The 110,259-nt window shown below is 65.6% G+C and carries 118 protein-coding genes, 1 tRNA gene and 1 pseudogene (1 of these 120 running past the window's edge); 49 read left to right on the top strand and 71 right to left on the bottom strand.

Annotated features, from left to right (window positions below; all coding sequences use genetic code 11):
• Positions 1-813, top strand: partial view of an aldo/keto reductase gene (locus DX905_RS07150; RefSeq protein ID WP_116090736.1) — the 3' portion only. The gene continues 219 nt to the left of window position 1, outside the view; only the last 813 of its 1,032 coding nucleotides appear in the window; its start codon lies off the left edge, out of view; its stop codon occupies positions 811-813.
• 12 nt (positions 814-825) lie between these two features.
• On the opposite strand, the gene DX905_RS07145 is transcribed toward DX905_RS07150, so the two are convergent.
• Together DX905_RS07145 and DX905_RS07140 are read right to left on the bottom strand one after the other, a co-directional pair.
• Entirely contained in the window at positions 826-1,218 is a 393-nt protein-coding gene (locus DX905_RS07145) for a VOC family protein (RefSeq protein ID WP_116090735.1), read from the bottom strand.
• Between the two features lie 33 nt (positions 1,219-1,251).
• A complete protein-coding gene (locus DX905_RS07140) occupies positions 1,252-2,637 on the bottom strand; it encodes an MATE family efflux transporter (protein WP_116090734.1) in 1,386 nt (461 codons plus the stop codon).
• 116 nt (positions 2,638-2,753) lie between these two features.
• On the opposite strand from DX905_RS07140, the gene DX905_RS07135 reads away from it, so the two are divergent.
• Positions 2,754-2,829 (top strand) — tRNA-Val (locus DX905_RS07135).
• Between the two features lie 77 nt (positions 2,830-2,906).
• Here DX905_RS07135 and DX905_RS07130 read toward each other — a convergent pair.
• Together DX905_RS07130 and DX905_RS07125 are read right to left on the bottom strand one after the other, a co-directional pair.
• Positions 2,907-3,305 carry a hypothetical protein gene (locus tag DX905_RS07130; RefSeq protein WP_240320769.1) on the bottom strand — a complete coding sequence of 133 codons (399 nt, stop codon included), beginning with the start codon at positions 3,303-3,305 and terminating at the stop codon, positions 2,907-2,909.
• 275 nt (positions 3,306-3,580) lie between these two features.
• The gene (locus DX905_RS07125; RefSeq protein ID WP_240320768.1) at positions 3,581-3,919 is read right to left on the bottom strand and encodes a hypothetical protein; all 339 of its coding nucleotides are present in this window, start codon (positions 3,917-3,919) and stop codon (positions 3,581-3,583) included.
• A 101-nt stretch (positions 3,920-4,020) separates the two neighbouring features.
• On the opposite strand from DX905_RS07125, the gene DX905_RS07120 reads away from it, so the two are divergent.
• Positions 4,021-4,644, top strand: coding sequence for a phosphatase PAP2 family protein (locus DX905_RS07120; protein ID WP_240320767.1), 624 nt, complete (start codon positions 4,021-4,023; stop codon positions 4,642-4,644).
• On the opposite strand, the gene DX905_RS07115 is transcribed toward DX905_RS07120, so the two are convergent.
• The 6 genes from DX905_RS07115 to DX905_RS07090 all read right to left on the bottom strand — a co-directional run bounded on the left by DX905_RS07115 (position 4,598) and on the right by DX905_RS07090 (position 11,518).
• Positions 4,598-5,965, bottom strand: a complete 1,368-nt coding sequence (locus DX905_RS07115) for a sensor histidine kinase (RefSeq protein WP_116090732.1) — start codon at positions 5,963-5,965, stop codon at positions 4,598-4,600. The genes DX905_RS07120 and DX905_RS07115 overlap by 47 nt on opposite strands.
• Positions 5,962-6,681, bottom strand: a complete 720-nt coding sequence (locus tag DX905_RS07110; protein ID WP_116090731.1) for a response regulator — start codon at positions 6,679-6,681, stop codon at positions 5,962-5,964. Before DX905_RS07110 ends, DX905_RS07115 begins: the two co-directional genes overlap by 4 nt.
• 173 nt (positions 6,682-6,854) lie before the next feature.
• Positions 6,855-7,247 (bottom strand): RcnB family protein, encoded by a 393-nt coding sequence (locus tag DX905_RS07105; RefSeq protein WP_240320766.1) that lies wholly within the window; start codon positions 7,245-7,247, stop codon positions 6,855-6,857.
• 171 nt (positions 7,248-7,418) lie between these two features.
• Positions 7,419-9,827 (bottom strand): TonB-dependent receptor plug domain-containing protein, encoded by a 2,409-nt coding sequence (locus tag DX905_RS07100; protein WP_116090729.1) that lies wholly within the window; start codon positions 9,825-9,827, stop codon positions 7,419-7,421.
• Between the two features lie 51 nt (positions 9,828-9,878).
• Complete coding sequence (locus DX905_RS07095; protein ID WP_116090728.1) at positions 9,879-10,871, bottom strand: sulfate ABC transporter substrate-binding protein; 993 nt, start codon at positions 10,869-10,871, stop codon at positions 9,879-9,881.
• A 131-nt stretch (positions 10,872-11,002) separates the two neighbouring features.
• Positions 11,003-11,518, bottom strand: coding sequence for a hemerythrin domain-containing protein (locus DX905_RS07090; RefSeq protein WP_116092393.1), 516 nt, complete (start codon positions 11,516-11,518; stop codon positions 11,003-11,005).
• A 176-nt stretch (positions 11,519-11,694) separates the two neighbouring features.
• Between DX905_RS07090 and DX905_RS07085 the strand changes: the two genes are divergently transcribed.
• Entirely contained in the window at positions 11,695-11,895 is a 201-nt protein-coding gene (locus tag DX905_RS07085) for a DUF5818 domain-containing protein (protein ID WP_205412203.1), read from the top strand.
• A 41-nt stretch (positions 11,896-11,936) separates the two neighbouring features.
• Positions 11,937-12,209: a hypothetical protein gene (locus DX905_RS07080; protein WP_116090726.1), complete on the top strand. Its 273-nt coding sequence runs from the start codon at positions 11,937-11,939 to the stop codon at positions 12,207-12,209.
• 50 nt (positions 12,210-12,259) lie between these two features.
• Here DX905_RS07080 and DX905_RS07075 read toward each other — a convergent pair whose 3' ends face one another.
• The gene (locus DX905_RS07075; protein ID WP_116090725.1) at positions 12,260-12,823 is read right to left on the bottom strand and encodes a helix-turn-helix domain-containing protein; all 564 of its coding nucleotides are present in this window, start codon (positions 12,821-12,823) and stop codon (positions 12,260-12,262) included.
• Positions 12,824-13,044: 221 nt separating this feature from the next.
• Here DX905_RS07075 and DX905_RS07070 point away from each other — a divergent pair, with 221 nt between their 5' ends.
• The 4 genes from DX905_RS07070 (at position 13,045) to lepA (ending at position 16,573) form a co-directional block, all read left to right on the top strand.
• Positions 13,045-13,794, top strand: a complete 750-nt coding sequence (locus DX905_RS07070; RefSeq protein ID WP_116090724.1) for a TlyA family RNA methyltransferase — start codon at positions 13,045-13,047, stop codon at positions 13,792-13,794.
• Positions 13,791-14,267, top strand: coding sequence for a TspO/MBR family protein (locus tag DX905_RS07065; protein WP_116090723.1), 477 nt, complete (start codon positions 13,791-13,793; stop codon positions 14,265-14,267). Before DX905_RS07070 ends, DX905_RS07065 begins: the two co-directional genes overlap by 4 nt.
• A gap of 44 nt (positions 14,268-14,311) precedes the next feature.
• Positions 14,312-14,617, top strand: a complete 306-nt coding sequence (locus DX905_RS07060) for an accessory factor UbiK family protein (RefSeq protein WP_116090722.1) — start codon at positions 14,312-14,314, stop codon at positions 14,615-14,617.
• 165 nt (positions 14,618-14,782) lie between these two features.
• Positions 14,783-16,573, top strand: coding sequence for a translation elongation factor 4 (gene lepA, locus DX905_RS07055; RefSeq protein ID WP_116090721.1), 1,791 nt, complete (start codon positions 14,783-14,785; stop codon positions 16,571-16,573).
• A gap of 70 nt (positions 16,574-16,643) precedes the next feature.
• Here lepA and DX905_RS15990 read toward each other — a convergent pair whose 3' ends face one another.
• Complete coding sequence (locus DX905_RS15990) at positions 16,644-16,811, bottom strand: hypothetical protein (protein WP_162875505.1); 168 nt, start codon at positions 16,809-16,811, stop codon at positions 16,644-16,646.
• Between the two features lie 172 nt (positions 16,812-16,983).
• Here DX905_RS15990 and DX905_RS07050 point away from each other — a divergent pair, with 172 nt between their 5' ends.
• Positions 16,984-17,586, top strand: coding sequence for a YceI family protein (locus tag DX905_RS07050; protein WP_116090720.1), 603 nt, complete (start codon positions 16,984-16,986; stop codon positions 17,584-17,586).
• Between the two features lie 154 nt (positions 17,587-17,740).
• Here DX905_RS07050 and ribH read toward each other — a convergent pair whose 3' ends face one another.
• Genes ribH through DX905_RS07015 form a run of 7 tightly spaced genes read right to left on the bottom strand, consistent with a single transcriptional unit; the run spans position 17,741 to position 23,193 of the window.
• Positions 17,741-18,160 (bottom strand): 6,7-dimethyl-8-ribityllumazine synthase, encoded by a 420-nt coding sequence (gene ribH / locus DX905_RS07045; protein WP_116090719.1) that lies wholly within the window; start codon positions 18,158-18,160, stop codon positions 17,741-17,743.
• Positions 18,160-19,311 carry a 3,4-dihydroxy-2-butanone-4-phosphate synthase gene (gene ribB / locus DX905_RS07040; RefSeq protein ID WP_116090718.1) on the bottom strand — a complete coding sequence of 384 codons (1,152 nt, stop codon included), beginning with the start codon at positions 19,309-19,311 and terminating at the stop codon, positions 18,160-18,162. Before ribB ends, ribH begins: the two co-directional genes overlap by 1 nt.
• The gene (locus DX905_RS07035; protein ID WP_116090717.1) at positions 19,301-19,909 is read right to left on the bottom strand and encodes a riboflavin synthase; all 609 of its coding nucleotides are present in this window, start codon (positions 19,907-19,909) and stop codon (positions 19,301-19,303) included. The genes ribB and DX905_RS07035 overlap by 11 nt, the downstream gene beginning before the upstream one ends.
• Complete coding sequence (ribD, locus tag DX905_RS07030; RefSeq protein WP_116090716.1) at positions 19,909-20,916, bottom strand: bifunctional diaminohydroxyphosphoribosylaminopyrimidine deaminase/5-amino-6-(5-phosphoribosylamino)uracil reductase RibD; 1,008 nt, start codon at positions 20,914-20,916, stop codon at positions 19,909-19,911. The genes DX905_RS07035 and ribD overlap by 1 nt, the downstream gene beginning before the upstream one ends.
• A 17-nt stretch (positions 20,917-20,933) precedes the next feature.
• Positions 20,934-21,269 (bottom strand): hypothetical protein, encoded by a 336-nt coding sequence (locus tag DX905_RS07025; protein WP_162875504.1) that lies wholly within the window; start codon positions 21,267-21,269, stop codon positions 20,934-20,936.
• A 38-nt stretch (positions 21,270-21,307) separates the two neighbouring features.
• Positions 21,308-22,651 carry a glutamate--tRNA ligase gene (locus tag DX905_RS07020; protein ID WP_116090714.1) on the bottom strand — a complete coding sequence of 448 codons (1,344 nt, stop codon included), beginning with the start codon at positions 22,649-22,651 and terminating at the stop codon, positions 21,308-21,310.
• Positions 22,652-22,698: 47 nt separating this feature from the next.
• On the bottom strand, positions 22,699-23,193 hold the full coding sequence (locus DX905_RS07015) for a DUF2306 domain-containing protein (protein WP_116090713.1): 495 nt from the start codon (positions 23,191-23,193) through the stop codon (positions 22,699-22,701).
• Between the two features lie 165 nt (positions 23,194-23,358).
• On the opposite strand from DX905_RS07015, the gene DX905_RS07010 reads away from it, so the two are divergent.
• From DX905_RS07010 to DX905_RS07000, 3 genes are read left to right on the top strand one after another with little or no spacing between them, the layout of a single operon-like run.
• A complete protein-coding gene (locus DX905_RS07010) occupies positions 23,359-24,294 on the top strand; it encodes a ribose-phosphate pyrophosphokinase (protein WP_116090712.1) in 936 nt (311 codons plus the stop codon).
• A 3-nt stretch (positions 24,295-24,297) separates the two neighbouring features.
• Entirely contained in the window at positions 24,298-25,572 is a 1,275-nt protein-coding gene (locus tag DX905_RS07005; protein ID WP_116090711.1) for an SDR family oxidoreductase, read from the top strand.
• Positions 25,569-26,036, top strand: a complete 468-nt coding sequence (locus DX905_RS07000; RefSeq protein WP_116090710.1) for a DUF2269 family protein — start codon at positions 25,569-25,571, stop codon at positions 26,034-26,036. The genes DX905_RS07005 and DX905_RS07000 overlap by 4 nt, the downstream gene beginning before the upstream one ends.
• Before the next feature lie 4 nt (positions 26,037-26,040).
• Here the strand turns inward: DX905_RS07000 and DX905_RS06995 are convergent, their stop codons facing one another.
• From DX905_RS06995 to DX905_RS06980, 4 genes are all read right to left on the bottom strand, one after another.
• Positions 26,041-27,159 carry a GGDEF domain-containing protein gene (locus tag DX905_RS06995; protein WP_116090709.1) on the bottom strand — a complete coding sequence of 373 codons (1,119 nt, stop codon included), beginning with the start codon at positions 27,157-27,159 and terminating at the stop codon, positions 26,041-26,043.
• A 62-nt stretch (positions 27,160-27,221) separates the two neighbouring features.
• A complete protein-coding gene (xth, locus tag DX905_RS06990) occupies positions 27,222-27,995 on the bottom strand; it encodes an exodeoxyribonuclease III (RefSeq protein WP_116090708.1) in 774 nt (257 codons plus the stop codon).
• Positions 27,996-28,017: 22 nt separating this feature from the next.
• The gene (locus DX905_RS06985) at positions 28,018-28,311 is read right to left on the bottom strand and encodes a plasmid stabilization protein (RefSeq protein WP_116090707.1); all 294 of its coding nucleotides are present in this window, start codon (positions 28,309-28,311) and stop codon (positions 28,018-28,020) included.
• A gap of 120 nt (positions 28,312-28,431) precedes the next feature.
• Positions 28,432-31,617, bottom strand: coding sequence for a TonB-dependent receptor (locus DX905_RS06980; RefSeq protein ID WP_116090706.1), 3,186 nt, complete (start codon positions 31,615-31,617; stop codon positions 28,432-28,434).
• A gap of 377 nt (positions 31,618-31,994) precedes the next feature.
• Between DX905_RS06980 and gluP the strand changes: the two genes are divergently transcribed.
• From gluP to DX905_RS06960, 4 genes are all read left to right on the top strand, one after another.
• Complete coding sequence (gene gluP / locus DX905_RS06975) at positions 31,995-33,212, top strand: glucose/galactose MFS transporter (protein WP_116092392.1); 1,218 nt, start codon at positions 31,995-31,997, stop codon at positions 33,210-33,212.
• The gene (locus DX905_RS06970) at positions 33,209-34,228 is read left to right on the top strand and encodes a LacI family DNA-binding transcriptional regulator (protein ID WP_116092391.1); all 1,020 of its coding nucleotides are present in this window, start codon (positions 33,209-33,211) and stop codon (positions 34,226-34,228) included. Before gluP ends, DX905_RS06970 begins: the two co-directional genes overlap by 4 nt.
• A 59-nt stretch (positions 34,229-34,287) precedes the next feature.
• Positions 34,288-34,551: a hypothetical protein gene (locus DX905_RS06965; protein ID WP_116090705.1), complete on the top strand. Its 264-nt coding sequence runs from the start codon at positions 34,288-34,290 to the stop codon at positions 34,549-34,551.
• 104 nt (positions 34,552-34,655) lie between these two features.
• The gene (locus tag DX905_RS06960) at positions 34,656-35,762 is read left to right on the top strand and encodes a winged helix-turn-helix domain-containing protein (RefSeq protein ID WP_240320765.1); all 1,107 of its coding nucleotides are present in this window, start codon (positions 34,656-34,658) and stop codon (positions 35,760-35,762) included.
• On the opposite strand, the gene DX905_RS06955 is transcribed toward DX905_RS06960, so the two are convergent.
• Positions 35,759-36,877, bottom strand: a complete 1,119-nt coding sequence (locus DX905_RS06955; RefSeq protein WP_116090703.1) for a 2OG-Fe(II) oxygenase — start codon at positions 36,875-36,877, stop codon at positions 35,759-35,761. The two genes, DX905_RS06960 and DX905_RS06955, sit on opposite strands and share 4 nt — an antisense overlap.
• Before the next feature lie 60 nt (positions 36,878-36,937).
• Positions 36,938-39,127 carry a penicillin acylase family protein gene (locus DX905_RS06950; protein WP_240320764.1) on the bottom strand — a complete coding sequence of 730 codons (2,190 nt, stop codon included), beginning with the start codon at positions 39,125-39,127 and terminating at the stop codon, positions 36,938-36,940.
• Between the two features lie 46 nt (positions 39,128-39,173).
• Here DX905_RS06950 and DX905_RS06945 point away from each other — a divergent pair, with 46 nt between their 5' ends.
• From DX905_RS06945 to DX905_RS15985, 7 genes are all read left to right on the top strand, one after another.
• Positions 39,174-40,418 carry a metal-dependent hydrolase family protein gene (locus DX905_RS06945; protein WP_240320763.1) on the top strand — a complete coding sequence of 415 codons (1,245 nt, stop codon included), beginning with the start codon at positions 39,174-39,176 and terminating at the stop codon, positions 40,416-40,418.
• Between the two features lie 114 nt (positions 40,419-40,532).
• Positions 40,533-41,297 (top strand): aspartyl/asparaginyl beta-hydroxylase domain-containing protein, encoded by a 765-nt coding sequence (locus DX905_RS06940; RefSeq protein WP_116090700.1) that lies wholly within the window; start codon positions 40,533-40,535, stop codon positions 41,295-41,297.
• A 69-nt stretch (positions 41,298-41,366) separates the two neighbouring features.
• On the top strand, positions 41,367-41,654 hold the full coding sequence (locus DX905_RS06935; protein ID WP_116090699.1) for a CsbD family protein: 288 nt from the start codon (positions 41,367-41,369) through the stop codon (positions 41,652-41,654).
• Positions 41,655-41,751: 97 nt separating this feature from the next.
• A complete protein-coding gene (locus tag DX905_RS06930; protein ID WP_162875503.1) occupies positions 41,752-42,045 on the top strand; it encodes a hypothetical protein in 294 nt (97 codons plus the stop codon).
• Positions 42,046-42,111: 66 nt separating this feature from the next.
• The gene (locus tag DX905_RS06925) at positions 42,112-42,345 is read left to right on the top strand and encodes a DUF6894 family protein (RefSeq protein WP_116090697.1); all 234 of its coding nucleotides are present in this window, start codon (positions 42,112-42,114) and stop codon (positions 42,343-42,345) included.
• Positions 42,346-42,478: 133 nt separating this feature from the next.
• Positions 42,479-42,718 (top strand): hypothetical protein, encoded by a 240-nt coding sequence (locus DX905_RS06920; RefSeq protein ID WP_162875502.1) that lies wholly within the window; start codon positions 42,479-42,481, stop codon positions 42,716-42,718.
• The gene (locus DX905_RS15985) at positions 42,715-42,864 is read left to right on the top strand and encodes a hypothetical protein (protein WP_162875501.1); all 150 of its coding nucleotides are present in this window, start codon (positions 42,715-42,717) and stop codon (positions 42,862-42,864) included. Before DX905_RS06920 ends, DX905_RS15985 begins: the two co-directional genes overlap by 4 nt.
• 257 nt (positions 42,865-43,121) lie before the next feature.
• Here DX905_RS15985 and DX905_RS06910 read toward each other — a convergent pair whose 3' ends face one another.
• The 3 genes from DX905_RS06910 to DX905_RS06900 all read right to left on the bottom strand — a co-directional run bounded on the left by DX905_RS06910 (position 43,122) and on the right by DX905_RS06900 (position 45,505).
• The gene (locus DX905_RS06910) at positions 43,122-43,424 is read right to left on the bottom strand and encodes a hypothetical protein (protein WP_116090694.1); all 303 of its coding nucleotides are present in this window, start codon (positions 43,422-43,424) and stop codon (positions 43,122-43,124) included.
• Positions 43,425-43,499: 75 nt separating this feature from the next.
• Entirely contained in the window at positions 43,500-44,843 is a 1,344-nt protein-coding gene (locus DX905_RS06905; protein ID WP_116090693.1) for a sensor histidine kinase, read from the bottom strand.
• The gene (locus tag DX905_RS06900) at positions 44,834-45,505 is read right to left on the bottom strand and encodes a response regulator (RefSeq protein ID WP_116090692.1); all 672 of its coding nucleotides are present in this window, start codon (positions 45,503-45,505) and stop codon (positions 44,834-44,836) included. Before DX905_RS06900 ends, DX905_RS06905 begins: the two co-directional genes overlap by 10 nt.
• A 126-nt stretch (positions 45,506-45,631) precedes the next feature.
• On the opposite strand from DX905_RS06900, the gene DX905_RS06895 reads away from it, so the two are divergent.
• On the top strand, positions 45,632-46,189 hold the full coding sequence (locus DX905_RS06895) for a hypothetical protein (protein WP_116090691.1): 558 nt from the start codon (positions 45,632-45,634) through the stop codon (positions 46,187-46,189).
• A 39-nt stretch (positions 46,190-46,228) separates the two neighbouring features.
• Here the strand turns inward: DX905_RS06895 and DX905_RS06890 are convergent, their stop codons facing one another.
• A complete protein-coding gene (locus DX905_RS06890) occupies positions 46,229-47,158 on the bottom strand; it encodes a 2-hydroxyacid dehydrogenase (protein ID WP_116090690.1) in 930 nt (309 codons plus the stop codon).
• A 79-nt stretch (positions 47,159-47,237) separates the two neighbouring features.
• Between DX905_RS06890 and DX905_RS06885 the strand changes: the two genes are divergently transcribed.
• Positions 47,238-47,993 (top strand): sulfite exporter TauE/SafE family protein, encoded by a 756-nt coding sequence (locus DX905_RS06885; RefSeq protein ID WP_116090689.1) that lies wholly within the window; start codon positions 47,238-47,240, stop codon positions 47,991-47,993.
• Positions 47,990-48,781, top strand: coding sequence for a TOBE domain-containing protein (locus DX905_RS06880; protein WP_116090688.1), 792 nt, complete (start codon positions 47,990-47,992; stop codon positions 48,779-48,781). The genes DX905_RS06885 and DX905_RS06880 overlap by 4 nt, the downstream gene beginning before the upstream one ends.
• Positions 48,782-48,825: 44 nt before the next feature.
• On the opposite strand, the gene DX905_RS06875 is transcribed toward DX905_RS06880, so the two are convergent.
• Positions 48,826-49,218 carry a GFA family protein gene (locus DX905_RS06875; protein WP_116090687.1) on the bottom strand — a complete coding sequence of 131 codons (393 nt, stop codon included), beginning with the start codon at positions 49,216-49,218 and terminating at the stop codon, positions 48,826-48,828.
• A gap of 149 nt (positions 49,219-49,367) precedes the next feature.
• Here DX905_RS06875 and DX905_RS06870 point away from each other — a divergent pair, with 149 nt between their 5' ends.
• Positions 49,368-51,479, top strand: a complete 2,112-nt coding sequence (locus DX905_RS06870) for a S9 family peptidase (RefSeq protein WP_240320762.1) — start codon at positions 49,368-49,370, stop codon at positions 51,477-51,479.
• Positions 51,480-51,522: 43 nt separating this feature from the next.
• Here DX905_RS06870 and DX905_RS06865 read toward each other — a convergent pair whose 3' ends face one another.
• From DX905_RS06865 to DX905_RS06835, 7 genes are all read right to left on the bottom strand, one after another.
• Positions 51,523-52,185, bottom strand: a complete 663-nt coding sequence (locus DX905_RS06865; RefSeq protein WP_116090685.1) for an ATP-binding cassette domain-containing protein — start codon at positions 52,183-52,185, stop codon at positions 51,523-51,525.
• Positions 52,182-52,859 carry a molybdate ABC transporter permease subunit gene (gene modB, locus DX905_RS06860; RefSeq protein WP_240320761.1) on the bottom strand — a complete coding sequence of 226 codons (678 nt, stop codon included), beginning with the start codon at positions 52,857-52,859 and terminating at the stop codon, positions 52,182-52,184. Before modB ends, DX905_RS06865 begins: the two co-directional genes overlap by 4 nt.
• A gap of 17 nt (positions 52,860-52,876) precedes the next feature.
• Positions 52,877-53,626 (bottom strand): molybdate ABC transporter substrate-binding protein, encoded by a 750-nt coding sequence (modA, locus tag DX905_RS06855; RefSeq protein ID WP_116090684.1) that lies wholly within the window; start codon positions 53,624-53,626, stop codon positions 52,877-52,879.
• 118 nt (positions 53,627-53,744) lie between these two features.
• On the bottom strand, positions 53,745-55,157 hold the full coding sequence (locus tag DX905_RS06850; protein WP_116090683.1) for an amino acid permease: 1,413 nt from the start codon (positions 55,155-55,157) through the stop codon (positions 53,745-53,747).
• Positions 55,158-55,188: 31 nt separating this feature from the next.
• The gene (fghA, locus tag DX905_RS06845) at positions 55,189-56,025 is read right to left on the bottom strand and encodes an S-formylglutathione hydrolase (RefSeq protein WP_116090682.1); all 837 of its coding nucleotides are present in this window, start codon (positions 56,023-56,025) and stop codon (positions 55,189-55,191) included.
• 130 nt (positions 56,026-56,155) lie between these two features.
• On the bottom strand, positions 56,156-56,518 hold the full coding sequence (locus tag DX905_RS06840; RefSeq protein ID WP_240320760.1) for a cupin domain-containing protein: 363 nt from the start codon (positions 56,516-56,518) through the stop codon (positions 56,156-56,158).
• Between the two features lie 27 nt (positions 56,519-56,545).
• Positions 56,546-57,658 carry an S-(hydroxymethyl)glutathione dehydrogenase/class III alcohol dehydrogenase gene (locus tag DX905_RS06835; protein WP_116090681.1) on the bottom strand — a complete coding sequence of 371 codons (1,113 nt, stop codon included), beginning with the start codon at positions 57,656-57,658 and terminating at the stop codon, positions 56,546-56,548.
• Between the two features lie 107 nt (positions 57,659-57,765).
• Here DX905_RS06835 and DX905_RS06830 point away from each other — a divergent pair, with 107 nt between their 5' ends.
• The 11 genes from DX905_RS06830 to DX905_RS15980 all read left to right on the top strand — a co-directional run bounded on the left by DX905_RS06830 (position 57,766) and on the right by DX905_RS15980 (position 68,793).
• Positions 57,766-61,125 carry a transglutaminase family protein gene (locus DX905_RS06830; RefSeq protein ID WP_116090680.1) on the top strand — a complete coding sequence of 1,120 codons (3,360 nt, stop codon included), beginning with the start codon at positions 57,766-57,768 and terminating at the stop codon, positions 61,123-61,125.
• Positions 61,126-61,253: 128 nt separating this feature from the next.
• Positions 61,254-63,785 carry a circularly permuted type 2 ATP-grasp protein gene (locus DX905_RS06825; protein ID WP_240320759.1) on the top strand — a complete coding sequence of 844 codons (2,532 nt, stop codon included), beginning with the start codon at positions 61,254-61,256 and terminating at the stop codon, positions 63,783-63,785.
• A 27-nt stretch (positions 63,786-63,812) separates the two neighbouring features.
• Positions 63,813-64,691 carry a transglutaminase family protein gene (locus DX905_RS06820; protein ID WP_116090678.1) on the top strand — a complete coding sequence of 293 codons (879 nt, stop codon included), beginning with the start codon at positions 63,813-63,815 and terminating at the stop codon, positions 64,689-64,691.
• A 102-nt stretch (positions 64,692-64,793) separates the two neighbouring features.
• Positions 64,794-64,949: a DUF3309 family protein gene (locus DX905_RS06815; RefSeq protein ID WP_116090677.1), complete on the top strand. Its 156-nt coding sequence runs from the start codon at positions 64,794-64,796 to the stop codon at positions 64,947-64,949.
• Between the two features lie 64 nt (positions 64,950-65,013).
• On the top strand, positions 65,014-65,376 hold the full coding sequence (locus DX905_RS06810) for a hypothetical protein (RefSeq protein WP_116090676.1): 363 nt from the start codon (positions 65,014-65,016) through the stop codon (positions 65,374-65,376).
• A gap of 13 nt (positions 65,377-65,389) precedes the next feature.
• Complete coding sequence (locus DX905_RS06805) at positions 65,390-66,136, top strand: DUF72 domain-containing protein (RefSeq protein WP_116092388.1); 747 nt, start codon at positions 65,390-65,392, stop codon at positions 66,134-66,136.
• Positions 66,137-66,200: 64 nt separating this feature from the next.
• On the top strand, positions 66,201-66,578 hold the full coding sequence (locus tag DX905_RS06800; RefSeq protein WP_116090675.1) for a hypothetical protein: 378 nt from the start codon (positions 66,201-66,203) through the stop codon (positions 66,576-66,578).
• Positions 66,579-66,596: 18 nt separating this feature from the next.
• Complete coding sequence (gene trhO, locus DX905_RS06795; protein ID WP_240320758.1) at positions 66,597-67,562, top strand: oxygen-dependent tRNA uridine(34) hydroxylase TrhO; 966 nt, start codon at positions 66,597-66,599, stop codon at positions 67,560-67,562.
• On the top strand, positions 67,552-68,190 hold the full coding sequence (locus tag DX905_RS06790) for a glutathione S-transferase (RefSeq protein WP_240320757.1): 639 nt from the start codon (positions 67,552-67,554) through the stop codon (positions 68,188-68,190). Before trhO ends, DX905_RS06790 begins: the two co-directional genes overlap by 11 nt.
• Positions 68,187-68,633 (top strand): SEL1-like repeat protein, encoded by a 447-nt coding sequence (locus DX905_RS06785; protein WP_116090672.1) that lies wholly within the window; start codon positions 68,187-68,189, stop codon positions 68,631-68,633. Before DX905_RS06790 ends, DX905_RS06785 begins: the two co-directional genes overlap by 4 nt.
• Before the next feature lie 13 nt (positions 68,634-68,646).
• Positions 68,647-68,793, top strand: a complete 147-nt coding sequence (locus DX905_RS15980; protein ID WP_162875500.1) for a hypothetical protein — start codon at positions 68,647-68,649, stop codon at positions 68,791-68,793.
• A gap of 122 nt (positions 68,794-68,915) precedes the next feature.
• Here DX905_RS15980 and DX905_RS06780 read toward each other — a convergent pair whose 3' ends face one another.
• The 6 genes from DX905_RS06780 to DX905_RS06755 all read right to left on the bottom strand — a co-directional run bounded on the left by DX905_RS06780 (position 68,916) and on the right by DX905_RS06755 (position 74,380).
• Positions 68,916-69,590, bottom strand: coding sequence for a spermine/spermidine synthase domain-containing protein (locus tag DX905_RS06780; protein ID WP_116090671.1), 675 nt, complete (start codon positions 69,588-69,590; stop codon positions 68,916-68,918).
• 27 nt (positions 69,591-69,617) lie between these two features.
• On the bottom strand, positions 69,618-69,974 hold the full coding sequence (locus tag DX905_RS06775) for a DUF6481 family protein (RefSeq protein WP_116090670.1): 357 nt from the start codon (positions 69,972-69,974) through the stop codon (positions 69,618-69,620).
• A 118-nt stretch (positions 69,975-70,092) separates the two neighbouring features.
• Positions 70,093-71,715 (bottom strand): ShlB/FhaC/HecB family hemolysin secretion/activation protein, encoded by a 1,623-nt coding sequence (locus tag DX905_RS06770; protein ID WP_116090669.1) that lies wholly within the window; start codon positions 71,713-71,715, stop codon positions 70,093-70,095.
• A gap of 7 nt (positions 71,716-71,722) precedes the next feature.
• Positions 71,723-72,301, bottom strand: a complete 579-nt coding sequence (locus DX905_RS06765) for a hypothetical protein (protein WP_116090668.1) — start codon at positions 72,299-72,301, stop codon at positions 71,723-71,725.
• A gap of 170 nt (positions 72,302-72,471) precedes the next feature.
• Positions 72,472-72,879: a hypothetical protein gene (locus DX905_RS06760; protein WP_162875499.1), complete on the bottom strand. Its 408-nt coding sequence runs from the start codon at positions 72,877-72,879 to the stop codon at positions 72,472-72,474.
• A 364-nt stretch (positions 72,880-73,243) separates the two neighbouring features.
• Positions 73,244-74,380 (bottom strand): zinc-binding metallopeptidase family protein, encoded by a 1,137-nt coding sequence (locus tag DX905_RS06755; RefSeq protein ID WP_116090666.1) that lies wholly within the window; start codon positions 74,378-74,380, stop codon positions 73,244-73,246.
• A 104-nt stretch (positions 74,381-74,484) separates the two neighbouring features.
• On the opposite strand from DX905_RS06755, the gene DX905_RS06750 reads away from it, so the two are divergent.
• The 5 genes and pseudogenes from DX905_RS06750 (at position 74,485) to aroC (ending at position 78,755) form a co-directional block, all read left to right on the top strand.
• Complete coding sequence (locus DX905_RS06750; RefSeq protein ID WP_116090665.1) at positions 74,485-75,426, top strand: DnaJ C-terminal domain-containing protein; 942 nt, start codon at positions 74,485-74,487, stop codon at positions 75,424-75,426.
• A gap of 126 nt (positions 75,427-75,552) precedes the next feature.
• Entirely contained in the window at positions 75,553-76,380 is an 828-nt protein-coding gene (locus DX905_RS06745) for a YihY/virulence factor BrkB family protein (protein ID WP_240320756.1), read from the top strand.
• Complete coding sequence (gene fabI / locus DX905_RS06740; RefSeq protein ID WP_116090663.1) at positions 76,380-77,183, top strand: enoyl-ACP reductase FabI; 804 nt, start codon at positions 76,380-76,382, stop codon at positions 77,181-77,183. The genes DX905_RS06745 and fabI overlap by 1 nt, the downstream gene beginning before the upstream one ends.
• A 68-nt stretch (positions 77,184-77,251) precedes the next feature.
• A pseudogene (locus DX905_RS06735) lies at positions 77,252-77,688 on the top strand (endonuclease domain-containing protein).
• Positions 77,685-78,755: a chorismate synthase gene (gene aroC, locus DX905_RS06730; RefSeq protein WP_116090662.1), complete on the top strand. Its 1,071-nt coding sequence runs from the start codon at positions 77,685-77,687 to the stop codon at positions 78,753-78,755. The pseudogene DX905_RS06735 and the gene aroC overlap by 4 nt, the downstream one beginning before the upstream one ends.
• Positions 78,756-78,791: 36 nt before the next feature.
• On the opposite strand, the gene spt is transcribed toward aroC, so the two are convergent.
• The 18 genes from spt to DX905_RS06640 form a co-directional block, all read right to left on the bottom strand.
• Positions 78,792-80,057, bottom strand: a complete 1,266-nt coding sequence (gene spt, locus DX905_RS06725; protein ID WP_116090661.1) for a serine palmitoyltransferase — start codon at positions 80,055-80,057, stop codon at positions 78,792-78,794.
• A complete protein-coding gene (locus tag DX905_RS06720; RefSeq protein WP_116090660.1) occupies positions 80,057-80,305 on the bottom strand; it encodes an acyl carrier protein in 249 nt (82 codons plus the stop codon). Before DX905_RS06720 ends, spt begins: the two co-directional genes overlap by 1 nt.
• A gap of 74 nt (positions 80,306-80,379) precedes the next feature.
• Positions 80,380-81,285 carry an NAD-dependent epimerase/dehydratase family protein gene (locus DX905_RS06715; RefSeq protein WP_116090659.1) on the bottom strand — a complete coding sequence of 302 codons (906 nt, stop codon included), beginning with the start codon at positions 81,283-81,285 and terminating at the stop codon, positions 80,380-80,382.
• Positions 81,285-82,421 (bottom strand): glutamate 5-kinase, encoded by a 1,137-nt coding sequence (proB, locus tag DX905_RS06710; protein WP_116090658.1) that lies wholly within the window; start codon positions 82,419-82,421, stop codon positions 81,285-81,287. Before proB ends, DX905_RS06715 begins: the two co-directional genes overlap by 1 nt.
• Positions 82,406-83,434: a GTPase ObgE gene (gene obgE, locus DX905_RS06705; RefSeq protein WP_116090657.1), complete on the bottom strand. Its 1,029-nt coding sequence runs from the start codon at positions 83,432-83,434 to the stop codon at positions 82,406-82,408. The genes proB and obgE overlap by 16 nt, the downstream gene beginning before the upstream one ends.
• A gap of 93 nt (positions 83,435-83,527) precedes the next feature.
• Positions 83,528-84,052 carry a GNAT family N-acetyltransferase gene (locus DX905_RS06700; protein WP_116090656.1) on the bottom strand — a complete coding sequence of 175 codons (525 nt, stop codon included), beginning with the start codon at positions 84,050-84,052 and terminating at the stop codon, positions 83,528-83,530.
• Between the two features lie 165 nt (positions 84,053-84,217).
• Positions 84,218-84,484 carry a 50S ribosomal protein L27 gene (rpmA, locus tag DX905_RS06695; RefSeq protein WP_116090655.1) on the bottom strand — a complete coding sequence of 89 codons (267 nt, stop codon included), beginning with the start codon at positions 84,482-84,484 and terminating at the stop codon, positions 84,218-84,220.
• A gap of 17 nt (positions 84,485-84,501) precedes the next feature.
• Positions 84,502-84,894 (bottom strand): 50S ribosomal protein L21, encoded by a 393-nt coding sequence (gene rplU, locus DX905_RS06690; protein WP_116090654.1) that lies wholly within the window; start codon positions 84,892-84,894, stop codon positions 84,502-84,504.
• A 113-nt stretch (positions 84,895-85,007) separates the two neighbouring features.
• Positions 85,008-85,379 (bottom strand): hypothetical protein, encoded by a 372-nt coding sequence (locus DX905_RS06685; RefSeq protein WP_116090653.1) that lies wholly within the window; start codon positions 85,377-85,379, stop codon positions 85,008-85,010.
• 43 nt (positions 85,380-85,422) lie between these two features.
• Complete coding sequence (locus tag DX905_RS06680; protein WP_240320753.1) at positions 85,423-85,803, bottom strand: hypothetical protein; 381 nt, start codon at positions 85,801-85,803, stop codon at positions 85,423-85,425.
• A 44-nt stretch (positions 85,804-85,847) separates the two neighbouring features.
• Complete coding sequence (locus tag DX905_RS06675) at positions 85,848-86,366, bottom strand: demethoxyubiquinone hydroxylase family protein (RefSeq protein ID WP_116090651.1); 519 nt, start codon at positions 86,364-86,366, stop codon at positions 85,848-85,850.
• Entirely contained in the window at positions 86,363-86,836 is a 474-nt protein-coding gene (locus DX905_RS06670) for a disulfide bond formation protein B (RefSeq protein ID WP_116090650.1), read from the bottom strand. Before DX905_RS06670 ends, DX905_RS06675 begins: the two co-directional genes overlap by 4 nt.
• Entirely contained in the window at positions 86,836-88,200 is a 1,365-nt protein-coding gene (locus DX905_RS06665; RefSeq protein ID WP_116090649.1) for a S41 family peptidase, read from the bottom strand. Before DX905_RS06665 ends, DX905_RS06670 begins: the two co-directional genes overlap by 1 nt.
• Positions 88,201-88,310: 110 nt before the next feature.
• Positions 88,311-89,117: a murein hydrolase activator EnvC family protein gene (locus tag DX905_RS06660; protein ID WP_162875498.1), complete on the bottom strand. Its 807-nt coding sequence runs from the start codon at positions 89,115-89,117 to the stop codon at positions 88,311-88,313.
• A complete protein-coding gene (locus DX905_RS06655; RefSeq protein ID WP_116090647.1) occupies positions 89,117-89,539 on the bottom strand; it encodes a 23S rRNA (pseudouridine(1915)-N(3))-methyltransferase RlmH in 423 nt (140 codons plus the stop codon). The genes DX905_RS06660 and DX905_RS06655 overlap by 1 nt, the downstream gene beginning before the upstream one ends.
• 44 nt (positions 89,540-89,583) lie before the next feature.
• Entirely contained in the window at positions 89,584-89,937 is a 354-nt protein-coding gene (rsfS, locus tag DX905_RS06650) for a ribosome silencing factor (RefSeq protein ID WP_240320938.1), read from the bottom strand.
• A gap of 77 nt (positions 89,938-90,014) precedes the next feature.
• A complete protein-coding gene (locus DX905_RS06645) occupies positions 90,015-90,680 on the bottom strand; it encodes a nicotinate-nucleotide adenylyltransferase (protein ID WP_205412202.1) in 666 nt (221 codons plus the stop codon).
• A complete protein-coding gene (locus DX905_RS06640) occupies positions 90,644-91,912 on the bottom strand; it encodes a glutamate-5-semialdehyde dehydrogenase (RefSeq protein WP_116090645.1) in 1,269 nt (422 codons plus the stop codon). The genes DX905_RS06645 and DX905_RS06640 overlap by 37 nt, the downstream gene beginning before the upstream one ends.
• Positions 91,913-91,992: 80 nt before the next feature.
• Between DX905_RS06640 and DX905_RS06635 the strand changes: the two genes are divergently transcribed.
• Together DX905_RS06635 and DX905_RS06630 are read left to right on the top strand one after the other, a co-directional pair.
• Entirely contained in the window at positions 91,993-93,084 is a 1,092-nt protein-coding gene (locus DX905_RS06635; RefSeq protein ID WP_240320752.1) for a DUF3667 domain-containing protein, read from the top strand.
• Between the two features lie 62 nt (positions 93,085-93,146).
• Positions 93,147-95,099 (top strand): hybrid sensor histidine kinase/response regulator, encoded by a 1,953-nt coding sequence (locus tag DX905_RS06630; RefSeq protein ID WP_116090644.1) that lies wholly within the window; start codon positions 93,147-93,149, stop codon positions 95,097-95,099.
• A 35-nt stretch (positions 95,100-95,134) separates the two neighbouring features.
• Here the strand turns inward: DX905_RS06630 and DX905_RS06625 are convergent, their stop codons facing one another.
• Together DX905_RS06625 and DX905_RS06620 are read right to left on the bottom strand one after the other, a co-directional pair.
• Positions 95,135-95,788 carry an energy transducer TonB gene (locus DX905_RS06625; protein WP_116090643.1) on the bottom strand — a complete coding sequence of 218 codons (654 nt, stop codon included), beginning with the start codon at positions 95,786-95,788 and terminating at the stop codon, positions 95,135-95,137.
• Positions 95,789-95,923: 135 nt separating this feature from the next.
• Entirely contained in the window at positions 95,924-97,318 is a 1,395-nt protein-coding gene (locus tag DX905_RS06620; RefSeq protein ID WP_116090642.1) for an MFS transporter, read from the bottom strand.
• A 39-nt stretch (positions 97,319-97,357) separates the two neighbouring features.
• Here DX905_RS06620 and DX905_RS06615 point away from each other — a divergent pair, with 39 nt between their 5' ends.
• The gene (locus DX905_RS06615) at positions 97,358-98,395 is read left to right on the top strand and encodes a YeiH family protein (protein ID WP_116090641.1); all 1,038 of its coding nucleotides are present in this window, start codon (positions 97,358-97,360) and stop codon (positions 98,393-98,395) included.
• Position 98,396: 1 nt separating this feature from the next.
• On the opposite strand, the gene DX905_RS06610 is transcribed toward DX905_RS06615, so the two are convergent.
• The 6 genes from DX905_RS06610 to ptsP all read right to left on the bottom strand — a co-directional run bounded on the left by DX905_RS06610 (position 98,397) and on the right by ptsP (position 106,119).
• Positions 98,397-98,744: a hypothetical protein gene (locus DX905_RS06610; protein ID WP_116090640.1), complete on the bottom strand. Its 348-nt coding sequence runs from the start codon at positions 98,742-98,744 to the stop codon at positions 98,397-98,399.
• Positions 98,741-100,687, bottom strand: coding sequence for an ATP-dependent zinc metalloprotease FtsH (gene ftsH / locus DX905_RS06605; RefSeq protein WP_116090639.1), 1,947 nt, complete (start codon positions 100,685-100,687; stop codon positions 98,741-98,743). Before ftsH ends, DX905_RS06610 begins: the two co-directional genes overlap by 4 nt.
• Before the next feature lie 69 nt (positions 100,688-100,756).
• Positions 100,757-101,821, bottom strand: a complete 1,065-nt coding sequence (tilS, locus tag DX905_RS06600) for a tRNA lysidine(34) synthetase TilS (protein ID WP_116092384.1) — start codon at positions 101,819-101,821, stop codon at positions 100,757-100,759.
• Between the two features lie 4 nt (positions 101,822-101,825).
• Positions 101,826-102,821, bottom strand: a complete 996-nt coding sequence (locus DX905_RS06595; protein ID WP_116092385.1) for a tetratricopeptide repeat protein — start codon at positions 102,819-102,821, stop codon at positions 101,826-101,828.
• 70 nt (positions 102,822-102,891) lie between these two features.
• Entirely contained in the window at positions 102,892-103,755 is an 864-nt protein-coding gene (locus DX905_RS06590; protein WP_116090638.1) for a helix-turn-helix domain-containing protein, read from the bottom strand.
• Positions 103,756-103,836: 81 nt separating this feature from the next.
• Entirely contained in the window at positions 103,837-106,119 is a 2,283-nt protein-coding gene (ptsP, locus tag DX905_RS06585; protein ID WP_116090637.1) for a phosphoenolpyruvate--protein phosphotransferase, read from the bottom strand.
• A 177-nt stretch (positions 106,120-106,296) separates the two neighbouring features.
• On the opposite strand from ptsP, the gene DX905_RS06580 reads away from it, so the two are divergent.
• The gene (locus DX905_RS06580) at positions 106,297-106,638 is read left to right on the top strand and encodes a PadR family transcriptional regulator (protein WP_205412201.1); all 342 of its coding nucleotides are present in this window, start codon (positions 106,297-106,299) and stop codon (positions 106,636-106,638) included.
• Positions 106,638-107,585 carry a hypothetical protein gene (locus DX905_RS06575; protein WP_116090636.1) on the top strand — a complete coding sequence of 316 codons (948 nt, stop codon included), beginning with the start codon at positions 106,638-106,640 and terminating at the stop codon, positions 107,583-107,585. Before DX905_RS06580 ends, DX905_RS06575 begins: the two co-directional genes overlap by 1 nt.
• A 91-nt stretch (positions 107,586-107,676) precedes the next feature.
• Here DX905_RS06575 and DX905_RS06570 read toward each other — a convergent pair whose 3' ends face one another.
• Both DX905_RS06570 and DX905_RS06565 read right to left on the bottom strand, forming a co-directional pair.
• Positions 107,677-108,657 (bottom strand): NAD(P)H-dependent flavin oxidoreductase, encoded by a 981-nt coding sequence (locus DX905_RS06570; RefSeq protein ID WP_116092382.1) that lies wholly within the window; start codon positions 108,655-108,657, stop codon positions 107,677-107,679.
• Positions 108,658-108,851: 194 nt separating this feature from the next.
• A complete protein-coding gene (locus DX905_RS06565; RefSeq protein WP_116090635.1) occupies positions 108,852-110,111 on the bottom strand; it encodes an aspartate kinase in 1,260 nt (419 codons plus the stop codon).
• Between the last annotated feature and the right edge of the window lie 148 nt (positions 110,112-110,259).

Genomic DNA, 110,259 nt, shown 5'->3' with positions numbered 1-110,259 from the left:
GCGCTCAAGGGCAAGCGCGATCGCGCCCTCATTTCGACCAAGGCGACTTTCCGGTCGGGCGACGGTCCTAACGATATCGGCTCGTCGCGCTTCCACCTCGTGCGTTCGGTCGAGGCCAGCCTCAGGCGGCTCGGCACCGATCATATCGACCTCTATTTCATGCATGGTTTCGACGCGCTGACGCCGGTCGATGAAACGCTGCGCGCGCTCGACGATCTGATCACGGCCGGCAAGATCGGCTATATCGGCGCCTCCAATTTCTCTGGCTGGCAGATGATGAAGAGCCTTGCCACGTCCGAGGCGAACGGGCTGGCGCGCTACGTCGCCTATCAGGGCTATTATTCGCTGGTCGGCCGCGATTACGAGCATGAGCTGATGCCGCTCGGGCTGGATCAGGGCGTCGGCCTGATGGTGTGGAGCCCGCTCGGCTGGGGGCGTCTGACCGGCAAGATCCGTCGCGGGCAGCCGTTAGGCGAGGGCCGGATCGCACAGGGCGGCGCGGTCGGTGGACCGAAGATCGACGACGATTATCTGTTCGACGTGGTCGATGCGCTCGACAAGGTCGCCGCCGATACCGGTAAGAGCGTCAGTCAGATCGCGCTCGCGTGGCTGCTGACGCGGCCTACGGTCGACAATATCGTGATCGGCGCGCGCACCGAGGATCAGCTGCGCCAGAATCTCGGCGCCGTCGGCTGGACACTGGACGCCGCGCATCTCGCCCTGCTCGACGACGCCAGCCGGCGCCACCCGGCCTATCCCTATTGGCACCAGATGGATTTCGACGAGCGCAATCCCAAGCCGACCCGCTGGTAGGCATCCGCGCGGTCAGGCAGGGGGCGGATCGAGCGGGCGGCCAATTTCCCAATCCAGCCCGAACGGATCGGTCAGCCTGCCGAGGCGCCAGCCATGGCCTTCCCCGACCGGGAATACCGCGCGTGCGCCCGCGTCGATGGCGCGCGCATAAGCGGCGTCCGGATCCGGAACGGTCAGGATCATGCGCACCGATCCACCACCGAGCACCGACGGGTCGCCCCCGGCTGCGCCATCGCTGATCCAAAATTCGGCCCCGGCAACCGAAAGCCGCGCGACCACGCCGGCTCCCGCCCCCTCCAGTCGATAGACGACCGATGCACCGAATGCTTCGCCGTAGAAGCGCAATGCCGCCTCGCCGTCGGTGACCGTCAGCCAGGGTGCCAGGCTCGTTCGATCCGCTGTCATATCAGCTCCTTTCCGAATCCTCCCGCAGGCGGATCACGCAACGCCGCTCTCCAGGCCCAATCGCACGCGCCTTATCCACCGCACGATCATCAAGACTGCCACCACCGCCAGCCCGCAGGCCAGCCCGATCCAGATACCGATCCCGCCCCAGCGAAGGTGGAAACCCAGCGCGATCGCCACGCCCAGCCCGATCACCCAATAGCCAAAGCCCGCATAGAACATCGGCACTTTGGTATCCTGCAGCCCGCGCAGCATACCCGCACCCACCGCCTGCGCGCCATCGACAATCTGGAATATCGCCGCGACACCCAGAAAGGCGACGGCAAGATCGATTACTGGGGCGTTGGCGGGATCGTGCGTGTCGAGGAACAGGCCGACGATCGGGCGCGGCACGGTCCACAACAAGCATGCGGTCAGCGCCATGAAGCCTACCCCCAGCACGAATGCGGTCCAGCCGGCGCGCGCGATCCCGCCCGCATCGCGCCGTCCCGAGGCCAGGCCGACCCGTACCGTCGCCGCCTGCGCCAGTCCAAGCGGCACCATGAAGGTGAAGGTGCAGATCTGGATTGCGACCGCATGCGCCGCCAAGGCCGCTGTGCCGATCAGCCCCATCAGGAATACGGCGGCGTTGAACACCGTCACCTCCAGCCCCAGCGTCATCGCGATCGGGCCGCCCAGCCGCCACACCTGGCGATAGCGTATCCAGTCGGCGCGCCAGAAATTCCCGAATAGCCGGTACCGCCGGAACCGGGGATGCAGCAGGACGACCAATGCCATCCCGGCGAACATCGCCGTCTGCGTGATCGTGCTGCCGATACCAGCGCCGATCAGGCCGAGCCGCGGCAGGCCGAACGCCCCGAAGATCAGGCCATAATTGATGAATGCGTTGAAGAGCACGCCCGCGGCGCCGATCACCAGCGACCAGACCGGCCGCTCCAGCGCCGCCACGAACGAGCGCAGCACCAGATAGAAGAGCGCGGGCACCAGCCCCCATTCCAGCGCGCGCACGAACGATGCGGCTTGCCGCGACAAATCCGGATCTTGGCCAAGCGCGATCAGCAGCCCATCGGCATGCCACAGGATGACCAGCACCGGCGCCGCCAGCGTCAGCGCGGCCCACATTGTCTGGCGCACGGTGCGGCGCACGTCGCGCACGCTGTGGGGCATGCCGCCAAGTTTGCGGCTGAGCAGCGGCGACGATGCCGTGACCAATCCCATTCCGAACACCAGGAAGGCGATGAACAGGTTCGCACCCAGCGCGCCCGCCGCGAGGCTGGCAGGGCCGAGCCAGCCGAGCAGGACCACGTCCGTCGCCTGGATCGCCGCCTGCGTCAGGTTGGTGAGGACCAAAGGCGCCGCCAGCCGCATCGTCGCGCCCGCTTCACGGCGCCAGGCGGGGGAGGATGAAGCTGTGGCCATGGCCCGGTCTATGCGGCGCCGGGCCGGGGACCAAGCTTCACGTTCAGGTCCGCGTGAGAGGTTGCCGCACGGTTGTATCCCGATTACAGGCACGTCCCGCGCGCTTCGGCGCTGCCGGGCGGTTAGCTCAGTTGGTAGAGCATCTCGTTTACACCGAGAGGGTCGGCGGTTCGAGCCCGTCACCGCCCACCATTAAAGACAGCGGTTGATCTCACGCGCTAACGCGGCCGGTTCCGCTCGCTAAGGAGCCTCATGCCCTGGCGGCATGATCAGTATTTCTGAGCCTGCAGCACCTCTGGATCAGTACCCAGGTGGAACAGGTAATCGTGGCGCTCCGGAGAGCCGAGATGAAGATGCTGAAGCCTGGTCCTCTGCTCGGGCGTAAGCCGAAAGCGCACGTAGCCGCGTGCAAGTAGGCACTGGTCCACCTTACTCCGCATGATATCGCCCACCTCCTTGATCTGCTCATCCGGGCGAGCTTGCTCGACGATGCGCGCGGACTGGACAGTGATGGCGTAAAGATTGCTCGTCGCCGCCGCGGCCTGCTCAGGGGAGGGCTGCATCCCCGAGGCCATGCTGGCTGCAGCCTGCAGGTTGGTCTCGTTATTCTCAAGTTGGCGGCTCGCCTTCTTGAGGACTTTCGCCCCCTGTGTGTCGCTGACGTTCATGTAATGGCCGGTCCTGCCACACTCGACTGCATCCCGCCGATATTGCTCTATCGTGATCCCCGCCCGACCCCAACTCGTCGGCTCAGACCGCGCAGCAATGGCCGGGAGCGGCATAAGTGACGCCGTAAGTGTCACAGCCAAGACTGCTGAGCGCATCTCTCTCTCCGTCAATACCTGCGCACTCCCGCCCTCATTGAGTCTCGATGGAGTGGTTCGGCCACATCCTATCCGAACAGCGAGCCTGTCGAAGGGTTTTCGAGCAATGCAGGCAATCCTTATTCTCCGCCAAGGACAATCCCCGCCACCACCCGATGATGTTCGACCCGTTCCGGCTTATCGAGCAGGAAGCGGTCGTCGTCGGGATAGTAACGCGCGGTTTCGGCATCCTCCCCGGCGAAGGCGCGAATGGCGTCCATGTCCGGCCACCAGCTTAAGGTCGTGACTTCGCTCGTCCCGTCGCCGAGCGGGCGGAGCAGCATCTGCGCGCCGAGATTGCCCGGGGTCGCGCGATAATCGGCGATGCCGGTCTGTGCGATATAGTCGATATAGGCGGCTTCGTCCGCGGTCCGGATGCGGGATAGCCAGCGGCGAAGGATGATGGCGGGCGCGCTCAACGATAACCTCCCAACGATCGAGCCGCCCACGCGGCAGCCATCAGCCCGGTAAAGCCCGAGTCCGGCTGGTCGGCAAGCGCATGATGTGAGACAGGATCGCGGTGACCCACAACCGCACATCCTCGGCCTTCATGATCGCCGGCCTGATATTGCTGATCGCAGGCGTGGTCAGCTGGCAGGCGGGGTGGGATTTGCCGCTCCACCGCCTGTTCCGTCTGACCGGGACCTTATGGACGCCGCGCGTCGTGCGCCTTTCCGCGCTGGGTGGCCTGTTGGTGATGGGGCCGATCGGCTTGTTCGCGATGCTCGTGCTGGTGCTGCGCCACCGCGGCGGCGATGCGCTCTGGCTGTTCGCGACCGTGGCGAGCGGCCGGCTCGGCGTAGAGGGGCTCAAGCTGCTGGTCATGCGCCCGCGTCCGCCGGTGATCGACCGGCTCGAGCTGGTGCAGTCGTGGAGCTTCCCCAGCTCGCACAGCGCCGGCACGATGATGACCTGCCTCGCCCTCGCCATCCTCGTCGGCGGCAGGCCGGCGCTGTTCTTCGCTTTCCTCGCGGCGCTGATCATCGGCTGGAGCCGCGTCGCGCTGGCGGTGCATTGGCCTGGCGACGTGCTCGCGGGCTGGGGGATCGGCCTGCTGTGGCTGGGGTTGGCGCTGCGCATCCACAGGCCCGGCCCCGTCAGGCTTCCGTCGGCGGCTCCGTCGCGAGGAGGATCGACGCCTTAAGTCCGCGCGGCACATTGTCCGCCAGGATCAGCCGTCCGCCATGGCTCTCGGCGACGCTGCTGGCGATGGCGAGGCCGAGGCCCGCGCCGCCCGTGCCGCGATTGCGCGAACCTTCCAGCCGCTGGAATGGCTGCAGCACGCGCTGGCGCTCGGCGGCGTCGATGCCCGGCCCCTCGTCCGCCACCGTGACCGCGACGCCGTCAGCCGTGCGCGCAACCGAAACCCGGGCGCTGCCGCCATATTTGACCGCATTGTCGATCAGATTGCGCAACGCCCGCCGGATCAGATCGGGCTGGACCGCCGCCACCTGCCGCGCCGACTCGACAAAAGACACCGGCTGACCGAGCTCGCGATATTCCTCCACCAAGGCTTCGGCGAGCGCGGCGAGATCGACCTCGCGCGCGGTTTCGCGCGCGCGGCCGGTGCGGGCGAGGACCAATATGTCCTCCAGCATCGCCGTCATCTCCTCGATCTTGGCGATCGCGGCTTCGCGCTCTTCCCGCGGCTCCATCGACTCGACCCGGATGCGCAGCGAGGCAAGCGGCGTGCGCAGATCGTGGCCGATCGCGCCCAGCATATGATCCTTCTCGTCGAGCAAAGCGGTCACGCGGTGGCGCATGGCGTTGAACGCCTCGATTGCCCGGACGACATCGCCCGGCCCGCGTGAGGGCACCGCGATCGGCTCGTCCCGTCCCTGAAAGCGGCCTGCGGCGCGGGTCAGGTCGCGCAAGGGCCGCGCGATCCGGACCGCGATCCAGATCGTCGCGCCCAGCACCAGCAGATAGAGCAGCAAAGTCGCCGCGCCCAGCCGCAGCGCCAGCAGGGGATCGCGCCGGGGTGTCGCCATCCGTGCGGTGAGCCATTTTCCGTCCTGTTGCTGGGCGGCGATGCGCAGCAGCTGAATGTCGGGCGGCACCTCGCGGCGCCGCCCGGTGCGCGGATTGACGTCGGTGCCGGGGCCGCGCGCTGCCCGCACCGATCGGGCGGTTGCGCCCGCCTTGGCCAAAGCGGCGTCAATCTGGGTCTCCAGCGCGGTGTCACGCTCGCTCTCGCCAATGCCGCTCTGCGCTGCCTCCGCGAAACGCGCGCCGCGCCGGCTCTGGTCCTCGATCACCGCCTGGCGGAAGATCGGCGCGGCATCGCCATAATCGTCGGCGACGGTGGCGAAGGTGATGATCGCCGGTCCCTCGCTCTGGGCGAGGCCGAGCTTCTGGCGCTCGTTGAGGATCAGGGCAAAATTGGCGAGCTGTGCAACCAGCAGCGCCAGCCCGAGCAGCAGCGCCATCTGACCGGCAAGGCTGGTCGGCAGGAAGCGTTTCATATCCGCCGCACATCGGCCGCCAGCATGTAGCCGCCGCCCCAGATCGTCTTGATCAATTTGGGATCGGCCGGGTCGGCCTCGACCTTGCGCCGCAGCCGGCTGATATGATTGTCGATGCTGCGCTCGAACGCGGCGAGCTCGCGCCCGACGCTGAGATCGAGCAACTGGTCTCGCGTCAGGACGCGCTTGGGATGCGTCACAAAGGCGTGAAGCAGATTATATTCGCCCGTCGAGAGCGGCACGGCGACGCCGTCGACGCCGACGAGCTCGCGCTCGCCGGTGCGTAAGATCCATTCGGCAAAGGCGAAGCCCTGCGCGTCCGGCGCATGAACTTCGCTCCCGCCGCCGCTCGTTCGCCGCAGCACCGCCTTGATGCGGGCGAGCAGTTCGCGCGGCGAAAAGGGCTTGGTGACATAATCGTCGGCGCCGATCTCCAGCCCGAGGATGCGGTCCATCTCCTCGCTCTTCGCGGTCAGCAGGATCACCGGGATCTGGGTGGTGGCGCGGAGGTATCGCGCGAGCGACAGGCCGTCCTCGCCCGGCATCATGATGTCGAGCAGGACCAGGTCGATCGCATGGACCGCCAATATCTCGCGCGCGGCGGCGGCGCTGTCCGCCTTGGTGACGCGCAGCGCGTTCTTGGCGAGATAGGCGGCAAGCGGATCGCGGATGTCGCGCTCGTCGTCGACCAGAAGGATATGCGGTTGGTCAGTCACGCGATTGGTCCTAGAGTTTGTTCCACTTCCGTGGAAGCGGCACCGGCCCGCACCCCCACCCGACCTCCCATAGAATACACTGACTGGGAGGTCGGGTGGGGGTGCGGGCCGGCGCCGCCTCGCCGACAAAAGCGAAGGCCCCGGGGCTTGGCGCCCCGGGGCCTTGCTGTGGCTTAGTTGATCGCATTGGCCAGAACCGAGGCGATCACGCCGGTGGTGATGCCGATCAGCAGCGCATCATTGCCCGACTGGACCCAGCGATAACCGCGCGGCGCATCGTGCAGACGATAGTAACGCGGGCTCGAGATCACCCGGTAGTTGCGGGCGTAGCGGCTGTCGAAACGGTCACCACGGTTCCAGCTGCGATACTGGTTGTGGTTACGATTGTCGTAGCGGTTATACTGGCCGCGATTGTCATTGCGGCGGTCGTTGCCACGATTGTCATGACCGCGATCGTTGTAGCTCTGCTCGTAGCGGCTGCGGTCGTTATGGCCGCCATAGGACTGCGCCATCAGCGGGCCGGCGATCACCGAAGCAGCGACGGCTGCAAGAATGAACTTCTTCATCTGTCTTCTCCTCATCGACGCCACCAATCGGCGTTGAGGACTAAATGGACTGGGCTTGTCGCAAGCCCTTGTCGCCGAGGCGGGTAAATTGTCGCAAATTGTCGCAACCAGCCGGGCACGAAAAAGGCCCGGTCGCGACGACCGGGCCTCCTGTGTCCGCTGCTACTGGCCCTACCAGCTCAGGCCGGCCCGCGCGTAGAGATAGCGGCCGTTGAACCCGAACGGCGAGTAATAGGGGAAGCCCACCACCCCGGTCGAATTGAGCGCCGCCGGATATTGGCGCGGATAGGTGTCAAACAGATTGCTGCCGCCGATTGCCAGCTGGACGCCCTTCTTCGGCTGGTAGCGCAATTCCAGGTCGGCGATCGCGCGCCTGCCGGTAAAGGCGTCGGCCGACGGAGTGGTGCCCGGCTGGACGACATTGCCGTAATAAGTGACGCGGGCAGTGGCGCCGAAATTGGCGAGCGCCCAATCGATCGTACCCGTCACCTTCGTGCCCGGCGTGCCGTCCTCCAGCGTCAGGATGCGGCTGCGCGCGAACAGGGTCGGCGCCGGATTGAGCGTCGAGATCGAGGTCGGCACCCTGGTCACGTCGGTATCGTTGAGGTTGCCCGCGACCGTGAAGTCGAACGTGCCCGCGGTAGCCGGCCGCCAGCGGTAATGCGCGACCACGTCGAGGCCCTTGGTGGTCGACGCCAGCCCGTTGATGAAGAAGCGTGCCGCCGAGACGTTATAGGGTGCGAGCAGGCTCGCCACCTGCGGGCTGAACGATGCCTGGATATTCTCCGACAGGCCGAGCTGGTCGCGGATGTGGATGCGATAGGCGTCGACCGTCAGGTCGAAGCCGCCCGCGCGGATCACCGTTCCGAGCGAGAGGTTGGTCGACTTTTCAGGGTCCAGTGCCTTGCCGCCCAGGGCACCCGCGACCGGCGCTGTCGAGGGATATGTGCCGGTCAGGATCGGCGATCCGTTGACGATGACAGAGGCAACAGACGTGAAATATTGCTGCTGCAATGCCGGCGCGCGAAAACCGGTCGAAGCAGTGCCGCGCAGCGCGAACCAGGGCGCAAAGTCGTAGCGCAACGACAGCTTGCCGTTGGCGGTCCAGCCGAAGTCCGAATAATCCTCGGCACGGCCAGCGAGGCCGACCAGGAACTTGTCATTCACCTGCGCCTCAAGGTCGACATAGGCGCTGCCATTCTCGCGATGCTTCTCGATCGCGTTGAGCGGGGAGAAGCCGCCAAAGCCCTGCGCGCCCGGCGCCTGGCCGGCGATCGCGCCCGTGGTCGGATAGCCATAGGAGGCCTGCTCGCCCGGCGTGATCTTGAAGCCCTCGCGTCGTCCTTCGACGCCGAAGGCAACGTTGAGCGACTGGAACACATCATATTTGCGCGAGACGTCGACCCCGCCGACGAGCTGGTCGTAGATCAGCGCACCGTCCTTGAAATCGGTCGGCGAATTGTTGCCATAGGCATAATTGGCCGAGTTGCGCGTCTGATAGGCAATGCGGTTGCGGCCGTAGCTGATGTTGGCGTCGACGTTCCAGCCGCTGACGTCGCCCTTGATGCCGATCGCGCTGTTGAGATCGCGCGAATTGGTGTGGATGAAGGGCAGGAAGCCGTTGGGGTAGATGCCGCTGACGGCACCGGCGGCGCTCGGGAGGCGCGGGAAAGCCGCGCTCTCGCTGTTTCGCTCCTGATAGCCCAGCCAGCCATAAAGCTGGAAATTGTCGGTGATCGAAGTGCCGGCATTGATCCAGCCGGTATATTGGTGCGATTCCGGATCGCCGAAGCGGCCGGTGATGCGCGTCGGCGTGACGCGCGGATCGTAATCGGCGCGGTTGGTCGGGCGGCGATCGAGATATTCGCCGGAGATCGTGACATAGCCATCGCTGCCGAAGCCGAAGCCCTGCCAGGCGGACGCGCTCAGCGTATGCTCGCCGGAGACGTGGCGGTCGCCGCGGGCGGTGTTCACGTCGGTGTCGTAAAAGCCGTAATTGACGCTGGCGCCGCCGCCCGAACGCGCCTGGCGCAGGCGCAGGTTGATCACGCCGGCGATCGCGTCGGAACCATATTGGGCGGACGCGCCGTCGCGCAGCACCTCGATCGTGTCGAGCGCCACCGTCGGGACCGTGTTGAGATCGACCGCGGCCGCGCCGCGCCCGACCGAGCCATTGATGTTGAGCAGGGCGGAGGTGTGCGCCCGCACGCCGTTGATCAGGACCAGCGTCTGATCGGGCGAGAGGCCGCGCAACGTCGCCGGGCGGATCGCGTCGGTGCCGTCCACCGCGGACGGCCGCGGGAAATCGATCGAAGGCGCAACCGTGGCAAGCGCCGAGCCGAGCTCGGTGGTGCCCTGGCGGGTCAGCGCGGCGTTGCTCAGCACGTCGACCGGCGAGGCGGTGTCGAGCCGGGTGCGGCCGATCGTGCGCGTGCCGGTCACGACGATTTCCTGGGTGGCATCGGTCGCGTCCTGCGGCGTTACGGCAGGCGCCGGCGCGTCTTGCGCGAATGCTGAGCCGGCATAAGCCATAGCGAGGGCGGAGGTGGCGGCGGTCAGCGCCAGGCGACGAAGCTTCATGACATTCCCTTTACTTTACAAACTATTCCATGGCCGCAGAACGCATGGGCGCTAGCGGTTGTTCTCGGCAACGATCTGGTCGTAGACGCCACCGTCGACGAAATGGGCGGCCTGCACGCGACGCCAACCGCCAAAATTCTTGTCGATGGTGAACAATTTTATGTCGTGGAACTGGCGCCCATATTTGCGCAGCACCGCGGCGTTGCGCGGCCGGTAGAAATTGCGGGCAATCACCTCCTGCGCAGCTGGCGTGCAGAGGAAACGCAGATAGGCCTGGGCAGGAGCGGCGGTGCCGTGGGCGGCCACATTCCTGTCGACCCAGGCGACCGACGGCTCGGCCAGGATCGAGACCGAGGGATAGACGATCTCATAGGCACCGGGTGGTGCCTGCTTGACCGCCAGCAACGCTTCATTCTCCCATGTCAGCAGCACATCGCCCTGGCCGCGCTGGATGAAAGTGGTGGCCGATCCGCGCGCGCCGCTGTCGAGCACCAGCACATTCTTGTAAAGGCGCCGGACGAAGTCGCGCGCTTTGGCCTGGCCATAGGTCTTGGACGCGTAGCCCCAGGCGGCGAGATAGGTCCAGCGCGGCGCGCCGCCGGTCTTGGGATTGGGCGTGATCACGCCGACGCCGGGCTTCACCACGTCACTCCAGTCGTGGATCCCTTTGGGATTGCCGTGGCGCACCAGGAACACGATCGTCGAATAATAAGGCGTCGAATTGAGCGGAAGCCGCTTCTGCCAATTGGCCGCCACCAATCCCCGGTCGGCGAGCTGATCGATGTCGTTCGCCAGTGCCAGCGTGACCACGTCGGCCTGATTGCCGTCGAGCACCGAGCGTGCCTGGGCACCCGACCCGCCATGGCTCTGCTTGATGTCGAGTTCCTGCCCGGTCCTCGCCTTCCACGCCGCCTCGAACAGCGGGTTGATCTGCTGGTAAAGTTCGCGTGTCGGATCGTAGCTGACATTGAGCAGGTTGGTCGCCGCGCCGGCCGATGCCCAGCACGCCGCCAGAGTCATGGCCGCGATCACATATTTCCGCATGGTCAATTCCCCGCTGGTCGATCGCAGCCTCCTTGCCGGTCACGCATCGGGGGGAAAGAAAGATTTCCTATGCAATGGATATGGAATTGATGCAGTCGCCTCGCGGGCAGGCGACAGAACAGCCTCGCTTATTACAGGCTATTCTCCGCCACATATTCGCGCGGATTCTTGTTGACCGGTGCCACGCCGGTCAGATGCTCGGCCTCGAACGCGGCGAAGCGCACGGCCAGATCGTGGCTCAGCCGCAGATCGGCATGGCGGCGGAAGTCGGCTAGCCCCTGGCGTTCTTCCTCGGCCATATGGTCGCCATTGGCCTTGTTGCAGGCGTCGAGCGCATCGAACCACGCGTCGCTGCCAATCTCCTCCTCGTCCACTGCCGCGCCGGTGTCGCGAATCTCGTTATGGTCCTTGATGGCATCCTTGGTTTCATCCGCGGCGCTGTCGGCATCCGCCGCGCCGTCGCCGATCTTGAGCAGGTCGGGGTAGAAGAAGCGCTCTTCCGCCTCGGCATGCGTGTCGAGCAAGGCGCGCAGGCGCCGCCAGATCGCGCCGAGCGCGGCAATGTCCGTCCGGTCGATCGTGTCGAGCATCGCGAACAGCCGGCGCTGTTCGGCATGGTCGTCGAGAATGAGCCGCGTGATTTCCAAGGTGGATCCTCCGGTCGAGGGAGGCATGTCCCCCGCGCTGAAAGCGAGGCGGAGGCGGCAAGGTTCCGTCACCGATTGCTCTAGATTGTCGCGCGGGAGCAACAGTGCGCGCCGCGATCGGCGCGCTGCACGCTTCGCAATAGCCGACAGCGCCGCTGTCGCGTTAAGGGAATATCATGCAAATCGGACAGAAAATTGAGGAAACCGGGCTGTTGCTGCGGGATGGCGGCAGCTTTTACCTACGCCGCGACGTCGGCGGCCGCTTCACGCTGGACCTGCGGCGCACGCCGATCGACGAGGTCGAAAAGCGCGTGAAGCTGGTGGGCACCTATGTCGGGCCCGATCTGATCGACGTCGATGGCGTTTCGCTGATCTGACATTCAGGCGGGAGCAAGCGCGGCCTCTCCAATGTTCGCGCATGCGGACTTTGCTTGCCCTGGCCATCGCCATCCTGCCCTCCGTCGTGTTCGCCCAGGCGGAGGAGGATGCCGAGCACCGCGCCGATCGCGCACGCACCGAACAGCTCAACCGTAATGCCGCCGCCGCGGTCGACCGCCGCAACGGCGCCAATGCCGATGCCGTCGATCGCTATCGCGATGCCCAGGCCGCTTATCGGCGCGCGCGGGAAGAATGGCGCCGCCGGCTCGCCGCGTGCGAGGAAGGAGACGATCGCGCCTGCGGGCCGGATTAAGGGTAATCATCACCAATTCGTTCGCACGAACTGAATGTTTGCCTCGCCGCCTAAAGCTCCCGCACCACCCGCCGTGCCGCCGCCAGCCAGGGCGCATCGGCAATCACCGTCTGCCGGCCGCCGCTGGCGAGCGGCAGCAGCAGCAATTTCGAGCCCTCCAGTCCGATCAGCCGTCCGAACGCCAGGCGGCCGCCCGGGCGCGGTACCAGCACGTCGCGATTGAGCGCGCGCCCGAACCCGTCGCGTTCGATCCGCTCGCACCAGATCGTATCGCCCGCGCGGTAATCGCCGACGCTTTGCTCGACGCGTATCGCGACCCATCCCGGCCCTGGCTGGGGCGCGGTCGCGGACGATTCCTTGCCCGGCGCGTGAGCGCCGTCGCTGCCGAGCAATGCCGCGACCGGCAGCTCCGCTTTGTCCGGCAACCGCACCAGATCCGCCGTTTCCACACCGAGAGCGCCGGCAATTCGGTTGAGCCAGCCGACGCTGACGGTGCGCGTTCCCGTCTCCAGCCGCCCGATCGTCTGGGCGGTCGTCGGCGGATCGCACCGTTTAGCGACATCCAGCAGGGTGAGCCCTTTGGCATTACGGACTTGGCGGATACAGGTTATCATTCGCGGATCGCCTTAACCATTTCGGTTAGCTTGAATCACGCTGGGGTTAGCTTGGCAAGCATTTTGCCGGCCGGCCTGGCTTGCTTCGCTGCGCTCGCAATGACGCCGTCCACTCTACGGCAATGCGAGCCGCGCAGCGGCGAAGCAATCCAGGTCCGACCTTATGGTCCCACGCGACGTGGCAGATGCACCCCCCGCGCCATTAGGCTACCACCCGCTCCATGAAGCCTCCGCGCATCCGTGCCGATCAATTGCTCGTCGATCGTGGCCTGGTCGAGAGCCGTACGCGCGCGCAATCGCTCATCCTCGCCGGATTGGTGTTCGCGGGCGAACGCAAGCTCGCCAAGGCGGGCGAGCAACTGCCACCGGACGCAGCGCTCGACGTGCGCGGGCGCGACCATCCGTGGGTCTCGCGCGGCGGTATCAAGCTGGATCACGCGCTGACGCATTTTGGCTGGGATGTGAGCGGCGCCGTCGCGATCGATGTCGGCTCCTCGACCGGCGGCTTCACCGACGTGCTGCTGACGCGCGGTGCCGCGCGGGTCTATGCCGTCGACAGCGGCACCAACCAGCTGGCATGGAAGCTGCGCCAGGACGACCGCGTGGTGGTGCTGGAAAAAACCAATGCCCGCAATCTCACCGCCGCCGAAATCCCGGAACCGATCGACCTGATCGTGTGCGATGCGAGCTTCATCGGCCTTGCCAAGGTGCTCGATCGGCCGCTGGAATTCGCCAGGCCCGACGCGCGGCTCGTTGCTTTGATCAAGCCGCAGTTCGAGGCCGGGCGCGAGGAGGTCGGCAAAAGCGGGGTGGTGCGCGATCCTGTCGTGCACGAGCGGGTCTGCGCGGAAGTTCGTGACTGGATCGAAGCACGCGGCTGGGCCGTTAGCGGGATCGAACGCAGCCCCATTACCGGGCCCGAGGGCAATGTCGAATTCCTGCTCGCGGCGAAAAGAGGAAGTGCTGCATGAAATTGTCTGCGTGGATGCTCACCGTCCCCGTCATCCTGCTGCTCGGCATGGCGTCCGGCTGGCTCAGCAATTCGGGCTATGGCAATGCCTGGTTCGACCGGCTTGCCAAGCCGAGCTTCATGCCGCCCGGTTGGGCATTCCCCGTCGCCTGGACCACGCTCTACATCCTGATGGGCGTGGCGCTCGGCCTCGTCATCGAGACGCAGAGCCCGTTGCGCAATCTTGCCATCACCCTGTTCGCGGTCCAGCTCGTGCTCAACCTCGCCTGGTCGCCGGTCTTTTTCGGAATGCATCAGGCGCGCGTCGGGCTGGCGATCATCCTGATCCTGTTCGTCGCGGCGGCCGCGACCACGGTAGCCTTCTGGCGGGTTCAGCCGACGGCGGCCTTGCTGATGCTGCCCTATCTCGGCTGGCTGTTATTAGCCTCGGCGCTGAACGGCGCGATCGTACGGCTGAACTTGCCAAACGTCTGACCGCCACCCATCTAGCCGACTAACACACTTCAGGAGTCGCCGGCATGCAGACCGAGAACAAATTCTTCGAAGACCTGGTGAAGATGGCTAACGGTTTCGCCGGCACCGTCGCTGGCATGGGCCGCGAAGCCGAAGAAGGTGCGCGCGAAAAGTTCAAATCGTGGGTCGGCGGGTTCGACTTCGTCAGCCGCGACGAATTCGAAGCGGTCAAGGCGATGGCTGCCGCCGCGCGCGACGAGGTCGCCGCGCTGAAGGCGGAATTGGCCGCAGCCAAGGACCCCGGCGCCGCGCCGACCAGCTACGATGCCGAGCCCGGCGCGGGGCCGTCACCTAAGCCGCGCAAGAAGTAAGCGTCGCCGTCCCTCTCGTCATTCCAGCGAAAGCTGGGATCTCAGAAGGTGGCCACCACACGAGACCCCGCTTTCGCTGGAATGACGGCATGGCGTGACGGGCCGCCCTACGCCGATGTCACCACCACCTTTGCGGCCTGCGCGCGCGCCTGCTAGGCGCGCGCCATGACTCCCCTCGACAAGATCCGCAATTTCTCGATCATCGCCCATATCGATCATGGCAAGTCGACGCTCGCCGATCGGCTTATCCAGACTACCGGCGGCCTGCAGGCGCGCGAAATGTCGGCCCAGGTGCTCGACAATATGGATATCGAGAAAGAGCGCGGCATCACCATCAAGGCGCAGACCGTGCGCCTCAACTGGAAGGGCTATGAGCTCAACCTGATGGACACGCCGGGCCATGTCGATTTCGCCTATGAGGTCAGCCGCAGTCTCGCCGCCTGCGAAGGCGCGTTGCTGGTGGTGGACGCCGCCCAGGGCGTCGAGGCGCAGACGCTGGCCAACGTCTATCAATCGATCGAGCATGATCATGAGATCATCCCGGTCATCAACAAGATCGATCTTCCCGCCGCCGAGCCCGAGCGCGTCCGCACGGAGATTGAGGAAGTGATCGGCCTCGACGCATCCGAGGCGGTGCTGGCATCGGCCAAGTCCGGCATCGGCATCGAAGAGATTCTCGACGCGATCATCGCCAAGATCCCGCCGCCCAAGGGCGACATCGACGCGCCGCTGAAGGCGATGCTCGTCGACAGCTGGTACGACCCCTATCTCGGCGTCGTCATTCTCGTGCGCGTCATCGATGGCTCGCTGCGCAAGGGCCAGCAGATCGCCTTCATGGCGGGCGGCACCCAGCATCTGGTCGATCGCGTCGGCTGCTTCCGCCCCAAGATCGAGCAACTGACCGAGCTCGGGCCCGGCGAGATCGGCTTTATCACCGCGCAGATCAAGGAAGTGGCGCAGACCGCAGTCGGCGACACGATCACCGACGCCAAGCGCCCCGCCGCCGAGGCGCTGCCGGGCTTCAAGCTCGTCCAGCCGGTCGTGTTCTGCGGGCTGTTCCCGGTAGACGCCGCCGATTTCGACAAATTGCGCGAGAGCATCTCGCGGCTGCGCCTCAACGACGCGAGCTTCACCTTCGAGATGGAGAGTTCGGCGGCGCTCGGCTTCGGCTTCCGCTGTGGCTTCCTCGGCTTGCTCCACCTGGAGATCATCCAGGAAAGGCTGACGCGCGAATATGATCTCGACCTGATCACGACCGCACCGAGCGTGGTCTACAAGATCCAGCTCGCCCACGATCGCGGCGAGATCGAACTCCACAACCCGGCCGACATGCCCGATCCCAGCCGGATCGGCTCGATCGAGGAGCCTTGGATCGAGGCGGTAATCTATTGCCCGGACGAATATCTCGGCTCGATCCTCAAGCTTTGCCAGGATCGGCGCGGCGTCCAGAAGAACCTGACCTACGTCGCCGGCCGCGCGCAGGTGACCTATGAATTGCCGCTCAACGAAGTCGTGTTCGATTTCTACGACCGGATCAAATCGATCAGTCGCGGCTATGCCAGCTTCGATTACCACCAGATCGGCTATCGCGAGGGTGACCTCGTCAAGATGAGCATCATGGTCAATGCCGAGCCGGTCGATGCGCTGAGCATGATCGTACACCGTGGCACCGCCGAAGCGCGCGGTCGCGGCATGTGCGAACGGCTCAAGGATCTGATCCCGCGCCACATGTTCAAGATCCCGATCCAGGCGGCGATCGGCGGCAAGGTCATCGCGCGCGAGACGATTTCGGCCATGCGCAAGGACGTGACCGCCAAATGCTATGGCGGCGACGCTACCCGCAAGCGCAAGCTGCTGGACAAGCAGAAGGAAGGCAAGAAGCGCATGCGCGAATATGGGTCCGTCAGCATCCCCCAGGAGGCGTTCATCGCCGCGCTCAGGATGGGCGAGGAATAAGCCCTTCCACGTCGCCTGCTACGCCCGTTCCGGCGACAGCGTCCGGGGTAAAGCTTGGGCCACTCGCCGATCAATCCTCGCTCGCTGTTCGATCGCGCCGACGAAGCCAGAATATGAGCGGCAGGACGAGGATGATCGAAGCCGGAAGCGCGAGGTAAGGCCATTGGCCGGTCCGGGCATAGATGCCGAGGAACCAGAGAACCGGCACGCCGACGAGCAATAGGTCCAGCTTTCGCACGCACTGCCTCCCGCTATGGTGGCGATCTGCCGCCAAATCACGGCGGCCATGATGCTTCGCGACCAGGCCGGCTGCAAGCCAGCGCAGACCCTTGCCGCATCCTGTTCCTCTATCGCTTTGACACCGCCACATGCGTGGGCCATCCAGTTCTCCTCTCAACAGGAGCCGCCTCATGCGTATCGCCGTGCTCGCTTTCGCTCTCGCTGCAATGCCCGCTTTGGCGCAGATGCCGACCGAGCCGCCGGGCAAGCCGGACGCCAGCCGCATCGTCGCCGGTCGCTACGAGGTGGAGCCTGGGCACACTCAGGTGCGCTTCACCGTCATGCATCTCGGCTTCACGCCCTATAGCGGATCGTTCAGCGATGCGTCCGGCTCGCTTACCATTGACCCCGCCCGACCCGGGTCGGCCAGCGTTTCGATCAGCGTGCCGATGGCCAGCGCTTGGACGCCGGTGGCGAAGCTGACGGACGAATTGCGCTCATCGATGTTCTTCGATCCCGCCAAATATCCGACGATGACGTTCGTTTCCGACCGCGTCACCGTCCACGGTCATAAGGCGACGATCGACGGGCGCCTGACCATGCACGGTGTCACGCGTCCGCTGCGGCTCGACGCGAGCTTCGTCGGTGCGGGCACGATGCGGGGCAAGCGCACCGTTGGCTTCACCGCCACCGGGACGCTTAAGCGCAGCGAATATGGGGTCAATTACGGTATTCCGTTGGTGTCGGACGAAGTGAAGATCGATATCGCAGCGGCGTTCGAGCAGCCAGCCTGACGCGGACCTTTCTTACCTCTGAAGCGCCCCGCTGCCATCACTTGCGGATTAGGGGGCTGCCATGACAACCGTCACCCCGGCGCAGGCCGGGGTCCATCGAGAGTTGCGTTGAGCCGCGGAATGGATCCCAGCCTGTGCCGGTACGACGGTTGCGTCAGGAAAAACGCTGCTTCAGCTCCAGCATGGCGATCGCCGCCTTGGCGGCTTCCCCGCCTTTGTCCTTCTCGGTCGGACGCGCGCGGGCGAGCGCCTGGGCCTCATTCTCGACGGTAAGGATACCGTTGCCGATCGGAATGCCGTCCAGCGTCAGCGCCATCAGCCCGCGCGCGCTTTCGTTCGACACGACTTCGAAATGATAGGTCTCGCCGCGGATGATCACGCCGAGCGCGACGAAGCCGTCATAGCGGCCGGTTTCGGCCGCCATGGCGATCGCCGCCGGAATCTCGAGCGCGCCGGGGACGGTGACCGTCTCGTGATGATGGCCGGCCTCATCGATCGCGCCGCGCGCGCCCTCGAGCAACAGGTCGTTGAGCTGCGCATAGAAGCGCGCCTCGGCAATCAGGAAGCGTGCCATCAGGCCTCTTTCTCGGAACAGGGGATGGGCCGCTCGCCGACGATCGACAAGCCATAGCCGTCGAGCGCCACCAATGTGTGGTGCGAATTGGTCAGCAGGATCATGTCCTGTACACCCAACTCGGTCAGGATCTGCGCACCGACCCCGTAATCGCGCAATTCCTCGGGGTCGGGCGCGCCGTTTGCGCTCCCCTTCGCCGCGACCACCTGGCTCAGCAGTCCGCCGACCATCGGCCGGTTGAGCACGACGATGACGCCGGTCCCTTCCTTGCCGATAATCTCCATCGCGCCGGCGAGCAGCGCGCCGCGCGGGCCTTCCTCGCCGAACATGTCGGCGAACAAAGCCTGCGCGTGCATCCGCACCAAGGTCGGCTTGGCCGGATCGACCTTGCCCTTGACCAGGGCCACCTGTTCGTCGCCGGTCGCCTTGTTGTAGAAGCTGATCGCATTCCACTCCCCGCCCCAGCGGCTGGTGAACCGGGTGGTCGCGCGCTTCTCGACCAGATGGTCGTGGCGGCGGCGATAAGCGATGAGATCGCGGATCGTGCCGATCTTGAGGCCGTGGCGCTGCGCGAAGGCGACCAGGTCGTCGAGCCGCGACATGCTGCCATCGTCGTTCATGATCTCGCAGATCACGCCCGAAGGGTTGAGCCCCGCCAGCCGCGCGACGTCCACCGCCGCCTCGGTATGCCCTGCGCGCACCAGCACGCCGCCTTCGCGCGCAACCAGCGGAAAGACGTGGCCGGGCGTGACGATCTCTTCAGGCCCATTGCCTGCGTCGATCGCGACCGAAATGGTCCGCGCGCGGTCGGCGGCGGAAATGCCGGTGGTGACCCCTGTCCGCGCCTCGATCGAAACGGTGAAGGCGGTCTCGTGACGGGTGCCGTTGTGACGGCTCATCAGCGGGAGGCCGAGCTGCTCGACCCGCGCCTTGGCGAGCGCGAGGCAGATCAGCCCACGGCCGTGCGTCGCCATGAAGTTGATCGCGTCCGGCGTCGCCATCTGCGCGGGAATGATGAGGTCGCCCTCATTTTCGCGATCCTCGTCGTCGACCAGGATGAACATGCGGCCGTTACGCGCTTCCTCGATCACCTCCTCTGGCGTCGAGAGGAAGGCGTGGCGCAAGCGCGCGACATTCGGGTTAGACGACATGGCGCAACTGCTCCATCCGGCCGAGATAGCGCGCGAGCACGTCGATCTCGATATTGAGCTGGCGCCCCGGGGCGAGATCGCCCCAGGTCGTCATCTGCTGGGTATGAGGAATGATGTTGAGCCCGAAGCGCACGCCCCCGCCCGGAAGGTCCGACACCTCGTTCACGGTCAGCGAGATACCGTCGAGCGCGATCGAGCCCTTGGCGGCAATATAGGGCGCGAGCGCGGCCGGCGCCTCGACCACGACGCGCGTACTATCGCCTTCCGGCGTGACCTCGACGATCGTACCGACGCCGTCGACATGGCCCGTGACGATATGTCCGCCCAGCTCGTCCCCGACACGCAAGGCACGCTCCAGGTTGAGTGACGTCCCCTCCGACCATTCGCCCGCAGTGCGTGACAGGGTTTCCGCCGAGACTTCGACGGCAAACCAATCCGCCCCCTTGTCGACCACGGTCAGGCACACGCCCGAGCACGCGATGGACGCGCCGAGATCGATGCTGGCCGTCTCGTACGCAGTGCCGATGCGCAGCCGCAGATCGCCACGATGCTCGATGCCGGTGATGCGGCCGATATCGGTGATGATGCCCGTAAACATTAGGCGCGCTCGTAGACTTCGAGCCGGTCCATGCCAAGCATGCGGCTGTCGGTCCGTTTCCACCGGTCATGCGCCTGCGCAAGCGAGGCGAGGCCGATATCCCCGAGCGCAGGCTTGCCTGCCCCGATCAGGATCGGCGCGCGATACAGTAGCAGGCGGTCGACGAGGTCGGCAGCGAGGAAGGCGGAGGCGGTGAGTGCGCCGCCCTCGACCATCAGATGATCGACACCCTCCAGGTTCGAGATTTCCGACGGCGACGCAATCGTCATCCAATCCTGCCGTTCCCCCCCTTCGCCGCCGCCGGCGGCGTCGCTCGCCTCAGCAGGCATAGACCCCAGCCTGCGTTGGGGTGACCTGGAAAGGAGGATGCGGCGCGGACTTCTTTCTTCAAGTCCGGGCAGTCGCACGCCGAGCTGGGGCACATCCGTATCGAACGTGCCCCGCCCGACGAGGATCGCTTCGTGACGACCGCGCTCGAGATGGCCATGTGCGCGCGCGGCATCGCCGGTGATCCACCGGCTCTCGCCGTCGGCGCGCGCGATCATGCCGTCGAGCGACATGGCCAGCTTCAGCGTGACGTGCGGCCGTCCCAGTGCCTTGCGCGTGAGGAAGCCCGCCATACTGCGCCGGGCTTCCGCCGCCAGGACGCCTTCGGTTACCTCTATCCCTGCCGCGCGCAGGCGCGCAAAGCCTTCACCTGAAGTGCGCGGATCGGGATCGGTCAGTGCGGCGATCACCCGCGCCGGCTTCGCCGCGACAAGCAACTCGGAACAGGCCGGCCCGCGCACGCTGCGATGCGCGCATGGCTCCAGCGTGACGTAGACGGTCGCCCCCTCGGCCGACGCGCCGGCCTGCGCCAGCGCCATCGCCTCGGCGTGGGGACGCCCGCCGGCCTGGGTCCAGCCACGCCCGATCACGCGATCGTCGCGTACGATCACACAGCCGACATTGGGGTTGGGTGCGGTCCGCCCGCGCCCGCGGTCGCCGATCGCGAGCGCGGCGGCCATGAAACGCTGGTCGGCGCTCAGAAGCCGAGCCTGTCCAGGTTGCGATCGACCTTCTGCCATTGGCGGCGCCGCTCGTCGGCAAGCTTGCGCTTCTCCGTCGCGTCGATCCGCTGCTGTGCCTTAATTTCGGCGTCGGTGCGCGTGACGGGCCAGTCCGATACATAGACGACCTGGGGGCCCTCGGGCAGCACGCCCCAGCGCGATTCCAGTATGAAGATCGTGATAAGCAGCGACGTGACGCCGATCGCGGCGGCGCCGAACACGAGTTTGTAGCGGCGCGTGCTGGTTGACCATAGCCGCCGGACATCGGCGATGACGGCGCGCGGATGTGCTGGACGAGGAAAGACTGCCATGGGCGGAAGATAAGCCTTCGAATGGAAGGTTGCCAGTCCTAGCCTGCCGCCGCGCACGCCAGCCGTTCGACTGCCCGGGCACGACCGATCAAAGGCAATAACGCCTTCATGTCCGGCCCATGCTCCTGGCCGGTCAGGGCCACCCGCAGCGGCAGGAACAAGGCGCGGCCCTTGCGCCCGGTCTGTGCCTTCAGCGCGCCCGTCAACGCATGCCAGGGATCGTCCCCCCATTCGATCGTGCGCGCCGCCTCGGCCGCCGCGACCAGATAGTCGCGATCGGCGGGATCGCTGGCGGGCGGGTCGATCCCGTGTTCGACCACCTGCAGCCATGCCGCCGCCTCGCTGACGGTGGCGAGATTGGGCCGAACCGCCAGCCACAAGGCCTCGCTCATATCGTCCGGCAGGCGCTCGCGGGCCTGTTCGTAGGGCATCATGTGGATCGTGCGCGCATTGAGATTGCGCAATTCGTCCAGGTCGAACCGCGCCGGCGCGCGGCCGAAACGGGCAAAGTCGATGCCCTCGATCAGCGGCGCGATATCCGCGACCGCTTCGACCGGGTCACTCGTCCCGATGCGGGCGAGCAGCGCATTGAGCGCGAGCGGCTCGATGCCGTCCTCGCGAAATGCGTCGGCGCCGAGCGAGCCGAGCCGTTTGGACAATTTGCCCTCGCTCCCCACCAGCAGCGCCTCATGAGCGAAGGCGGGGGCGGGGGCGGCCAGCGCCGCGAACATCTGCAGCTGCAGCCCGGCGTTAGTGACATGGTCCTCGCCGCGCACGATGTGCGTCACGCCCATGTCGATATCGTCGATCACGCTTGGCAACATGTAGAGCCAGCTACCGTCGGCCCGCCGGATGACCGGATCCGACTGCAGCTTGGGATCGAGGTGCTGGGGGCCCCGAATGAGGTCGTCCCAAACGATCATCGCCGCATGATCGAGCCGGAAGCGCCAGTGCGGGCGGACGCCGTCCGCCTCCAGCTTTGCCCGCTCGGCATCGCTCAGCGCGAGCGCGGCGCGATCATAGATTGGCGGCAGGCCGCGCCCCGCCTGGATCTTGCGCTTGAGGTCAAGCTCCTCGGCGGTCTCGTAGGCCGGATAGACGCGGCCCGCCGCGCGCAGTTTCTCGAACCGCGCCTCATACAAGGCAAAGCGCGCCGATTGCTTGAAGGAAGCATCGGGCGCGAGGCCGAGCCAAGCGAGATCGGCGTGGATCGCGTCTGCAAATTCCGCGGTCGAACGCGCGAGATCGGTATCGTCAAGCCGCAGCAGGAAGCGTCCGCCATGCTTGCGCGCCCACAACATATTATGAAGCGCGGTGCGGATATTGCCGACATGCAGCCGCCCGGTGGGGGAGGGTGCGAAGCGCGTAACGACTGAAGCCATGGCCCGCCTTAGCCGTTTCCCGCCGCGCTATTCCAGCGGCGCGTCGTCTAGCCGAACAGGAAACCGCCGAGCAGGCGTGTCGGGATCAGCGTGAAATAGCCCGCAATCACCAAGGCGGCATAGACGATCGTGATCGTTCGCCGGTGCCGCGCGATGCGGCCACGGCGCGCGTCGACGATCGCGCGGGGAATGGCCAACAGGGTTATCACCGACAGAATATGGATCGGGCTGAGATGCCCCATCAGCTGGTGCACGCCGAAGCTGGACACGGCCGCGACCATCATCAGTGCCGCCCAGATCCGCCCGATCAGGCGATGTATGCGGTCGCCCTTGCGCCGAAGCAGCATCGCCGCACCGATCGGCACCGCCGGAATGATCGTCAGCAGGTGGACGATCATCCACGGGCCAAGCACCACCGCAGGCTGGCTGAGATGACGCCCGAATGCGGCAATGAGCAGCAACAGCAGCAGTCCCGCGCCCGCCAGCAGGGGATCGCGCACCTTGCGAGGATAGGTCCAGCCGTTCGCCGTTATTGTCGCCATGACACGCCCCCGTCACCACACAGGAGTGACAGAGAAGAGCCTTTTCGCCAAGTACGGACGGCAGCAAGCGGGAGTTCGCGCCCCGCAACTGGCCGCATCCGCGCGTCGGCTCTTCCCCGCGCGCACCCGTCCCGCTAGGAGCCGGCTGCGAGAGGGAGCCCGCCCATGAAGTTGATGACCGGCAACGCCAATCGCGTGCTGGCGACCGCCATCGCCGATTATCTCGAGATCGGGCTGACGGACGCCTCGGTGCGGCGCTTTGCCGACGAGGAAGTGTTCGTCGAGATTCACGAGAATGTCCGCGGCGAAGATGTGTTCGTGCTTCAGTCGACCGGCTACCCGACCAACGACAATCTCATGGAATTGCTGATCTGCATCGATGCGCTGCGCCGTGCCTCGGCCAAGCGCATCACCGCCGTCATTCCGTATTTCGGCTATGCGCGGCAGGATCGTAAGCCCGGCCCGCGCACCCCCATTTCGGCCAAGCTGGTCGCCAATATCATTACCGTCGCGGGCGCGGATCGCGTGTTGTCGGTCGATCTCCATGCGGGGCAGATCCAGGGCTTTTTCGATATCCCGACCGACAATCTCTATGCCGCACCCGTGATATCGGCCGACATCCAGGCGCGGTTCGGCACGCGCAATCTGATGGTGGTCTCGCCTGACGTCGGCGGCGTGGTGCGCGCCAGGGCCTTGTCGAAGCGCCTCGCCAATGCTCCGCTGGCGATCGTCGACAAGCGCCGCGAAAAGCCCGGCGAGAGCGAGGTGATGAACATCATTGGCGAGGTCGAGGGCCGCTTCTGCATCCTGGTCGATGACATCGTCGATAGCGCCGGCACCTTGTGCAACGCCGCCGCGGCATTGCGCGAGGCCGGGGCCGAGGATGTGGTGGCTTACGTCACGCACGGCGTGCTGTCGGGCGGAGCGGTCGCGCGGGTCGAAGGCTCGCAGCTTTCGGAGCTGGTGATCACCGATTCGATCCAGCCGCTCGATGCGGTCCGCGATTCGAACAAGATCCGCATCCTGCCCATCGCCCCGCTGCTCGCCGAGGCGATCAGGCGCATCTCCGACGAAAGCTCCGTCTCCAGCCTGTTCGACTAGGCGATGCGGGTCCTCGTCGTCGGCGGCTATGGCTTCATTGGGCGAGAGGTCTGCAGCGCGTTGCTGCGGCGCGGCCACCAGGTGGTAGGCTGGGGAAGGTCGGCCGCGATCGGCCGCTCGGTCGCGCCGGATGCCGAATGGATCGAGGGCGACCTCCGCCACATGCTGCATTCCGACGCCTGGTCCTCCGCATTGAGCGGCATCGACGCCGTGGTGAATGCCAGCGGCGCGTTACAGGATGGCGCCGGCGGCAGGCTCGCGCAGGTTCAGGGCGACGCGATCATAGCTTTGGTCGACGCATGTGTGAAACAAGGGGTCGGCCGCTTCGTCCAGATATCGGCACCCGGTGCCGAAGCGGGTGCCAGCACGGCCTTCATGACCACCAAGGCGTTGGCGGATGCGCACCTTCGGCGCAGCAGGCTCGAGTGGACCATCCTGCGTCCCGCGCTGGTCGTCGGGCGCAATGCCTATGGCGGGACTGCGCTGGTCCGGGCGCTCGCCGCATTGCCGATCGGGCTATCCGTATATGGGGGAAGCCCCGTTCAATGCGTGGCACTCGATGATGTCGCTACGGTGAGTGCGGACGCCGTCGAGGGGCTGGTGCCGGCCGTCCGAATATTGCCGCTGGCCGCGCCCGAGCGGTTGCGGCTGCACGAGGTGATTGCAGCCCACCGGCGCTGGCTTGGCTTCCCAAAGGTACGCTTGATGGTGGATTTACCGCCACTGGCCGCGCTGCCGCTGGCGGCGTGCGCAGATGTGGCAGGGTGGCTGGGATGGCGATCCCCGCTGCGTTCGACCGCTCTTCGCGTCATGCGTGACGGCGTGCTCGTCGAAGCTTCCTACGCTCCGCCAACGCCACTGCAATCGCTCCGCGAAATTCTGGCAGCTCACCCGGCAGGAGTGCAGGATCGCATTGCCGCGCGCATTTTCTGGCTGTTGCCGCTCGTCGTGCTCGCGCTGGCGACATTATGGATCGGGTCGGGCCTGATCGGCCTGGGGGCAACCGCACGGGCGGCATCGATCATCGGCGGTGGAGCTGATGCCGAACTGCTGGTGCGTGCCTGTTCGTTCGCCGACCTGGCACTGGGTTGTGCGATCCTGATTCGGCCATGGGCGCGGCCTGCCGCGGTCTGCATGGCGACGGCCTCCGCCGGATACCTCATCGCCGGCAGTCTCGTTGCTCCTTGGCTCTGGTCGGATCCGCTCGCTCCTTTGCTGAAGATCGTGCCCGCGCTTTTGCTTGCGCTGGTCGCGGCCGCAATCCTGGAGAAGAGATGACCTATCTGGTCCTGGTCTGGCTGCACGTGATCGGCGCGACCGTCTTGCTCGGTACGGGTACCGGCATCGCTTTCTTCATGCTGATGGCGCATCGTACCCACAAGCCCGCCTTGATCGCCCATGTTGCGGACACGGTGGTCGTGGCCGATTTCCTGTTCACGGCAACGGCCATGGTCGCACAGCCGGTCACCGGCGGGTTGTTGATGAACCAGCAGGGCTGGCCGCTCTCGACCGGATGGATCCTTGCCGCGCTTGGCCTGTACGTTGTTATCGGGGCCTTGTGGGTGCCGGTTCTGTCCATGCAGAAGCATATGCGCGATCTTGCGCGGGCCGCTGCGGCTGCGGGTTCGGAACTGCCGCCCGCCTATTACCGGCTGTGGCGGCTATGGTTTGCGTTCGGCATTCCCGCATTTGTCGCAATGCTCGGGATTGTGTGGCTGATGGTCGCCAAGCCAAGTCTCTAGGGCTCTATGCCGCCACCTGGTCGCGGCCGCCGGCCTTGGCACGGTAAAGCGATCGATCGGCGCGTGCCATCGCCAGCGATAGGCTGGTTTCGCCCTCATGGACCCGGGCCATGCCGATGCAGAGCGAATAAGGCGGCAGGCCCGATAGCTCGGGATCGGGCACCGCCCGCACCTGTTCGGCCAGCGTCAGCGCGTCGGCATCGTCGGTCGTGGGCGCGACCAGAACGAATTCATCCCCGCCAAGCCGCACGAACATGCCGTTGCGCGTCCGCGCCAGCGCCTCCACCCGCGCCGCGAAGGTAAGTAGAACGGAATCGCCCGCTGCATGGCCGAACGTGTCGTTGATCGCCTTGAAATGATCGATGTCGATGAGGAACAAGCTGTTTGCCGGAAGCGCCAGCACTTGCTCGCGATGCTTAAGGGCCGTGCGATTCCACACGCCGGTCAGCGGATCGCGGCGCGCTGATTCCTTCAGCTCGCGCAACGCGCGCTCCCACGGTGTCGCGAGCAGGCCGAGGTTGAGCACGCCGAGCAAGACCTGGTCCTGCAGCATGGGGAGCAAATCGAGCGTGCCGCCTGCCGCCGGCCCCCGTATCTCGATCCAGATGGAGATCAGGTAGGTCGGACCATAGGCAAGCATCGCCACCGCCACGATCCTACGCGGCAGGCCGACATCGCGAGGGCCGCCCGCGAGGATGGCGCAAGCACAGACCACCATGCAGCTGCCCAAAGCGACCGCGCCCGCAATATGGCTCGTCATTGTGGCGGCCGAGCGATCGGGAATGGCAAGGAACGGGATCAACACGGCCGCCATCGCTGCGGCAATGGGGATTAGCATCCACGGCCTGAAGGCCTGCTTGCCGTCGAACCGGCGCATACCCATCAACAACAGGAAATCGGACAGCGCGACCGTGCCGTAATTCAGCGCGCCCGACAGGGCCGATTGACTGAATTCGAAGCCGAACAGGGCGACGGCATAAAGGGCCGAGCTCAGGCCCCAATGCAGCAGATAAGTCTCGTTCCGCCGCCGGCCCCACAGGACGATGAAGATCGTCGCGTAGGACAATGTTGCAAGCAGACTGCACAGCCGCAGTGTTGGGATGTCGGGGGTGTGAAACAACATACGGGTGAGGCGGCTATAAACCAGTTTATAATATGTGGGGACAAAGTTGCGGCCAATTCGGCCTAATCGCGCAGCTTTATCCAGACCGGCGCATGATCGCTGGTCTTTTCCCAACCGCGAACATGGGCATCTACCTGCGCATCCTCCAGCCGGGCCTTCAATGCCGGGCTCAGCAGCAAATGATCGATCCGCAGGCCGGCATTGCGGCCATAAGCATTCCGGAAATAGTCCCAGAAGGTGTAGATCGTCTCACCCGGATGCAGCGTGCGCAGCGCGTCGGTCCAGCCCTGATCGAGCAGCCGGAAATAAGCAGCCCGCGCCTCCGGCGCGAACAGCGCGTCGTCCAGCCAGCGTTCCGGCTTATAGACGTCGAGCTCGGTCGGCATGACGTTGAAGTCGCCGGCCAGCATCACCGGCAGACCGCTTTCGAGCAACCCTGCCGCATGATCGATCAACCGATCGAACCAGCGCAGCTTATAGTCGAATTTCGGCCCAGGCTTGGGATTGCCGTTGGGCAGATAGAGGCCGCCGATCAGGATGCCGTTAATCGCGGCCTCGATATAGCGGCTATGGATGTCGTCCGGATCCCCCGGCAGGCCGCGCCTGGTCTCGTGGATCGCACCAACCCGGCTGAGGATGGCAACGCCGTTCCAGCTCTTCTGGCCATGCCAGATGGCGTCATAGCCTGCGTCGCGGATCGCTGCCTCGGGGAATTTCTCCTGCGGCGCCTTCAGTTCCTGCAGGCAGACGATGTCCGGCCGATCCTCCGCCAGCCAGCGAAGCAGCACTGGCAGCCGCCCGTTGACACCGTTGACGTTGTAGGTGGCGATCTTCATCGGCGCGCCCCGCCGGCGGCGCTCACGCGCCCTTGTTCTTGCGCCGCGTCACCCAGCCCTTGCGGGCTGCGGCCGACCGCTGTTCGGCGGAGCCGGATTTGTTGGCGCGCCCCCCGCGCGAGGACGAGACATGGGTGTCGGCCTTGCCACGGCCCGATCCGGACTTGTTGCCGCCGCCGGATTCCTTGTTAACCGTCGCCCACGCCCGCGCTTCGGCGGTCTTCTTCGGAACGCCACGATCCTCGTAGCTTTCCTCGATATGCTCGGCCTTTCGCTTTTGCTTGTCGGTATAGGCATCCTTGTCACCGCGAGGCATCGTCGATCTCCTTTCAACCGACGTGCAACGCGCGTCGGCCGCTGCCGTTTCCGCGGTAGCGGGCAAAGAAAAAGGCCGCTGCGAACAGCGGCCTTTCCCTAGTCGTCGGTGATGTGACGATCAGAACTTGAAGCGCGCACCCAGCAGATAGCGGGCCGAACCTTCCTGCAGGAAGAAGGTCTCGACCTTGTCACGGCCGTAGGTACGGACACCCTCTTCGGTCAGGTTGATGCCTTCGAACGACACCGCGATGTGCGGCGTGATGTCATAACTCACGTTGACGTCGAGCGTGCCGTAGGGGGCCGTGAACACCGGATTGTGGCTGCCGCCGCGATTCAGTTCCGACAGGAACTTCTTGCGGTAGTTATAGGCAACGCGGGCAGAGATGCCGTTCTTATCGTAGATGCCGGTGATGTTGTAGGTATCGCTCAAGCCCACCAGCGCGAACTGGTTCGCGGTAGGATCGGCATTCACGTTGGCGCTCACGTCGCCGCGAACGAGCGTGTAGCTCGCCGCAACGCCGAAGCCGGTATTGCCAAGGAAGTAGGTGCCCGCGAGCTCGAAGCCCCAGATCTTGGCGTCCTTGTTGTTGATCGGCGTGCTGACGAGGAAGTTCGCGAGCGGATCGTTGGCATCGCCTGCGATGTCGACCGCCGCCAAGGTGGAGTCGACGAACGCCTGGTTCAGCTTGCGTGCGGCCGCGTCGTAATTCTGGTTGAATATGCTCGTGGCCGTCGCGGTGTTGTTGTTATTCTGCTGCAGCAGCGCGGTGTAGGTGAACAGGTTCACGTCGCTGAGATCGTAACCCAGGCCCTGCAACGCCGTCCTGGCTGTCCCGGAGCGGCTGCCGGGCGTCGCCGCGGTTGGGTCACGCAGACCGAACAGGTTCTGACTGACCAGGCTGTTGCCGATGAAGTTGTGGACCCTTTTCTCAAAGAAGCCGCCTGACAAATAGCTGCCCGGCTTGAAATACCATTCCAGCGACAGATCGAAATTGTCCGAGATCAGCGGTTGCAGATCCGCATTGTGCGCGTTGCCGCCTGCGGTTCCGCCCAAGGTTGTCGGACGGCCCGGAGGTGCGGCGGTGGTCGCTGCGAACAGGTCGCCGTAATTCGGGCGCGAGATCGTCTTGCTGAACGAGAAGCGACCGACCAGATTCGGGGTGAAGTTGAGCTGGAAATCCAGTGACGGGAGCAGGTTGTTATACTTGCCCTTGGCGGTAATCGGCTGCTGATCCGCGGACTGCAGGATCGTGAAGTCGTTGTCCGCCTGCCACACGAGTGCCGTCGGGATGGTCTGGAGCGACGTTGAGTGGACAGTGGTCCGCTCATACCGCACGCCCGCCACCATGCTGGCATCCATGTCGCCGAACTGGCCCTTCCAGGTGAACTGGCCATAGGCCGCCGCGATATTCTCCTTCACCCTGTTGTTCACATTGGCGTCGATGCGAAGGTTGTGGCCGAGCTTCTGATAGGCGTCGAACAGAGAGTTGTAGAGCTTGGTCGCATCCTGGGTCCGCCATCCGACCAGGCCGGCCCCTGTTGCCGCCGGATCATTGTGGTGGAACTGGCAGGCGGTGCAGAATTGCTTCACCTGGCCGGGCGCATATTGGATCACGTCGCGCGGATTGGCGTTGCCCCAGTCGCCCAGCGTCTGGATCGTATTATACTGGCGCTGCGTGACGTCGGACTTGCGATAGTCCCCGCCGAAATCGAACCGGCTGCCGCCGCCGAAGTCCCAGCCGGCATCGATCCGGCCTTCCTTCAGATTCTGGTGCTGCCATGACGCGAACTGACGATTCTGCTGGGTGGCAAGATCGCCTTCGTCCCAGACGCCGTTATTGTTGCCCTTGGCGGCATCGTTGATCGAAATCTGCTGCTGCGGGAAACCGTTGGTCTGGTCCAACCCATATTGGGACAGGATTGGCGAGCTGATCGCAACTGCGGTCGAGCTGACGCCGTTGGGATTATCCGGCGAGCTGGAGGCCGTGCTGACATGCGCGTCGGCCGAGATCGTGAAATTATCCGTGACATCCCATTTTGCGTTCAGGCCGAAATCCTTGAGCGTGCCCTTCTGCGCGCGATAGGCCTGTTCGGCACCGCTATCCTTGGTCGAGCCCGACTCGACTTCGTGCAGGAAGATGGCGGTCGCAACACCCGGATTGCTGTTGAACGTGACCTGGTCGAACGGGCGGTTGAACCAGTTCGACGTATCCGAACGACGCTCGGACTGTTTGTCCTGCGCATACAGGCCGTCGGCGGTGATCAGAAGATTGTCTGTCGGCTTCCACTGAATCGATGCCTGGCCGTTGATCCGCTCACGCCGGTCTTCGGAGAAGTGATAGCGGAAATCGTCAGGGATACCGACATAACCGCTCGTGGGCGCATTCTTCACCACCGTCGTGGAGGTGATGTAGGTGCCCGGCGTCATGAAGTCCGCGATCGGGACGATGTTCCAGCCGTTATTCGCGACGCTGGGGACCGAGAAGTTGCGCTTCTGGTAGCTGCCGAACACCGACACGCCGAACGTCTGCTCGCTGTTCGTCCAGCCGAGCACGCCCGAAACTTCCGGGGTGACCTTCGAACCGCACTTCACGCAATCGTCGGCACTGGTGTCGTAATTGGCCTTGGCGCCGATCGACCCGGTCAAACCGCCCTCGCGGGCGTCCAGCGGCTTGCGGCTGACCACGTTGATCGTGGCACCGATGCCGCCGGTCGGGATCGCGGCGCGGCCGGTCTTGTAGACCTCCAGCGTCTTCACGCCTTCCGCGGCGAGGTTGGAGAAGTTGAACGAACGGTCGAAGCCGCCTGCGCCGTCGCCATTCTGGTCGCCACCGACGACGGTGATGTTGGCGGCTGCGAGCTGGCGCCCGTTCAGTGTCACGAGATTATATTGCGGGCCGAAGCCGCGGACCGTGACTGTCGCACCTTCGCCGTTGACGCGATTGATCGACACACCGGTGATGCGCTGCAGCGATTCGGCCAGATTGGTGTCGGGGAACTTGCCGATATCTTCCGACGAGATCGCATCCACGACGCCCGTTGAATCGCGCTTGATGGCGATCGAACGTTCCAGCGAGGCGCGGATGCCGGTCACCACGACTTCGTCCGCGATATCGGCGCCAGCCGCCTGGGCGGGGGTAGGCTGCGCCGTCGCAGGCGCGACAGTGGTCGGTTGGGCATCGGTGGGTGAGCCTGCGGGGCTCGCGGTCTGCGCGAACGCCGCGCCCGGAAGCGCGAGACAGGTGGCGATGGCGATTGCAGAAGCCGAGCGCGCAAGCGCCGGCGAGAGCCCGAAGCCGTTCATAGTACCTCCCTTTATACGGAGCCGTTCCCTGGCCGCCGTTTCGTCGACAAGCAGTGTTTTCCTGCTTAAGCCGGCCGTAGCATGATCGACATCGATGTCAACGAAACCGAAGTTAGCGCTAACAGGATTTGATGCGGTGGCCTTGCTCTGCCTAGCACTATCAAATCGCCACTTTGTGAAAGATTGCACCACCGCGGACTAAAAGAACGGCCACCGCGGAACCGCGGTGGCCGTCAGCCCAGCTGAATAATCAGCGGGGGGGTTGGGATATCCCGGAGAGGAAGTACTGGCAGGCTTCATGGCCTTATCCGACATCGATGTCAAATAAATCAGGCAAAACGTTGCAAGCCGGCTGGCGGCAGCTAAAGATTGCCGCGATGGATGCCGTCGCTTCAACCGATCTGATCGCCGGCCGGCTATTCCGGCTGTCGATCGGTGTGTTTTTCATCGGCGGATTCCTGTCATCGGTGATCAGCCTGTTCGTGCCGCGACTCACCTTGCTTTACGGCTTGGATTATTCGCGCGCGCTGCTGGTGCAGTTCGCCTTCCACACCTCCTATCTGCTGTTCGCTATTCCGATAGCGATGACGATCATGCGCATCGGCTACATGCGTTCGGCCGCAACCGGTCTTTCTGTGATGGCGCTATCATGCGGCCTGTTCGTGGCATCCCATGGGATGCACACGTACGGCCTGCTGCTATTCTCGCTGCTGGCGTTATCGGCGGGGATAACCTTTCTCCAGATCGCTGCGAACACGGTGGTGGCGGTGGTCGGCAATGCCGAAGGCGCCGCGTTCCGGCTCAACCTGCTGCAAGCGTTCAACTCGGTGGGGACGGTCGCTGGACCGCTCGTCGGCGCGGCATTTATATTGGGCAGTCCAATGCTGACCGGCAGAGCGGCAATGGCGGAGATCGCGCCCCCCTTCCTGTTCGCAATCCTTTTGCTGGGCGGGCTCGCGATCGCTTTCCTGGCCCGTCGCAATCTGCTGCAGCCACTGGTTCGAACGGACGCGATCGGCGGCCGGCTCGACTGGCCGGCCTTACTCGCCGATCGACGCCTGCTTGCCGGCACGGGGGCGATCTTCGTCTATACCGGGGCGGAGGTCGCGATCGGGACCTTACTGGTCAATTACCTTGTCCAGCCGCAGGTCTTCGGCATCGCGCCGGTCAATGCCGCACGGCTTGTCAGCCTTTACTGGGGCGGGGCGATGATTGGCCGCCTGGCCGGCGCCTACGCCATGCGTCGCGTTCGCCCGGCGACGTTGCTGATGCTCGCAGCGATTGGTGCTGCCCTGCTGGCGATCGTCGCCGCGACCGTGAAGGGCAGCCTCGGCGGCATCGCCCTGTTGGCGGTCGGCCTGTGCAACTCGATCATGTACCCGACGATCTATGTGCTGGCTTTACCCGATGATCCGAAACTCGCCACGCCGGGCGGCACCTTGCTGTGCATGGCGGTGGTCGGCGGCGCGGTCGTGCCGATGCTGACCGGCCTGCTTGCCGACCGGGTTGGCCTGACCGCATCGCTGATGCTGCCGGCCGCATGCTATTTAGGAATAGCCGCCTTCGCGCGGCAATGCCGGGGGGCAAGAATTTGACGGTGGTAACAATCAAGGATGTCGCGGCTCGCGCGGGCGTCTCGGCCAAGACCGTATCGCGCGTCATCAACGGCGAGGCGCACGTCCGTGCCGACAAGCGTGAAGAAGTGCTGCGCGTGGTGCGCGAGTTGGACTACCGCCCGAATGCGTTTGCGCGCAGCCTGTCGAGCTCGCGCTCCTACCTGCTCGGCTTTCTCACCGACGATCCAGCGTCGGGCTATGCCGCCGACGTGCAACTGGGCGCGCTCAAGCGTTGCCGCGAGCGCAGCTACCATCTGCTGGTCGAGCCGATCGACCGGGCCGACCCGCATTGGGCGCGGGACCTGACCGAAAGCGTCAAGACGCTACGGCTCGACGGGGTGATGCTGACGCCGCCGCTGTGCGATGATGGCAAGGTGCTCGACATTCTGGAGGCGGCGGAAATTCCCTATGTCCGCATTTCGCCGAGCGGCGCTGAAGACCGGTCGGGCTTCGTCCGCATGGACGAGCAGGCGGCGGCGGCGGAGATGACCCGCCACCTGATCGCGCGCGGCCATAAACGGATCGGCTTCATCAAGGGCGATCCCGCGCACAGCGCGTCGCGCAAGCGCTATGCCGGCTTCGTCGAGGCGATGGTTGCGGCCAATCTCCACGTCGAAACGGCGCTTGTGCTGGAAGGCGATTTCTCGGTCCGTTCGGGTGTCGAACTGGGCGAGAAATTGCTGTCCTCGCCCGAGCCGCCCACGGCCGTATTCGCCAGCAACGACGACATGGCCCTGGGCGTGCTGATGATCGCCATGAAGCATCACCTCAACGTGCCCGAGCAATTGGCGATCGGAGGCTTCGACGATGCGCCGACGTCGCGGCTGGCCTGGCCCCAGCTCACCACCATCCATCAGCCCAAGGCGGCGATGGCTGCGGCCGCGGTCGATATGCTGACCGATCCTTATTATCGGCAGGCCGAGACCAGCGTCGGTTTCCGCCGCTCGCTCGATTATGCGCTCAAGGTGCGCGGCAGTACCGATCCCGATCGCTGAGCGGCCCATGCCGGCAGCGTTCTGCTTGCGCCCTGATACTGTCGGTCTAGGATCGCACGATGGATTTTGACGATCAGTTGCGCCGCTATTTCGGCACCGACGACCTTTCCACCGTGCCCGAATCCGCGCTTCTCGCGGGGATCGATAAGATGCGCGTCGATCTGGGGCTCGAGAAGGATAGTGGACGTCGCTTCGGGATGTGGGCTCTGCTCTACATGCTGGGCGCTGCGCCGGATCTTGATGTCGCTTTCAAGGATGAAGCGGATCGCGATGCCGCGCGCAGCTTCATGGAGATGACCGAGCAGGAGGACGAGGAAAGCTGAAGGACACGCTTTCTTCGTCCGAAGCGCGGCGGATTGCGCTTGCTGCCCAAGGATTCGGCCAGGCGCGCGCCAGTGGGCAGCTCACCCAAGCTCACCTCCGGCGCGTGCTGGATCGCGTCCAGCTCCACCAGATCGACAGCGTCAACGTGCTCGTCCGCGCGCATTATCTGCCGCTCTTTTCGCGTGTTGGCCCTTATCCGCGCGGTCTGCTCGACCAGGCAGCATGGGGCGCGAAGAGCAAGCGTCGTCTGTTCGAATATTGGGCGCATGAAGCGTCCCTGCTGCCGCTTGAACTTCACCCGTTGCTGCGCTGGCGAATGGCGCGCGCCGAGCGCGGCATCGGCGTCTGGCAGAACATCAAGCCCTTCGCCGGCGAACGCGCGGCCGAGGCTGCGGCCATGCTCGCGCGCATCGCCGCCGACGGCCCGCTCGCCGCATCCGACATCGCCGACACACGCGGGCAGGGCGGCTGGTGGGGCTGGAGCGAGACCAAGCAGGCGCTCGAATATCTGTTCTGGTCGGGCAAGATCACCACTGCGACGCGCCGCAACAGCTTCGAACGCGTCTATGACCTGACCGAGAATGTACTGCCGCGGGCGGTATTGGACATGCCGACGCCAGCCCAGGCCGACGCGCAGCGCGGCCTGATCGAACGGTCCGCCCGTGCGCTGGGCATCGCGACGGCCGGCGACCTGCGCGACTATTTCCGGCTCAAGCCAGAGGACGCCTATCCGCGTATCGCCGAGCTCGTGGAGTCCGGGATATTACGGCCCATGCACGTCGCGGGATGGAGCAAGCCAGCGTATCTTCACGCCGATCAGCGAATCCCCCGCCGCATCACGGGTCAGGCCCTGCTGGCGCCGTTCGATCCGCTGATCTGGGAACGGGCGCGGACCGAGCGGATTTTTGGCACGCGTTACCGGATCGAGATCTACGTCCCGGCAGAAAAACGCGTCCATGGCTATTACGTCCTGCCCTTCCTGCTCGACGGAAAGATCGCGGCACGCGTCGATCTCAAGGCCGATCGGCAGGACAATTCCCTGCTCGTGCAGAATGTGCACCGCGAGGAGGGCGCGCCGCCCGATCTGCCGGAGCGGCTGAGCGAAGAGCTTGCGCTGATGGCGGGATGGCTTGACCTCCAACGCACGATCATCGTGGGCGACGGTGCGCTTGCAGACGCCCTGCGGCAATATGCGGCGGAGGCGGCCTAGCCCGCTGTGGTCTTCGCCTCTTCGGGCGGCGGGCTCATGCGGTATGTGTTCAGGCCGGGTTCCAGCTGCGCCTGGTTCCGCTCGCGCAACCGTGCTGCCGCATCGTCGTAGAAGAAGGGCAGGAAGGCATAACGCTTGCCGCGCGTGACCGCCGTTGCCTCGTGCAGCAGCGAGCAGGAGAAGATCACCGCGCCGCCGGTCGGCGCGCGATAGGTGCGCTGCCCGAATTCAGGAAAACGCAGCTCGCCGCCGTCGAAATCCTCCGCGTTCAGGTTGATGGTGCAGGCGAACTTGCGATGCGCGGTGCCGGCCGTGGTATTGTCGCGGTGCGGGCGGAAGAAGCCGCCGCTCTCGCTATCGTAACAGGCGACGATCCAGCGTTCGATGCGCGTCGCGTGAAACTGGAATGCCTTGTAGATTTCCGGCGTCAACCGCCGGCGCAGGCGGTGCAGCAACGTCGATCTCAACGCTTCATCCTCGATGTCGTAATCGGACCTCCGCTTGAAACTGTCATCCGTCCTGCGCACCGTCAGGCCATTCTCCTCGCGCATGAAGCCCGATTCCCGGCCGCCATTCTTCTCGTAGAGGCCGATCAGCGTGCGGCAGATTTCGGGTTCGAACACGCGCGGCACCACCAGCACCGGCGCATGGCTCTGATCCTGCCCCCGCGCGATCAATGCCCGTAGCCCGTCAAAAATGAGCGCGCCGTCGCCGATCGCGGCGCGCTGCACCACGCGCAGCCGCTCGTCGAGCAGCAGCCAGTGCGGCAGATAGTGGGTTTTTTCGCCGTCCGCCGCGGCGGCGCCATAGGTGCGCGAGACCTTGGCCTCATAATCCAGAAACCAGCGTATGCCGGGCAAGCGCTTGAAGATGCGCCCGGTCGCCGCATCGGCCGGATCGACCGTGACCCCGAAGAAAGCCGCCTGTTCGTCGTCGAACAGATGATCGTTGCGCGCGAGCAAGGCCAGCGCCTCCGCGCTCGGCCCCCATCCGCCGCTGCCGAGAAACAGCAGCACGATCGGCCTGCCAGCGACGCTGTCGAAGCCGTAATTGGCATTGCCGTTGAGGGTCGGGGCGCGGAACGACGGGGCCGCCTCGCCAACATCAAGCAGCATCGATGGGGTTCCGGGCGGGGTAGCTGGGGTCGAGAAGCATCGGCAGATCGTCCGCGTTGATCATTCGCCCGGCCGATAGCGACGTTCGACGTGACCGGCGAGGGCATCCGGATAGAAATAGACCGGGCGGAGATTGCCGTCGATATAACGCTGCGCCTGATCGTTGAAGTGCGGCGACTTGGTATCCCCGCTCTCGCCGCCCGCGGTGACCGCCCAGGCGCGTAGCTTGGGTCCGAACTCCACCACGGCGACGAAGCTGTTCCCGCTCGACCCATAATAGCGCTTGGTGTTCGGATAGGTCTTGGCTCCGAACGAGGCGAGCGACCCCCATTGGGCCGAGGTAAAGGGCACCGCCAGGCTCGGTTTGGCGTCGTCGAAATGCGGATCGATGCTGTCGTCGAGGCGCTGGAAGCGATTGACCTCGCCCCAGGCCACGCGCCAGCGGCCGAAGTCGCGAACCAGCCGGTCCTTCGCCTTGGCGAGCGCGGTAAGCTTGGCCGCCGGCGACACGCGTTGCGCGATATAATCGGGGACGTTCATCCGTTCCGCCTTGGCGAAGGCGCCGACCTGCGGCCACAAGGTGTCGCCCCAGAAGATGGCGAGCGTCGTCGCCTCCGACTTGGCGCTCCAGCGATGGTCCCAGCCGCGCAACAAGGCAATCGGCTCGGCGAGTGCCGCGCGCTGCGGATCATTCGCCGCAAGCGCGTCATAAGCGTCGAGGAGCTGCGGGATGAGCGTGTCGAAGGCGGGCAGCCAGCTGTCGAACGCCGCCTTCCTAAGCTTTTCAGGCGTGAAATCGTGCACGCCGGTGAGCACGCGGTCGGCATGCGGGCCCCGCCAATTGGCGCCGGTCTGGTCCATATAGCGCGGATAATCCTTCGCTTTGGGGCTGTCCGGCCCCGCCGCGGTCCATGGCCAATCATTGGTGTTCTTGGCCCAGCCGACGCGGGGATTGATCGCATTGGGCAGCGAGGCGATCGTGTGCAGCCCCTTCCAATCGGTCGCCGGATCCGATCCGTCGACCGGCCTGGTATAGTCGAAACGCGCGTCGCGAATGGGTACGAACTGGGGGTGGAGATAGGCGATTTCGCCCTTCCGATCGGCAAAAAGCGTGTCGTTTGACGAGTTGGCCTGCAGCCCCGCAACCTTCATATAGGAGGCAAGATCGCTGGTTTTGGTGCGCAACCAGCTCTGCTCAAGCGCGGGAACCGGCTTCCACATCAACGCCTCGGCGATCATTTTGCCGTCACGCAACGCCACGATAGGCCCGTGATGGGTGCGAAATGTGACGACCTGAAGCGCATCGAGCCTGCCATCCGACCGGCGATAACGTACGGTGATCGGCACTATCGTCATGGCGCGAAGTGCCTTGCCGTAGCGGTAGAACATCTTCCCGTTCCGGCGCACGATCGTCTCGGCAAACTCATCGACATTGTCGACGCCGGACGAGGTGTGCATCCAGCCCGCTTGCTCATTGAAGCCCTGGTAGATGAAGAATTGTCCCCAGGTGGACGCGCCATAGGCGTTCAGTCCCTCCCCGCTGGTTATCTGCAGTTCGGAGCGGAAATAGAAGCTGGTGTGCGGGTTGATCAGCAGCAGGGCATGGCCGTCGACCGTATTCTTCGGAGCGATCGCGATGCCGTTGGAGCCGCGCGGCTCCTGCGGCTCGGCGCCGGTTTCCAGCGCGGTCTTCGTCTGAAGCTTCCCGCCGTAGAAGCTTTTGAGTTCGGTGAGCGAAATACGCTCGATGTCGCCACCGATGCTGCCCTCGGTGAAGCTCAGCACCATCCACGGTTCGAACCGGGTCAGCACCTTGGGGCGGGTCTGCGGGTGGGTGGCGAGATAATAGTTCAGTCCGTCCGCCCACGCATCCATCAGCGCCTTCAGCCGGGTCGGGCTGGCACGATAGCGGGCCTGCAGGTCGAGAGGATCCACATACAGGCGCTGGCGCACATCCTGCCAGATCGCACTCTCGCCTTCCGCTTCCGCGGTGCGGCCGAGCGCGGTCAGGTAATTGGCTTCGATCCGGGCGAAATCATCTTCCGCCTGGGCATAGATCGCGCCGAACACCGCGTCGGCATCGGTCTTGCCGCTGACATGGGCGATGCCCCAATCGTCGCGGGTGATCGTCACCCGGGCGGCTTCCGCCCGCCATCTTGCCATCTCGGGCAGGGCCGCATGCGCCTGCGTGGCCAACGCCAGTACAATCAGCGGGATGATCTTGCGGAGCCGTCCTGTCGCTTTATCCATGGCCCGGTATCGCGCGCGAAAATCCGGGCGACAAGGGAGGCGAGTGATGAAGGCTTTGTGTGCGCTGATGCTCGGTATCGCCACGCCGTTGCTCGCGGCCGGCCCCGCGACCCTGTTACGGCCCGATCGCGTCTTCGACGGCACCGCCGTCCATCCCGGGTGGGAAGTGCTGGTCGAGGGTGAGCGCATCGCCGCCGTCGGGCCGCATCTGGCGACGCCGGCCGGCGCGCGGGTGATCGATCTGCCGGGCGATACCGTCATGCCTGGCATGATCGAAGGCCACAGCCACCTGTTCCTGCACCCCTATAACGAGGCCAGCTGGGACGATCAGGTGCTGCACGAGCCGCTGGCGCTGCGCACCGCCCGCGCGGTCGTCCAGGCGCGCGCCACGTTGATGGCCGGCTTCACCAGCGAGCGCGATCTCGGCACCGAAGGCGCGGGCTATGCCGATGTCGGCCTCAAGCAGGCGATCGACCAAGGGATCGTGCCGGGTCCGCGCCTGCTGGTTGCCGCACGCGCGATCGTGGCCGAGGGCGCCTATGGACCCAAGGGGTTCGAGCCGGGCGTGAAGGTGCCCCAGGGTGCCCAGGAGGTGAGCGGTGTAGAGGAGATGGTCCGTGCCGCGCGCGATCAGATCGCCGCCGGCGCGGACGTGGTGAAGATGTATGCCGATTATCATTATATGCCGAAGGAACCGAGCCGGGCGACGCTAACGCAGGCGGAACTGACCGCGGGCACCGCCACGGCCCACGATGCGGGTCGGCTGGCGGCGGTGCATGCCGCCACTGCCGAGGGCATGCGCCGCGCGATCGCCGCGGGCGTCGATACGATCGAGCATGGTTATGGCGGCACGGCCGAAATCTTCCGCGCGATGCATGACAAGGGGATCGCGCTCTGCCCGACACTGGCGGCGTCGGATGCGGTGTCGCGTTATCGTGGCTGGAACGGACAGGATCCGGCACCGCCGGCCGTCGAGGAGAATGTCAAAAGTTTCCGGCTCGCACTGGCCGCAGGTGTCGCGATGTGCGTCGGCGGCGACGTCGGCGTCTTCACGCACGGCCAGAATAGCCGCGAGATGGTGCTGATGCAGCGCGCGGGAATGACGCCGATCCAGGTGCTCACTGCCGCCACCTCCGGTAACGCCCGCATCTTTCATCTTACCGACGTAGGGGCGCTCAGGCCGGGTCTGCTGGCGGATATCGTCGCGGTGGCGGGGGATCCTACGCGCGACGTGACCGCGGTCGGTGATGTGCGGTTGGTTATCAAAGGTGGGACGATCGTGCGCGAATAGTCGCGGGCTGGCGCATGGCTAGCCAAGGGCTTTGGCCGAACCTAAAGATGCTCGCCGCGCGCTGTGGAATGGGATGACGGTCGAGTGTCGGAGTTGCTTCCGCGAGGCGAGGATATGGTCGACGATGTGGCGCAGCGGACGGCCACGCCGAATGCCGCCCTGGTACCGCGCCAGCCGCTGTGGATGCGGCTCGGACGGCAGCTCCAGCCGATGGTCAACCGGATCGTCGCCAACGGCTCACAAGTCGCCGATCGCCCAGTGCACGATGTTCGCGACTTTCCCTGGGTTGCCGCGCTCGAAGACCATTGGATCGAGATCCAGCGCGAGGCCGCGGCCGCCCTCCACGACCTGGAGACCGTACCTCCGCTCGCGGAAATCTCGCCGGATCATCGCGACATCGCGCCGCCCAAGAAGTGGCGTTCCTTCTTTCTCTACGGTTACGGTTATCGCGAGGAAGCGAACATCCGGCGTTGCCCCCGCACCGATGCCTTGCTCCGTGCCGTACCCGGCCTGAACTCGGCCTTTTTCTCGGTACTGGCGCCGGGGACGCACATTCCGCCCCATGTCGGCGTTACCAAGGCGATCATGACCTGCCACCTTGGCCTCAGCGTACCGCGCGACGAGGCGCGCTGCTGGATGCGGGTCGTCGATCATAGATTGCATTGGCAGGCAGGACGGGCGCTCATATTCGACGATACGTTCGAACATGAAGTGGCGAACGATACAAATGAAACGCGGGTCGTTTTGCTGATCCAGTTTCGCCGGCCGGTGCGGGCGTCGGGCCGGGTAATCGGCGGTCTATTCCTGTGGGCGGTACGCCGGTCGCGTTTCGTGCAGGATGCACGGCGCAGCGTGCGCGACTGGACGGCACGCGGATAGAAAGACGGCCCCGCCCGTTGATGCGTCGCGACCTGCGCTATCACGGCGTGGGCAATGGGAAGAAAACCGATGAACGACGATCAGCTGAGCGGCGAGGGCCGCGATCTTACCGGTAAGGTCAAGGAAACTGCCGGCGACTTCACCGGCAATAGCTCGCTGCAGAGCGAGGGTCTGACTGATCAGCTCACGGGCAAGGCGCAGAAGGCTTATGGTGCCGCGAGCGAAGCGCTGTCCGGCGGCGTCGGACCGCTGGTCGATCAGGCCAAGGGCTTTGCCCGCAAACGCCCCTTCGCGGCAGCGGCATTGCTTGGCGTGGTCGGCGTGGCGATCCTCAACACGCTGCGCGGTCGACGTTAGAATATGATGGCGGGCCGCATCGGCCCGCCACACACCTTCCGCCGGCGCACCCACGGCGCGGCAATGGGTTGATCCAAGGCAATGCGCTCTCCCGGGGATGCGCTATGAGAGCTGTTCGTCGGTAGCGCTTGGCGCTGCCGACATCGCGTGCCCAGACGGGGTTACGCTTCTCGCCGGGGGCTCAGTGCAGGATTATCGGCTCTATTTCCTGAACCGGGAAGGGCGTATCACGCGGTCCGAGATCGTGACGGTCGCGACCGACGCCGAGGCGTGCGCGGAAGCCGAGCGGCTCGATCATGCTGATGCCGTCGAAATCTGGGCGGGCGCGCGCAAGGTCGCGCTGATCCATCCGCGTGGCGCGGCTTCGCCGGGACAATCGCCGTCCATCTGATCGCGCGGTCGCGCCGGTACCGCCAATTCGGATGGAACGACCCGGGGCATCGGGGTTTGTGACGCCATGCCGCGTTTTTATATCCACCTCGAAAATGGTGAAGGCTTTTTGGCGGACGAGGTTGGGCGCGAATGCGTCGACCAGGAGGCCGCGCGCAAGGAGGCGGTTTGTGCCGGCGCCGACATCATCGCCGATGAGCTCAAACATGGCTGCTCAACTGTTCATGTGACCTTGTTCATCGAAGACCAAGATCATGTTCGCGTGATGCAATTACCGATGTCGGCGACGATCAAGCCCTGACCGGGCGGCGCCTAGCGAAGGAATGTGTCGCAATGACGCTTGGCCGGGCCCATATGTGGGTCATCGCTTCATCTTGATCGAGCAAGAAGCGACTGAGAGAGTGTTCGCGCTCCCGCTCCTACGAGGAGCTATTATGCCCACTTTCCCTGAGCCAGGCGCGCCTGAGCTGCTCCGGCTTGAGTTGGATGCCGCCTATCGGATTGGGGACCTGCAAATCGCGCCAATAATGTTCGGCCTTCTGGGTGAGGGACCGCGCGAGTCCAATATGGTACCCGGTGGCGTGGCACCGGACATCTTTGCCGGTTACGCTGCTCCAGGTGGCAGCGCCCCGGTCATTATCGCGGCAAGCCCCAGCGACAAGGCGATCGGATGAATCTCCATTCGCTCCTGAAGCGGCATGTGCCCGATTTGCTCGGGAGCCGATGGGAAGGCGCGGCGTTCGTCACGACCTGCCGTATTTGCGGGGAAGCGATGGTCAAGCCGCCCGGCCAGGATTGGCAGATGAGCGAGAAAAGATAGAGATGGGGCGGCTATTCCCGGCACATGTGTCGACGTGCCACTACGGTCTCGAGCCAAGGTCCGGCCCGCCGCACAAGCCTGCGGACAATGATGACGATTATCCGCCGAGCGTGCCGATGCCGCAGCGGGTCCCCATGCCGGTGCCGACGGAGCCGCTCGTCCCGCAGCATGGCCGCCTCGCCCGGCAGACGGGGACATGCCTAAGCAATTTCCGAACTCGCACCGAATAGTGTCGGTCCGTCGATAGCCTTGGTCGATTAGGCCTCGACCGCGAACAGGGTCGCGCCGGCATATTTGGGATCGGCGCTGTTAAACACCGGCTCCGGCTGAAAAGTACGGCTGACGATCTCACGGATGGTAAGGCCCGCCAGCTTGAACGTGCCGAGCTTCGTCTCCTTCGGCGGCCGCCCCTCGCGCTCGACGGTCACCGCATCGACGAACAACTCGCCATGTTTGGTATAGAGGATGTGCGGCGCCAGTTTCACCGCCGCGCGGTTATAAGTCGCCTCAATACATTTGCGGAGCGCGATCGCCTCCAGCACCAGCTTGCTCGATTCCATAAACCAAGTTTGCCTTACCTATACGTCAACCGCAAGAATTTTGTTGCGCTGCAGCATATGGTACGTGCGAGTAAGTCATAAGATCCCGGAAGGGAGGCAGAGGGTCGCGACCAGACCGGAAGTTACGCGGTTGGCAAGCATTAGCGTTCCGCCGTGGAGCTCCGCCAATTCGCGTGTGATGGAGAGGCCGAAACCATGGCCTTCGCCCGCCTCATCGAGGCGGCGCCCGGGTTCGATTGCGGCGCTCAGCAAGGCTTGGGATATGCCGGGACCGTCGTCGCTAATCCTGAGGTTCACCATGCGGCCCTGGTCGGTCGCCACGATCTCGACTTCGCGACGTGCCCAGCGCCAGGCATTGTCGAGCAGATTGCCGACCATCTCGTCCAGATCCTGCGGGTCGCAGCGTACCATGAGCGCATCGTCGATGAGGATATTCGCCCGGATTGCGCGCTCGGCGTGGATGCGCCCAAGTGCATCGGCCAGGTCGATCACGTGCGGCGCCAGCTTGGTGACGCCGGCACCGGCGCCGGCCGGGCTGGCGGCGCGTGCGCGTCCGAGATGATGCCGGATCTGTGCATCGATCCGGTCGATATGACGGACGAGAAGCGGTTGCGACATAGCGTCCACATCCAGCCGCAGTGCCGCCAGTGGCGTCTTGAGGCCATGGGCGAGGTTCGCGACATGGCCGCGCGCCTGCACCAGCGCGCTGCGATTGGCATCGATCAACGCGTTCAATTCCTCAACCAGCGGAAGCAGCTCGCTCGGTTCGGTGGCGTCAACGTGCGTGCGACGCCCCGCGCGCACATCCGCCAGCGTGGCTCGCAGACGAACCAGCGGACGCAGCCCGACGCGCAACTGAACCAGGATCGCCAGCGCCAGCGCGGCGCCAAGCACCAGGAGGGAGAGCAACAGCGGCGCCATCGCGGCGCGTAGCGGACGCTCGATCATCGCGCGCGGACCGACCGCAAGGATTTCGGCGTTGCCTCGGGTCGTCGGCACGCTCGCCACCCGGCCATGGATCCTGAGCCCGGACGCGTCGCGGCCATCGAATGGCCGTGGGCTTGGCACGTCGTGCCAGTGCGGTGGTGTCGGCAACGGCCCCGGTGGCGCGATCTCGCCCCCACCGACCGAGGCGGAGCGCAGATGTCCACCGGGCGCGCGGATTTCCCAAGACCAGCCGCTGCCTGGACGATCGAACGGCGGAAGATCAATCGCCCGCACGGGATCGACGCTGCCGTCCGGCCGCACCGCGCGCGCGACGATCGCAATCTGGGCATCGAGCCGGTCATCGAGGCCGCGCATCACGAAATGCTCCAGCACATTGCCAATCGCGAAGGCGGCGAAAGCGAGCGCCGCGATGACGGCGACGATCGCCGTGCCGAGCAGCCGACCGAACAGCGAACGCGGCATCAAGCGCATGGCTGATCCCCGGTAAGACGATAACCGCGGCCGCGTATTGTTTCGATCCGCTCGGCGCCGATCTTGCGGCGCAGGCGGCCGACGATCACCTCCAGCGAATTGGAATCGACATCCGCATCCTGTTCATAGACCCGTTCGAGCAGGTCCATCCGATCGACCACGATCTCCTTGCGCAGCATCAGGCAGGACAGCACGCGCCATTCGAACGCAGTGAGCTTCAACGGCAGCCCGTGCAATTCGAACTGGCCGGTCTGCGCGTCGAACGTCACCGGCCCACATTGGAGGATGCTGGCGCCGTGACCGGCGGCGCGCCGGACCAGCGCGCGCAGCCGCATGACCAGTTCCTCGACGCGAAACGGCTTGACCAGATAGTCGTCCGCACCGGCCTTGAAGCCCTGGACCTTGTCCGACCAGGCGTCGCGCGCGGTCAGAATAAGGACAGGCAGCATCCGCCCGGTCGCGCGCCATTCGGCAAGGATCGAAATGCCGTCGCGCCTGGGCAGGCCCAGGTCGAGCACCGCCGCGTCATAGGCTTCGGTCGCGCCGAGATGCCCGCCATCTTCGCCGTTGGCCGCCACGTCGACCGCGAAATGCTCGGCGCGTAGCGCGCGGGCGATGCTGTTCGCGAGATCAACATCGTCCTCCACCAGCAGCACGCGCATAGGTCGAAACTCCGCCGGTGAACGCCCCGATTAGGCCGACCCGCTAAACCCAATCTGAACGGCGCGGTTCAGTGGGCGATAGCGGAAGGCGGGTAGAAAGGCCGCCTAAGCAGAGGAGTTGATAGCATGAACGATCCCACCCCAGAAAATGCAACGCGCCGGCGGGCTTTGCCGCCACGGACTGTGCTCGCCATCGGCGCCGCCGCTATCCTCGCCATCGGCGGCGTCGCTGGTGCCGTCGTCGGCCATGACATGAAACCCGCAATCGAGATGGCGCCGCTCAAGCCGGTCGCAATCCGCAGCCTGTCCTCCGACAGCGGCATCGTGACCGTGCGCGGACGCGTCGCCGAAATATTCGGCAACAAACTGGTCGTGGATGACGGCAGTGCCCGGGCGCTGGTCGACACCGGCCGGGAAGGTGATAGCCGCGCATTGGCGGTGGTCGGCGCGCCGCTCACGGCGCAGGGCCGCTTCGACCGGGGGGTGCTCCACGCCTCGTTCCTGGTCGATGCCGCCGGCAAGGTCACCGCCCTCGGGCCGCTCGGCGGACCGCCGGATCGTCACGGCCCGCCCCACGGCCACGGCGATGGCCCGCCGCCGCCCCCGCCTGGCAATGGGCCGCCGCCGCCTCCGCCGCCAGGCGCGGCGTCGGCTCCTGCCCCCGCTGCTACACCGGCAAAATGAGGCACGCCGGCGGGGCAACCCCGCCGGCACGCTTCGCCATCAGGGGACGGGTGTCGGCAGCGGCGCGCCCCTGAAGAAGGCGTCGAGGTTCGCGATCAGCATCGCCGTCATGCGGGCGACGGCGGCGTCGGTCGCGCCGGCGGTGTGCGGCGTGAGGACGACATTGGGCACCTCTGCCCAGTGCGCAGACGGTGTCGGTTCCTGCGCGAAGACGTCCAGCGCCGCCCCGCCGAGGCGCCCGTCGCGCAAGCGAGCGATCAGCGCGTCCTCGTCGATCAACTGGCCGCGCGCGATGTTGACGAGCAATCCGTCCGGCCCAAGCGCGTCCATGATTTCTCCGGAGATCATCTTGCGATTGCCGCTATCGGCGCGCGCCGCGACGACCAGGATGTCACTGTTCTCGGCTAACGCGATGAGACTGTCGAGGCGCGGCCATGCAAGATCCGGCTTAGCACGTGGACCCCACCACGAAACGCGCATTCGCATCGCCTCCGCGCGCCGCGCCAACGCCTGACCGATGCTGCCCATGCCGACGATGCCGATCCTGGCGTGGCCGAGCGAGCGGGTGAGCATTTTGGCGCCGCTGGTCCAGCCGCCATTGCGCACGGCTCGGTCGCCGGCCACGATCTGTCGGCGATGGGCGATGATCAGGCCGATGGCGTGATCGGCGACATCCTCGTCATTGGCATCATGGGCGTGGGCAACGGCGATGCCGCGCGCCCGCATCGCCGGCACGTCGACGCCATCATAGCCGACCGTGAAGCAGGCGATCAGGCCGAGCTGCGGCATCGCCCCGATCAGCGCCGGATCGAGGGGGAACTCGCCCGCCACCACCAGCGCGCGTCCCTCGCCCAGGCGCGGCCGGCTGGCTTCCTCCCATAAGGGTAGTGGCTCGTAGCGCCCCTCGAGCGCGCCGATCAGCCGGGCGAGATGGGGCTGGGCGACGACGACGATCGGGCGCGTGGGCATGACGGCATTTTAGGCCAGGCTAGCTCCCTGTGCCAGCGGCAGGCTTGCTCCGCCGCGCTGGAGCGGCGACAGGCGCGGTATGGCGTTGCTGCACGATCCCTGGTTCCTCGCCGCCGGCGGGCTGGCGGTGCTTTTGCTCGGGCTCAGCAAGGGCGGCTTTGCGGGCGTCGGCGCGATCGGCACGCCGTTGCTGGCGTTGGTGGTGGCGCCGGTGGAGGCGGCCGCGATCATGCTGCCGATCCTGATCGCGCAGGATGTGGTCGGGGTATGGGCGTTCCGCCGGACGTGGGACGGGCGCATCATCGCGCTGATGCTTCCGGGGGCGGCGCTCGGCGTCGGATTGGCCTATCTGTTCGCGGCCAACGTGCCGGAAGGCGCGATGCAGGTCTTGCTCGGCGCGATATCGATCCTCTTCGCTATCCGGAGCTTGTGGCTGCAGCGCGGCGGCAGGATTCCGGCGCCGGCCGATCCGCCAGGCTGGTTCGGCTTTGCCATGGGGGTTGCGTCCGGCATCACCAGCCAGATCGCCCATGCCGGCCAGCCGCCCTTCCAGATCTACGTCCTGCCCCGTCGGCTGCCGCGCGACGTGCTGGTCGGCACGACCGCGATCTTTTTCGCCGCGCTCAACTGGATCAAAGTGCCCGCTTATGTCGCCCTTGGCCAGTTCACGCGCGACCATCTGCTGGCGAGCCTCATCCTGCTGCCGATCGCAATCCCCGCCACCTTTGCGGGGGTGTGGCTGGTGCGGCGGGTGGATGCCGATCGCTTCTACATCCTGATATATTGGCTGATGCTGCTGATCGGCGCGAAGCTGGTCTATGACGGTCTGCGATGACCGACAGCGCCCGCGCCATCCTGCAACTCACGCGTGCCTCCGGCAATGCCGGCCCGCAGCGGCTGGCCCTGCTCGCGGCGATCGGACAGCACGGGTCGATCAGCGCCGCCGCCAGGGAAGCGGGTATCAGCTATAAAGGCGCGTGGGACGCGGTGCAGGCGCTCAACAATCTGTTCGAGCGGCCGCTGGTCGAGGCGCAGCCGGGCGGGCGCGCCGGCGGCACGGCGCGCATCACCGCGGCGGGGGAGACCGTGCTGGCCGCCTATCGCGCGATCGAGAGCGAGCTGGCGCAAGCGATCGAGCGGCTGGACGGCGTGCTGGCACAGGGCGAAGACCCGGCCGGGTTGATCTGGCGGCTCGGGTTGAGGACAAGCGCACGCAACACCTTCCGCGGGATCGTCCGATCGGTGACGCCGGGGGCGGTCAATTCCGAGGTCGAATTGGACATTGGCGGCGGGATCCTGCTCGTCGCGATCATCACCGGCGACAGCGTCGCCGATCTCGGCCTCGCTCCGGGACGGGAAGCACTGGCGCTCATCAAGTCGAGCTTCGTCATCCTCGCGCCCGGCGCCGAACGGCTGCGCACCTCGGCGCGCAACTGCCTGTCCGGCACCGTCATCCGTCATGACCAGGGCGCGGTGAATGACGAGATCGTGCTCGATCTGGGCCAGGGCAAGACGCTTACCGCCACGGTCACCCGCGAAAGCGGCGACGCGCTGCACTTGGGTATCGGCACATCCGCGCAGGCTCTGATCAAGGCTTCACACATCATCCTGGCCACCGAGTAGACCGACCATGTCCGAGCGTCGGGGTCAGGTGGTTCGGTCAACGGCTAATCCTCGAACCGGCTGCCGGGGTCGCGATCGCCATCATAGTGGTTTGCTAGCGGGAAGGGCGGGAGCCAGGCTTCGCGGCGGCGCGTCCACAATTCGTAGCTTGGCATGAGTTGGTTCGGGGTATCGAGGGCGCCGATGCTGATTTCAATCTCGTCACCGTCGCGCTGAAAGACGGATGAGCCACAGCGAAGACAAAAGGAGCGGCCGAGATAGTCGCGCGTCTCGCCCTGGATCGTGACCGCATCCTCCGGGAATATCGCGGATGCGTGGAACAGCGATCCGGTATGTTTGCGGCAGTCGAGGCAATGGCAGAGACCGACGCGATAGGGTCGTCCGTCGGCCCGCACCCGTACGTCGCCGCACAGGCAACCGCCGCTGAACTGGTCCATGATACATCTCCGGATCGGGCCGTGGCTGGCTGGGTTCCCTCCCTTCCGCAACGTGGCGTGGGTATCGCGGTTCCTGAAGGACGCGAAGCTGTTGCGCGGCTTCGTTGTCAGGCTATGTCCGGCACATATCGGCGTTGGCGGGGATGATCATGGCGCGGTGGATGATATGGGCGGGTGCGGTTTTGCTCCTGTCGAGCGGGGCGGTTGCGCAGGATGTGCCGGTGCCGCGCGTCGCCAAGAAGCCGTTCCAGGTGACGTCGCCCAACGGGCCGCGCGAGGACGATTATTATTGGCTGCGCGACGACACCCGCAAGAACCCCGAGATGCTGGCCTATCTGGCCGCCGAGAATGCCTATGCCGACGCTCAGCTGGCCAAGCTCAAGCCGCTGCAGGCGACTTTGTATCAAGAGACGGTCGCCCACATCAAACAGGACGACAGCTCGGTCCCCTATCTCGACAATGGTTATTATTATGCGTCGCGTTACGAGACCGGTGCCGATTATCCGATTTTCGAGCGGCGCAAGGGCGACAAGGCCGCGCCGGCCGAGCTGTTGTTCGACGAACCGGCGATGGCCAGGGGCCATAGTTTCTTCGCGCTGAGCGACTGGCAGGTCAGCCCCGACAACCGCCTCGTCGCGTGGGCGGAGGACGTGATCGGGCGTCGGCAATATGTGCTGAAGGTCAAGGATCTCGCTACCGGGCAGGTGCTGACCGACACCGTATCCAACGTCGAACCGAACCTCGTGTGGGCCGCGGACAATCGGACGATCCTCTACATCGCCAAGGATCCGGTGACGCTGCGCGGCTATCAGGTGAAGGCGCATGTGCTGGGCACGCCGGCTGCCAGCGACCGGCTGCTCTATGAGGAGAAGGACGACACGTTCCAGATGGGGATAGGCCGCACCACCGACGACAAGTTCGTGTGCATCGCGGTCGAAAGCACGGTCAGCGACGAGGAACGCTGCGCCCCCGTTGCCTCCCCGGCCAACTTCACCGTGGTCGCGCCGCGCGTGCGCGAATTCCGCTACAGTGCGGACCATATCGGCGACCACTGGATCATCCGCACCAACAAGGATGCCAAGAATTACAAGCTGGTCACGGTCGCCGACGGCGCGCTGGCGCAGGGCATTGCCGCGTGGCGCGACCTGACGCCGGCCAGCGACACCGTCTTCATCGAAGGCTTCAAGCCGTTCGAGGGCTTCGTCGCCATCGACCAGCGCGAAGGCGGCAACCGCATGATCCGGCTGCTGAGCGATGCCGGCAGGTCGCTGCCGGTCAAAGCGGACGAGCCGGCTTATCGCATGGCGCTCGACGTGAACGAGGAGCCGGCGACGCCGTGGGTGCGCTACACCTATGGTTCGCTCGTCACCCCGACGACGACCTATGAGGTCAATGCCAGGACCGGCGAGCGGCGCGTGCTCAAGGTGGCGCCGGTGCCGGGTTACGACCCGGCCAAATATGTGACCGAACGTCTGTGGGCACCCGCGCGCGACGGCACGAAAATCCCGGTTTCGGTGGTCTATGCCAAGGGCGTTAAGCGCGACGGGACCGCGCCGTTATTCCAATATGCCTATGGCAGCTACGGCAATTCGACCGATCCGGCGGTGGATGCGGGGCGGATCGGCCTGCTCGACCGCGGCGTGGTCTATGCGATCGCCCATATCCGCGGCGGCCAGGAAATGGGGCGCGGCTGGTATGACGACGGCCACCTGCTCAATAAGAAGAACAGCTTCACCGACTTCATCGACGTCACCCGCTATCTGGTGGCGCAGAAATATGCCTCCAGCGATCGCGTCGCGGCAATGGGCGGCAGCGCCGGCGGACTGCTGATGGGCGGCGTCGCCAACATGGCGCCCGGCGATTACAGGGTAATCATCGCGCAAGTCCCGTTCGTCGACGTGGTGACGACGATGCTGGACGCGTCGATCCCGCTCACCACCTTCGAATATGACGAGTGGGGCAACCCGGCGCAGAAGCCCTATTACGATTATATGCTGAGCTATTCGCCCTACGACAATGTCACGGCGAAAGACTATCCGGCGCTGTTCGTGGGTACCGGGCTGTGGGACAGCCAGGTGCAATATTATGAGCCAACCAAGTGGGTCGCCAAGCTGCGCGAGCGCAAGACCGACAACAATCCCTTGGTCTTCCGGGTCAATATGGAAGCGGGCCACGGCGGCAAATCGGGGCGGTTCGAGCGCTTTCGCCAGAATGCGGAATGGCAGTCCTTCATGCTGCAGCAGCTGGGCGTGGCGTCCTGATCGGCGAGGCGCCTGCCACGCCTGACGATAAGGGTCTTCTCGTTTAGCGGACGGACAACAAGGGGTCGGACGTTCCGCCGACGACCCGGCCATTGTCGATCAGGATGCGGCGATGGGCAAGGCGGGCGACTTCATCGGGATTGTGGCTGACGAAGAACGATGGCGTGGCGAGCTGCGGCAGCAGGGCCGCGAGATAGTCGGACAGCTCGGCCTTGGCTTCGCTGTCCAGCGCGGACAGCGGTTCGTCGAGGAGCAGCAGTTTCGGCCGGATGAGCAAGGCGCGGGCGATGGCGACGCGCTGGGCCTCGCCGCCCGAGAGGCGGGCCGGCATGCGATTGAGCAAAGCGGCGATCCCGGTGCGGTCGACGATCTCGGCGAGCGGGAGCGGGTCGTGCGCACGGCGGGCCGCGTAAGCGAGGTTGGCGCGGACGCTGAGGTGCGGCAGCAGATTGGCGCCCTGGAAGACGAAGCCGACGCGGCGGCGCTCGGGCGGCAGGAAATGGCGTTCGTCCTGCCAGGTCTCACCATTCACCCGCAGCAGGCCGGTCATGTGCTCTTGCCCGGCGAGACAGCGCAGGATGGTGGTTTTGCCCGATCCGGAGCGGCCGAACAAAGCGGTCACGCCCGTCGACGGAACGGCGAAGCGGGCGTCCAGTACAAGCGCGCCCAGCGTGCCGTTGAAATGTGCTTCCACCTGGCCAGTCATAAGGCGATCCGTGCGGCGCGGCGCTCGATCAGCAGTAAAGCGAACAGGCTGACGAAGGCAAAGGCGACGAGGCCCGCGGCGATGCGGTGCGCGGCGCCATATTGCAGGCTTTCCACCAAGGTGTAGATGCGCGTCGACAGGACTTCGGTCTGGCCCGGGATGGATCCGCCGATCATCAGCACCACGCCGAATTCGCCGACCGTATGCGCGAACACCAGGATCGCGGCCGAGATGAAGCCGCGCCGTGAGAGCGGCACCGCCACGGTAAGGAAGCGGTCGAGCGGGCCCGCGCCGAGGGTCGCCGCCACCTCCAGCGGGCGCTCGCCGACCGCCTCGAACGCCGTGCGCAGCGGCTGCACCGCGAACGGCAGCGAATAGAAGAGCGAGCCGATCACCAGCCCGGTGAAGGTGAAGGCGAGCGTGCGGATGCCGAACCAGTGGAGCGGCACCATCAGCGGACTTGCCGGGCCGAGCGCGATCAGGACGTAGAAGCCGATCACGGTCGGCGGCAGCACCAGCGGCAAGGCGCTGAGCGCGCCCGCGACCTCCTTCCACCAGCTACGCGAGCGCGCCAGCCACCAGGCGAGCGGCGTCGCGATCAGCAACAGCAACAGAGTAGTGACAAGTGCCAGTTCGGCCGTGGTGGCGAGCACGACGCCGATCGGGGAGTCCATCACATTATCCCCAGACGTCAGCGCGTTTCGTAGCCGTAGCGTTTGATAATGCGGATTGCGGCGGGGCTGCGCAGATATTTGAGGAATGCCTTTGCCGCCGGATTGCCGGCGCCGACCTTCAACAGGATGGCCTGCTGTTCGATAGGAGCGTGCAAGGATTGGGGCACGAGCCAGCGCGAGCCGCCGGGGATGGTGACGACCTGGCTGAGCGCAATGAAGCCGAGCGGAGCGGCACCGGTCGCGACGAAATCATAGGCCTGCGTGATCGACGTGCCTTTGACGATTTTCGGCGCGATGGCGGAGTACACGCCCATCTTCTGCATCGTCTGGACAGCGGCCAGTCCATAGGGCGCGGCGATCGGATCGGCGATCGAAAGCCTGGCGAAATTGCCGCCTTTCAACACCGCACCCCGCCGGTCGACCAATGCCGGATCGATCGAATAGAGGACAAGCCGTCCGATCGCATAGGTGAAGCGGGTGCCGGGCATTGCGATGCCGTCCTGTTCGGCCTTCTTCGGCCGATCGGCATCGGCCGACAGGAAGATCTCGAACGGCGCGCCGTGCGTCATCTGCGCATAGAATGCGCCGGACGAGCCGAACGACAATATCGCCCGGTGGCTGGTCGCCTTGGCGAAGTCCGCCGCGATCTGCTTGGCGGGCTCGGTGAAGTTTGCGGCGACCGCGACCTGGGTGTCGGCGGCGAGGAGCGGCGAGCTCAACGCCAGGACGGGGAACGAGGCGAGAATGAAGCGGATCAGCCGGAGCATGACCGTTATGTAGGTGGGCTACATAACGGTGTCACGTGATTTAGCTAAGTCCAGCTCGGCCTCCGGAGCTGGATCGCGGCGGCGCGTGCCATGCCTCGCGACGACGGTCAGGGTTGATCTAATGCAATGGGCGCGGGCTCTTCCCCAGAAGCGCGCGATGTCGCCCGTAGACCGCATAGATCGCGATGCCCAACGCGTTCCACAGCAGGCACCACAGGATCGTTTTGGTAGGCAGGCTGGCGAAGAGGTAGAGGCAGCCGAGGATCGCTCCCGGGCCGACCAGCCACACCAGGGGCGTGCGGAACGGGCGGCGGATATCGGGATCGCGGCGGCGCATCACCAGCATGCAGGTCGCGACCGCGATGAAGGCGATGAGCGTGCCGGCATTGGCAAGCGCGGCGATCTGGTCGATCGGCAGCACGCCCGCGATGATCGCAACGATGATCGCGGTCAGGATGGTGATGCGCACCGGCGTGCCGCGCGCCGAGATGGCGGCGAGCTTGGGCGGCAGGAAGCCGTCGCGCGCCATCACGAGGAAGATGCGGCTTTGGCCGTAGAGGAAGCCCAGCAAAACGGTCGGCAAGGCAATCACGGCGGCGATAGCGATGATGTGCGCGATCCGTCCCTGGCCCATTTCGCGCAGGATCAGGGCGAGCGGCTCGGGGCTGTCGGCGAATTTGGTATAGGGCACGGCGCCGACGGCCGCCGCGGCGACCAGCACGTAGATCAATGTGCAGACCAGCATCGATCCGACGATGCCGATGGCGAGATCGCGCTCGGGTTTCTTGGCTTCCTCGGCCGCGGTCGAGATGGCGTCGAAGCCGTAGAATGCGAAGAAGATGATCGCGGCTGCCGCCATCACGCCGCGTGCGGTGCCGTCGGGCTCGACGATCTTGGCGAAGCCGTGCGGCATGAACGGGTGAAGGTTGATGCTGTTGAACGCGGGCAGCGCCACCGCAACAAACAAAGCGAGCGTGGCGATCTTGATCAGGACGAGGATGGTGTTGAGCCGCGCGCTTTCGCGCGTGCCGATGCAGAGCAGGCCGGCGACGACGGCGATGATGAAGATCGCCGGCAGGTTGGCGACGCCGCCGAGCGAGGGGCCCTTGGTCAGCGCCTCGGGGAAGCCGATCGCGGTCAGCAAGGGTGCGGCATAGCCCGACCAGCCGACCGCGACCGTCGAGACCACCAGCGAATATTCGAGGATCAGGCTCCAGCCGACAATCCAGGCGATCGTCTCGCCGAGCACCGCATAGCTGTAGGTATAGGCGCTGCCGGCGGCGGGCATCATCGTCGCCATTTCGGCATAAGCGAGCGCCGCGCAGGCGCAGATCGCGCCGGCGATGGCGAAGGACAGCAATACCGCCGGGCCGGCGCGGTCGGCCCCGACGCCGATGAGCGTGAGGATGCCGGTGCCGACGATCGAGCCGACGCCGAGCGCCATCAGATGCGGCCAGGAGAGCGAAGGCGTCAGGCGCGGCCCGGTGCGGGTTTCCGCCGTCTCGATCGGCTTGCGCCTATGCCACCCCATGAGCTTCCCCCCTGATTATCGCGCCGATCTTCTACGCCAACCGCGCGGCATGCCAAGCGAGCTGATCGGCCATGAAGGTCGAGATGAAATAATAAGAATGATCGTAACCGGGGCGGATATTGAGCGTGAGATCGATGCCCGCTTCGGTGCAGGCCTGGCGCAGCAGCTCCGGCCGCAACTCGCTGGATAGGAATTGATCGTCGCCGCCCTGATCGACCAGCAATTCGGGAATGCGGGCGCCGTCCTCGATCAGCGCCACCGCATCGTGCCGGCGCCATGCGCCATGGTCCGGCCCGAGATAACCGGCGAGCGCCTTTTGCCCCCACGGTACGCGCGACGGCGCGACGATCGGCGCGAAGGCGGAGACGGCCTTGTAGCGATCGGGGTAGATCAGGCCGATGGTGAGCGCGCCATGGCCACCCATTGAATGGCCCATGATCGACTGGCGGGCCATGTCGGCGGGGAATTCGGCGCGGACGAGCTCGGGCAATTCCTCGGCGACGTAGGTTTCCATGCGGTAATTGGCCGCCCAGGGTTCCTGCGTCGCATCGACATAGAAGCCCGCGCCGAGGCCGAAATCATAGGCGCCGGCGGGATCGTCGGGGACACCCTCGCCGCGCGGCGAAGTATCGGGCGCGACGAAGATCAGGCGATGCTCGGCACAGGCGCGCCGATATTCGCCTTTGTCGGTGACGTTGGCATGGGTGCAGGTGAGGCCCGAGAGATACCAGACGACGGGCAGTTTCTCGCCTTCGTCATGCTCCGGCACGAACACGGAGAAGGACATGTCGGTCCCGGTCGCGGCGGACGCGTGGCGGTAGACGCCTTGAATGCCGCCATGGGCCCGGTTGGTCGAGAGGGTTTCCAACTGACTTCTCCATTCGCCCTGAGCTTGTCGAAGGGCTGACCGGATCTTCCGAGGGTTAGCAAGAACAGGGCTTCGACAAGCTCAGCCCGAACGGGAGGAGGTGGTCAAGGCCATCAGCGTCCTGCGATCATCAGATCCTGAGCTTCTCGACGGCGGTCGCCGGATCGCCCGTATTGGGCGTCCCGCTCGGCTCGATCAGCAGAATCTTCACCTCACCGTAGCGGGCGACTGGGCGGTGCTCGACGCCTGCGGGGACGACGAACAATTCGCCTGCGGTGAGCGTCACGATGCGATCGCGCAATTCGATGTCGAGCTTGCCTTCGATCACCAGGAAGAGATCGTCGGTCTCGTCATGCTTGTGCCAATCGAAGGGTCCCTCGATGCGCACGACCATGATGTCGTTGCCATTGTAGCCCCCGACGATGCGCGGCTTCCAATGATCGGAGAAGCTGGCAAGCTTCTCGGCGAGATTGACCTTGTCCTGCATTGTCATCAGCCCGCTGCGATTTTCAATACGCCATCAATACACCACCACGCTGCGGATGCTCTCGCCCGCATGCATCAGGTCGAAGCCCTTGTTGATCTCGTCCAGGGCGAGGACATGGGTGATCATCGGATCGATCTCGATCTTGCCGTTCATGTACCAGTCGACGATCTTGGGGACGTCGGTGCGGCCCTTGGCGCCGCCGAACGCGGTGCCGCGCCAGTTGCGGCCGGTGACCAGCTGGAAGGGGCGGGTGGCGATCTCCTTGCCGGCTTCGGCCACGCCGATGATGATGCTGGTGCCCCAGCCGCGGTGACAGGCCTCAAGCGCGGTACGCATCACTTCGGTATTGCCGGTGCAATCGAAAGTATAATCCGCCCCGCCGTCGGTCAGCGCGAGGATTTCGGCGATCGTCTGCTCGCGCGACTTGCCGCGGCCGTCGATGAAATCGGTCATTCCGAAGCGGCGCCCCCATTCCTCGCGATCCGGGTTGATGTCGACGCCGACGATCTTGTTGGCGCCAGCCATCTTGGCGCCCTGCAGTACGTTGAGGCCGATGCCGCCGAGGCCAAACACGACGATATTGTCGCCGAACTGGACCTTGGCGGTGTTGACGACCGCGCCGACGCCGGTGGTGACGCCGCAGCCGATATAGCAGCTCGTCTTGAACGGCGCGTCCTCGCGGATCTTCGCGACCGCGATTTCGGGAAGCACGGTGAAATTGGAGAAGGTCGAGCAGCCCATATAATGGAAGATGCTCTGACCCTTGTAGCTGAAGCGGCTGGTGCCATCGGGCATCACACCCTTGCCTTGCGTGGCGCGGATCGCGGTGCAGAGGTTGGTCTTGCCGCTGAGGCACGACTTACACTGCCGGCATTCGGGGGTGTAGAGCGGGATGACGTGATCGCCGGGCTTCACGCTGGTGACGCCGGCACCGACCTCGCGCACGATGCCCGCGCCTTCATGACCGAGGATGGCGGGGAACAGCCCTTCGCTGTCGAGCCCGTCCAATGTGTAGGCATCGGTATGGCAGATGCCGGTCGCCATGATCTCGACCAGAACCTCACCGGCCTGCGGCCCTTCCAGATCAAGTTCGACGACTTCCAACGGTTGCTTTGCCTGGAACGCAATGGCGGCGCGGGTCTTCATGGCAGGTCCTGTACGAGAGGGAAGGCGATGGCGATGGCGGTGGGTACCGAAAAAGGCAAGGCGATGCGCGCTTGCCGGGGGGGCAGCCCTGTGCTGCATGTGCGCAGATGATTCAGGCGGCGCTCCATCACGTTACGTCCTACCGTTACGACCGGCCGATCATGCTCGGCCCGCAGGTCATCCGGCTGCGCCCGGCGCCGCATAGCCGCACGGCAGTGCCCAATTATTCGCTGACGATCCTGCCCGAGCAGCATTTCGTCAACTGGCAGCAGGATCCGCACGGCAATTGGCTGGCGCGCGTGGTGCTACCCGAGCCGACGACCGAATTCCGCGTCACGGTCGACCTCATTGCCGATCTGACGGTGATCAATCCGTTCGACTTCTTCGTCGAGGAATATGCGACCGAGCGCCCGTTCCAATATAGCCCCGACCTCAAGAGCGACCTGTCGCCATATTTCGAGCTGGAACCCCAAGGACCGCGCTTCGAGGCGCTATACGAGCGTTTCCGCGATGTGCGGATGGGCACGATCGACTTTCTGGTCGAGCTCAATCGCGCGGTCAACGAGACGGTCGGCTATGTCATCCGGCTGGAGCCGGGGGTGCAATTTCCCGAACAGACGCTGGAAATCGGCACCGGATCGTGCCGCGATTCGGGCTGGCTGCTGGTGCAATTACTGCGCCGGCTGGGTTTCGCCGCGCGCTTTGTCTCCGGCTATTCGATCCAGCTGACCCCCGACATCATTCCGGTCGAAGGGCCCAAGGGCGTGGCGCGCGACGTGTGCGATCTGCATGCCTGGGCGGAAGTCTATATTCCGGGCGCGGGCTGGATCGGGATGGATCCGACCTCCGGCCTGTTCGCGGGCGAAGGCCATATCCCGCTGTGCGCGACCCCGCATTATCGTTCCGCCACGCCGATCGAGGGCACATTGCTGGAGCCGGCGCAGACGGATTTCGGCTTCGAGATGGACGTGCAGCGCATCGCCGAGGCGGTGCGGATCACCAAGCCGTTCACAGATGCGCGTTGGTCCGCGCTGGATGCGCTCGGGCGGCGGGTCGATGCCGATCTGGTGGCGCAGGATGTGCGCCTCACCACCGGCGGCGAGCCGACTTTCCTCGCCGCCGCCGATCCCGAGGCGCCGGAATGGAATGCCGACGCGGTCGGGCCCACTAAAGCGGGTTATGCCGATCGCCTGATCCGGCGGATGCGCGACAGGTTCGCACCGGGGGGCCTGATCCATCACGGCCAGGGCAAATGGTATCCGGGCGAGAGCCTGCCGCGCTGGGGCTATTCGGTCTATTGGCGGCTCGACGGGACGCCGGTGTGGCGCGACAGCAGCCTGATCGCGGTCGATGGCGGGCATGATGTAACGCAGCTTGACGTCGACGAGGCCGAGCGTTTCCTCAAGGCGATCGCCGACACGCTCGATGTCTCGCGTGATTATGTCCAGCCGGCATTCGAGGATCCGGTGCAATGGTCGCTCAAGGAAGGCGACCTGCCGGCCAATACCGACCCGACCGATCCCGCGATCGACGATCCCGAAGTGCGCGCGCGCATGGTCAAGGCGTTCGAGCATGGATTGTCGCGCCCGGTCGGCTATGTCCTTCCGATCCAGGCGTGGCAGGCGGCGGCGCAGCCCGAGCCGCGCCGCTGGAAGAGTGAGCAGTGGCGGGTGCGGCGCGGACGGCTGTTCCTGGCGCCGGGCGACAGCGCGATCGGCTACCGCCTGCCGCTGGGGTCGCTGCCGCACGTGCCGAAATCGGATTACCCATTCCTGCACATCCGCGATACGACCGAGCCGCGCGGCCCCTTGCCCGATTTCCGCGAGCAGGGGCCGGCCCCTGCCGGAGCCGACCGGCATCCGCAGCGCAGCGAGGCGGTCGCGATGGCACCCGACGCGCAGTCCGCGCAGGAGCGGACCGAGCAGGTCATCATCGAAGGCGCGGTCCGCACCGCGATGACGGTCGAGCCGCGCGGCGAATATGTCGCGGTCTTCCTGCCGCCGACCGAGACGCTGGAAGATTATCTTGAGCTGGTCGCGGCGGTCGAGCGGACCGCCGAGGCGACGCGCATCGCGGTGCGGATCGAAGGCTATGCCCCGCCACCCGACCCGCGCCTGCAGGTGCTGAAGGTCACGCCCGATCCCGGCGTGATCGAGGTCAATATCCATCCCACGTCGACCTGGGAGGAGACGGTCGAGCTCACCACAAGCCTGTACGACATGGCGCGCGCGGAGAAATTGACCGCCGACAAATTCCTGATCGACGGGCGTTCGATCGGCACCGGCGGCGGCAATCATATCGTGCTCGGCGGCCGATCGGTCACCGAAAGCCCGTTCATCCGCCGGCCCGACCTGCTCAAGAGTTTCGTACTCTACTGGCAGCGCCATCCGTCGCTGAGCTATCTGTTCTCCGGCCTGTTCATCGGCCCGACCAGCCAGAGCCCGCGCATCGACGAGGCGCGCCATGACGGCCTCTATGAGCTGGAGATCGCGCTGGCGCAGGTGCCGAACCCGTTCCGCGGGCAGAATGATGCGCCGCAGCCATGGGTTGTCGATCGCCTGTTCCGCAATTTGCTGGTGGACGTCACCGGCAACACCCATCGTACCGAAATCTGTATCGACAAATTATTCTCGCCGGACGGCCCGACCGGACGGCTGGGGCTGGTCGAGTTTCGCGGGTTCGAAATGCCGCCCGAGGCCAAGATGAGCCTCGCGCAGCAATTGCTGATCCGCGCGCTCACCGCCTGGCTGTGGCGCGAGCCCCAGGGCGGCAACCTGGTGCGCTGGGGCACGACCCTGCACGACCGCTTCATGCTCGGACATTTCGTCTGGGCCGATTTCCTGGAGGTGCTGAGCGACCTGCGCGGCGCGGGTTATGATTTCGATCCGGCCTGGTTCGAGGCGCAGCGCCAGTTCCGCTTCCCCGTCCACGGCAGCGTTAGCGCCGGCGGCGTCGGGCTGGAGATCAGCCACGCGCTCGAGCCGTGGCCGGTATTGGGCGAAACCGGGGCAATCGGCGGCACGGTGCGCTATGTCGACAGCTCGACTGAGCGGCTGCAAGTGCGGGCGACGGGGCTGGTCCCCGGGCGCCATATCGTTGCCTGCAACGGCCGGCGGGTGCCGATGACGGCGACCGGCAATCAGGGCGAGGCGGTCGGCGGCGTGCGCTACAAAGCGTGGGAGCCGGCGAATTGTCTTCACCCGCGCTTGCCGGCCAATGCGCCATTGACGTTCGACCTGCTCGACAGCTGGAACGGGCGTTCGCTCGGCGGCTGCGTCTATCATGTCGGCCATCCGGGCGGGCGCAATTACGATCATGTGCCGATCAACGATTACGAGGCCGAAGCCCGGCGCAAGGCGCGCTTCGTCGAGCATGGCCACACGCCTGGCAATATCGCGATGCCGCCGGAGGAATATGCGGGCGATTTCCCGATGACGCTCGATCTGAGACGGCCGGTGGGGTTGTGAGGGGCGGGCGCATCTTTTCCCCTCCCGCTTGCGGGAAGGGTCAGGCGACGGGATATCCCGCTTCGCAATCGCCTGCCTCCCGTTTTCCCTCCCCCGGCCCCTCCCGCACGCGGGAGGGGGGGTAGGCGATGGCGCCGGGGGGCACCAACATGGCGCAATTGCCGGGCATGCCCTCATGGGGGCAGGGCTGGCTTGAATCCTACGTATCGCAGGCAGGCGCGGGCGATGTCGTGCGCGACGATATGGGGCGCGGCGCGCGCTGGTGGCATCACCTGTTCGATGGCGTCGCCGGGCTGACCGAGGGCCGGCTGCAGCGGCTGCAGGACCGGATCGGGCGGCAGGTCGACGAGATCGGAACCGCTTTCCGCCTGCCCGGCGACCCGTCCGAGCGGCCATGGCCGCTGTCGGCGCTCCCGCTGCTGATCGGCGAGGATGAGTGGCAGGGGATTGCCGAGGGCGTCGCCCAGCGCGCCGAACTGCTGGAACGCGTGCTTGGCGACATTTACGGCCCGGGCGAGCTTGTCGCCGACGGCCATCTGCCCGCGCCGCTGCTGACCGGATCGCGCCATTTCTGGCGTTCGATGATCGGCATGGCGCCGAGCGGCGGCCACCGCCTCCATATCTATGCGGTCGACATCGGGCGCGGTCCCGACGGCGAATGGCGGGTGCTGTCCGATCATGTGCGGGCGCCGGTCGGCGCGGGCTATGCGCTGGAAAACCGCCTTGCTGCGAGCCGGGTGATGGGCGCGCTGCAGACGCGGCTCAACCTGCAGCGGCTCGCGCCGTTCTTTGCCGGCTTCCGTGAGGGACTGGCCGCGTCGTGCAAACGATCCGATCCGCGCATCGGGCTGCTGACCCCGGGACGCTACAATCAGAGCTATCCGGAACAGGCCCATCTCGCGCGCTATCTCGGCCTGCTGCTGGTCGAGGGCGACGATCTCGCCGTGCGCGACGACCGCCTCTACGTCCGCACGATCGAGGGGCTGAAGCGCGTTGATGCGCTGTGGCGAAGGATGGATTCGCGCTTCCTCGATCCGCTCGCCTTCGATTCCGGTTCGCAGATCGGCGTGCCGGGGCTGATGGATGCGATCGCCTCGGGCGAGGCTGTCATCGCCAACGCGCCGGGCGCGGGCGTGGTCGAATCGCCGGCCTTCGCCGCGTTCCTGCCCGCGCTCGCGCGCAAGCTGCTGGGCGAGACGCTCAAATTGCCCAACATCGCCACCTGGTGGTGTGGCCAGGAAGGGCCGTGCAAGCAGATGCTGGCGCGACTCGATACGTTGCTGATCAGCCCAGCCTTTTCGGAGCAGGTGGCGGGGCTGCCGGACGGCACGACGCTGGGGTCGAGCCTGGATCCATCCGGCCGCGCCGCGCTCGAGGCGGCGATGACGATCCGGCCGCAGGATTATGTCGGGCGCGAGGTGGTGCGCCTGTCGACGATGCCGGTGGTCGCCGACGGCCGACTGGTGGCGCGGCCGTTCATCCTGCGCGCCTTCGCCGCGCGCGATGCCGACGGCAAGTGGATCGTCATGCCCGGCGGCTTCGCCCGGCTCGGCAACGTCGCCGACGAACGGGCGACGATCATGGGGGAGGGCGCCTATTCGGCGGATGTCGGCATCGTCTCGCTGCACCCGCAGGAGCCGGTATCGCTGCTGCCCCAGCATGTCGCCGTGCGCCGCAATCCCGGCACCTTGCCAAGCCGCGCGGCCGACAATCTCTACTGGCTCGGCCGCTATCTCGAACGCGGCGAGGCGACGTTGCAATTGGTGCGCGCGACACTCGGCGGCACGATCGATGCGGACGGCGGCGCCAGTCTGGTGCCGGTCACGCTCGACCGGCTGGCGACCATGCTCATCTCGACCGGCGCGGCGCGGATCGAGGACGATCCCGAAGAGGAAGAGGATGAGGATGACGAGCTTGGCGCGATCCGCGATCTCGCCGAACTCGCCGAGGCGGCGCTCGACGGCACCGGCCTGTCCAGTATCCGCACCTTATTCGCTACGGTTCAGGGTATTGCATCCGGCATACGCGACCGGCTGTCGGCCGACGTCTGGCGGCTGATCGACATGCCGTTGCCGGCCGCGCAGGGCAGCGACGCGACCGCCATGCTCAACCGGGTCGGGCAATTGCAGGAAAGGTTCGCCGCGCTGGCGGGGCTCGCCGCCGAAAATATGGGACGCACGGCCGGCTGGCGCTTCCACGATCTCGGCCGGCGGCTCGAGCGCGCGCTCGTCGCGTGCCGCCTGACCCGCTTGTTCGCGAGCGACGCCGCTACCGCCGACGACCTGACCACCCTGCTCGACCTGATGGACAGCCAGATCAGCTATCGTGCGCGTTACATGACAGGGCTGGCGCTGGTGCCGGTGCGCGATCTGGTGACGCTCGATCCCTATAATCCGCGTAGCCTGGCCTTTCAGGTGGCGCGCCTGCGCGAGCATCTCGCCGCCCTGCCGTCGCTGCGCGACGACGGGCTGGAGGAGGAGCAGGTCGCGCTCGCCAACGAGCTCGCCCTGATGGTGATGACGGTGAAGCCCGAATCGCTTTCGCCGGCGACGCTGATCGGGGTCGAGAACCGGCTGTCGGCGCTGAGCGACGCGGTGGCGGCGCGCTTCTTCCTGCAGGGCGCGGAGACGGTGCGCGCGGCGGGCATGACGTTGGCGTGAGGATTTGGGCATGAGGACCGGCCGCTGATGCGCTACGCCATCACCCACACGACGCGCTTCCGTTACGCCTTCCCGGTGCGGTTCGCGCGCTGCAATCTGCGCCTGAAGCCGATCGCGTGGGACGGCCAGCGGGTCGAGGATCATGCGCTGGTGATCGAACCCGCCGCCTCGGAGGATCCGGGGCGCGACAGCGGCTACCCGGTCAATGCGACCCGCATCGTCGTCACGAAGCCCGCGATCGAGCTGCGGATCGAAAGCCGCGCCCATGTCGTGGTCGAGCGGATCGCGCCGGTGGCGCAGGCGGACGATATCGACGTCGCGGCGGCCGGGCGGATGGCGCGTGAGGCGCGCGATCTGGGCGAAGCCGCGCCCGCCAATTACCTGTTCCCGTCGCCGCTGATCGCCGCCTTCCCCGAAATCGCCGCCTGGTGCGCCGCCGAGCTGCGGCCCGAGCGCGGGGTCGTCGAGGCGGGGCTGGCGCTTGCAAAGGCGATCAAGGCCAGCTTTCGCTATGACGGCAGCGCCACTCAACTGGACACCAGCCCGGCCGAGGCTTTCGCCAAGAAGGAGGGCGTCTGCCAGGATTTCGCGCAGATCATGATCTCCGGCGCGCGCTCGGCCGGTCTCGCGGCCGCCTATGTCTCCGGCTATTTGCGGACGATTCCGCCGCCGGGCAAAGCGCGGCTGGTGGGGGCGGATGCGACCCACGCGTGGGTGCTGATCTGGTGCGGGCCTGCGCGCGGCTGGATCGGCTTCGATCCCACCAACGGCGTCACCATGGGGCCGGATCATATCGTCACCGCGATCGGGCGTGATTATGGCGACGTGGCGCCTATCGACGGCGTCTTCCTGGGTCGCAATGGCCAGAAGATCGACGTCGCGGTGGATGTGGAGCCGCTCGACTAGATTAGCCCCGCCGATGACGAAGGGCCGCACGATGCCGCGGCCGGAACCGCCGTTCGCAAGGCTCGTTACGCTGCCGAACATGACAACATATGCGAGGCGCCCATGCTCGGTACGATCCTGATCATCCTTTTGATCTTGTTCCTGATCGGCGCCCTGCCGACCTGGGGCCACAGCCGCAATTGGGGTTATGCGCCGTCGGGTGGGCTGGGCCTGGTGCTGGTGATCGTCATCATCCTGGTTCTGCTCGGCAATATCTGAACATCGCCGGGGCAACCTCGCCCCTTCCCAGCGCGTTAATCCACTTTAGTCTGAAGGACTTTCCATGACCCATTCGCCACCGGTGCCGCCCGGCAACCAATCTCCCTATCCGCTCCGGGAGCCGCCGCATGAACATCATGCCGCGCCGCCGCCCGATGTTGCCGCCAAGCGGCCGCAGCAGGACGAGCCGTTGGTGAGCGGAGCGGCGCTCGGCATCGGTCTGGCCATCGGGCTCGGTTCGGCGGCTTTGTTCGCCGCCTGGTTCTTCTCCGGCGGAGACAGGCCCAAGCCGAAGGCGGCCCCGCGCAAACCACGCGCGAAGACCGGCGGCAACAGTGGCCGCTCGAAGAGCAGCGGCCGCGGTGCAGCGGGACGGACCCGCACCACGTCGACGCGCCGCCGCAAGACGACCAACGACAATAACTGACATGGGGTCGGCGATGCCAAGCGCATCGCCGGCCGCATGGTCCCCCGCGATCGTCGGCACGGCCGGCTGGACCATTCCGGTTGGCGACCGCGAGGCTTTTCCGGCGGAAGGAACGTCGCTCGAGCGCTATTCCGCGCGCCTGCATGGCGCGGAGATCAACTCTTCCTTCCATCGCCGGCATCGGCCGGCAACCTGGGCGAATTGGGCGCGGAGCGTGCCTGCCGGCTTCCGTTTCGCGGTGAAGCTGCCCAAGGAAATCAGCCACCAGCGTAAATTGGTCGATTGCGGGGAGATCCTTAAGGCCTTTCTCGACGAGACCGGAGCGCTCGGCGACAAGCTCGCCATCCTGCTGCTGCAATTGCCACCCAAATTGGCATTCGCGCCCGAGGTGGCGACGCCGTTCCTGACGATGCTCACCCGCAGCACGAATGCACGCATCGTGTGCGAGCCGCGCCACCCGAGCTGGTTCGAGCCGGAACCGGATGCGCTCCTGGACAGCCTGGGTATCGCCCGCGTCGCGGCCGATCCGGCGCCGATCGAGGCGGCTTCATTCCCGGGCGGCTGGCGCGGGCTGAGCTATTGGCGGCTGCATGGATCGCCGCACATGTATCGCTCGCCTTACGGACCGGAACGGCTGGCTCAATATGCCAATCTGCTGCAAGCGGAACGCGCCCAAGGGAGGCCGGTCTGGTGCATCTTCGACAATACGGCGTCGTCGGCCGCGATGGGCGACGCATTGATCTTGCGCGCCCAGTTGTAGCGCTGGCCCTCGTCTTGCGGCGCAGAAAGTGCCAAAGAGCGGGCCAATCACAGGAAGATACTTCATGCTGCGTCAGTTCATCTCGGCCGCGATCGCGCTAACCATTGCCGCACCGCTCGCCGCGCAAAGCGTCGATCAGGACGTGCGGTGCGCGGTCGCGAGCAACTTCTTCATGAAGCAGGAAAAGGATCCGGGTGGGCAGCAGCTCGCGAAATCGGCATCCTTTTACTATCTCGGCCGCCTCGACATGCGGCTGTCGGTCCCTCAGCTCAACGCCGCGTTGATGGCGCAGGGCCGGGCGATGAAGGCCGCCGACCTCGCGCCGACGATGACCGCCTGCGCCAATCGGCTCACCGCCAAGATCAAGTCCTTGCAGAATTCAGCGGCGCCGGCACCGGCACCCGCATCCAAGCCCAAGGCGCCCGCGCCGAAGGCCAAATAACGACATCCGGATCCTGTCGTGACTTTGAACGGGCATGATGCCCACGCCCGGGTGCGGATCGTGGCGCTTTACCATTTCACCCGTTTTTCGGACTGCCTCGCGTTGCAGGAGCCTTTGGCGCAATTGTGCCGTGCTGAAGGCGTGAAGGGCACTTTGCTGCTTGCGGCCGAGGGGATCAACGGCACCATTGCCGGTAGCGATGCGGCGATCGATCGGGTGCTGGGCCATATCCGCGCGCTGCCCGGCTGTGCCGAGCTTACGTTCAAGGAATCGCGCGCCGAAACCTTGCCGTTCCATCGCATGAAGGTGCGCATCAAGCGCGAGATCGTGACAATGGGCGAACCGGACATCGATCCTCTCGCTGATGCCGGCCACTATGTCGCGCCCGAAGACTGGAATGCATTGATCGACGCGCCCGGCACGATCCTCATCGACACGCGCAACGATTATGAGGTGGCGATCGGCAGCTTTGCCGGTGCGATCGATCCCCAGACGCGGACGTTTCGCGACTTCCCCGCCTGGTTTCGCGCCCATCGCGACGAGTTGCTGGGCGACGCGCCGCCTAAAGTGGCGATGTTCTGTACCGGCGGCATCCGGTGCGAGAAAGCGACCGCCTTTCTCAAGAGCGAAGGGGTCGACGAGGTCTATCATCTGCAGGGCGGAATCCTTAAATATCTTGAGACCGTGCGGCCGGAGGAGAGCCGCTGGGAAGGCGAATGCTTCGTGTTCGACCAGCGTGTCAGCGTCGTGCACGGGCTTGAGCCGGGAACGTGCGAATTGTGCCATGCCTGCCGCATGCCGGTCCGCCCCGAGGATCGGGCATCGCCGCTTTATCAAGCCGGCGTGAGCTGTCCGGCCTGTCATGCAGCGCGCACGGACGAGCAGCGCGCGGCCTATGCCGAGCGCGAACGCCAGACGCGATTGGCGGCAGCGCGCGGGCAGGCGCATGTCGGCGCGACCCACTCGCGCGCGCGTGGCGACTGATCCGATCCTCTACAGTTTCCGGCGTTGCCCGTTCGCGATCCGGGCGCGGATGGCGCTGATCGTCAGCGGGGTCGCCTGCGAAATCCGCGAGGTCTTATTGCGCGACAAGCCCTCCGCGCTGATCGAAGCGTCGGCCAAGGCGACGGTGCCGGTGCTCGTGCTGGCGGACGGCACGGTGATCGACCAAAGCCTCGACATTATGCGCTGGGCGCTCGGGCGGCACGATCCCGAAAGCTGGCTGGCTGGCGATGACGCGGCGTTGATCGCGGCCAATGACGGCCCTTTCAAATATCATCTCGATCGCGCCAAATATCCCGGGCGTTATCCCGAAAGTGGCGATCATCGTGCGCAGGCTTTGGCGATGCTCGAGCCGCTGGAAGCGCGGCTGAGCTCCGGCCCCTATTTATGCGGCGCGACCCGCTCGCTCACCGACGCCGCCTTATTTCCGTTCGTCCGGCAGTTCGCCGAGATCGACCGCACATGGTTTGACGCGCTGCCCCTGCCACAGCTTCAGCGCTGGCTGGCCGCGCATCTCGCCTCGGATCTGTTCGTAGCGGCAATGGTGCGACTGACGCCGTGGCGGCCGGGAGATGTGCCGGTCCTGTTTTGGGCGGGGATGCCGCGATGAAGGCGCCGATGGACGAAGAGAAGGCATGGCAGCTTTATGCGCGTGCCATCGACATCCTCGATGGGTTGAAACCGGGCTTTGGTCTGCCGATCCTGCGACACCTCGCGCTCCGCCGATTCAGCGTGGCGATGACCGTGCTCGCCGACCGGTCCGCGGGAGAGGACGGAAACGAACTGGGGCTGGCGTCGCGCGTCGGCAGTGCCGCCTGGATGTATCGACGCGCCTATCGGATGGGCCATGCGCGGGCTGCGTACAATCTGGCGATCAGCCATTTCAACGGCAACGACCTGCAAGGATACCGCCATTGGCTTTTCCGCGCGGCAAAGGCCGGCGACGAAAGGGCGCAGATCGAGTTACAACATTTCCAGACGCGGATGGAGCATGGCGCCGCACGCAAAATCGGACGCCATCGCCCGTGGCAAAAGCTGGACGAATTCCTCTGACAAGGATGCTGACATGGCCGACGACACGATCATCCAGACGCCTGACGGGCCAATGACCTGGGCGGAATGGAAAAAGAAGAATCCGGTTCAGCTGCCGTCACGCCGGACGAAGGGCAAGGATCTACCCAACAAGATCAAGCGGCGAACGGACGAAGCCTGATCGACTAACCCGTTCCAGGACACCGTCATTGCGAGCCTAGCGAGGCAATCCACTTCTTCTATTGGGCTGAATGGCCACGCGCGTTCCGCGCCTCGCGATGACGTAGCTCTCGGAATGAAGCTTCAGCCGGCCTTTTTCGCCAGCCACACGATGTGGCGCGCGCCGCGGCCGGCATTGGTACGCACGACCTGTTCCTCGACCTCGAACCCTGCATTTACGAGCCGCTGCGCGAAGATGGCATGTGGCGCCACCGACCAGACGGCCAGCACGCCGCCCGGCTGCAAGGCGGCCAACGCCGTGCGCACGCCGCTGCGGTTATAGAGGCGATCGTTGGAGTTGAGCGTCAGGCCGTCAGGGCCATTGTCGACATCAAGCAGGATCGCGTCATATTGGCCGGCCGCCTGACCGATCAATGTGCCGACGTCGGCGATGCGGACATCGACGCGCGGATCGTCGAGGCTGCTGCCGAATAGCTCTGCCAGTGGGCCGCGTGCCCATTCGATCACGGCGGGGACGACCTCTGCGACGACCACCACCGCATCGGGGCCAATCGCGTTCAGCGCCGCCCGCAACGTAAAGCCCATGCCGAGTCCGCCGATCAGCACACGCGCGCTTTTTCCGCCCGACATTCGCGCCGCCGCCAGCGTCGCCAGTGCTTCTTCCGAGCCTTTGACGCGACTGTTCATCAGCTCGTTGCTGCCGAGCATGATCGAATATTCGCTGCCGCGCTGCATCAGCCGCAACGTGCCGCCACCTCCGGGAAGCTCGGCGGTGTCGATCAGGGTCCGAATGAGCATGTCAGCGCCCGCCGCGCAGGTGCGCGATCAGGATTTGCGCGCCTTGCGCGCGGCATAGCGGGCGTCGCGCTCGGCCTTCTTCTCGGCCTCGGTCTTCTTGGGCACCGCGCTGGCGGCGATCCTGGCCGCTTCGGCTTCGGCGGCGGCTTGTGCTTCTGCGGCCGCCTTGGCGCGGCGTTCGGCCTTGGCCTGTTCTTCGGCTTCGCGCTTCAGGCGACGCCGTTCGGCTTCAGCAGCCTCGCGCGCTTCAGCCGCGGCACGCCGCTGCGCCAGTTCAGCCTCATCGACCGGCGGTTTGGCCCGCAATTTCTCCAGCGCCTTCATCTTGGCGTCGCGAGCGAGCGTGGCACGTTCCTGAAAACCGGGGTCTTTAAAGGGAGGCATAGGTGTAGAGAATCCTTGGTCTGGTCTAGCGATATGGGGTGGAAGCCGTGGCTCTAGCAGATATTGATGCCGCCGGGCAGCCGCTTCGGCTCCCCCTTAGAAGGGCACGCGCCCGATCTCAAATGATCGTGCGCAGCGACAGGATCACCCGCCATTTCTTGCGGTCTTCGTAGAAAACCGGATTGTTGAAGCCACGTGCCGCTTCGATCTGAAATATCGCGCGATTGAGTACCGCAATGCGTGCGCCGCCGCCCCACGAGCCGAGGCGGCTCTCGCTGGAGGCGAAGCCGTTGCGGCTGCGATATCGCACCCGCCCGCCATCGACGAACAGGTACGTCTCGCTCCCGTTGAGCCCGGGCGGCAGCTTGGTGGGATGGAGCGCCAGCTCGGCCGATCCTGCATAGCCGGTGTCGCCGGAGATCAAGGCCGTCTCGTAAGCGCGGCCGAACTCGTCGCCGCCGAGCGTGAACTGCTCCGTCGAGGGCAGCCTGTCATGGGTGAATTGGGCCGATCCATTGAGCCTCAATACCATGATCTTGCCCACCAGCTGATTATCGGCGAGGCGCAAGTTCGTCTTGCGGAAGCCCAAATCCGACACGGTGGGGTCGAGCACGCGCGCTCCGAACGCATCCAGCCCGAAGCTTTGCGTCGCGCTCGCGGTCAACTGGTTGGTGTCGCTGCTGAGCGTGAAGGAAGCGGCGAACCGCATTGCGCGCGTGCGTTCGTTGGAAAATGTAAAGCCCAGGAAGGCATTGTCGCTGTTCACACCGTCAATGCCGGCGCTCACGACCAGATTGGTGTTGAAGCTGCGGATCGCCGCGTAGCTGATCTGGCCGCCGGCGCTGGTGGCGCTGCCCTTGAGCGGCAGATCGCGCGGCCGCGTGCGCAACTTACCGGCATTGACCTGCAGCGTCAGCCCGTCGGCGTTCAGCGGCACCGCATAGGCGATACTGGCGGATTGATAATAAGGTGCGCGGATCGGCCGGGCATAGCTTAGCCGCAGTTGATCGCCGCCGAACAGCAGCGAATTGGCGAAACCGTCGATCTGCCCCTGGGTCTTGCCCAGCAAAGCCGTACCCCGATCGTTCAGGCCGAAGGCCACCTGGAACGGCCGGGGTTTGGCGACGACCACCAATTTGACCGCGCCGGGGCGACCGCCGCGTTCGAAATCGACCACCGGGTTGAGGCCGGGTACGTCGCGGATCAGCGAAACATAGCGCTGCAGGCTGTGCTTGCGCAGCGGCTTTTCCTGCATAAGCGGCGCGATATAGCGTCCGACGAGGCGGCGCATCTTGCTGCCTGCGCCGCGTACCACCGCGCTTTCGACATAGCCTTCGACCGCGCTTAGCCGGAGCACGCCCCCTGCGTAACTTTGCTGGGGGGCAAGCACGGTATAAAGCGCCACGTCGGAGCGGCCGTAAATCTGGCCCAGCGCGTCGACGATCGCCTGGATCTGGGTCGCGTCGACGGTTGTGCCGAGGAAGCGGGAATAAGCGGGGGTGAGATCGGCGGCGGGCAGCGTCGAGCCCTCGATGATAACATCATTCAGCGTGAAGGCGCGGATCGGCGCGGCGGCACGCTGTCGGGGAAGCTGGGCGACGGCGCGCCCGCGGCCGGGGCGCGCGGCGGGCCGTTGATCGGCACGGTCGGGGGGCACGATCGCATTGCGTGCCGCACTTTGTGCGACCGCTGTTGCGGGCAGGAGCGACGCGGCGATGGCAAGAGCAAGCGAAAGCCGCATCGGCGCCCTATTGAGGGTGACGGCCGAGCGCCGCCGCAAGCGTCGCCAGAAGTGGATTGTTGGAGGCAGCAGCCGGCGGTGCGGCTGGCGGTGTGGCCGAACCCAGTACCGCGCCCACCGTGGTAAGCGACTGATTGACGGCCGCTACGGTGGGAGCAGCAGGCGGGGCGAAAGGGGCGACGGGAGCGGTAACGCTTGCGACAGGGGAGGTGATCGCAAGCGCGGGCGCCGCCGGGACCGGTGCGACAGACGACAGAGCCGGGTTTGTGCTGATTGAGGGCACTGGGGAAAGCGGCACGACCGCGCTCAAATTGAGTTGCCCCGCAACGTCGGCATTGACCGCTGCCTGACCGGGAATCGCGGCAACGGAGACCATCGCGGGGCCCGCCGCGGCGGCCGCGGAGACCGGGTTTATGGCGGATACCGGGAGCAAGGCGTTACCGCCAAGCAGGTCGTAGCCGGCGATGCCATGATCGGGATCGCTCTGCTCCGCCAACGCCTGCGCCGTCCCATCCTGTTGCGCGGCAATCTCATAGGCGCCGTCATCGGTAAGGACGAAGCTTAGCGGCGCCTGTGAAAGGGACATGCTGGAGCCGGTCGCGCAGCCGGATAGAAGGGCTGCTATGGCGAGCAACGGAGCCGAACGGAACGCATGCGGCGGCATCGTCCATCCGCCCCTTGCGGATGGCAAGGCGGGTGTGAACAGCCGTCGGAAAAGGCTTTGGGGCCTTCCGACGGCTAACACTTGCATGGCTATCAACGCGGCAGATTGCCAGTGGCGGCTGTGGGAGCGCTGTTCAGCACCGGCTGCTGGGTCGGATTGCGGACCGATACGCTGTTGGGGCTGCGCGTGCCGCCGGCGCCATCGACGCCGAGGATGCGGGCATTATTGGCGACGCTGACCGAGCCCTTCGATCCGAAATGGTCGACCTTGCCCGATCCCACACCGACGCCGACTGCGGGGCGGCCATTGGCGGGCTGCGCATCGACCACCGACGCACCCTGCTGAGTGCCCGTGCCGGCTGCAACGCCGACCAAGTTCTGATTCGAGCGGACGGTTACGGCATTATTGGTCGCGGCCAGTTGAGCCTGGGCTGCGCCCGCGATGCCGGCGCTAACCAGGCAGCCAAGGGCAAGCAACTGAAAGGAACGCTTACTACGCATGACAGGTCTCCTAAAGACTAGGATACGTTAACCGTCCCTCGTCTCGCCACGTTCCGCTTGTGGGGAAGAAGAAATATCCGTTTTGAACATATTCCGAAGAAAATTAGCGTTTCGAGATTGCATGCCCGCACAAGATTCGTGATATGGCTCAATAAGATAGAGGCTGACACGCGCTTTCGCTGCATCGCGAAGCACGACCGCGATGTACGCAGATCGGGAGCCTGAATATCGGCACAATATCTTGTCGCGCGCGCAGTTGCCGGGCCGTCAGGCGCCGTAACGACCAGTTAAGACATCCCAGCTTAAGTAACGCTATCCGCTATTGCCCCACATGCCGATGGCGCGCGCGGCACGTCGTCTCGGATCAGGCGGCCTCGCGTTCGGCCCGTTCGCGCTGTTCGCGCAGTGCGGGCACTTTGGCGGCGATGTCGCCATCGCCGGCGCGATGCAGCAGCCGATTGATGTAATCGAGCTTGGCGACGATCTTCTCGGACAGTTGGAACGGGTAGAGATCGGGCTGCCCCATGCTGCGGTTGACCGCATTTTCGGCGAAGGCGAAGGGACCCCATTCCTGGATAAGCTGCCCGATATCGGCATGGTAGGGGTCGAAATCGACCGAGGGCTCTTCCTCCTGCCACTTCCATTTGGTCATGCGCATGCCGAAGCCATCGAGCGTCGCCAGCGCATCGACGATGTGCATCAGGTGCGCGAAGGTTTCGGCGAAATCCTCCCAAGGATGCATGGTCGCGTAGGCCGAAACATAATCGCCCGACCAGCCGCCGCCGCCCTCGCCATAATGCTGGCTCTTGGCATCCTCATAGCTGATCCGCTCGTCGCCGAAGAGCTTGCGGAAATTCTCGACCTCGTTTGTGTCTTCGATCAGGCGCGAGAAATAATAATGGCCGACCTCGTGGCGGAAGTGGCCGAGGATGGTGCGGTAAGGCTCGCCGAGGCTGGTCCGCATCTTCTCGCGCTGGACGTCGTCCGCCTCGAGCAGGTTGAGCGTTATGACGCCGGCCTCATGCCCGGTGGTGATCTGGACAGTGCCGGTCTGCTCGCCGACCGGATCGTAGAGGAAGTCGAACGCCAGGCCCGGGCTGGTGCCGTTGGCCTCCGCTTCCGCCACCGTCTCGATCGGCAATTTGAGGTGGAGCAGGGTGTGGAACAGGCGGCGCTTGGCCGCCTCGATCTTGGCCCAGCGCTCCGGAACGTTCGGCCCCGTCAGATCGGGGATCGTACGATTATGGCGGCACGCCAGACATAAAGGCTGATTGCCGATAGCCGGCACGAGCCAGTTGCAGATCTTATAATTGTTATTGTTCGCGCAGACGATGACATCATGTTCGCCACCGTCGGCGTCGCGCCAAATGGTCGCGCCGTCGCCGAGGAACAGGAACTGGTCGCTCTCAGGATCATAGCCGAGGGTGAAGCTACAATTGGGGCAAACCCGCACCTCGAAATGGTTCGGTCGCGCGCAATTTGGGCATGGATAAGGCTTCATGTGACTTCCCGGAGGTTCCCGCTGTTGCGCGCCTAACGCGCCAACCTTGTCGCGGTGCCGTTTTTTCCCTTGTCGAACGGTGCATCACTCCGCACATCGTGCGCATGGCGGATCTCTACACGACTTTGGGCGTCGCGCGTGGCGCGGACGAGGGCACGATCAAGAAGGCCTATCGCAAGCTCGCCAAGGAGCTGCACCCCGACAAGAATAAGGATAATCCCAAGGCGACCGCGCGCTTTTCGGAAGTGACGCGTGCCTATGACCTGCTGTCCGACAAGGACAAGCGCGCCCAATATGATCGTGGAGAAATCGACGAGCAGGGCAACCCCAAGGCACCGTTCGGCTATGGCAGCCCGGGCGGAGGCGCCGGCGGTTTCCGCCCCAGCCGGGGCGGTGCGCCCGGCGGCTTTGAATTCGGCGATGCGGCAGCGGCCGATTTCGGGGACATTTTCGAAGGCATTTTCGGGTCGCGCCGCCAATCGACGGGTCCGTCCGGCTTCGGCGCGCGCCCGCGTCCGCAACGGGGCGCCGACATCGCTTACCGGCTGGCGGTGGATTTCGACGATGCCGCCGCGCTCAAGCCGCAGCGGATTACCTTGTCGTCGGGTAAGACGATCGACCTCAAGATCACGGCCGAGGCGGTGTCGGGAAAGCCGATGCGGCTGGCCGGCCAGGGCGAGCAGGGGGCCGGCGGGCCGGGCGACGCCACCGTCACGATCGAGGTGAAGCCGCACCGCTTCTTCACGCGCGATGGCGACGATGTCCGGCTCGATCTGCCGATCCGGCTCGACGAGGCGGTGCTCGGCGCGCGCATCCGCCTGCCCACCGTCGAGGGGGCCGTGATGATGTCGATTCCTGCCGGCTCAAACTCGGGCAAGGTGCTGCGCCTGAAAGGCCGGGGCTTCCATCGCGGCAATGGCACGCGCGGCGATCAGCTCGTCACCTTGATGGTCGACCTGCCAGCCGACGATGAAGCGCTGAAACAATTCGTCGAAAGCTGGGACGGCGACAAGCAACGCAACCCGCGAGCGACCTTGGGCGTATAGCTGCGCACCGCGCCCAGGAGCCCCGTTATTCAGGAAGTCTCACCCGAATCGCCCGAGCGGCGTTGGGATCATGAAGATGTCGATCGGCGTCACTCGCGTGCGTTCAACATCGTCAAGCGTATTGCCGTGGGTGTCTATTCGGACGGCTTCATCCATGCCGGCAACCTCGCTTACCTCGCATTGATGTCGCTATTCCCGTTCTTCATCGTGCTGGCCGCTTTGGCCCATGGCCTGGGCCACGGCTATGACACCGAGAATGCGGTCTACAGTTTCCTGCGCACGCTGCCGGCCTCGGTCCGCGGCATATTGAGCCAGCCGATCGAGGATGTGCTCAAGCAGCGGACCGGGCTATTATTGTGGGCGGGCGCATTGGTGGGTTTGTGGACTACCGGCAGTTTCATCGAAACGATTCGTGACATATTGCGCCGCGCTTATGGCATGCGCTTCTCCAAGCCATTCTGGCATTATCGGCTGTGGTCGGTCGGGCTGATCGTCGGGGCGGTGGTAATGATGCTGGCGGCCTTCACCGCGCAATTGCTGCTGACGGGCATCGCCAATTTCCTCGACCGGCTGGTCCCGGGGTCGGACGACATCATCGGCTGGATCGGGTGGAGCCGGCTGGCCCCGCTGGCGGCCTTGTTCGTCGCGCTCTACCTTGTCTTCTATTCGCTCACCCCGAGCAAATATCGCTGGAGCAAATGCCCAAAATGGCCGGGGGCGGCCTTCACCACCTTATGGTGGGCGGCGACCAGCGCGATCCTGCCGCCGTTGTTGGCTTTGCTCGGCGGCTATGGCCGAACCTATGGCAGCCTGGCGGGCTTTGTCGTCGCCTTATTCTTTTTCTGGCTCGTCGGCTTCGGGCTGGTGATCGGTGCCCACTTGAACGCAGCACTGGCGTCCACCCCGCACCACAGCGTAAGGGACCGGCACCAAGCAGCATCGACGGAGGAATGATGGCCGGGCTGATGGAAGGAAAGCGCGGGCTCATCATGGGGCTCGCCAACGACAAATCATTAGCCTGGGGGATCGCCAAGGCATTGAGCGCGCAGGGTGCCGAGCTGGCGTTCAGCTATCAGGGCGCGATGATGGAAAAAAGGGTGCGTCCGCTCGCCCAGCAATTGGGGGTGCCGCACCTTGTCGATTGCGACGTGTCCGACGCCGACAATCTCGAGCGGGCCTTTGCCGAGCTGGCGGAGTTGTGGCCGACGATCGACTTCCTCGTCCACGCGATCGGCTTTTCCGACAAGAATGAGCTGCGCGGCCTGTATGTCGACACCAGCCTCGACAATTTCCTGATGACGATGAACATCTCGGCTTATTCGATGGTCGCGGTGACGCGGCATGCGCGCCGGATGATGCCCAATGGCGGCTCGATCCTGACGCTGACCTATTATGGCGCCGAGAAGGTGGTGCCGCACTATAACGTCATGGGGGTCGCCAAGGCGGCGCTGGAGACCAGCGTGAAATATCTCGCGATGGACCTGGGGCCGGAGAATATTCGCGTCAACGCCATCTCGGCCGGACCGATCAAGACGCTCGCGGCGAGCGGCATCGGCGATTTCCGCTACATTTTGAAGTGGAACGAACTCAACAGCCCGCTGCGTCGCAACGTCACGATCGAGGAGGTCGGCGGCGCGGGATTATATCTGCTGTCGGATCTGTCGAGCGGCGTGACGGGCGAAATCCACCATGTCGATGCTGGGTACAACGTGATCGGCATGAAGGCTGAGGACGCGCCGGATATTGCTTTGGCATGATCCCCCCTCTCCCCTCGGGGGAGAGGGTACCTGTCGCGTAGCGGCAGGGGGGAGAGGGTGAGTCTCACATGCCGCAGACCCGCTACAATGAAGGCGATCAATCCGTAGCCCGCGCGCGGCAGCTTCGCCGCAATTCTACGCCCGCCGAGCGAAAGCTGTGGGCCATCTTACGTGGTGCAGCGCTTGACGGCTTCAAGTTCCGCCGCCAGCAGCGTCTGGGGCCGTTCTTCGGCGACTTCGTTTGCCAGTCGGCGAAGCTGGTGATCGAGATAGACGGCGATACGCATGTCGGGCCGATCGCAGAAAGCAGGGATGCTCGCCGGACGGCTTCCTGGAGCATGAGGGGTATCGCGTGGTTCGATTCACCAACGCCGATGTGATGGGCAATCTGGACGGGGTCGTACTCTTTATCCGGGACGTCCTTGCTTCGGGCACACCCTCACCTTCCCACGCGGCGATGCCGCGCGGGCCCCTTCCTCTCCCCCAAGGGGAGAGGAGCGAATGAGCTTCAACACATTCGGGCGCGTGTTCCGCTTCACGACCTGGGGGGAGAGCCATGGCCCTGCGCTTGGCGCGGTGGTGGACGGTTGCCCGCCCGGCCTCGCGCTCAGCGAAGCTGACATCCAGCCGTGGCTCGACAAGCGCCGGCCGGGCACGTCGCGTTTCACCACGCAGCGGCAGGAGCCGGACCAGGTCCGCATCCTCTCGGGTGTGTTCGAGGGCCGGACCACCGGCACGCCGATCAGTTTGATGATCGAGAATGTCGACCAGCGTTCGAAGGATTATTCGGAAGTCGCGCTCGCCTACCGGCCGGGGCATGCCGATTATACCTATGACGCCAAATATGGCTTTCGCGACTATCGCGGCGGCGGTCGGTCCTCCGCGCGCGAGACGGCGGCGCGGGTTGCGGCCGGGGGGGTGGCGCGTGCCGTTATCCCGGAGGTGCGGATCAGGGCCTATGTCGTCGAGCTGGGCGGTGACGCGATCGATCCCGCCGCGTTCGACGCCGATCAGATCGACGCAAACCCCTTCTTCTGTCCGGATGCGGGGGCCGCGCAGCGCTGGGAGGCCATCGTCGACACCGCACGCAAGAATGGCTCGTCGGTGGGCGCGGTAGTGGAATGCGTCGCCGAAGGCGTGCCGGTTGGCTGGGGCGCGCCGCTCTACGCCAAGCTCGACAGTGAATTGGCCGCGGCGATGATGAGCATCAATGCGGTCAAGGGCTTCGAGATCGGCGATGGCTTTGGCGCGGCGCGGTTGAGCGGCGAGGAGGATGCCGACGCGATCCGGCCCGGGCCGGACGGTGCGCCGCAATTCTTGTCGAACCATTCCGGTGGCGTGCTGGGGGGCATTTCGTCCGGGCAGCCGGTAGTGGTGCGGGTGGCGTTCAAGCCGACCTCGTCAATCCTGACCCCGGTCGAGACGATCGACCGCAATGGCGAGGCGACCGAGATCCGCACGAAAGGCCGCCACGATCCGTGCGTCGGCATTCGCGGTGCGCCGGTGGTGGAAGCGATGATGGCGCTGGTGCTGGCGGATCAGAAGCTGCTGCACCGCGCGCAGAACGGCTAGCCAGCGCCGCGCAAGCTGCCGCCTGAATTTACTCGATCAGGCGATACATCCCACGGCACGGCCAGCCGCGGCGAAGATGTCGAGGATCTGGCCGACCTGTTCGTCCGAATGGTCAGCGCAGAGCGAGCAGCGCAGCAAATAGGTGCCGGCGGGTGTCGCCGGCGGCCGCGCCAGGTTCACATAGACGCCGCCTTCCAGCAAAGCCTGCCACAGGCTGACCGCGCGCTCCTGATCCGGCAGCATCACCGCGATGATCGCCGATTGCGCGGTCTCGGTCGCGATCGAATAGCCCAGATCGCGCAGCCCCTGATGCAGTCGCCTGGAATTCTTCCACAGGTGCGCGCGCTTGTCGCCGGCATGCATCAATTTGCGGATCGAGGTGGCGGCGGTCGCCACCACCGATGGCGGCAGCGAGGCGGTAAAGATGTAAGGGCGGCACACCAGGCGCAGCACTTCGAAATCTGGATGGTTGGAAACGCAGAAGCCGCCGACCGTGCCGACCGACTTGGAGAAGGTGCCGACGACGAAATCGATATCCGCCTCGACGCCCATTTCCTCATACACGCCGCGGCCATTGGCGCCGAAGAAACCCATGCCGTGCGCTTCGTCGCACAGGATCATGGCGCCATGTTTCTTCGCGACGGCGACCATCTCCGGCAGCGGCGCGACATCGCCGAACATCGAATAGACGCCTTCGAGTACGACCAGCTTACCCGCTTCCTTGGGGAGGCGGCCGAGCCGCTTGTCGAGATCATCGACGCTGTTGTGGCGGAAGCGCACGATCTCGGCATTGCCGAGCCAGCAGCCGTCGTAGATCGACGCGTGGCTGTCGGCATCGAGGATGATGTAATCGCCCTTGCCGGCCAGCGTGGAAATGACGCCGAGATTGGCCTGATAACCGGTCGAAAAGACGATCGCCGATTTCATCCCGTAAAATTCCCTGAGCGCGTCTTCGCACTCGCGGTGGCCCTGATAGGTGCCGTTGAGTACGCGGCTGCCGGTCGTACCGGCGCCAAACTCGTCGAGCGCCTTCTTGCCGGCCGCCACGACGTCGGGATCGAACGTCATGCCCATATAATTATAGGTGCCGAGCAGGATCGTGTCCTTGCCCTGGATCACCGCCAGCGTCGGTGATTTGACGTCGGTCATCACGATCGAGAAGGGATCGCGCACGCCGGTGGCGAGCAGCGCTTCACGCTCGTTGATCAGCGGCTTGAACTTGCTCAGCAAATCGTGCGGGCCGTGGGGGCTCGGCAGATCGGCCAGGCTTACATCTTCGGGGGTGTCGATCGCATCGGTCATCAGCTGGGCTTCTTGAGCTTGGCGATGGTGGCAACGAGCTGGCCGATCGTCTCGATATCGGCCTGCATGTTCATCGTGATGAGGATATCGAACTCATCTTCGACCGCGGCGACGAAATCCATCACCGTCAGGCTGTCCCATTCCAGGTCGCCGGCAAAGGTGGTGGCGTCGGTCAGGTCGACGCCCTTCTTGTTGAAAGGCTCGATCTGCTCGGCAACGCGCTCGAAGATTTCGTCATGCTCGGTCATGGGCCGCCTTTACGGAAGGATGCGCAGGCTTGCCAAGCGATTGCGGCATGAAGGCGGCGTTTCTGCGCCGAGGTCTAGAGCCAGCCCTCGGCGCGGTACCAGCGCGCCGTCTCCCTCAGCCCTTCCTCGGTGGGGATCTGGGCATGCCACAAGTCCGTCGGCGGGTGCGAGTGGGGTGCGGCCGTCCAGTCGGGATGGCAGTAATAGGTGATGCGATCGCGGGTCAGCATCGCCTTGCTGCCCCGGACCAGCCGGTCAATCCCGACGCCGATCGGCAGCAGTGCCTTGGGAATAGGCAGCGGCAGCACGGCGTTGCCGACCGCGCGCCCGACCGCACGAGCCATTTCGACCGTAGACCAGCCGCCGCTCCGTCCATCGTCGGGCTCATACGTCCGGCAAAAGCTTTTTTCGTTTTCGAGACAGGCCAGGATCAAGCGGCACAAATCCCGTACGTGGATCAGCGAAAGGCGGCCGCCGGCTGGTGGCAGCGGCATCAACCGGCGCTTGGCAAGGCGGAACAGGTCGAGGATGACACGGTCGCGCGGTCCATAAACCGCCGGCGGACGAATGATCGTCCAGTCGTTCCCGGCCGCGATCACCGGCTCTTCCGATTCATATTTCGAGCGCCCGTAGACCGAAAGCTGCGGCTCGCGCGCGGCGAGCGAGGAAATGTGAATGAAGCGCCGTATCCCCGCACCCGCGGCAGCGGTCAGCATCGCCTCGGTTCCAAGGACATTACCGTTGTGAAATTCCCTGGGGCTGCCGTTGATGACGCCGGCAATGTGGATGATCGCGTCACAGCCGTCGCACAGGCGGGCGAGGCTGTCGGGGCGGTCGAGCGCGCCTTCGACCCAGGTCAGGCCGACCTGCGGCGGCTGGGGGCGGCGCGTTAGCGCCTTGATCGGATACCCGGCGGCGAGCGCTTGCTCGATCAGGTGCGAGCCGACGAAGCCGGTGCCGCCCGTGATCGCCAGCCGCATCAGAGCAGCACCAGATGGTCGCGGTGCACCAACGCCGCGCGCGGCGCGTAGCCGAGCAGGGCCGCATGTGCGTCGCGGCGATGGCCGGCGATGCGGGCGGCATCGGCTGCGTCATATTCGCTCAGGCCGCGTGCTACTCTGGTCCCCGCCGGGTCGCTGATTTCGATGACGTCGCCGCGGGCAAATCCCCCCGTGACCCGGGTGGCGCCGGCGGCGAGCAGGCTGGATCCCTGTTTGAGTGCGGCGACGGCGCCGGCGTCGATCGTGATGATGCCATGGGCGGTGAGCCGTCCGGCGAGCCACGCCTTGCGCGCCGATGCACCGCCGCGGCTCAAGAACACCGTGCCGCGCCCGCCGGCGGCGAAGGCGGCAAGGGGGCGCTCGACCTTGCCGGAGATAATCGCGAGATGGGCGCCGCCAGCCTGGGCGATGCGGGCCGCTTCCAATTTGGATACCATTCCGCCCGAACCCATGCCCGAATCGGAGCCGCCGTCCGCCATCGCGCGGATGTCATCGTCGACTTCGTCCACCTCCGCGATCAGGGTCGCACTGGCGTCGCGCGCCGGATTGGCGGTGTAGAGCCCGTCGACGTCGGACAGCAGGATCACGCCGCTCGCACCCGCCGCCTGGGCGATACGCGCTGCCAACCGGTCATTGTCGCCGAAACGTATCTCTTCGGTCGCGACCGAATCATTTTCGTTGATCACCGGTACCACGCCCAACGCGAGCAGCCGGTCCAGCGTCGCGGCCGCGTTGAGATAGCGGCGCCGATCCTCCAGATCCCCCAGCGTTACCAGCATCTGGGCCGCGGTCAGCCCCTCCGCCCCCAGTAATTCGGCCCAGGCGTGGCTGAGGCCGATCTGGCCGGTCGCGGCCGCCGCCTGAGCATCCTCGAGACTCGCGCGCCCGCCTTTCGTCAGCCCCAGTCGTCGCGCGCCGAGCGCGATCGCACCTGACGACACGATCGCGATCTGCTGGCCCGCGCGCTGGCGCTCTGCGATGTCGGACACAACCCCCGCCAGCCAATCCCGACGGATCGTGCCGGCTGCATCGACGAGCAGGGACGATCCGATCTTGACGATCAGCCGCGGGCAGGTGGCCGGCGCGAAGCGGTCGGCGCCTAGATTGGCGACCATTCTTCCGCTTCCTCGGCCTTGGGCGTGATCGGCCCAAGCTCGGCGACGATGCGGTCGAGCGCCGCCTCGACACCCTCACCACTCGCGCCCGACAGCAGCAGCGGCTCTTCGCCGGACGCCTTGGCCAGCTTCTTGGCCAGCTTGGTGACGTCCTTGGCGTCCAGCGCGTCGATCTTGTTGAGCGCCAATATCTCGGGTTTGTCGGCCAATCCCGCGCCATAGGCATCAAGCTCGCCGCGGACGACGCGCCAGGCTTTGACCGGGTCGTCGCCGGTCGCGTCGACCAGGTGCAGCAGCACGCGGCAGCGTTCGATATGGCCGAGGAAGCGGTCGCCAATGCCCGCACCCTCTGCCGCGCCCTCGATCAGGCCGGGAATGTCGGCGATGACGAATTCGCGGCCGTGCCGGCTGGCGACGCCGAGCTGGGGGTGGATCGTGGTGAAGGGATAAGCGCCGACCTTGGCGCCGGCGTTACTGACCGCGTTGATGAACGTCGACTTACCGGCGTTGGGCAGGCCGACGAGCCCCGCGTCCGCGAGCAATTTCAGCCGCAGCCACACGTACATTTCCTCGCCTGGCCAGCCTGGGCCGTGCTGGCGCGGCGCGCGATTGGTGGAGGTTTTGTAGCTGGCATTGCCGCGCCCACCGTCGCCGCCCCGAAGAAACACGATGCGCTGGCCGGCCTCGGTGAAGTCGGCGAGCACCTGCTCCTTGTCGTCCGATAATATCTGGGTGCCCACCGGAACCTTGATCACCAGGTCGTCGCCCCCCCGGCCGGTCCGGTCGGTGCCTGCGCCCGGCGTGCCGCGCTGCGCCCGGAAGTGCTGCGTGTAGCGGAAGTCGATCAGCGTATTGAGGCCAGGGACCGCTTCGAAGATGATGTCCCCGCCCTTGCCGCCATTGCCGCCATTGGGGCCGCCATATTCCATATACTTCTCGCGCCGGAACGACACGGCGCCGGGCCCGCCGCTTCCCGAGCGGATGAAGATCTTGGCCTGATCCAGAAAATGCATGGCTGCCGCCTACTCCAAGGCGGGCGAAATGCGAAGCGCCTGAGGGCTTTGAGGTGATGTTCCCCGGCAAGTGCCGGGGAATTGCTCACGGCTTCAGGCGGCGAGCGCCTGACGCGACTGCTCGCAGTCGCGCGCGAACAGGCGCAACTCCATTGGCGTGCGGCGGCAATGGCTGGCGGCCCATATTGTCTTGCCGGTCGGGCTGAAGCCGAGCTTGCGCAATACCTTGCCTGAGGCCGGATTGTCGGTGGCGTGGCTTGAGGCCAGGCGCGGGAGGCGCAGGCTGGCGTCGGCCAGCGCGATCACCGCACGGCCGGCTTCGGTCGCATAACCCTTGCCCCAATGATCGTGGGCGATCCAATAGCCGAGTTCGGGAATATCGCCATGGATGCCGATCCCGCCGATCGGCTCGGGCCGATCGCGCAGGCAGATCAGGAAGCGCGGCCGCCGCGGTTCGTAGGGAAGGGCCAGGAATCGTTCGGCATCGCCCAGTGCGTAGGGCCACGGCACGCGCGTCAAGTTGCGCACGATCCGCTCATCGCCGATCGTGCGGGCGAGGGCCGGCGCGTCCTCGGGCCAGCCGGGCCGCAGCAGCAGGCGTTCGGTGATCGCGAACATGAGTATCGTCTCCTGTCGTTCGCCTTGCCGCGGAAGCATGACGCGCCCGCGACACTGACATCAGGGAGACACGAAAAAGGGAGGCGGGGCGACCCGTCTCCCTGACGATCCAGCGTGCCGGATCTTCGGGTCGCCCTGTGGACGACCCGTTTTCACGTTCGTCCGTTATTCTGCCGCTTCGGCGGTAATCACGCTTACGTACGAGCGGCCAAGCTTGCCGGTGTGGAAGGCCACACGGCCCTCGGTGAGTGCAAACAAGGTGTGATCCTTGCCAATGCCCACGCCATTGCCCGGATAGACCTTGGTCCCACGCTGGCGGATGATGATGTTGCCACCGATCACGGATTCGCCACCGAATTTCTTGACGCCCAGGCGGCGGCCAGCCGAATCGCGACCGTTGCGCGAAGAGCCGCCTGCTTTCTTATGTGCCATTGCTCTCTAGCTCCTGCTTACGCTTCGGCGGCCGCTGGCGCGGCTTCCGGAGCGGTCGTCTGCTTGGCCGGGGCCTTCTTCGCCGCAGCCTTCTTTTCGCCCGATGCCTTCTGATCGCCGATCGCGGTGATCCTCAGCACGGTATGATATTGGCGGTGGCCGTTGCGCCGACGATAATTGTGCCGGCGGCGCTTCTTGAAGATGATGATCTTGTCGCCGCGGCCCTGGGCCAGGATCTCGGCGGAAACCGTCAGCCCCTCGACCGAACGCAGCTCGGAGCCTTCGCCCGCGAGCAGAACGTCGCCCAGGGTGATCGCCGCACCGGCGTCCCCATCCATCTTCTCGACGACAATCTTGTCTCCGGCGGCGACGCGATATTGCTTGCCGCCTGTGCGCACGATAGCGAACATGGCTCTCTCTTACTCTAGATTCCGGATCGTGAGCCATCCCAGGAGGGGCCCGCGAAAGCGCGCCAGCTATGCGGTTTGGCTGTGGCTGTCAAGGTTTGCGCGCAACGGAAGGCTCAACGGCGGTTCTGTTCGAGGAACTTGCGGAAGCAACCAGTCTGCCCGTTCGAGCCGATCGGCGAGCAACTGTCGGGCAGGCCCTCGCGGCTGATATATTCCAGTACTCGCGCGGTGCCGGCCCAGCTGCCGTCACGCGCCGCATTATATTGGCGCCCGCGGAACTGCTTGGGAATGCGATAGCGATCGCCCTCCGGCTGGCGCGCGCACACCACGACCTCGTCCTCAGTGCTGCGTGGGCAAGGGTCGTTGCCGAAAATCACGAGCGTCGCGATGCGCGTCGGTGGCTCGGATGCAGGCGCGGGTGCAGGCCGGGCAGCAAGCGGTGCGCCGAGGAGGGCAAGCAGGGCGAAGGGGGCGGCGTGCTTCATTACCCATGAATCCGGCGCGCGCGATGAGCCCGCCATGAACAATTCACTTCGGAAGCGGCGATTCGGCGATCGCGGCGGCATCCTGGTTCTTTTCCGCGCGCGCCGCACGCATCTGCTGGCCCCAGCAGCCGGTCCAGCCGCCCGCGCCGGTATTGGTGCAGCTGCCGGTGCCGGCGGCCCCGACATTGGCGACCGAGGCCGCGCGCTGCGACCAAGGCTGATCCTGCGGCGCAAGCAAGCCGGAACGTAGCGATTGCGGGATGCGATAGCGCTCGCTCTCCGGCGCGCGCACGCAGATCGTGCCCTCCGGGCAAGGATCGCTGCCATAGACGACCAGCGCCTTGTCATTCTGCTGGGCAAAGGCGGGCGCCGCCATCAGCCCGACGAGGATCGCGGCCCCGGGGAGCAACATCTGCTTGATCATGGCCATTCTCCTCAAACTCTTCGCCAAACGCGCGAGGCGTCCGATCATATCCGTTCGGACAGCCGGATCGCGATACGACAGCCCATCCGGATCGTGCCCGACAGCAAGGGATAGGCCGGCGCGCGCTCGGCGCCTGCCGCCAATGCGGTCTCGCGATGTTCGACTTCCTCGGCCTGAAATTCGGTAATGATCGCGCTCAGCTCGGGATCGTCGTCGCCGAGTTGCTCCAGCTGCGCGCCATAATGAAGATCGATCTCCGTTTCGACCGCGGCGGTGCAGGCCATTGCCGCCTCCGGCCCGATCAGAGCAGTAGCGGCGCCGAGCGCGAAGCCGGCGACATTCCAGAAGGGCTCCAGCAGGGTCGGCCGCACGCGCCGCTCTGCCATCAGCGCGTCGAGTCGGGTGCGGTGGCGCTCTTCCTGGGCGGCCATGCGCGTGATGGCGCGCGCCGTCGGATGGCGCGCGCCCATCACCGCTAGCTGGCCGGCATAGATGCGGGTCGCACCATATTCCCCGGCCTGGTCGACGCGCACCATCGCCGCGCGCTCGTCGGCGCTGCTCATATTGTCCTCGGCCGTGCCAGCGCCAGCACCAGCACCGCGAGCCCGCCCGCAATCGAAAACAGCGCGTTCCAGCCCGCCAGGCTGATGTGGAACAAGGTCCACTGCGGTACGTCGCAGCGGATCAGCGGCTGGGCCAGGATCGAGCGCAGCAGGTCCGCACCGCTGCCATGGGCGAAGCCGGTGCAATGGTCGGGGCCTTTCCACCAGCCATATTCGGCGCCGGCGTGAAACACGCCGATGCCGCCGCTGGTGAGGATCAGCAGGCCTGCCAGGATCGTCAGCGGCAGGCTTAAGGCCGTCCGCCACAACAGGATCGCCAGCAGCGCCGCTGCGATCGCACCATAATGCGGCCAGCGCTGCCACATGCACATCTCGCACGGGCTGAGCCCGCCCAGATATTGCGAACCAAGCGCCCCCGCCATCAGCGCGAGCGGCACCAGTAAGGCCAATGTGCGGGCGGGCGCCAGCATCAGCGCTTGCCGCGCGGCTTGGCTGCCGGGGCCGCGGCGTTCATCGCCACCTGCACCGCCGGACTGCCGAGTCGCGCGATCGTCTTGATGGCGTAATCCAGCTGGAAGTCGTCGACCCCAGCCTTCTTGAGGCTCTCCGCCGTCGCGGTGAAGCGCGGATCTGGCGCCGTGTCGCTTTCCAGCACACTATTGTCGACCTTGGCCTGGTTGAGCAGGTGGCGGCGCAAATCCGCCTCTCGCAGCCTTGGGCGCGCCTTGTAATCGGGGTCGGAAAGCTGCGGCACGGTCACGTCAGGCTCGACGCCGCCTTCCTGCACCGAACGCCCCGACGGCGTGTAATAACGCGCGGTCGTGAGCCGCAGCGCGGTATCGTCGGTCAGCGGCAGCAAAGTCTGCACCGAGCCCTTGCCGAAGCTGCGCTCGCCCATCACGATGGCACGGCGTTGATCCTGCAGCGCGGCGGCGACGATCTCGGCGGCAGAGGCCGATCCCGCATCAACCAGCACGACGATCGGCAGGCCGTGGGCCATATCGCCACGCACCTTCGATTCGGCGAAATAACGATCGATGTCGCCCTTTTCGCGCCCACGTTGCGAGACGATCTCGCCATGGTCGAGGAAGATATCGGACACTTCAATCGCCTGGTCGAGCAGCCCGCCGGGATTGTTGCGCAGATCGATGACGTAGCCGAGCGTTTTGCCGCCGGTCTGCTTGTCGATCTCCGCGATCGCCTTTTCCACGCCCGGGCCGGTCGGCTTGGAGAAGCCGTTGATGTTGATGATGCCAACATTGTTGACGACCTTCGACTTGACCAGCTGGATCGAGATGATCTCGCGCGTCAGCGTCACGTCGAACGGCTTGTCGCGGCCGGGCCGGACGATCGTCAGGCGGATCTTGGTGCCGGGCGTGCCCCGCATCTTGTCGACCGAGGCATCGAGCGAATCGCCGAAGATCAGATTGCCGTCTAGGTTGGTGATATAGTCGCCGGGCTTGATGCCGGCGCGATATGCCGGCGTGTCCTCGCTCGCGGCGACCACCTTTACCGCGCCTTCGTCCATCTGCACGGTCAGGCCAAGGCCGCCATAGCTTCCCTCGGTGGTGGACTGCATGTTCTTATAGTCGCGCGCATCCATGTAGGAGCTGTGCGGGTCGAGGCTGGCGAGCATGCCGTCGATCGCGCCCTTGATCAGCGCCTTGTCGTCGACCTTGTCGACGTAATCCGCCTTCACCCGCTCGAACACGGCCATGAACTGGTCGAGTTCCTTATAATCGTCGGCGTCGCTGGCCGCAGGGGCCGCAACCAGGGAGGACAGGATAAGGGCCGCGGCTGCAATGCCGCCGCCGCGGATCAGGATCTTACGCATCGTGACTGGAATCTTTCATCGCTTCCCGTCGTTGTAGCCGCTTCGCGCGGCCCGTGAAACCGGCTTGCAGCAGTGTGCCTGTACCCAGGCTTGCTGACGGTGGGTTGCTTCTACTGCAGCACCATGGCGGTGACGTCGACCGGACGCCCATTGTGGCGCAGTTCGATCGTCAGGCGCGGCGCGCTTTTCGCCATGTGGCCGAGCGGTGCCCCCCCTTCGACCAGCTCGCCGCCGCCTGCGGTCACCAGCTCCAGTCCGGCCAGCAAGGTCGTCCAGCCATGGCCATGGTCGAGGATGACGATATCGCCATAGCCGCGGAACGGCCCCGCATAGGCAACATGTGCCCGTGCCGGCGCCGCGACGCCCGCGCCCGGCGCGGTCGCGATCGTCAGACCGGGGGCTCGAACGCCGATAGCGGAACGCTCGCCCATACCCACCACCACCGTGCCGGGGGCCGGCAGGCGGTAGGCCGCCTCGCGCCGAGCCGCCGGTGCCGGCGGCAGCGACGGCCCGGGGAGTGCGGCCAGACGGGCGGTGAGGGCGGCATTTTGTAAAGGGGTGGCGCTATATTTCGCGTCCAACAGCGCTGCCAGCGCCTGCTCCGCTTCCGCACGCAAGGCGGCAGTGACGAGCAGATTGCGGCGCAGGGAGGCGGTCCGCCGGCGGATTTCGGGTGCCAAGGCCGCGATCAGCGCGCGCGTGCGGACCATCTCTTCGATCGCCTGCGGTCGGGCGAGCACCAGCGCGGCCGGGCGCAAGGCGAGCCGCTGGGCGCTCGCAAGCAGGGCCGCGAGCGGCGCCTGTTCCGCCGCCAGCTTGGCCTCCTGCATGCGCGCGGCACGATCAAGCGCGGCAAGCCGCTCCTCGGCCGCGGATTGCGAGGGGAGCGCCGTGGCGAGGATGAAGGCGACCAGCATCAGCCTTCGCGATGATAAGGATGGCCGGCGAGGATGCTGGCGGCGCGCCATAATTGCTCGGCGAGCATGGCGCGTGCCATCATGTGCGGCCACGTCATCGCGCCGAAATTGATCAGCAGGTCGGCCTCGGCGCGCGCGGCATCGTCGAAACCGTCCGCCGCGCCGATCAGAAAGCGCGTTTCCCGCACGCCGCCGTCGCGCCAGCGGCCGAGCTGCTCGGCGAAGGCGATCGAGCCCAGGCTCTTGCCTTTTTCATCGAGGATGATGGTTCGGGTGCCCGGCGCTACCGGCGGGAGCTTGCCGCCGCGATCGGGCAGTTCGGTTACCTTGGTCGGCCAGGCGACACGCGCGAGGTAACGTTCGACCAGTTCCGCCTCGGGGCTGCGCCCGATGCGGCCGCGCGCAACGATGTGCAACAGCACGCTTGGTCAGGTGCCGTGCTGGTTCAGCGCGGCTGAACCAAAGATCAATTGGCGACAGCCTCTGGGGCAGGGCGGGGCGCTTCTCCGAACGACCACATGCGTTCCAGATTGTAGAAGCTGCGCACTTCCGGCCGGAACAGGTGAACGATGACGTCGCCGGCGTCAATCAGCACCCAGTCGGCGGTCGGCATGCCCTCGACGCGCGGGGATCGGCCGGTAAGCGCCTTGATCTTCTCGACCAGCTTGGCGGCCATCGAGCTCACCTGGCGGCTGGAGCGGCCGGATGCCACCACCATATGGTCGGCGATCGACGATTTGCCGGCGAGCGGGATGGATACCGTCTCCACCGCCTGATCGTCGTCGAGCGACGACAAGACCAGCTTGTGGAGCGCGTCGATACTGTCGCTCGGATCGGCCGGATTACTCGCTGCCGGATCGGCAGTGGTACGCGAAGCGGTGACGGGCAAGGAACCTCCTAAGATAGCGGACGGCGCGACACGCGGTCGCGCAGGCCATGGGTTTTATGGGATGAAGACCAGTCGGGCCGAAGGGCGCGCACCCGCGTCGCGGAAGAAGGATCGGGGCGGAAGCGCAGCAGCACGAGCGCCGGCGGACTCCACAGCGTCCAGTTTTTCAAATGGCCTGAGCGCCGGACGAAACGCCTGAGCCAGCCCATTGCCGGAGCGTTTTGGGCAAGCCCATCATACCCCGGACGGGCGATCACCGCAATCGGCATCGTGCGCGCGATCTTCCGCCAGTCGCGCCACAGGTGGAATTGGGCGAGATTGTCCGCCCCCATCAGCCATATGAAACGCCGATGCGGATAACGCCGAACCAACGCCCGCAATGTGTCCGCCGTGTAACGCGTGCCCAGCCGCGCCTCAATCGCGGTCGGCACAATCCGTGTGCCGCGCGCCATGCGATTGGCGGACGCAAGCCGCACGGCCAGCGGTGCCATGTCGCCCTTGCCCTCCTTCAGCGGATTGCCGGGCGAGACCAGCCACCACAGCTGATCCAAGCCTAACGCGTCGATCGCCTGCAGGCTGATGCGGCGATGGCCGGAATGGGCGGGGTTGAACGATCCGCCGAGGAGGCCGGTGGGGATCAAGGGCGCGTCTGGCCCGTGCCCCTGACCAGCCATTTGTAGGTGGTAAGTCCTTCGAGCGCGACGGGACCGCGGGCGTGCAGGCGTCCGGTGGCGATGCCGATCTCGGCACCGAGGCCGAACTCGCCGCCGTCGGCGAACTGGGTCGACGCATTCCAGGCAACGATGGCGCTGTCGACCTCGTTGAGGAAGCGTTCCGCAGTGGCCTGATCCTCGGTGACGATCGCGTCGGTGTGATGCGATCCATGCGCGGCGATATGGGCCATCGCGCCTTCCACGCCGTCGACGAAGGTCGCCGACAAGATCGCGTCGAGATATTCGGTGTCCCAATCCTCGGCGGTCGCGGGCACGGCGCGCGGCTCGATCGCGCATATCTCATCCGTACCGCGCAGCTCGCAGCCCGAATCGGCGATGGTCGCCAGGATGGGGGCGGCGTCGGGGAAGGCGCGGTCGATCAGCAAGGTCTCGGCCGCGCCGCAAATGCCGGTGCGGCGCATCTTGGCATTGAGCGCGATCGTGCGCGCCATCTCCGGATCGGCCGCGCCATCGATATAGAGGTGGACGATGCCATCAAGGTGGGCGAGCACCGGCACCTTGGCCTCGGCCTGAACGCGCGCGACCAGGCTCTTGCCGCCGCGAGGCACGATGATGTCGATCAGCCCGGCCGCGCCGAGCATGGCGCCGACGGCGGCGCGGTCGGACACCGGCACCAGCTGGATCGCATCCTCGGGCAGGCCGGCGGCGGCGAGGCCCTGCTGGAGCGCGGCATGGATGGCATGGTTGCTTGCACGCGCTTCGCTGCCACCGCGCAGGATCGCGGCATTGCCCGCCATCATCGCCAGGCCGCCGGCGTCGGCGGTGACGTTGGGGCGGCTCTCATAGATGATGCCGACCACGCCGAGCGGCACACGCACGCGCGTCAGGACCAGCCCGTTGGGGCGTTCGGTGCGGTCGATTTCCTGCCCGACCGGATCAGGCAATTTCGCGACGGCTTCCAGCCCGGTGGCAACGCCCTCGATCCGCTCCGGCGTCAGCTTGAGCCGGTCGAGCATCGCGGCCGACAGGCCATTGGCGGCACCGCGCGCCATATCCTCGCCATTGGCGGTCAGAATCGCGGCCTCGCTCGCGCGCATCGCTTGCGCGGCTGCCATCAGCGCGGCGGCCTTGGCCGCGGTCGGCGCCAGCGCCAGCATTGCAGAGGCGGCGCGCGCGCGGCGGCCCATCTCGGCGATGAGCGCGGTGGGGTCGATCGGAGCGGCCTCGGTCATGGCGCTCTCATAGCAAAAATCGCGTTGGCGTCGAGCAGCAGCCTCTCGACGCATCGCTTTGGCTGCGCAACAAGGGTCCTATGAGCGACGCAGGGGATGGCATCGGGACGCTGGCAACGGGCGCGCTGTGGGCGCGTACCTTCGGCGGCGGCAAGGCAGACGCGCAGGCTGCGCATGACGAGGGTGGCCGATGCGCCAATTGCGGGACCGAACGGATCGGCCCCTATTGCCATGCCTGTGGACAGATGGGCCATGTCCACAAGAATTTGCGGGCTTTGGCCCACGATATCGCCCACGGCGTGTTCCACTTCGAGGGCAAGGTCTGGCACACGCTTCCCTTGCTGGCCTGGCATCCGGGACAACTGACGCGGCGCTACGTCGACGGAGAGCGCGCCAAGTTCGTATCGCCCATGGCGCTGTTCCTGTTCTCCGTGTTTCTGATGTTCGCCATCGTCTCAAATCTGTCTGGACATCGCCATCCCGGCGTCACCGGCACCACGGCCCACGGCAATAGCATCACAACTGTCGGCAAAGTCGATCCGGCGGTAAAGCTGAAGGCGGATCGGGCGCGGCTTGCGGCTCTTGAGAAAGCGCGGGCGAGCGCCTCGACCAATGAAGCACGCGAGGCAATCAAGGAACAGATTGGCGAGTTGAAGGATGAGATCCGCGCGTTGGATGTTGCCACCACATTCATTGGCGCGGACAAGGATTCGGGTCCGCGCGTAGTCCATCTCGATACCGGCTGGTCGTGGTTCGACGACAGCGTCCGGGGCATGTCCGAAAATCCCGCGCTTACGATCTACAAGATGAAAACCTACGGCTATAAATATAGCTGGGCTCTCATTCCGATCTCGCTGCCCTTCATCTGGCTGCTGTTCGCCTTCCGGCGCGATGTCGGCCTTTACGATCACGCCATCTTCTCGATCTATTCGCTCAGCTTCATGTCGCTGGGGGTCGTGGCCCTGACATTGTTTAGCCGGCTGGGCCTGCCGGCGGCGTTGGTTTCGCTGGCGGCGATGTTAGTGCCGCCCATCCACATGTACCGCCAGCTTAAAGGGACTTATTCGCTTGGCCGCTTCGGTGCGGCATGGCGGACGGCGGCATTGCTGATCATCACCACCATCACGTCGTCCTTGTTCATCGCCTTCCTGTTCTGGATGGGCAGCGAATAGCAGGTTTGGGACGGTCGGTTGTCGCTGGCGCTCAACCGATCCGACGGCTACGGCCGGGAACCATGAGCAGTCCGCCGGGCAGACAGGATCAGGTAATCGGATTTGGCGGGGATCGCCGGTTCGAATTGCTGGTGAATGCCGTCACGGATTACGCCATCTACCTGCTCGACATCAACGGCTACGTTGCAAGCTGGAATCGCGGTGCCCAGCGCTTCAAGGGCTATACTGCCGACGAGATCATCGGACAGCATTTCAGCGTCTTTTACACGCCGGAGGACCGCGCCACCGGCCTGCCCGCAACCGCGCTGCGCACGGCCGCCGAGGAAGGCAAGTTCGAGCAGGAAGGCTGGCGGGTCCGCAAGGATGGAACGCGTTTCTGGACCAGCGTCGTCATCGATCCGGTCCTCGATGTGGATGGTCAGCTGATCGGCTACGCCAAGATCACGCGCGACATCACCGACAAGCGCGAAGCAGCGTTGGCATTGCGTCAGAGCGAGCAGCGCTTTCGCATGCTCGTGCAGGGCGTGCGCGATTACGCAATTTACATGCTCGATCCTGAAGGACTTGTGAGCAACTGGAATGCGGGCGCCTCGCTCATAAAGGGCTATACGGCGGACGAAGTCGTCGGCACGCATTTTTCCCGTTTCTACACCGAGGAGGATCGTGCCGCCGGCGAGCCCGCGCGCGCGCTCCAGACCGCGCTCACCAAGGGCAAATATGAAACGGAATCTTGGCGCCTGCGCAAGGACGGCACGCGCTTTCGCGCCAGCGTGCTGATCGATCCGATCTACAATGACGATGGCTCGCTGGTCGGTTTCGCCAAGGTCACGCGGGACCTGACCGAACGCTGGAAGGCGCAGCAAGAGGTGCAGGCGACGCGCGAGGCGCTCGCCCAGGCCCAGAAGATGGAAGCGGTCGGCCGACTCACCGGCGGCGTCGCACATGATTTCAACAATCTGTTGACCGTGATCCGGGCGTCGGCCGATCTGCTCGCCCGTCCCGATCTGGGCGAGGAGAAGCGGCAGCGCTACATCCAGGCGATCTCCGAGACAGCCGAGCGTGCGGCCCAGCTCACGGGTCAATTGCTTGCCTTTGCACGGCGCCAGCCGCTCAAGCCCGAGAAATTCGAGATTGCCGGGCGCTTGCACGGCATGGGCCAGATCATTCGCACCACGCTCGGCTCGCCGGTCGCGGTCGAATATGTGGTCGAAACCGACGTGGGCGCAGTCGATGCCGATCCGAACCAGTTCGAGACCGCGATCCTCAACATGGTGATCAACGCACGCGATGCGATGCCGACAGGCGGGACGCTGCGCATCGGTGCCAAGCAGGTCGATGCGGTCCCGGCGTTGCGCCGCCACGCCGCCGTGCGAGGTTCCTTCGTCGCGGTGTGGGTCGAGGATAATGGCACCGGGATCGACGAAGACACGCTGTCACGCATCTTCGAGCCCTTCTTCACCACTAAGGAAATCAATAAGGGCACGGGACTTGGGCTGAGCCAGGTCTACGGCTTTGCCAAGCAATCGGGCGGCGATATCGCCGTCGAAAGTACCGTTGGGCAAGGCAGTCGCTTCACGCTCTATCTGCCGCGGTGCGATGGCTTCGAACAGGCGACTAACATGGTTACGGCGGCGCCGGAGGTGGCTGCGGTCCGCCGCTCCGTCTTGCTGGTCGAGGATAATGAGGCGGTCGGCGGTTTCGCGCGCAGTCTGTTGGAAGAGCTGGGGCAGCAGGTGACCTGGGCCACCGGCGGCGAGGAGGCGCTGCGCATCCTGGACGAGCGCCGCGGCGCATTCGACCTAGTCTTTTCGGACGTGGTCATGCCGGGCATCAACGGTATCGACATGGCGCAGGAGGTGCGCCGTCGCTGGCCCGACCTCCCGGTCGTGCTCACCAGCGGCTACAGCCATGTCCTGGCCGAAGAGGGAAGCCACGGGTTCGACCTGCTGCAAAAGCCTTATACGGTCGACGGGCTGCTGGGCGTGCTGCACGGCAAGGTGCCGGAAATGAAATAAGCCCCCGGTACCGCGGCACCGGGAGCAAGTTAAGTTCAGTCGCTCGGGATCTGCCAGCGGAAGCGATCGACGTGGCGTGCTGCGATCACATTGCCGTCGGCGTCGAGCGCGGGCGTGAAGTGCGCGCGCCGGGCGTAGAGCCGGCACGTTGCCTCGTCGAGCAACGGGCTACCGCTCGACTTCGTGACCTCGCAGGCGCGGACGCGGCCATCGGGACCGACCAGAGCGGCAATCACGACCGTGCCGGTGATGCCCTGGCGCAGCGCGGCGCTGGGATAATCGTCCGTGGTGATCCAGCGCAGCCGGTCGCCGCCGGGAATTGCGTCATGCGCCAGGCTTGGCTTGGGCGGTTCCGCGACGATCGTCGTCCCGCCGCCACTCGGGCCGCTGAAATCCAAAGTCGGGACCGTCTGGACGATGGTTTCTTGGGGAGGCAGCGCTTCCACCTGATCAACCGGGGGGAGGATCGTCGGCTGGGTCGCCGTCCTCGTCTTTTGAACTGTCAGCTCATGTGGCGGCGGTGGGGGCGGATCGTCCGGCAATATCTCCCCGACCGTGACGATCGGGATATGCGGAATGACCCGGAAGGCCAGCCCGCTGATCAGGGCGTAGCCGATCGCGAGATGAACGCCGATGACAGCCGCCATCGGGATGGTGCTGCTGCGCTTGGTCTGGTCGGTGTAAGACATGGCACGCACTCCTCTCGGGAGGGCCGCCGCGGATGGAAGTGTCCGTCTAACGGCACTCGCTGCACCGGAAAGTCTGCTCGTGATGATATATTGTCAAGTGTCACCGTAGGGAGGCGGCGGGCGGAAGAGGGGGCGTTAGCCGGGCCGATCGAGCCGGGCGGGTAATGTCAGGAAGGCAACGACCCCCGCGGCCGCTGCAAGCGCGGCGCCGATCAGCGCCGCTCCATGGAAAGCCGTAATCAAGTCTGTCCCCGATCGGGCGATCACAGCGCCGGCGAGGGCCGTCGCGATCAAGCCGCCGGTGCGTGCGATCGCGCTGTTGAAGCCCGATGCCGTGCCGGTATGGGCCTCGTCCACGGACGACAGGACTGCGGTCGTCAGAGGCGCGACGGCGCCTGCTAGCCCAAGCGCGAGCACCGCCATCCCCGGCAGCACGCTCGTCCAATAGCTGGCCTGCGGCTCGACCCGAACGAGTAACGCAAAGCCCGCGCCGGCGACGATCGGGCCGATCGTTAGCGGCCAGCGCGGCCCGATCTTCTCGGCGACATGTCCCATCAGGCGCGAGCCGAAGCCGATCCCGACCGAAAAGGGCAATAAGGCCGCACCCGCCTGCAGGGGCGAATAACCGCCACCGACGATCAGCACGTAAGGCAGGAGCAGGATCAGCCCGCCAAGTGCTGCATAGAGCAGGAAGGTGAGCAAGGTCAGGCCGCCGAATGCCGCTGAACCGAACAGGCCGAGCGGCATCATCGCGCGCTCGCCGCGGCGATGTTCGACCAGGACGAACAGGCCGAGCGCGGCCAGCCCACCGCCCAGTCCGGCCCACGCGCCGCCGCTCATCACATGCGCGCTTGACCACATCGTCAGGCTCCAGGTCAGCGCGAACAAAGCGATCGTCGCCAGTCCGGCGCCCGTCCAGTCCAGTGGTTGCTTGCCCTCGCCGCTCTCCTCGACCGCTGCCAGCGCTATGGCGATGGCGGCGGCCGCCACCGGCACGTTGAGCAGGAAAATGGGGCGCCAGCCGATCGTCCCGACCAGCCATCCGCCGAGCGATGGCCCGAGCGCGCCCGCGATCGCTCCAGCGGCCGCCCACGTGCCGATCGCCCGGCCCTTGGCGGCACCGCGAAAGCTGTTACCGAGGATGGCGAGGCTGTTGGGAAGGAGGATGGCGGCACCGATCCCCTGCACCGCGCGCGCCGCCAGCAGGACGTCCAGGCCGGGCGCCAAGGCGCAGCCGATAGAGGCGAGCGTGAAAAGGAGGATGCCGGTGACCAGCAGGCGGCGCCGTCCGAAATGGTCGCCTGCAGCACCGCCCATCAGCAATAAGGCGGACAAGGGCAGCATGTAGGCGTTGACGGTCCATTGCAGCCCGGCGGCGTCGCTCTGCAGGCTTCGTCCGATCGCCGGCAGAGCGACGTTGACGACCGATCCGTCGATGAAGGCCAGGCTCGAGGCGAGGATGGTCGCCGCCAATGTCCAATTGGGATGCGTGAGCACCAGAAGCGGGCTTTTCGGGCGATGCGCGGCCATCCAATTCCCTTCATTGCCCAATCGGCGCTACCATGGCGCATGGTCCTCTACAGCACCACCCTGCCTGCCGCCGCCGACCTTTATGGGGACATTGAGCCCCCGCCGCGTGTCGGCTGGCACGATTACCTGCCCGGCCTGCTGGTCGCCAGTCTGGCATCGCTCGCATCGGCCTATCTGGCCGAACATTACGGTGCGCCCCTGACGCTGATGGCCTTGCTGGTGGGACTTGCGCTCAACTTCCTGAGCGGGGACGCGCGGCTGCTGCCGGGCCTCGCCTTCGCCTCGCGCACCCTGCTGCGGATCGGGATCGTTCTGGTCGGCGCGCGGATCACATTGGGGCAGATTGCGGGTCTAGGTTGGGTCGCCCTGATCGCGATTCTCGCGATCGTCGCAGTGACGATGGGGACGGGCGTGCTGGCTTCGCGTCGCCTGGGCTACGGTGCGGCCTTCGGCATGTTGGCGGGTGGGGCGGTCGCGATCTGCGGCGCGTCCGCCGCGCTGGCGCTGGCCACCGTGCTCGGCGAACGGCGCGTCACGCAGGGGCAATTAGCTTTGGTGTTGGTCGGCATATCGGCGATGAGCGCCGCGGCGATGGTCGGCTATCCGATCCTGTGTCACCTGCTCGGCTTCGATGACCGCCAGGCGGGGTTCGTGCTCGGCGCGGCAATCCACGATGTCGCGCAATCGCTCGGCGCGGGCTACGCATATTCGCCCGGCGCGGGCGACCATGCTGCGATCGTCAAGCTGACGCGCGTCGCGCTGCTGGCGCCGACACTGGCGGTGACAGGCTGTTTCTTTCAAAGCGAGGGCGCGCACCGTAGCGCCTTGCGCATACCCTGGTTCGTGATTGGCTTCTTCCTGTTCGCAGCGATCAACTCGACCGGGGTGGTCCCGGCACCGGTGGGCGCGGGCGCGACTACGCTGGCAACCGCTTCGCTGGTCTGCGCCGTCACCGCGACCGGGATCCGTTCGCCAATGCAAACCTTGCTCAAAAGTGGGCCGAGGCCATTGCTGATTATCGTTGCCGCAAGCGCGCTGGCGCTGGCGCTGGCCTGCGCCGTGGCGGCTTATCTCTAGGTTAACGGCAGGGGAATTTACGGTTCAACCCGGTTATGATCGCGTCGCGCGCGCTTGTGGTGGCGCGGTGCGCGGGTGGGACGGCAGCGACCATCGCCAGGATATCGTCGGAGCCGAGCCGAATGGCCTCCGGCGGGCAGCTGGTGGGCTTACGCGCCTGCGCGCGCCAAGCCTTGGCGTCGGCCGTGAATTCGCTCTTGAGCAGGCCGAGATCGGACGAGAACATCGCCATCATCCCCTTGGCCTTGAGCGCATCCGCCTTGGCCAGGAAGTCCGCGGCCGACATCGCCAGCGCGGGGCCGCAAAGAAAAAGGGCGGCCGATGCGGCCGCCCCGATCTTCACGGTCATGCGCCGGCAGGGCTCGGTTCGCCCCAGCCGCCGGGCCGGCGGCTCTTGGGGATGGACGAGGCGCCCGCGGCGAGCGCGCGCGGCGCGCGCTTGCTGTTGTCCTCGCGACCGATATCCTCGCCCTTGATCGCGCGCTTGGCCTCTTCGCCATTGAGCGTCTCGAACTCCAGCAAGGCTGCCGCGAGATGGTGCAGCTCGTCGAGATGGTCGGTCAGGACCTTGCGGGCCACATCCTCCCCTTCCTCGACGATCCGGCGGACCTCCTGGTCGATCATCCGCGCCGTATCTTCCGACACCGTCTGGCTGCGCGACACCGAATGGCCGAGGAAGACCTCGTCCTGATTGTCGCGATAGCGCAGCCAGCCGAGCTTCTCGCTCATGCCATATTCCATCACCATCGAGCGGGCCATGTCGGTCGCCTGCTGGATGTCGTTGGAAGCACCGGTATTGAGCTCGTCCGCGCCATAGATGAGCTGCTCGGCGATTCGCCCGCCGAAGCAGAGGGCCAGCCGCGCCTTCATCTGCTTCATCGTCATCGAATAACGATCACGCTCGGGCAGGTTCCAGGTAACGCCCAGCGCACGGCCGCGCGGGATGATCGTCACCTTGTGCAGCGGATCGCAACCCGGCACGTGCAGCGAGACCAAAGCATGGCCGGCCTCGTGATAGGCGGTGGCGCGCTTCTCGTCCTCGGTCATGACCATGGATTTGCGCTCGGCGCCCATCATGACCTTGTCCTTGGCTTCCTCAAACTCCTTCATCGCGATCAGGCGCTTGCCCTTGCGCGCGGCAAGCAACGCCGCCTCATTGGCGAGGTTGGCAAGATCGGCACCGGAGAAACCGGGCGTGCCGCGTGCAATCGTGCGTGGCTCGACGTCCGGCGCCAGCGGCAATTTCTTCATATGGACGGCGAGGATCTTCTCTCGGCCTTCGATGTCTGGACGCGGCACCACCACCTGGCGGTCGAAGCGGCCGGGGCGCAGCAGCGCCGGGTCGAGCACGTCCGGACGGTTGGTCGCGGCGATGATGATGATGCCTTCGTTCGCCTCGAACCCGTCCATCTCGACCAGCAACTGGTTCAGCGTCTGTTCGCGCTCATCATTGCCGTTGCCCAGGCCGGCGCCGCGATGGCGGCCGACCGCGTCGATTTCATCGATGAAGACGATGCACGGCGCGGATTTCTTGGCCTGCTCAAACATGTCGCGCACGCGGCTGGCGCCGACGCCGACGAACATCTCGACGAAGTCGGAGCCGGAGATGGTGAAGAACGGCACCTTGGCCTCGCCGGCGATAGCGCGGGCGAGCAGGGTCTTGCCGGTACCGGGCGAGCCAACCAGCAGGGCGCCCTTGGGAATCTTGCCGCCGAGCCGCGCGAATTTGGAAGGATCCTTCAGGAAATCCACGATCTCCTGCAATTCCTCACGTGCCTCATCAATGCCGGCGACATCGTCGAACGTGACGCGGCCCTGCTTCTCGGTCAGCATCTTGGCGCGGCTCTTGCCGAAGCCCATCGCGCCCGAACCCGCATTCTTCTGCATCTGGCGCATCACGATCCAGCCGATGCTGACCAAGATCAGGATCGGCATCGCCTGGACGAGGATATATTGCCACAGGCTGGCCTGCTCCTGCGGCCGGCCGCGGACGGTCACGCCCTTGCCGGTCAGCCGCTGGGTCAGCGTCGGATCAGGGATCGAATAGGTCTTGAAGGACGCGCCGTTGGTATATTTGCCGGTGATGACGCCCTCGGCGACATCGGCTTCCTTGACCGATCCCGCATCGACTGCCTGCAGGAAGTCGGAATAAGCGACGCTTTCACCCGCGCTGCTCTTGCTGCTGCCTTCGAACAGCGAGACGACGAGGACGATCGCCAGCAATATGCCGAGCCAGATGGCCAGGTTCTTGACCAGCGGATTGCCCGTCTGCGGTTCCTTGTCGTCCTTCATCGTCGGATCAGCCTTTCGTAGGCGACTAAAATAGGGATGCGCAGGTTAATGGCAATGGAACAGCTGCGATCAGTGCGATCGACGGCGTGGAGCCGCACGAAAATGCCAGATTGTCCCTTTGGCGGAAGCGAGCACATTGGCCTGTGTGGCTGCGCTCCCGGCTTCCAGCGCATCGAGCAAAGGTTCGATATTGCTGGCCTGGCTCCAATTCCCCCCGCTCATGCCCTGCATCATGAGAACATGGTTGATGCCGATCCGCGCCAAATACCGCTTCACGCCGCGGGGAAGGCCTCGGACATCGAAGCGGGCTTCGAGCGGATCGGCTTCCAGCGCGCGTTCCTGCCATAGCCACCGGCTGATCTCGAACAGGTCGGCATCCATGCCGGCGAGGTTTTCGGCGCTCCGCCCGATCTGAATGGGGTCGAGCCACGGCGCCTCGGCCAGCCAGGCGCGAAAGCGGGTACGGTCGAACCGTGGATCGTGGTTGCTGGGATCGTCGACGAAGGGCAGACACAGTTTTTCCGCCGCTTCGCGCAATTCCTGCCTGCGCCAGCGCAGGAGCGGGCGGAGAAGCACGACCGGCCCGTAACAAAGGCTAAAACCCCCATTGGCGCGGATCGCCAGCGATTCGATCGGCTGCTTGAGCGGAACCTCAATCTCGGTCCGTGCCCGAACAGCGGCGAGGCCGGACAGACCCGCGGCTCGGGCCGCGCGCATCAGAAAGGTCTCTGCCTGATCGTCCGCATGATGCGCCGTGCACAGGACAGGCGCCCCCTCGTCGACCGCCCAGCGCTTCAGCAGCAGATAACGCTCCTGCCGCGCCCAATCATGCAAATTGCCGCTCGCTCCCGGCGGGGCGGCGATCCGCAGCGTGGTGTGCGCTACCCCGATCTTTGCACAGGCTTGCGCGACCATTGCCGCCTCGTCGGCCGACCCGCGCCGCAGCCCGTGATCGACCGTGGCGGCGATTACCCGCCCCGGGAAGGCCGGCGCCGCCAGGCCGAGCATTGCCATGCTGTCCGGCCCGCCGGAGACGGCCAGCGCGATGCGGTGATCCGGGGGTTCGGCCGCGGTGAGAAGGCGACAATAATCCGCCCGGAAGCGGTCGATCAGATCGTCCGGCGCGGCATCCATCGCATCATTTGCACTTGGCGGCGGCGCGTCCGGCGGCAACCTTGGCCTTCAGCGACGCGTCGATCTTGTCGCCATAGGCCGAATTCAGCTCGTCATAGACTCGGCAGGCGTCGGTTGGCTTCTTGAGCGCGACCAGCGACTGGCCGAGGAAATAAAGGCTGTCGGGGGCGCGCTCGCCGCGCGGATTGGTCGTGTAATTGGCAGCAAAGGCTTCGGCTGCGCGCGCCGGCTGACCATCGTCGAGATAGGCGCGGCCGAGCAAATTCTGCGCATAACTGGCGCGCTTATGCTTCGGGTATTTCTTCGCGACCGCCGCCAGCATCGCCTCGGCCTGCGGATATTTCTTCTGCGTCCACAATTTGTAGCCGGCCATATAGGCATCTTCGGCCGGATCCGCGCCCGCCGTCGTCGTGGTGGTCGCATCGGCGGCATCGTCCGCCGCGGCCGGAACCGGCTTCACCGCCTTGCCGGCTGCAGGCTTGGCGGTCGCGGCAGCGGCCTTGTCGGGAATCGCCGCGCCCGGCTTGCCGCGCACCGGCACGTTGCTCCTTGGCGGCGATGCTGCAATTGGCTCCTCCTCCGCTGCGACCGTTGCGGCGCTGACAGGCGGCGCGGCGGCGGTCTCGAGCGTCTTCAACCGCAGCGTGAATTCCTGCCGGTCCTGCGCTGCCTGCTGCGACAACAGATCGAGCCGATGCTCGTCCTGCTCGACCTGGCCGGTCAGCTGCGCCACCGACCGTTCGAGGGCGTCGAGGCGCGCGGTCAGTTCGTTGAGTGGAGTGCTCGCCGGCGTGCCTGTTGTCGCCTGTACCTCGGGTGCCGCGATTTCAGGCTGCTGGAAAGCCGCGTCCCCGCCCGGGAACACCTTGCGCTGAACCGCCTTCAATTGCCGTTCGACGCGGTCGACGCGCTGGTCGAGCGACGGCGCCGGATCGGCCGCCAGCGCGGATGTGGCCGCGGTCGCGAGCAAGGCGGCGAAAACGATACGAAGGCGGGTCATGCGGGCTCCGGGATTGGCGGTCGCGTCAAGCATAGCGCAGCGAGTGCAGAGGAGAAGCGGGTTGCGACCGTCAGAGCGGGCCGGCCGCGTTTTCCACAGGAGTGGTCGAGTTGGCAGGCGGCTGCGCGGCAGGCGGCGGGGTCGCCACGCGCGCCATCAGGTCGGCCGGCTTGAGCGAGACGTCTTTGGCGATGCGGTCCGGATCCCCCACCGGCGGGATCGGCGTCTGGCCGACGCTGATAGTGGTCGATCCCGGCCGGCCGGTGGTCAGCAGCGGCGCCACGGCAGTGGCCGGCACTTCGAACCGGTCGCCCGCATGAAGCAGGCCGAAGAACAGGGATTTGCCCCCGTCTGCAACCTTGATCCACACATCCTGCGTCGCGCCGATCACGACCGGGCCGGTCGGCGAACTGGCATTCGTCAGCGGAGACGCGTCTGTTGCCACTGCGGTTTGCACGGGCGCCGCGCCTGGTGCCGGCGATGTCGGCTGATCGGATGCCGCGGCTGCGATCTGGCTCGGCTGCTCGGTGCTGCCGCGCCAGTAAAGATAACCGAGGCCAAGCACGATCGCGGCGGCCAGCGCCAGCAAGGCCAGGCCGAGCGGCGGCGTGCGGCGCGGATCCGCCGGCTCGTAAGGCTGCGGCTGCGTGCTTTCGGTCCGTGCGCCGCTCATCTCGGCACGAAACTGGGCCGCGAGCGCCGCGCCATCGAGGCCGAGCCGGCGCGCCAGTGTCTTGATGAACCCAACGCTGTAGGTCGCCGCGGGCAGGCCGTCATACTCGCAGCGTTCGATCGTGCGCAGGTGGCGTGTCGGGATGCGCGTGGTCGCCGCAATCTCCTCGACCGTGAGTCCCTGGGCTTCGCGCGCGGCGCGCAGCCGCTCGCCCACGCAGGGCGCCGTCGAAGTCTCGAACATCTCGTCTTCGCCGTTCACTATTATCCCCCGGCCTGGCGGACGACTTGATTTAGCTTGATTCGCGCACAGTGGCGCCAAACTGTCAAATCGCGACCCATTTCAGGCAATCCGTACACCATTGGCCTCGGCCCATTGCTGAAGCGCGCCGCGCATGTCGCGCCGCGGTGCGGCGAGCAGTTCCTTCATCGCGACGCGCAGAGCCGGCAGGTCAAGCGAGCGCACCATCGCCTTGACCGGGCCGATCGCGGCGGGCGTGATCGACAGCCGCTCAATGCCGACACCGATCAGCGCCATCGCCTCCAGCGGCTTGCCGCCCATTTCGCCGCAAATGCCGACCGGGACGTTGGCCGCGTCGCACTGCGTCACGACCCGCGCGATGAAGCGCAGAATGGCGGGCGAAAGCCAGTCGTAACGCTCCGCCAGCTTGGGATGGGCGCGATCCGCCGCGAACAGGAATTGGGTGAGGTCGTTGGTGCCGATCGACAGGAAGTCGAGCCGCGGCAGCAACATGTCGAGCACTTCGGCCAGCGCCGGCACTTCCAGCATCGTACCGTAGCGGATCGCCAGCGGCAGCGGCTTGCCCTTGGCCGCGGCGCTCGCGCGCTGCTTCTCGAACAAGGCATGGGCCTCGTCGAACTCCCACGGCTCCGACACCATCGGAAACATGACGTTAAGCGTACCGCCGGCCGCGGCCGCGATCAGCGCGCCTGCCTGCGCCTTCATCAGCGCGTCGCGTTCCAGCGCAAGCCGCAGCGCACGCCAGCCCATCGCCGGATTTTCCTCGTCCGCAGCGTCGGAATCGGAATTCATGTAGGGCAGTACCTTGTCGCCGCCGACATCGACCGTACGAAAGATCACCGGCTTGTCGCCGGCCGCTTCCATCACGTCGCGATACAGCCGCTGCTGGCGTTCGCGCTTGGGCAATTCGGCCGAAACGAGGAATTCGAATTCGGTGCGAAACAGGCCCACGCCGTCGGCGCCGGTCGTATCGAGCGCGGCCATGTCGTCGCGTAGGCCCGCATTGACCATCAGCGTGATGCGCGTGCCGTCGCGGGTGACCGGAGGCAGGTCGCGCATCGCCGCGAATTCGGCCCGGCGCTTCTGGCCGAGCGCCAGCTTGGTATCGAACGCCTCCTCCACCGAGGAGGACGGACGAACGAAGACATTGCCCTGGCTCGCGTCGAGCAGGACCATGTCCCCTTCGCCGATCGCGCGGCGGGCGTCGCGCACGCGGCCGATCACGGGTACACCCATTGCGCGCGCCACGATCACGACATGGCTGGTGAGCGAGCCTTCCTGCAGGATCACACCCTTTAGCCGGCGGCGATCATATTCCAGCAGTTCGGCCGGGCCGAGATTGCGCGCGATCAGGATCGAATCCTGGCGCAGGCCCATCTGCGCCGCCGTGCCGAGCTGGCCGGACACGATTCGCAGCAGCCGGTTGGAGAGGTCCTCCAGATCGTGCATCCGATCGGCCAGCAGCGGATCGTCGATCTCGCGCATCCGCATCCGCGTGCGCTGCTGCACGCGCTCGATCGCGGCCTCCGCGGTCAGCCCGCTGTCGATCGCGGCATTGATGCGGCGCGACCAGCCCTCGTCGTAGGCGAACATTTTGTAGGTCGCGAGAATGTCCTGATGCTCGCCCGCAGCGCCGAATTCGGCCTGACTCATCATGCGATCAATCTGGTCACGCATCTTGTCGAACGCAGAATAGACGCGATGGCGCTCGGCCTCGGTATCCTCTGCGACAGTATGCTCGACCACCACGCGCGGCTGGTGGAAGACGGCGAAGCCCGCGCCCATGCCGTCGACCAGTCGCAGTCCCGTCAGCCGCGCGGACGCGGTGTCGCGCGTGTCTGCGCCGCGCACCGTGGCCTCATCGATCAGGCCCGCGCCGGCGATCAATTCCGCCAGCACCATCGCCACCGTCTGCAGCGCCTCGATCTCGACATCGTCATAGCGGCGCGGGTCGGCATGCTGCACCGCCAGTACGCCGACCGCGCGCTCGGCACGCACGATCGGGACGCCGGCGAAGCTGTGATAGGTTTCTTCGCCCGTCTCCGGCTTGTAGGCGAAGTCCGGGTGGCTGGTCGCCTCGGCCAGGTTGAGCGTTTCGTTTTTCTCGGCGATCGTGCCGACGAGGCCTTCGCCCAGCGCCAGCTTGGTGACGTGCACCGCCGCCTTGTTGAGACCGCGGGTCGCGAACAGCTCCAGTTCGCCGTCGCGCAGCAGATAGATCGAGCAGACTTCGCTGTTGAGCGCCTTGGCGATGATGTCGACGACCTGGTCGAGCTTGGCCTGCGCCTGGCCGCGCGACGCCATCACGTCGTGCAGCCTCGTCAGTATCTCGCGTGCTGCGGAAGTGGCGGAGGTGGTGACCATTGGGCGAGGTGGCTACCAGATCGCACGGCGGCGTCCAATAACGCCTTGTGCCGCATCGGCTCGAATTCACCGCCATCGGCGATGCCCCGGTACGCTCATACTTCCTTCATCCGGGCTTGCCAGCCCTTTAACTGTGTGTCATACAGTATGTGATATACACCATGCGAGACGCAGCAAGTGCCGGTCGAAGACGATCTTTTCGAAAAATTGCGGATTGAGCTGCGGCGGGGCTCGCTCGTCATGGCCGTGCTCGGCGCGCTGCGCGAGGAACGCTACGGCTACACGCTGCGGCAAAGCCTCGAGGATGCGGGCCTGCCAATCGAGGAAAGCGCGCTCTACCCGCTGCTGCGCCGGCTCGAAACGCAGGGCATGCTCACCAGCGAATGGCGCGAGGAGGGACGGCGCAACAAGCGCTTCTACCGTCTGTCGCCCGATGGCGAGGCGATCCTCGCGCAACTTCTCGGCGAATGGAACGCGATCTCCGAATCGATCCTGCGCCTCACCGAAAGGACCAAGTGATGGACTTGCTGGAACGTTATCTCCACGCGGTGCGGTGGCAGCTGCCGGCCGCCAAGGCGGACGACATCATCGCCGAATTGCGTGATGTCCTGCTCGCGCGCCAAGAAGACCGCGAAGAAGCACTGGGACGGCCCCTCACCCGGCCGGAAATGAGCGCGCTCATCAAGGAATTCGGCCATCCGCTGGTGGTCGCCGCGCGCTATCGCAAGCAGCAATGGCTGATCGGGCCTGACGTATTCCCCTTCTATCTGTTCGTGCTGCGCATCACCTTGCTGGTCATTGTGGGCGTGGAGATCGCACTCGGCGCCGGCCGCACCTTGTTCGGCGGTCAGCCGCTGCCGCAGGTGATCGCCCAGACCTGGGGCGGCATCTGGATGTCGCTGATCGTCGATGTTGGCGTGCTGACCATCATCTTCGCTATCCTGGAGCGCACCGGCTTTCCGGCGGATCATCTGCGCCGCTGGAAGCCGGAGCAGCTGCCCGACCTCCGCTATCGGCCCAAGCGGGCGTGGGAAGCCGGCTGCGAGATCGCCTTGGACATCATGTTCCTGCTGTGGTGGGCGGGCATGATCCACATCCCCGTTTACACCAACGCCGCCAATTTCCGGATGGAGGCGGCGCCGATCTTCGCCGAACTCTATTGGCCGATCTTCGCGCTTGCCGCCGCCCGCCTGATCCAGAATCTGCTCGCCTGGTTGCGGCCGCGCTGGGGCGTCGTGCAGGCATTCTTGGCCGGCGCCACCACCATTGGCGGGCTTGTGCTCGTGGCGATCATCTACCGGGCCGGTCACTGGGTGAATATCGTCTCGACCGGTATGCCGACCGACAAGGCAGCCGAGCTCGCCGCCGCGATCAATCTCAGCATCAAGATCGGGCTGGTCGGCCTCGCCGCGGCATGGGCGTGGCATGGCCTGGTTGAGCTGTGGCGGTTGCTGCGCCGGCGGTAGACCGCCGCTTGATGCCGGTCATGGCTTAGATCCCCGGCGACCTTCGGCTCCTTGCGCTCGCAAGGACGACTGAGCGTCGCCGGACCCGGCCCTATCGCCGTGCCAGCGCCGCCTCGGCTTCGTCGAGCAGGGTGGCGATGATCTCGGTCACCGGCTCTTCCTTGGTGACCATGCCGACCGACTGTCCGGCCATGACCGACCCGCGTTCGACATCGCCGTCGATCACCGCGCGGCGCAGCGCGCCCGCCCAGTAACGCTCGATCTGCAGCTGGGCCTCGGCCATCTCGACCTTGCCCTCGTCCAGCAGCTGCGCGACTTCGCGCTGCTTGGCGGTGAACAATTCGCTCTCGGCATTCTTGAGCGCGCGCACGGGGATTACCGGCAAGCGCGGGTCGATCTGCACCGATGCGATCGCATCGCGCGCCGACGCCCGGATGAACGCTTTCTTGAAATTGGGGTGGGCGATGCATTCGCTGGCGCACACGAAGCGCGTGCCGAGCTGCACGCCCGCCGCGCCCATTTCCAGATAGCCCGCGATCAGTTCGCCACGGCCGATCCCGCCGGCGATGAATACCGGTACCTGCTCGGCGATCGTCGGCAGCATCTCCTGCGCCAGCACGCTGGTCGATACCGGCCCAATATGCCCGCCCGCTTCCATGCCCTCGATCACCAGCGCGTCCACGCCCGAACGGATCAGCTTCTTGGCGAGCGCCAGCGCCGGGGCAAAGCACAGCAATTTGGCGCCCGATCCCTTGATCCGATCGATCGAGCCGGTCGGCGGCAGTCCGCCGGCGAGCACGACATGGCCAACGCCGTGGCGGGTGCAGACATTGATCAGCTCGAACAGATCGGGGTGCATCGTGATCAGGTTCACGCCGAACGGCTTGTCGGTCATCGCCTGGGTCGCCGCGATCTCGGCATCAAGCAGGGCCGGCGTCATCGCCCCGCAGGCAATCACCCCGAACCCGCCGGCGTTGGAGATGGCGGAAACCAGATGCCGTTCCGACACCCACGACATCGCGCCCGCCATGATCGCATATTCGGTGCCGAGAAACTCCGCTCCGCGCCGCATCAACGCATCGGTGCGTGGGTGGCTGGTGCCGCCCCCCTGCTTGAGGCCATTGTCGGGGGAGCGGCTGTCAATGCTATGGACGATGTCGGTCATACGAGCGCTCTGCCCCCGACCGCCGTCGCCCGCAAGTTCCTCGTCGCCCCGGCCTTGAGCGGGGTGACGACGGGACCGGCCGTTTAACGCCTCACCGGCCGTCAGGCCGCCGTATCCTCGGCATCCAGGCCGTAAGCCGTGTGCAGCACGCGCACCGCCAATTCGGTATAATCCTCGTGGATCAGGACCGAGACCTTGATCTCGCTGGTGGTGATGGCGAGCACGTTGATGCCGCGGTCGGCCAGCGCCTTGAACATCTGCGCGGCGACGCCCGCATGGCTGCGCATGCCGACGCCGACCACGGAGATCTTGGCGACGGTGCTGTCGCGGATCATCTCGTTGAAGCCGATCGCCTCCCGCGCTTTTTCCAGCACGTCGAGCGCACGCGCCAGCTCGGCGCCGGGCACGGTGAAGGTCACGTCGGTCGAACCCGAATCGTGCGCCACATTCTGCACGATCATGTCGACGTTGATGTTGGCGTCCGCCAGCGGCATGAAGATCGCGGCGACCGCGCCGGGGCGATCCGGCACCGCGGTCAGCGTGACCTTGGCTTCATTCTTGTCGTGGGCGATGCCGGTGATGAGCTGGCGTTCCATGGTGATTCCTTCGATCTCGTCTTCGTCCACGATCATCGTGCCGGGGGTCGGGTCGTCGCCGGGCGCGTCAAATGAGGACAGCACCTGCACGCGCACCTTTTCCTTCATCGCGAGCCCGACCGAGCGCGTCTGCAATACCTTGGCGCCGACCGAGGCGAGCTCCAGCATTTCCTCATAGGTCACATATTTGAGCTTGCGCGCCTTGGGCACGATCCTGGGATCGGTCGTGTAGACCCCGTCCACGTCGGTGTAGATGTCGCAGCGGTCGGCTTTCATCGCTGCCGCCACCGCGACCGCTGACGTATCCGATCCGCCGCGACCCAGCGTCGAGACGCGGCCATCCTCGGTTACGCCCTGGAAACCCGGGATCACCGCCACCTCGCCGCCGGACATCGCTAGACCGATCTTATCGCTGTCGATAGCGGCGATGCGGGCCGAGGCGTGTGCCGCCGAGGTCGCGATCGGCAATTGCCAGCCGAGCCAGCTCCGCGCGGGTACACCCATTGCCTGCAATGTGATCGCGAGCAGACCGCTCGTCACCTGCTCACCGCTGGCGACGACCACGTCATATTCGCGCGGATCGTAGAGCGGGCTCGCCTCGCGGCAGAAATTGACCAATCGGTCGGTCTCGCCGGCCATGGCCGATACCACCACCGCGACCTGATTACCCTGGTCGACCTCATGCTTCACGCGCGCTGCGACATTGCGAATGCGCTCGATCCCGGCCATCGACGTGCCGCCGAACTTCATCACGATGCGTGCCATGGGAGCGGGTTCTTCGTAATTAAATTGCGGAAAATCGCGCCTTCGCGCTCGGCGGCCTGCTAGCGGCGCCGTCGTTGCAAGGCAAGCCAAGCCAAGCGCGGCCGCCTTTGAGAGATGCCACCCGCTGCTCTCTGGCATTGCGAGGAGC

The organism is Sphingomonas crusticola (assembly GCF_003391115.1).
GTDB lineage: Bacteria > Pseudomonadota > Alphaproteobacteria > Sphingomonadales > Sphingomonadaceae > Sphingomonas_I > Sphingomonas_I crusticola.
This window is presented reverse-complemented; position numbering and strand designations above follow the sequence as displayed.

Bases quoted from the DNA above. Each gene is read 5' to 3' on its own strand.
- DX905_RS07145 (WP_116090735.1), bottom strand. From the start codon at position 1,218: ATGACAGCGGATCGAACGAGCCTGGCACCCTGGCTGACGGTCACCGAC.
- DX905_RS07140 (WP_116090734.1), bottom strand. From the start codon at position 2,637: ATGGCCACAGCTTCATCCTCCCCCGCCTGGCGCCGTGAAGCGGGCGCG.
- DX905_RS07130 (WP_240320769.1), bottom strand. From the start codon at position 3,305: ATGAACGTCAGCGACACACAGGGGGCGAAAGTCCTCAAGAAGGCGAGC.
- DX905_RS07115 (WP_116090732.1), bottom strand. From the start codon at position 5,965: ATGAAACGCTTCCTGCCGACCAGCCTTGCCGGTCAGATGGCGCTGCTG.
- DX905_RS07105 (WP_240320766.1), bottom strand. From the start codon at position 7,247: ATGAAGAAGTTCATTCTTGCAGCCGTCGCTGCTTCGGTGATCGCCGGC.
- DX905_RS07100 (WP_116090729.1), bottom strand. From the start codon at position 9,827: ATGAAGCTTCGTCGCCTGGCGCTGACCGCCGCCACCTCCGCCCTCGCT.
- DX905_RS07095 (WP_116090728.1), bottom strand. From the start codon at position 10,871: ATGCGGAAATATGTGATCGCGGCCATGACTCTGGCGGCGTGCTGGGCA.
- DX905_RS07085 (WP_205412203.1), top strand. From the start codon at position 11,695: ATGCAAATCGGACAGAAAATTGAGGAAACCGGGCTGTTGCTGCGGGAT.
- DX905_RS07080 (WP_116090726.1), top strand. From the start codon at position 11,937: ATGCGGACTTTGCTTGCCCTGGCCATCGCCATCCTGCCCTCCGTCGTG.
- DX905_RS07075 (WP_116090725.1), bottom strand. From the start codon at position 12,823: ATGATAACCTGTATCCGCCAAGTCCGTAATGCCAAAGGGCTCACCCTG.
- DX905_RS07070 (WP_116090724.1), top strand. From the start codon at position 13,045: ATGAAGCCTCCGCGCATCCGTGCCGATCAATTGCTCGTCGATCGTGGC.
- DX905_RS07065 (WP_116090723.1), top strand. From the start codon at position 13,791: ATGAAATTGTCTGCGTGGATGCTCACCGTCCCCGTCATCCTGCTGCTC.
- DX905_RS07060 (WP_116090722.1), top strand. From the start codon at position 14,312: ATGCAGACCGAGAACAAATTCTTCGAAGACCTGGTGAAGATGGCTAAC.
- lepA (WP_116090721.1), top strand. From the start codon at position 14,783: ATGACTCCCCTCGACAAGATCCGCAATTTCTCGATCATCGCCCATATC.
- DX905_RS07050 (WP_116090720.1), top strand. From the start codon at position 16,984: ATGCGTATCGCCGTGCTCGCTTTCGCTCTCGCTGCAATGCCCGCTTTG.
- ribH (WP_116090719.1), bottom strand. From the start codon at position 18,160: ATGGCACGCTTCCTGATTGCCGAGGCGCGCTTCTATGCGCAGCTCAAC.
- ribB (WP_116090718.1), bottom strand. From the start codon at position 19,311: ATGTCGTCTAACCCGAATGTCGCGCGCTTGCGCCACGCCTTCCTCTCG.
- DX905_RS07035 (WP_116090717.1), bottom strand. From the start codon at position 19,909: ATGTTTACGGGCATCATCACCGATATCGGCCGCATCACCGGCATCGAG.
- ribD (WP_116090716.1), bottom strand. From the start codon at position 20,916: ATGGCCGCCGCGCTCGCGATCGGCGACCGCGGGCGCGGGCGGACCGCA.
- DX905_RS07025 (WP_162875504.1), bottom strand. From the start codon at position 21,269: ATGGCAGTCTTTCCTCGTCCAGCACATCCGCGCGCCGTCATCGCCGAT.
- DX905_RS07020 (WP_116090714.1), bottom strand. From the start codon at position 22,651: ATGGCTTCAGTCGTTACGCGCTTCGCACCCTCCCCCACCGGGCGGCTG.
- DX905_RS07015 (WP_116090713.1), bottom strand. From the start codon at position 23,193: ATGGCGACAATAACGGCGAACGGCTGGACCTATCCTCGCAAGGTGCGC.
- DX905_RS07010 (WP_116090712.1), top strand. From the start codon at position 23,359: ATGAAGTTGATGACCGGCAACGCCAATCGCGTGCTGGCGACCGCCATC.
- DX905_RS07005 (WP_116090711.1), top strand. From the start codon at position 24,298: ATGCGGGTCCTCGTCGTCGGCGGCTATGGCTTCATTGGGCGAGAGGTC.
- DX905_RS07000 (WP_116090710.1), top strand. From the start codon at position 25,569: ATGACCTATCTGGTCCTGGTCTGGCTGCACGTGATCGGCGCGACCGTC.
- DX905_RS06995 (WP_116090709.1), bottom strand. From the start codon at position 27,159: ATGTTGTTTCACACCCCCGACATCCCAACACTGCGGCTGTGCAGTCTG.
- xth (WP_116090708.1), bottom strand. From the start codon at position 27,995: ATGAAGATCGCCACCTACAACGTCAACGGTGTCAACGGGCGGCTGCCA.
- DX905_RS06985 (WP_116090707.1), bottom strand. From the start codon at position 28,311: ATGCCTCGCGGTGACAAGGATGCCTATACCGACAAGCAAAAGCGAAAG.
- DX905_RS06980 (WP_116090706.1), bottom strand. From the start codon at position 31,617: ATGAACGGCTTCGGGCTCTCGCCGGCGCTTGCGCGCTCGGCTTCTGCA.
- gluP (WP_116092392.1), top strand. From the start codon at position 31,995: ATGGATGCCGTCGCTTCAACCGATCTGATCGCCGGCCGGCTATTCCGG.
- DX905_RS06965 (WP_116090705.1), top strand. From the start codon at position 34,288: ATGGATTTTGACGATCAGTTGCGCCGCTATTTCGGCACCGACGACCTT.
- DX905_RS06955 (WP_116090703.1), bottom strand. From the start codon at position 36,877: ATGCTGCTTGATGTTGGCGAGGCGGCCCCGTCGTTCCGCGCCCCGACC.
- DX905_RS06950 (WP_240320764.1), bottom strand. From the start codon at position 39,127: ATGGATAAAGCGACAGGACGGCTCCGCAAGATCATCCCGCTGATTGTA.
- DX905_RS06945 (WP_240320763.1), top strand. From the start codon at position 39,174: ATGAAGGCTTTGTGTGCGCTGATGCTCGGTATCGCCACGCCGTTGCTC.
- DX905_RS06940 (WP_116090700.1), top strand. From the start codon at position 40,533: ATGGTCGACGATGTGGCGCAGCGGACGGCCACGCCGAATGCCGCCCTG.
- DX905_RS06935 (WP_116090699.1), top strand. From the start codon at position 41,367: ATGAACGACGATCAGCTGAGCGGCGAGGGCCGCGATCTTACCGGTAAG.
- DX905_RS06930 (WP_162875503.1), top strand. From the start codon at position 41,752: ATGCGCTATGAGAGCTGTTCGTCGGTAGCGCTTGGCGCTGCCGACATC.
- DX905_RS06925 (WP_116090697.1), top strand. From the start codon at position 42,112: ATGCCGCGTTTTTATATCCACCTCGAAAATGGTGAAGGCTTTTTGGCG.
- DX905_RS06920 (WP_162875502.1), top strand. From the start codon at position 42,479: ATGCCCACTTTCCCTGAGCCAGGCGCGCCTGAGCTGCTCCGGCTTGAG.
- DX905_RS15985 (WP_162875501.1), top strand. From the start codon at position 42,715: ATGAATCTCCATTCGCTCCTGAAGCGGCATGTGCCCGATTTGCTCGGG.
- DX905_RS06910 (WP_116090694.1), bottom strand. From the start codon at position 43,424: ATGGAATCGAGCAAGCTGGTGCTGGAGGCGATCGCGCTCCGCAAATGT.
- DX905_RS06905 (WP_116090693.1), bottom strand. From the start codon at position 44,843: ATGCGCTTGATGCCGCGTTCGCTGTTCGGTCGGCTGCTCGGCACGGCG.
- DX905_RS06900 (WP_116090692.1), bottom strand. From the start codon at position 45,505: ATGCGCGTGCTGCTGGTGGAGGACGATGTTGATCTCGCGAACAGCATC.
- DX905_RS06895 (WP_116090691.1), top strand. From the start codon at position 45,632: ATGAACGATCCCACCCCAGAAAATGCAACGCGCCGGCGGGCTTTGCCG.
- DX905_RS06890 (WP_116090690.1), bottom strand. From the start codon at position 47,158: ATGCCCACGCGCCCGATCGTCGTCGTCGCCCAGCCCCATCTCGCCCGG.
- DX905_RS06885 (WP_116090689.1), top strand. From the start codon at position 47,238: ATGGCGTTGCTGCACGATCCCTGGTTCCTCGCCGCCGGCGGGCTGGCG.
- DX905_RS06880 (WP_116090688.1), top strand. From the start codon at position 47,990: ATGACCGACAGCGCCCGCGCCATCCTGCAACTCACGCGTGCCTCCGGC.
- DX905_RS06875 (WP_116090687.1), bottom strand. From the start codon at position 49,218: ATGGACCAGTTCAGCGGCGGTTGCCTGTGCGGCGACGTACGGGTGCGG.
- DX905_RS06870 (WP_240320762.1), top strand. From the start codon at position 49,368: ATGGCGCGGTGGATGATATGGGCGGGTGCGGTTTTGCTCCTGTCGAGC.
- DX905_RS06865 (WP_116090685.1), bottom strand. From the start codon at position 52,185: ATGACTGGCCAGGTGGAAGCACATTTCAACGGCACGCTGGGCGCGCTT.
- modB (WP_240320761.1), bottom strand. From the start codon at position 52,859: ATGGACTCCCCGATCGGCGTCGTGCTCGCCACCACGGCCGAACTGGCA.
- modA (WP_116090684.1), bottom strand. From the start codon at position 53,626: ATGCTCCGGCTGATCCGCTTCATTCTCGCCTCGTTCCCCGTCCTGGCG.
- DX905_RS06850 (WP_116090683.1), bottom strand. From the start codon at position 55,157: ATGGGGTGGCATAGGCGCAAGCCGATCGAGACGGCGGAAACCCGCACC.
- DX905_RS06840 (WP_240320760.1), bottom strand. From the start codon at position 56,518: ATGACAATGCAGGACAAGGTCAATCTCGCCGAGAAGCTTGCCAGCTTC.
- DX905_RS06835 (WP_116090681.1), bottom strand. From the start codon at position 57,658: ATGAAGACCCGCGCCGCCATTGCGTTCCAGGCAAAGCAACCGTTGGAA.
- DX905_RS06830 (WP_116090680.1), top strand. From the start codon at position 57,766: ATGATTCAGGCGGCGCTCCATCACGTTACGTCCTACCGTTACGACCGG.
- DX905_RS06825 (WP_240320759.1), top strand. From the start codon at position 61,254: ATGGCGCCGGGGGGCACCAACATGGCGCAATTGCCGGGCATGCCCTCA.
- DX905_RS06820 (WP_116090678.1), top strand. From the start codon at position 63,813: ATGCGCTACGCCATCACCCACACGACGCGCTTCCGTTACGCCTTCCCG.
- DX905_RS06815 (WP_116090677.1), top strand. From the start codon at position 64,794: ATGCTCGGTACGATCCTGATCATCCTTTTGATCTTGTTCCTGATCGGC.
- DX905_RS06810 (WP_116090676.1), top strand. From the start codon at position 65,014: ATGACCCATTCGCCACCGGTGCCGCCCGGCAACCAATCTCCCTATCCG.
- DX905_RS06805 (WP_116092388.1), top strand. From the start codon at position 65,390: ATGCCAAGCGCATCGCCGGCCGCATGGTCCCCCGCGATCGTCGGCACG.
- DX905_RS06800 (WP_116090675.1), top strand. From the start codon at position 66,201: ATGCTGCGTCAGTTCATCTCGGCCGCGATCGCGCTAACCATTGCCGCA.
- DX905_RS06785 (WP_116090672.1), top strand. From the start codon at position 68,187: ATGAAGGCGCCGATGGACGAAGAGAAGGCATGGCAGCTTTATGCGCGT.
- DX905_RS15980 (WP_162875500.1), top strand. From the start codon at position 68,647: ATGGCCGACGACACGATCATCCAGACGCCTGACGGGCCAATGACCTGG.
- DX905_RS06780 (WP_116090671.1), bottom strand. From the start codon at position 69,590: ATGCTCATTCGGACCCTGATCGACACCGCCGAGCTTCCCGGAGGTGGC.
- DX905_RS06775 (WP_116090670.1), bottom strand. From the start codon at position 69,974: ATGCCTCCCTTTAAAGACCCCGGTTTTCAGGAACGTGCCACGCTCGCT.
- DX905_RS06770 (WP_116090669.1), bottom strand. From the start codon at position 71,715: ATGCGGCTTTCGCTTGCTCTTGCCATCGCCGCGTCGCTCCTGCCCGCA.
- DX905_RS06765 (WP_116090668.1), bottom strand. From the start codon at position 72,301: ATGTCCCTTTCACAGGCGCCGCTAAGCTTCGTCCTTACCGATGACGGC.
- DX905_RS06760 (WP_162875499.1), bottom strand. From the start codon at position 72,879: ATGCGTAGTAAGCGTTCCTTTCAGTTGCTTGCCCTTGGCTGCCTGGTT.
- DX905_RS06755 (WP_116090666.1), bottom strand. From the start codon at position 74,380: ATGAAGCCTTATCCATGCCCAAATTGCGCGCGACCGAACCATTTCGAG.
- DX905_RS06750 (WP_116090665.1), top strand. From the start codon at position 74,485: ATGGCGGATCTCTACACGACTTTGGGCGTCGCGCGTGGCGCGGACGAG.
- fabI (WP_116090663.1), top strand. From the start codon at position 76,380: ATGGCCGGGCTGATGGAAGGAAAGCGCGGGCTCATCATGGGGCTCGCC.
- aroC (WP_116090662.1), top strand. From the start codon at position 77,685: ATGAGCTTCAACACATTCGGGCGCGTGTTCCGCTTCACGACCTGGGGG.
- spt (WP_116090661.1), bottom strand. From the start codon at position 80,057: ATGACCGATGCGATCGACACCCCCGAAGATGTAAGCCTGGCCGATCTG.
- DX905_RS06720 (WP_116090660.1), bottom strand. From the start codon at position 80,305: ATGACCGAGCATGACGAAATCTTCGAGCGCGTTGCCGAGCAGATCGAG.
- DX905_RS06715 (WP_116090659.1), bottom strand. From the start codon at position 81,285: ATGCGGCTGGCGATCACGGGCGGCACCGGCTTCGTCGGCTCGCACCTG.
- proB (WP_116090658.1), bottom strand. From the start codon at position 82,421: ATGGTCGCCAATCTAGGCGCCGACCGCTTCGCGCCGGCCACCTGCCCG.
- obgE (WP_116090657.1), bottom strand. From the start codon at position 83,434: ATGCATTTTCTGGATCAGGCCAAGATCTTCATCCGCTCGGGAAGCGGC.
- DX905_RS06700 (WP_116090656.1), bottom strand. From the start codon at position 84,052: ATGTTCGCGATCACCGAACGCCTGCTGCTGCGGCCCGGCTGGCCCGAG.
- rpmA (WP_116090655.1), bottom strand. From the start codon at position 84,484: ATGGCACATAAGAAAGCAGGCGGCTCTTCGCGCAACGGTCGCGATTCG.
- rplU (WP_116090654.1), bottom strand. From the start codon at position 84,894: ATGTTCGCTATCGTGCGCACAGGCGGCAAGCAATATCGCGTCGCCGCC.
- DX905_RS06685 (WP_116090653.1), bottom strand. From the start codon at position 85,379: ATGAAGCACGCCGCCCCCTTCGCCCTGCTTGCCCTCCTCGGCGCACCG.
- DX905_RS06680 (WP_240320753.1), bottom strand. From the start codon at position 85,803: ATGATCAAGCAGATGTTGCTCCCCGGGGCCGCGATCCTCGTCGGGCTG.
- DX905_RS06675 (WP_116090651.1), bottom strand. From the start codon at position 86,366: ATGAGCAGCGCCGACGAGCGCGCGGCGATGGTGCGCGTCGACCAGGCC.
- DX905_RS06670 (WP_116090650.1), bottom strand. From the start codon at position 86,836: ATGCTGGCGCCCGCCCGCACATTGGCCTTACTGGTGCCGCTCGCGCTG.
- DX905_RS06665 (WP_116090649.1), bottom strand. From the start codon at position 88,200: ATGCGTAAGATCCTGATCCGCGGCGGCGGCATTGCAGCCGCGGCCCTT.
- DX905_RS06660 (WP_162875498.1), bottom strand. From the start codon at position 89,117: ATGCTGGTCGCCTTCATCCTCGCCACGGCGCTCCCCTCGCAATCCGCG.
- DX905_RS06645 (WP_205412202.1), bottom strand. From the start codon at position 90,680: ATGGCTGGTCAGGGGCACGGGCCAGACGCGCCCTTGATCCCCACCGGC.
- DX905_RS06640 (WP_116090645.1), bottom strand. From the start codon at position 91,912: ATGACCGAGGCCGCTCCGATCGACCCCACCGCGCTCATCGCCGAGATG.
- DX905_RS06635 (WP_240320752.1), top strand. From the start codon at position 91,993: ATGAGCGACGCAGGGGATGGCATCGGGACGCTGGCAACGGGCGCGCTG.
- DX905_RS06630 (WP_116090644.1), top strand. From the start codon at position 93,147: ATGAGCAGTCCGCCGGGCAGACAGGATCAGGTAATCGGATTTGGCGGG.
- DX905_RS06625 (WP_116090643.1), bottom strand. From the start codon at position 95,788: ATGTCTTACACCGACCAGACCAAGCGCAGCAGCACCATCCCGATGGCG.
- DX905_RS06620 (WP_116090642.1), bottom strand. From the start codon at position 97,318: ATGGCCGCGCATCGCCCGAAAAGCCCGCTTCTGGTGCTCACGCATCCC.
- DX905_RS06615 (WP_116090641.1), top strand. From the start codon at position 97,358: ATGGTCCTCTACAGCACCACCCTGCCTGCCGCCGCCGACCTTTATGGG.
- DX905_RS06610 (WP_116090640.1), bottom strand. From the start codon at position 98,744: ATGACCGTGAAGATCGGGGCGGCCGCATCGGCCGCCCTTTTTCTTTGC.
- ftsH (WP_116090639.1), bottom strand. From the start codon at position 100,687: ATGAAGGACGACAAGGAACCGCAGACGGGCAATCCGCTGGTCAAGAAC.
- tilS (WP_116092384.1), bottom strand. From the start codon at position 101,821: ATGGATGCCGCGCCGGACGATCTGATCGACCGCTTCCGGGCGGATTAT.
- DX905_RS06595 (WP_116092385.1), bottom strand. From the start codon at position 102,821: ATGACCCGCCTTCGTATCGTTTTCGCCGCCTTGCTCGCGACCGCGGCC.
- ptsP (WP_116090637.1), bottom strand. From the start codon at position 106,119: ATGGTCACCACCTCCGCCACTTCCGCAGCACGCGAGATACTGACGAGG.
- DX905_RS06575 (WP_116090636.1), top strand. From the start codon at position 106,638: ATGGACTTGCTGGAACGTTATCTCCACGCGGTGCGGTGGCAGCTGCCG.
- DX905_RS06570 (WP_116092382.1), bottom strand. From the start codon at position 108,657: ATGCGGCGCGGAGCGGAGTTTCTCGGCACCGAATATGCGATCATGGCG.
- DX905_RS06565 (WP_116090635.1), bottom strand. From the start codon at position 110,111: ATGGCACGCATCGTGATGAAGTTCGGCGGCACGTCGATGGCCGGGATC.